This is a genomic window from Streptomyces sp. NPDC046197 (assembly GCF_040646295.1).
Lineage (GTDB): Bacteria > Actinomycetota > Actinomycetes > Streptomycetales > Streptomycetaceae > Streptomyces.
Genome location: NZ_JBEYZY010000005.1, coordinates 1 through 114,742 on the forward strand (window position 1 = coordinate 1; position 114,742 = coordinate 114,742).

General features: G+C 70.8%; 96 protein-coding genes and 3 pseudogenes (1 of these 99 cut by a window edge). 41 read left to right on the plus strand and 58 right to left on the minus strand.

The window, feature by feature from the left end:
• Positions 1-349: 349 nt before the first annotated feature.
• Complete coding sequence (locus tag AB0A61_RS08710; RefSeq protein WP_361288311.1) at positions 350-610, plus strand: hypothetical protein; 261 nt, start codon at positions 350-352, stop codon at positions 608-610.
• A gap of 115 nt (positions 611-725) precedes the next feature.
• Here AB0A61_RS08710 and AB0A61_RS08715 read toward each other — a convergent pair whose 3' ends face one another.
• From AB0A61_RS08715 to AB0A61_RS08730, 4 genes are all read right to left on the minus strand, one after another.
• Positions 726-851, minus strand: coding sequence for a hypothetical protein (locus AB0A61_RS08715; protein WP_361288313.1), 126 nt, complete (start codon positions 849-851; stop codon positions 726-728).
• Between the two features lie 25 nt (positions 852-876).
• The gene (locus tag AB0A61_RS08720) at positions 877-2,274 is read right to left on the minus strand and encodes a glycosyltransferase (RefSeq protein WP_361288316.1); all 1,398 of its coding nucleotides are present in this window, start codon (positions 2,272-2,274) and stop codon (positions 877-879) included.
• A gap of 65 nt (positions 2,275-2,339) precedes the next feature.
• Positions 2,340-2,555, minus strand: coding sequence for a hypothetical protein (locus AB0A61_RS08725; RefSeq protein ID WP_361288319.1), 216 nt, complete (start codon positions 2,553-2,555; stop codon positions 2,340-2,342).
• Positions 2,556-2,662: 107 nt separating this feature from the next.
• Positions 2,663-3,922 (minus strand): nucleotide sugar dehydrogenase, encoded by a 1,260-nt coding sequence (locus AB0A61_RS08730; RefSeq protein WP_361288322.1) that lies wholly within the window; start codon positions 3,920-3,922, stop codon positions 2,663-2,665.
• A gap of 497 nt (positions 3,923-4,419) precedes the next feature.
• On the opposite strand from AB0A61_RS08730, the pseudogene AB0A61_RS08735 reads away from it, so the two are divergent.
• Positions 4,420-4,910, plus strand: a pseudogene (locus AB0A61_RS08735) (transposase); the annotation flags it as partial.
• A gap of 40 nt (positions 4,911-4,950) precedes the next feature.
• Here the strand turns inward: AB0A61_RS08735 and AB0A61_RS08740 are convergent.
• The 6 genes from AB0A61_RS08740 to AB0A61_RS08765 are packed head-to-tail and all read right to left on the minus strand — an operon-like array spanning position 4,951 to position 8,176.
• Positions 4,951-5,379, minus strand: a complete 429-nt coding sequence (locus tag AB0A61_RS08740; RefSeq protein ID WP_361288325.1) for a hypothetical protein — start codon at positions 5,377-5,379, stop codon at positions 4,951-4,953.
• Positions 5,376-6,122: a class I SAM-dependent methyltransferase gene (locus AB0A61_RS08745; protein ID WP_361288327.1), complete on the minus strand. Its 747-nt coding sequence runs from the start codon at positions 6,120-6,122 to the stop codon at positions 5,376-5,378. Before AB0A61_RS08745 ends, AB0A61_RS08740 begins: the two co-directional genes overlap by 4 nt.
• On the minus strand, positions 6,119-6,883 hold the full coding sequence (locus tag AB0A61_RS08750) for a DUF2071 domain-containing protein (RefSeq protein WP_361288329.1): 765 nt from the start codon (positions 6,881-6,883) through the stop codon (positions 6,119-6,121). The genes AB0A61_RS08745 and AB0A61_RS08750 overlap by 4 nt, the downstream gene beginning before the upstream one ends.
• Complete coding sequence (locus AB0A61_RS08755; protein ID WP_361288331.1) at positions 6,880-7,107, minus strand: hypothetical protein; 228 nt, start codon at positions 7,105-7,107, stop codon at positions 6,880-6,882. Before AB0A61_RS08755 ends, AB0A61_RS08750 begins: the two co-directional genes overlap by 4 nt.
• On the minus strand, positions 7,104-7,802 hold the full coding sequence (locus tag AB0A61_RS08760) for a hypothetical protein (protein WP_361288333.1): 699 nt from the start codon (positions 7,800-7,802) through the stop codon (positions 7,104-7,106). Before AB0A61_RS08760 ends, AB0A61_RS08755 begins: the two co-directional genes overlap by 4 nt.
• The gene (locus tag AB0A61_RS08765) at positions 7,799-8,176 is read right to left on the minus strand and encodes a DoxX-like family protein (protein ID WP_361288336.1); all 378 of its coding nucleotides are present in this window, start codon (positions 8,174-8,176) and stop codon (positions 7,799-7,801) included. Before AB0A61_RS08765 ends, AB0A61_RS08760 begins: the two co-directional genes overlap by 4 nt.
• A 236-nt stretch (positions 8,177-8,412) precedes the next feature.
• On the opposite strand from AB0A61_RS08765, the gene AB0A61_RS08770 reads away from it, so the two are divergent.
• Positions 8,413-8,586, plus strand: coding sequence for a hypothetical protein (locus AB0A61_RS08770; RefSeq protein WP_361288338.1), 174 nt, complete (start codon positions 8,413-8,415; stop codon positions 8,584-8,586).
• Positions 8,587-9,404: 818 nt separating this feature from the next.
• A complete protein-coding gene (locus AB0A61_RS08775) occupies positions 9,405-10,550 on the plus strand; it encodes a hypothetical protein (RefSeq protein ID WP_361288341.1) in 1,146 nt (381 codons plus the stop codon).
• A gap of 437 nt (positions 10,551-10,987) precedes the next feature.
• Here the strand turns inward: AB0A61_RS08775 and AB0A61_RS08780 are convergent, their stop codons facing one another.
• The 3 genes from AB0A61_RS08780 to AB0A61_RS08790 form a co-directional block, all read right to left on the minus strand.
• Positions 10,988-11,374: a VOC family protein gene (locus AB0A61_RS08780; RefSeq protein WP_361288344.1), complete on the minus strand. Its 387-nt coding sequence runs from the start codon at positions 11,372-11,374 to the stop codon at positions 10,988-10,990.
• Between the two features lie 217 nt (positions 11,375-11,591).
• Positions 11,592-11,891: a hypothetical protein gene (locus tag AB0A61_RS08785; RefSeq protein WP_361288347.1), complete on the minus strand. Its 300-nt coding sequence runs from the start codon at positions 11,889-11,891 to the stop codon at positions 11,592-11,594.
• Between the two features lie 636 nt (positions 11,892-12,527).
• Positions 12,528-14,741, minus strand: coding sequence for an MMPL family transporter (locus AB0A61_RS08790; protein ID WP_361288350.1), 2,214 nt, complete (start codon positions 14,739-14,741; stop codon positions 12,528-12,530).
• A gap of 561 nt (positions 14,742-15,302) precedes the next feature.
• On the opposite strand from AB0A61_RS08790, the gene ccrA reads away from it, so the two are divergent.
• The 3 genes from ccrA to AB0A61_RS08805 all read left to right on the plus strand — a co-directional run bounded on the left by ccrA (position 15,303) and on the right by AB0A61_RS08805 (position 18,799).
• Positions 15,303-16,613, plus strand: a complete 1,311-nt coding sequence (gene ccrA / locus AB0A61_RS08795; protein WP_361288353.1) for a crotonyl-CoA carboxylase/reductase — start codon at positions 15,303-15,305, stop codon at positions 16,611-16,613.
• Between the two features lie 433 nt (positions 16,614-17,046).
• The gene (locus AB0A61_RS08800; protein WP_361288356.1) at positions 17,047-17,865 is read left to right on the plus strand and encodes an IPT/TIG domain-containing protein; all 819 of its coding nucleotides are present in this window, start codon (positions 17,047-17,049) and stop codon (positions 17,863-17,865) included.
• Between the two features lie 319 nt (positions 17,866-18,184).
• Complete coding sequence (locus AB0A61_RS08805) at positions 18,185-18,799, plus strand: ATP-binding protein (protein ID WP_361288359.1); 615 nt, start codon at positions 18,185-18,187, stop codon at positions 18,797-18,799.
• 355 nt (positions 18,800-19,154) lie between these two features.
• On the opposite strand, the gene AB0A61_RS08810 is transcribed toward AB0A61_RS08805, so the two are convergent.
• From AB0A61_RS08810 to AB0A61_RS08820, 3 genes are all read right to left on the minus strand, one after another.
• Entirely contained in the window at positions 19,155-20,228 is a 1,074-nt protein-coding gene (locus AB0A61_RS08810; protein ID WP_361288362.1) for an alpha/beta hydrolase family protein, read from the minus strand.
• A gap of 91 nt (positions 20,229-20,319) precedes the next feature.
• Positions 20,320-27,129 (minus strand): SDR family NAD(P)-dependent oxidoreductase, encoded by a 6,810-nt coding sequence (locus tag AB0A61_RS08815; protein WP_361288365.1) that lies wholly within the window; start codon positions 27,127-27,129, stop codon positions 20,320-20,322.
• Positions 27,130-27,264: 135 nt separating this feature from the next.
• Positions 27,265-28,992, minus strand: a complete 1,728-nt coding sequence (locus AB0A61_RS08820) for a fatty acyl-AMP ligase (RefSeq protein ID WP_361288368.1) — start codon at positions 28,990-28,992, stop codon at positions 27,265-27,267.
• Positions 28,993-29,166: 174 nt separating this feature from the next.
• On the opposite strand from AB0A61_RS08820, the gene AB0A61_RS08825 reads away from it, so the two are divergent.
• Positions 29,167-30,639, plus strand: a complete 1,473-nt coding sequence (locus AB0A61_RS08825; protein WP_361288371.1) for an MFS transporter — start codon at positions 29,167-29,169, stop codon at positions 30,637-30,639.
• A gap of 50 nt (positions 30,640-30,689) precedes the next feature.
• Here the strand turns inward: AB0A61_RS08825 and AB0A61_RS08830 are convergent, their stop codons facing one another.
• The 6 genes from AB0A61_RS08830 to AB0A61_RS08855 form a co-directional block, all read right to left on the minus strand.
• Complete coding sequence (locus AB0A61_RS08830; protein WP_361288374.1) at positions 30,690-31,436, minus strand: GAF domain-containing protein; 747 nt, start codon at positions 31,434-31,436, stop codon at positions 30,690-30,692.
• Positions 31,437-31,739: 303 nt separating this feature from the next.
• A complete protein-coding gene (locus AB0A61_RS08835; protein ID WP_361288377.1) occupies positions 31,740-32,012 on the minus strand; it encodes a hypothetical protein in 273 nt (90 codons plus the stop codon).
• Positions 32,013-32,091: 79 nt separating this feature from the next.
• Positions 32,092-32,364, minus strand: coding sequence for a hypothetical protein (locus AB0A61_RS08840; protein ID WP_361288380.1), 273 nt, complete (start codon positions 32,362-32,364; stop codon positions 32,092-32,094).
• A 227-nt stretch (positions 32,365-32,591) separates the two neighbouring features.
• On the minus strand, positions 32,592-32,861 hold the full coding sequence (locus AB0A61_RS08845; RefSeq protein ID WP_361288383.1) for a hypothetical protein: 270 nt from the start codon (positions 32,859-32,861) through the stop codon (positions 32,592-32,594).
• A gap of 227 nt (positions 32,862-33,088) precedes the next feature.
• On the minus strand, positions 33,089-33,361 hold the full coding sequence (locus AB0A61_RS08850) for a hypothetical protein (protein ID WP_361288386.1): 273 nt from the start codon (positions 33,359-33,361) through the stop codon (positions 33,089-33,091).
• A 58-nt stretch (positions 33,362-33,419) separates the two neighbouring features.
• On the minus strand, positions 33,420-33,692 hold the full coding sequence (locus AB0A61_RS08855; protein ID WP_361288389.1) for a hypothetical protein: 273 nt from the start codon (positions 33,690-33,692) through the stop codon (positions 33,420-33,422).
• A gap of 445 nt (positions 33,693-34,137) precedes the next feature.
• Here AB0A61_RS08855 and AB0A61_RS08860 point away from each other — a divergent pair, with 445 nt between their 5' ends.
• A complete protein-coding gene (locus tag AB0A61_RS08860) occupies positions 34,138-34,377 on the plus strand; it encodes a chaplin family protein (protein WP_361288392.1) in 240 nt (79 codons plus the stop codon).
• Between the two features lie 90 nt (positions 34,378-34,467).
• Here the strand turns inward: AB0A61_RS08860 and AB0A61_RS08865 are convergent, their stop codons facing one another.
• The 4 genes from AB0A61_RS08865 to AB0A61_RS08880 all read right to left on the minus strand — a co-directional run bounded on the left by AB0A61_RS08865 (position 34,468) and on the right by AB0A61_RS08880 (position 37,400).
• Positions 34,468-35,334, minus strand: coding sequence for a tyrosinase family protein (locus tag AB0A61_RS08865; RefSeq protein WP_361288395.1), 867 nt, complete (start codon positions 35,332-35,334; stop codon positions 34,468-34,470).
• Positions 35,318-35,821 carry a tyrosinase family oxidase copper chaperone gene (locus tag AB0A61_RS08870; protein ID WP_361288397.1) on the minus strand — a complete coding sequence of 168 codons (504 nt, stop codon included), beginning with the start codon at positions 35,819-35,821 and terminating at the stop codon, positions 35,318-35,320. Before AB0A61_RS08870 ends, AB0A61_RS08865 begins: the two co-directional genes overlap by 17 nt.
• 318 nt (positions 35,822-36,139) lie before the next feature.
• Complete coding sequence (locus tag AB0A61_RS08875; protein ID WP_361288400.1) at positions 36,140-36,436, minus strand: hypothetical protein; 297 nt, start codon at positions 36,434-36,436, stop codon at positions 36,140-36,142.
• Positions 36,437-36,728: 292 nt separating this feature from the next.
• Positions 36,729-37,400 carry a hypothetical protein gene (locus tag AB0A61_RS08880; RefSeq protein WP_361288403.1) on the minus strand — a complete coding sequence of 224 codons (672 nt, stop codon included), beginning with the start codon at positions 37,398-37,400 and terminating at the stop codon, positions 36,729-36,731.
• Positions 37,401-37,828: 428 nt separating this feature from the next.
• On the opposite strand from AB0A61_RS08880, the gene AB0A61_RS08885 reads away from it, so the two are divergent.
• The 8 genes from AB0A61_RS08885 to AB0A61_RS08920 are packed head-to-tail and all read left to right on the plus strand — an operon-like array spanning position 37,829 to position 47,260.
• On the plus strand, positions 37,829-38,914 hold the full coding sequence (locus tag AB0A61_RS08885; protein WP_361288406.1) for a DUF3344 domain-containing protein: 1,086 nt from the start codon (positions 37,829-37,831) through the stop codon (positions 38,912-38,914).
• Between the two features lie 50 nt (positions 38,915-38,964).
• The gene (locus tag AB0A61_RS08890; protein WP_361288409.1) at positions 38,965-40,254 is read left to right on the plus strand and encodes a glycosyltransferase; all 1,290 of its coding nucleotides are present in this window, start codon (positions 38,965-38,967) and stop codon (positions 40,252-40,254) included.
• Positions 40,251-41,678, plus strand: coding sequence for an exopolysaccharide biosynthesis polyprenyl glycosylphosphotransferase (locus tag AB0A61_RS08895; protein ID WP_361288412.1), 1,428 nt, complete (start codon positions 40,251-40,253; stop codon positions 41,676-41,678). Before AB0A61_RS08890 ends, AB0A61_RS08895 begins: the two co-directional genes overlap by 4 nt.
• A gap of 5 nt (positions 41,679-41,683) precedes the next feature.
• A complete protein-coding gene (locus AB0A61_RS08900; protein WP_361288415.1) occupies positions 41,684-43,021 on the plus strand; it encodes an O-antigen ligase family protein in 1,338 nt (445 codons plus the stop codon).
• Complete coding sequence (locus AB0A61_RS08905) at positions 43,018-44,703, plus strand: lipid II flippase MurJ (protein ID WP_361288418.1); 1,686 nt, start codon at positions 43,018-43,020, stop codon at positions 44,701-44,703. Before AB0A61_RS08900 ends, AB0A61_RS08905 begins: the two co-directional genes overlap by 4 nt.
• Positions 44,687-45,451: a polysaccharide deacetylase family protein gene (locus AB0A61_RS08910; protein ID WP_361288421.1), complete on the plus strand. Its 765-nt coding sequence runs from the start codon at positions 44,687-44,689 to the stop codon at positions 45,449-45,451. The genes AB0A61_RS08905 and AB0A61_RS08910 overlap by 17 nt, the downstream gene beginning before the upstream one ends.
• A 1-nt stretch (position 45,452) precedes the next feature.
• The gene (locus tag AB0A61_RS08915; protein WP_361288424.1) at positions 45,453-46,607 is read left to right on the plus strand and encodes a glycosyltransferase; all 1,155 of its coding nucleotides are present in this window, start codon (positions 45,453-45,455) and stop codon (positions 46,605-46,607) included.
• The gene (locus AB0A61_RS08920; protein ID WP_361288427.1) at positions 46,604-47,260 is read left to right on the plus strand and encodes a lipopolysaccharide biosynthesis protein; all 657 of its coding nucleotides are present in this window, start codon (positions 46,604-46,606) and stop codon (positions 47,258-47,260) included. Before AB0A61_RS08915 ends, AB0A61_RS08920 begins: the two co-directional genes overlap by 4 nt.
• A 53-nt stretch (positions 47,261-47,313) precedes the next feature.
• Here the strand turns inward: AB0A61_RS08920 and AB0A61_RS08925 are convergent, their stop codons facing one another.
• A complete protein-coding gene (locus AB0A61_RS08925; RefSeq protein WP_361288430.1) occupies positions 47,314-48,702 on the minus strand; it encodes a glycosyl hydrolase in 1,389 nt (462 codons plus the stop codon).
• Positions 48,703-48,869: 167 nt separating this feature from the next.
• Here AB0A61_RS08925 and AB0A61_RS08930 point away from each other — a divergent pair, with 167 nt between their 5' ends.
• Both AB0A61_RS08930 and AB0A61_RS08935 read left to right on the plus strand, forming a co-directional pair.
• Positions 48,870-50,123 carry an ATP-grasp domain-containing protein gene (locus AB0A61_RS08930; protein ID WP_361288433.1) on the plus strand — a complete coding sequence of 418 codons (1,254 nt, stop codon included), beginning with the start codon at positions 48,870-48,872 and terminating at the stop codon, positions 50,121-50,123.
• 2 nt (positions 50,124-50,125) lie between these two features.
• Entirely contained in the window at positions 50,126-51,391 is a 1,266-nt protein-coding gene (locus AB0A61_RS08935) for an NAD(P)-binding domain-containing protein (RefSeq protein WP_361289134.1), read from the plus strand.
• A 373-nt stretch (positions 51,392-51,764) separates the two neighbouring features.
• Here AB0A61_RS08935 and AB0A61_RS08940 read toward each other — a convergent pair whose 3' ends face one another.
• The 3 genes from AB0A61_RS08940 to AB0A61_RS08950 all read right to left on the minus strand — a co-directional run bounded on the left by AB0A61_RS08940 (position 51,765) and on the right by AB0A61_RS08950 (position 56,493).
• The gene (locus tag AB0A61_RS08940) at positions 51,765-52,376 is read right to left on the minus strand and encodes a chaplin family protein (RefSeq protein ID WP_361288436.1); all 612 of its coding nucleotides are present in this window, start codon (positions 52,374-52,376) and stop codon (positions 51,765-51,767) included.
• A gap of 599 nt (positions 52,377-52,975) precedes the next feature.
• A complete protein-coding gene (locus tag AB0A61_RS08945) occupies positions 52,976-53,836 on the minus strand; it encodes an ABC transporter permease (protein WP_361288438.1) in 861 nt (286 codons plus the stop codon).
• On the minus strand, positions 53,833-56,493 hold the full coding sequence (locus AB0A61_RS08950) for an alpha/beta fold hydrolase (RefSeq protein WP_361288440.1): 2,661 nt from the start codon (positions 56,491-56,493) through the stop codon (positions 53,833-53,835). Before AB0A61_RS08950 ends, AB0A61_RS08945 begins: the two co-directional genes overlap by 4 nt.
• Positions 56,494-56,608: 115 nt before the next feature.
• Here AB0A61_RS08950 and AB0A61_RS08955 point away from each other — a divergent pair, with 115 nt between their 5' ends.
• The gene (locus AB0A61_RS08955; RefSeq protein WP_361288443.1) at positions 56,609-57,034 is read left to right on the plus strand and encodes a GNAT family N-acetyltransferase; all 426 of its coding nucleotides are present in this window, start codon (positions 56,609-56,611) and stop codon (positions 57,032-57,034) included.
• Positions 57,035-57,043: 9 nt separating this feature from the next.
• Here AB0A61_RS08955 and AB0A61_RS08960 read toward each other — a convergent pair whose 3' ends face one another.
• The 6 genes and pseudogenes from AB0A61_RS08960 to iolC all read right to left on the minus strand — a co-directional run bounded on the left by AB0A61_RS08960 (position 57,044) and on the right by iolC (position 64,228).
• The gene (locus AB0A61_RS08960; RefSeq protein WP_361288446.1) at positions 57,044-58,441 is read right to left on the minus strand and encodes an APC family permease; all 1,398 of its coding nucleotides are present in this window, start codon (positions 58,439-58,441) and stop codon (positions 57,044-57,046) included.
• Positions 58,442-58,817: 376 nt separating this feature from the next.
• On the minus strand, positions 58,818-60,320 hold the full coding sequence (mmsA, locus tag AB0A61_RS08965) for a CoA-acylating methylmalonate-semialdehyde dehydrogenase (RefSeq protein WP_361288449.1): 1,503 nt from the start codon (positions 60,318-60,320) through the stop codon (positions 58,818-58,820).
• A gap of 14 nt (positions 60,321-60,334) precedes the next feature.
• On the minus strand, positions 60,335-62,236 hold the full coding sequence (gene iolD / locus AB0A61_RS08970) for a 3D-(3,5/4)-trihydroxycyclohexane-1,2-dione acylhydrolase (decyclizing) (RefSeq protein WP_361288452.1): 1,902 nt from the start codon (positions 62,234-62,236) through the stop codon (positions 60,335-60,337).
• Entirely contained in the window at positions 62,233-63,069 is an 837-nt protein-coding gene (gene iolB, locus AB0A61_RS08975) for a 5-deoxy-glucuronate isomerase (RefSeq protein ID WP_361288455.1), read from the minus strand. The genes iolD and iolB overlap by 4 nt, the downstream gene beginning before the upstream one ends.
• Before the next feature lie 7 nt (positions 63,070-63,076).
• Positions 63,077-63,220: pseudogene (locus AB0A61_RS08980) on the minus strand (deoxyribose-phosphate aldolase); the annotation flags it as partial.
• Positions 63,221-63,277: 57 nt separating this feature from the next.
• On the minus strand, positions 63,278-64,228 hold the full coding sequence (gene iolC, locus AB0A61_RS08985) for a 5-dehydro-2-deoxygluconokinase (protein WP_361288458.1): 951 nt from the start codon (positions 64,226-64,228) through the stop codon (positions 63,278-63,280).
• Positions 64,229-64,559: 331 nt separating this feature from the next.
• On the opposite strand from iolC, the gene AB0A61_RS08990 reads away from it, so the two are divergent.
• Positions 64,560-64,760, plus strand: a complete 201-nt coding sequence (locus tag AB0A61_RS08990) for a MerR family transcriptional regulator (protein WP_361288461.1) — start codon at positions 64,560-64,562, stop codon at positions 64,758-64,760.
• Between the two features lie 76 nt (positions 64,761-64,836).
• Here AB0A61_RS08990 and AB0A61_RS08995 read toward each other — a convergent pair whose 3' ends face one another.
• The 3 genes from AB0A61_RS08995 to AB0A61_RS09005 form a co-directional block, all read right to left on the minus strand.
• A complete protein-coding gene (locus AB0A61_RS08995) occupies positions 64,837-65,880 on the minus strand; it encodes a zinc-dependent alcohol dehydrogenase family protein (protein WP_361288464.1) in 1,044 nt (347 codons plus the stop codon).
• Positions 65,881-66,102: 222 nt separating this feature from the next.
• Positions 66,103-66,990 carry an MBL fold metallo-hydrolase gene (locus AB0A61_RS09000; RefSeq protein ID WP_361288467.1) on the minus strand — a complete coding sequence of 296 codons (888 nt, stop codon included), beginning with the start codon at positions 66,988-66,990 and terminating at the stop codon, positions 66,103-66,105.
• Positions 66,991-67,108: 118 nt separating this feature from the next.
• Positions 67,109-69,559, minus strand: a complete 2,451-nt coding sequence (locus tag AB0A61_RS09005) for an MMPL family transporter (protein WP_361288470.1) — start codon at positions 69,557-69,559, stop codon at positions 67,109-67,111.
• 180 nt (positions 69,560-69,739) lie between these two features.
• On the opposite strand from AB0A61_RS09005, the gene AB0A61_RS09010 reads away from it, so the two are divergent.
• The 3 genes from AB0A61_RS09010 to AB0A61_RS09020 all read left to right on the plus strand — a co-directional run bounded on the left by AB0A61_RS09010 (position 69,740) and on the right by AB0A61_RS09020 (position 73,074).
• Positions 69,740-70,429 (plus strand): TetR/AcrR family transcriptional regulator, encoded by a 690-nt coding sequence (locus tag AB0A61_RS09010; RefSeq protein ID WP_361288473.1) that lies wholly within the window; start codon positions 69,740-69,742, stop codon positions 70,427-70,429.
• Between the two features lie 72 nt (positions 70,430-70,501).
• Positions 70,502-70,741, plus strand: coding sequence for a heavy-metal-associated domain-containing protein (locus AB0A61_RS09015; RefSeq protein ID WP_361288476.1), 240 nt, complete (start codon positions 70,502-70,504; stop codon positions 70,739-70,741).
• A 32-nt stretch (positions 70,742-70,773) separates the two neighbouring features.
• Positions 70,774-73,074, plus strand: coding sequence for a heavy metal translocating P-type ATPase (locus tag AB0A61_RS09020; protein WP_361288479.1), 2,301 nt, complete (start codon positions 70,774-70,776; stop codon positions 73,072-73,074).
• A gap of 664 nt (positions 73,075-73,738) precedes the next feature.
• Here the strand turns inward: AB0A61_RS09020 and AB0A61_RS09025 are convergent.
• The 5 genes and pseudogenes from AB0A61_RS09025 to AB0A61_RS09045 form a co-directional block, all read right to left on the minus strand.
• Positions 73,739-75,028, minus strand: a complete 1,290-nt coding sequence (locus AB0A61_RS09025) for a citrate synthase (protein WP_361288482.1) — start codon at positions 75,026-75,028, stop codon at positions 73,739-73,741.
• Between the two features lie 230 nt (positions 75,029-75,258).
• Positions 75,259-77,523, minus strand: coding sequence for an ATP-dependent RecD-like DNA helicase (locus tag AB0A61_RS09030; RefSeq protein WP_361288485.1), 2,265 nt, complete (start codon positions 77,521-77,523; stop codon positions 75,259-75,261).
• Between the two features lie 68 nt (positions 77,524-77,591).
• A pseudogene (locus AB0A61_RS09035) lies at positions 77,592-78,391 on the minus strand (sugar phosphate isomerase/epimerase family protein).
• A 38-nt stretch (positions 78,392-78,429) separates the two neighbouring features.
• Positions 78,430-79,581: a dihydrodipicolinate synthase family protein gene (locus tag AB0A61_RS09040; RefSeq protein ID WP_361288488.1), complete on the minus strand. Its 1,152-nt coding sequence runs from the start codon at positions 79,579-79,581 to the stop codon at positions 78,430-78,432.
• Complete coding sequence (locus AB0A61_RS09045) at positions 79,578-80,729, minus strand: Gfo/Idh/MocA family oxidoreductase (RefSeq protein WP_361288491.1); 1,152 nt, start codon at positions 80,727-80,729, stop codon at positions 79,578-79,580. The genes AB0A61_RS09040 and AB0A61_RS09045 overlap by 4 nt, the downstream gene beginning before the upstream one ends.
• A 352-nt stretch (positions 80,730-81,081) precedes the next feature.
• On the opposite strand from AB0A61_RS09045, the gene AB0A61_RS09050 reads away from it, so the two are divergent.
• From AB0A61_RS09050 to AB0A61_RS09060, 3 genes are all read left to right on the plus strand, one after another.
• Complete coding sequence (locus AB0A61_RS09050; protein WP_361288493.1) at positions 81,082-82,128, plus strand: LacI family DNA-binding transcriptional regulator; 1,047 nt, start codon at positions 81,082-81,084, stop codon at positions 82,126-82,128.
• Between the two features lie 100 nt (positions 82,129-82,228).
• The gene (locus tag AB0A61_RS09055; RefSeq protein WP_361288496.1) at positions 82,229-83,161 is read left to right on the plus strand and encodes a helix-turn-helix domain-containing GNAT family N-acetyltransferase; all 933 of its coding nucleotides are present in this window, start codon (positions 82,229-82,231) and stop codon (positions 83,159-83,161) included.
• 45 nt (positions 83,162-83,206) lie between these two features.
• Positions 83,207-84,007: a sugar phosphate isomerase/epimerase family protein gene (locus AB0A61_RS09060; RefSeq protein WP_361288499.1), complete on the plus strand. Its 801-nt coding sequence runs from the start codon at positions 83,207-83,209 to the stop codon at positions 84,005-84,007.
• Between the two features lie 18 nt (positions 84,008-84,025).
• Here the strand turns inward: AB0A61_RS09060 and AB0A61_RS09065 are convergent, their stop codons facing one another.
• Entirely contained in the window at positions 84,026-84,442 is a 417-nt protein-coding gene (locus AB0A61_RS09065) for an ATP-binding protein (RefSeq protein ID WP_361288502.1), read from the minus strand.
• Positions 84,443-84,575: 133 nt separating this feature from the next.
• On the opposite strand from AB0A61_RS09065, the gene AB0A61_RS09070 reads away from it, so the two are divergent.
• The 7 genes from AB0A61_RS09070 to AB0A61_RS09100 all read left to right on the plus strand — a co-directional run bounded on the left by AB0A61_RS09070 (position 84,576) and on the right by AB0A61_RS09100 (position 88,984).
• Entirely contained in the window at positions 84,576-85,394 is an 819-nt protein-coding gene (locus AB0A61_RS09070) for a helix-turn-helix transcriptional regulator (RefSeq protein WP_361288505.1), read from the plus strand.
• Complete coding sequence (locus AB0A61_RS09075) at positions 85,391-85,636, plus strand: DUF397 domain-containing protein (protein WP_361288508.1); 246 nt, start codon at positions 85,391-85,393, stop codon at positions 85,634-85,636. The genes AB0A61_RS09070 and AB0A61_RS09075 overlap by 4 nt, the downstream gene beginning before the upstream one ends.
• 164 nt (positions 85,637-85,800) lie before the next feature.
• Positions 85,801-86,298, plus strand: a complete 498-nt coding sequence (locus AB0A61_RS09080) for an SAV_915 family protein (RefSeq protein WP_361288511.1) — start codon at positions 85,801-85,803, stop codon at positions 86,296-86,298.
• The gene (locus AB0A61_RS09085) at positions 86,298-86,603 is read left to right on the plus strand and encodes a DUF6317 family protein (protein ID WP_361288514.1); all 306 of its coding nucleotides are present in this window, start codon (positions 86,298-86,300) and stop codon (positions 86,601-86,603) included. Before AB0A61_RS09080 ends, AB0A61_RS09085 begins: the two co-directional genes overlap by 1 nt.
• Entirely contained in the window at positions 86,600-87,889 is a 1,290-nt protein-coding gene (locus tag AB0A61_RS09090) for a hypothetical protein (protein WP_361288517.1), read from the plus strand. The genes AB0A61_RS09085 and AB0A61_RS09090 overlap by 4 nt, the downstream gene beginning before the upstream one ends.
• Positions 87,867-88,394, plus strand: coding sequence for a hypothetical protein (locus AB0A61_RS09095; protein ID WP_361288520.1), 528 nt, complete (start codon positions 87,867-87,869; stop codon positions 88,392-88,394). The genes AB0A61_RS09090 and AB0A61_RS09095 overlap by 23 nt, the downstream gene beginning before the upstream one ends.
• Positions 88,395-88,489: 95 nt before the next feature.
• Positions 88,490-88,984, plus strand: a complete 495-nt coding sequence (locus tag AB0A61_RS09100) for a hypothetical protein (protein WP_361288523.1) — start codon at positions 88,490-88,492, stop codon at positions 88,982-88,984.
• Here the strand turns inward: AB0A61_RS09100 and AB0A61_RS09105 are convergent.
• Positions 88,941-89,861 carry an EamA family transporter gene (locus AB0A61_RS09105; RefSeq protein WP_361288526.1) on the minus strand — a complete coding sequence of 307 codons (921 nt, stop codon included), beginning with the start codon at positions 89,859-89,861 and terminating at the stop codon, positions 88,941-88,943. The two genes, AB0A61_RS09100 and AB0A61_RS09105, sit on opposite strands and share 44 nt — an antisense overlap.
• 97 nt (positions 89,862-89,958) lie before the next feature.
• Here AB0A61_RS09105 and AB0A61_RS09110 point away from each other — a divergent pair, with 97 nt between their 5' ends.
• The 3 genes from AB0A61_RS09110 (at position 89,959) to AB0A61_RS09120 (ending at position 93,813) form a co-directional block, all read left to right on the plus strand.
• Complete coding sequence (locus tag AB0A61_RS09110; protein WP_361288529.1) at positions 89,959-90,876, plus strand: LysR family transcriptional regulator; 918 nt, start codon at positions 89,959-89,961, stop codon at positions 90,874-90,876.
• A 334-nt stretch (positions 90,877-91,210) separates the two neighbouring features.
• Complete coding sequence (locus AB0A61_RS09115) at positions 91,211-93,043, plus strand: glycoside hydrolase family 3 N-terminal domain-containing protein (protein WP_361288531.1); 1,833 nt, start codon at positions 91,211-91,213, stop codon at positions 93,041-93,043.
• Between the two features lie 140 nt (positions 93,044-93,183).
• On the plus strand, positions 93,184-93,813 hold the full coding sequence (locus tag AB0A61_RS09120; RefSeq protein ID WP_361288534.1) for a hypothetical protein: 630 nt from the start codon (positions 93,184-93,186) through the stop codon (positions 93,811-93,813).
• Between the two features lie 24 nt (positions 93,814-93,837).
• On the opposite strand, the gene AB0A61_RS09125 is transcribed toward AB0A61_RS09120, so the two are convergent.
• The 8 genes from AB0A61_RS09125 to AB0A61_RS09160 all read right to left on the minus strand — a co-directional run bounded on the left by AB0A61_RS09125 (position 93,838) and on the right by AB0A61_RS09160 (position 106,160).
• Positions 93,838-95,298, minus strand: coding sequence for a S28 family serine protease (locus AB0A61_RS09125; protein ID WP_361288537.1), 1,461 nt, complete (start codon positions 95,296-95,298; stop codon positions 93,838-93,840).
• A gap of 98 nt (positions 95,299-95,396) precedes the next feature.
• Positions 95,397-95,786 (minus strand): hypothetical protein, encoded by a 390-nt coding sequence (locus AB0A61_RS09130; RefSeq protein ID WP_361288540.1) that lies wholly within the window; start codon positions 95,784-95,786, stop codon positions 95,397-95,399.
• Positions 95,787-95,867: 81 nt separating this feature from the next.
• Complete coding sequence (locus tag AB0A61_RS09135; RefSeq protein ID WP_361288543.1) at positions 95,868-99,617, minus strand: ABC transporter ATP-binding protein; 3,750 nt, start codon at positions 99,615-99,617, stop codon at positions 95,868-95,870.
• 151 nt (positions 99,618-99,768) lie between these two features.
• The gene (locus AB0A61_RS09140) at positions 99,769-100,833 is read right to left on the minus strand and encodes an esterase-like activity of phytase family protein (protein ID WP_361288546.1); all 1,065 of its coding nucleotides are present in this window, start codon (positions 100,831-100,833) and stop codon (positions 99,769-99,771) included.
• A gap of 53 nt (positions 100,834-100,886) precedes the next feature.
• The gene (locus tag AB0A61_RS09145; RefSeq protein WP_361288549.1) at positions 100,887-101,810 is read right to left on the minus strand and encodes a serine hydrolase; all 924 of its coding nucleotides are present in this window, start codon (positions 101,808-101,810) and stop codon (positions 100,887-100,889) included.
• 135 nt (positions 101,811-101,945) lie between these two features.
• Entirely contained in the window at positions 101,946-103,631 is a 1,686-nt protein-coding gene (locus AB0A61_RS09150; RefSeq protein ID WP_361288552.1) for a thiamine pyrophosphate-binding protein, read from the minus strand.
• Between the two features lie 36 nt (positions 103,632-103,667).
• A complete protein-coding gene (gene speB, locus AB0A61_RS09155) occupies positions 103,668-104,636 on the minus strand; it encodes an agmatinase (protein WP_361288555.1) in 969 nt (322 codons plus the stop codon).
• Positions 104,637-104,693: 57 nt separating this feature from the next.
• The gene (locus AB0A61_RS09160) at positions 104,694-106,160 is read right to left on the minus strand and encodes a sodium:solute symporter (protein WP_361288558.1); all 1,467 of its coding nucleotides are present in this window, start codon (positions 106,158-106,160) and stop codon (positions 104,694-104,696) included.
• A gap of 249 nt (positions 106,161-106,409) precedes the next feature.
• Here AB0A61_RS09160 and AB0A61_RS09165 point away from each other — a divergent pair, with 249 nt between their 5' ends.
• The 3 genes from AB0A61_RS09165 to AB0A61_RS09175 all read left to right on the plus strand — a co-directional run bounded on the left by AB0A61_RS09165 (position 106,410) and on the right by AB0A61_RS09175 (position 110,246).
• A complete protein-coding gene (locus AB0A61_RS09165) occupies positions 106,410-108,026 on the plus strand; it encodes a helix-turn-helix domain-containing protein (RefSeq protein ID WP_361288561.1) in 1,617 nt (538 codons plus the stop codon).
• A gap of 70 nt (positions 108,027-108,096) precedes the next feature.
• Positions 108,097-108,885, plus strand: coding sequence for a phosphatase (locus tag AB0A61_RS09170; RefSeq protein WP_361288564.1), 789 nt, complete (start codon positions 108,097-108,099; stop codon positions 108,883-108,885).
• Positions 108,886-109,157: 272 nt separating this feature from the next.
• Positions 109,158-110,246 carry a hypothetical protein gene (locus AB0A61_RS09175; protein ID WP_361288567.1) on the plus strand — a complete coding sequence of 363 codons (1,089 nt, stop codon included), beginning with the start codon at positions 109,158-109,160 and terminating at the stop codon, positions 110,244-110,246.
• 48 nt (positions 110,247-110,294) lie between these two features.
• Here the strand turns inward: AB0A61_RS09175 and AB0A61_RS09180 are convergent, their stop codons facing one another.
• The 4 genes from AB0A61_RS09180 to AB0A61_RS09195 form a co-directional block, all read right to left on the minus strand.
• Positions 110,295-111,176 carry an acyl-CoA thioesterase II gene (locus AB0A61_RS09180; protein ID WP_361288570.1) on the minus strand — a complete coding sequence of 294 codons (882 nt, stop codon included), beginning with the start codon at positions 111,174-111,176 and terminating at the stop codon, positions 110,295-110,297.
• 32 nt (positions 111,177-111,208) lie between these two features.
• On the minus strand, positions 111,209-112,366 hold the full coding sequence (locus AB0A61_RS09185) for an acyl-CoA dehydrogenase family protein (protein ID WP_361288573.1): 1,158 nt from the start codon (positions 112,364-112,366) through the stop codon (positions 111,209-111,211).
• 96 nt (positions 112,367-112,462) lie between these two features.
• Positions 112,463-112,825, minus strand: coding sequence for a YrdB family protein (locus AB0A61_RS09190; protein ID WP_361289137.1), 363 nt, complete (start codon positions 112,823-112,825; stop codon positions 112,463-112,465).
• 130 nt (positions 112,826-112,955) lie between these two features.
• A complete protein-coding gene (locus AB0A61_RS09195; protein WP_361288576.1) occupies positions 112,956-113,555 on the minus strand; it encodes a TetR/AcrR family transcriptional regulator in 600 nt (199 codons plus the stop codon).
• A gap of 95 nt (positions 113,556-113,650) precedes the next feature.
• Here AB0A61_RS09195 and AB0A61_RS09200 point away from each other — a divergent pair, with 95 nt between their 5' ends.
• Positions 113,651-114,742, plus strand: partial view of a carboxyl transferase domain-containing protein gene (locus AB0A61_RS09200; RefSeq protein ID WP_361288578.1) — the 5' portion only. 525 nt of this gene lie beyond the right edge of the window; only the first 1,092 of its 1,617 coding nucleotides appear in the window; the start codon lies at positions 113,651-113,653; its stop codon lies beyond the right edge, outside the window.

Below are 114,742 nucleotides of genomic sequence, written 5' to 3' on the forward strand. Positions count from 1 at the left end.
TCGGCGCAGTCGGGCTCACTCTTTGGTACTAACAGGAACTCATGGAGGCAGTGGTCCCCGCAAGCAAGATCACGATCTACGGCTGGAGTACTAGGCGTAGTTAGCATCAAGGGGGCGGGTGAGTGTCTGACTGCGTGACAACGCCGACGAACAGCTGCGGACAACCGCGGACGCCTGCGGACGGTCGCGGCAGGTGAGAGGCACATCGACCCGAGGTCAGGACCTCACCGCAGTTGCTTCGGGACGAAGAAGTCGTCACCCATGTCTCGCCGTACAGTTCCTCCGCCGCGGCCGGCCCGGAGTGCGCGATGCTTGGAGCATGGCCCCTGAACCCAGCGCTGCTCCGTCGATGACCACTCACGTGAGTACGGCGGCCGATGGAATCAACAGGGATTTCACGTGGGAGGAAGGCGCACGCATCGAGGTCCGCAACCTGGGCGGCGAAATCGTCATTGAGGCCAACGCTGCTGGGTTGAAAACCCTGGCCAGCCACCTCCTCACGCTCGCCCAGGACGGCACACCGGACGGTACTCATCTCCACCTGGAGGTGAACAACGGGCTCGGAGCAGGCTCCGTAGGCCTGGTCTTGGAGCGGTGCGACGACGAATGACTCGTGACAGACGCGTGCCAGATCGCGCGGGGAACCACGGGGAACAGCGGGGACCCAATCGACCGTCTACCGCGCGGCTGCGTCCCGTCGCCACAGGTCAGGCCTGGAGCAAACCCTAGAACGCCTTGAGCTTCCCAAGCTGAGCGCGCGCAGGTTGGAGCAGCAGCGTACTCTCGTTGACCCTCAACGCGCCCGGCACGGTGGCGAACAATTCGATGGAGACCAGCACCAGATCGAACAACGTTGGGCCGTGCCGGGGCGGAGGGTCAAGAGGTCGAGGACATCGACCGGTACTGTCTGATCTCCAGTGTGGAATCGTCGAGCGGTTCGTAGAGCTTTGGCGTTGTCGGTGTTGGTGTGGCGCTTGTTCCCAGGGAAACCTCAGCCCCGTTCTGTCGGGTGCCCCAGCCGGTTTTGAGGCACGTCAGAGCCCCGTACCAGCGATGCCAGCGCAGTACCGTCCACGCGATGGCAATGGCGACGGGCATCGCCAGCCAGGTGAGGACCCGCGAGCGAATCCGTTCGTCGGAGCGGATGACGCTCAGGTATCGCAACCCCTGCGCCCAGCCAATGAGGAAGGGGATGATGAGCATCGTGACGGGCGGCGGCTCGCGGTTGACGATCGGCTCCGCAATCAGCAGCCACGCCGTGATGGTCTGGGTGAGGATCATCTGCACCCAGCGCACGATGTGCAGCCAAAATGCGGGGCGCCGGGCCGACAGGTAGCGCATGCGCCAGATGGAGCGGATGGTTGAGCCCCGCATCCACCGCAGGTACATGCGGTTGAAGTGCGACCACTTCTCCGGCATAGCCGTGAAGCAGATCGCGCGAGGCTGCTGCACCGTCAGGCCACGTTCCTGCGCGAAAAGAGTGAGCATGGAGTCGTCAGAGAAGCCAACGCCGCGCCCCATGAACGTCTCGTTCAGGTAGCCGTCGAGGTTGTCCCGGATGACGTCCGCCCGGTAGGCCGCGATGGCACCGGAGTTGACCATGACGGCACCGACGGCCGACTGCCCCGAACGGTCGACGAGCTGGCAGACGGTGAACCACAGGTCCATGATCCGTACGAACCAGTTCGCCCGGTTGTTCGTGGCAACCACGACTCCAGCAACGGACTGCACCCGGGCCCGTGAGAACGGAGTGAGGAGGTTCTCAAGGGCGGTGGGCGCGAAGCAGCTGTCGGAGTCGCACGTGACGTAGATGTCCGCGTCGGGACTGACGCGAACCCCGTGGGCTTGGGCGCTGCGCTTGCCCCCGTTAGGGACGCGCTGCCAGGTGGTGGCCACACCCTTCTCCGCAGCAGCACGTTCCCACCAGGTCCGCACCTCGGCGTAGTCCGTGCTCGTGGACCCGTCATCGACGATGTGGACGGAGTCCGGAAGGCGGGTTTGAGCGAGGAAAGCCTGAAGGCCCAGTTTGAGATATCCGGGGTCCTCGTTGTAGGCGGGTACGAGGACTGCTGCATGCAGCCCCTTGAGGCGCCGGGCGATACGCGGCGTCATTCTCGGGGCGCGTTCCAGGTGATACAGCAGCGTCTGGATAACGAAGATCGCGAACAGGCCGGAGAATACGAAGGTGGCGCGACTCCGCGTCGCTGGGTCGGTGGCGAGAACCGCCATGGTGTGATGCGTGGCCCACCCGGCGAGCAGGAGAAGAACGATCATGCCCAACAGGACGGTTGCCGACCGGTGCTGATGGGCCGTCAGCACCGGCGGGCGACGTGTTCTGCTCACTTACCGTGCCGACGGCGCTCGGTGGTGGTGCCCTTCGCGGGAGCCAACTGGCCAGCCGTGAGATGGCGGCGCCAACCAAACTTCAGGAAGAGCATGAGGCCGAGAGCGGCGACGGCGACGGCGAGGGCCAGATACATACCGAACGGGATGGTGACGCCTCCGAGGACGAGCACGGGCAGACCGGTTTGCGCAAGCTGCGCGCGTCCAGACATACGAGAACCCCCAAGGAATGGTGATGGGTAAGTGGTGATTACGCGTTCATGATTTGACGGGCTTGGCCCCGGAAGGCGCTCCCGTCTCGTATCCCTGGCTGCTCCGTTTAGAGCAGCTCTACATTGCCGGCCACGCAACCGACGTTCCGTGTGTCCAAAACCAACTTTGAGTTCTGGACGACCTTCTCGTAGTCGACGTCGCTGTGATCGGTGACGATCACAGCGACGTCGTACTGCGAAATCTGATCGGGCCCGATAACGCCCTGAACGTCCTCGATTCCCTGACTCGCTACACAGGAGTCGACCACGTCAACCGTGGCACCGAGCGACCTGAGTAGCGCGCGGATCTCGATTGCCGGAGACTCGCGGTAGTCCGAGCTGTCCTTCTTGTACGCGTAGCCGTACATCAGGACCTTCGCGCCGTTCACCGACGTCCGCCGACTGTTCAGCAGCCGGGCCAGACGGTCCACCACGTACCGGGGCTGAGCCCGGTTGATCTCGTTCGCGGTCTCCACGAACCGGAAGGGCCGGCCGACCTGCTTCTTGACGTGCCATGCAAGGTAGGCGGGATCGATCGGCAGGCAGTGGCCGCCGACACCCGGTCCCGGCGTGAACTTCATGTAGCCGAACGGTTTGGTGGCGGCAAGGTCCAGCGTGTGCCATACGTCGATGTCGAGTTCGTCGGCGAAGGCCGCGAGCTCATTGACAAGTGCGATGTTGACGTGGCGGAAGGTGTTCTCCATGACCTTCGCCAGCTCAGCCTCTTCCAGCCCCTTGGCGGTTACGACGTTGTCGCACACCGAGCTGTAGAACTCACTGACCTTGCCCAGGCATTCGTCACCCAGTCCCGAGACGATCTTCGGAGTGTTGCGGAAAGCCCAGGTCTTGTTGCCCGGGTCGATCCGCTCGGGGCTGAAGCCGACGTGGAAGTCGACGCCGGCGGTGAGCTTCGAGACCCGCTCCAGGATCGGGATGAGCACGTCCCTGGTGGTACCGGGGTATGTGGTCGACTCCAAGACAACTGTCTGGCGCTGGCCCTTTTCGAGGAACCGGCCGACTGTTTCGGCAACGCTCTGTATGTAGGACAGGTCCGGGTCGCCGTCCCGGAGTGGAGTCGGAACTGTGATGATCGCGACGTGGAACCCTTTCATCTCCCGGTCCTGGGAGGAGGGGGTATAGCGATTCGTCCGGAGGATTTCCGAGATGGTTTCGGAGCTGATGTCCTCTATATATGAGTTTCCGCTTTGCAGACTGGCGATCTTCTGTTCGTCGACGTCGTAACCCACGACGCCGTACCCCGCCTTAACCGCTTCCACCGCAAGCGGAAGCCCGACGTAGCCTTGTCCGGCCACGACTATGTTCTTCATTGTCCTGATTCCCCTGAGCTTCCGGCCAGCTCCCCATTGGCTGGCGAGGCTTCCGGGCTGACTTCCCGGTTCCGGCGGTAGGAGGCCCCCCTCACCCGCCGGTCGCTCATGCCTTCTGCCAGACATGCGTGTACTAGTGGCGACTCGTAGAAAATTAAACCACGAGGTGGTTTCAACGTACACAGCTTCCACACACGCGTATCCGTGTCGTTATAGAAGTCATCTGGAGGTGAGCCCTTACGACACCGTCCGGCCAACTGGCATCCGTCAGGTCATCCGGTCCGGGGTGGGTGCCTGTGCTCCCTGAATCAGCCCCCACCAGGGCCGCATATGGGGCGGGCAGGCGACGGGGGACGCGCCTGCCTGCCTCGCCGCCCAGTACCTGTACCGCCAGGGACGCGACGCTCAGACCATCCCCTGCGCACAGCCGCCCTCGGCCAGTACGAGCAGGTCCTCGGCGACACCCCCCCCAGACCCTGACCAGCCGGAACACCTCGCTTGCCGAGTCCCTCGGCGTCACGCAGTTGCCGAAGTCCCAGGTGTCCGCGATGGCCAAGCACCTGGACGAGCAGGTCGCCGCCTTCCGCAACCGGCCACTGGAGGCCGGACCCTACTCATTCGTCTGGGTCGACGCGCTGACCCAGAAGGTCCGCGAGGGCGGCCGCATCATCAACGTCCACGCCCTGATCGCGGTCGGCGTCAACGCCGACGGCCACCGCGAGATCCTCGGCCTGGGCGTCGCCACCGCCGAGGACGGCGCCGGCTGGCCGGCATTCCTGCGCTCGCTGATCGCCCGCGGTCCGACCGGCGTCCAGCTCGTCATCTCCGACGCTCTCGCCGGCCTGGTGGACGCCATCGGCGCCGTGCTGCCCGGCGCCTCGTGGCAGGATGCCGCACCCATTACGCCCGCAACCTGCTCTGTCAGGTTCCCAAGTCCGCCCAGCCCTGGGTCGCCACGCTGCCGCGGACCGTCTTCGAACCACCCGACTGTCGGGGCGGCTGTCCACGGCCGGGCCGGTAACGAAGCACTACTGGCCTGCTGCGTGGACCGTCGCCACCACGAACACGGCGGTCACCCACGTCCACAGCATGGAGAGTGCGACGTGACCCGCCGTCCGCAGCCGATGACCCCGCCACAACCGCGGTGAGAAATAGGCGAATTCCATTACCCAGCGCAGGCCCCAGAACAGCGTCTGCCCGCAGAGCAGAACGGTCGGCAGGGGATCGCCGCTCAGGAGCTCCCGAGCGAACGCCAGCGGCAGTGCACCGAGCAGCACGCAGGTGAGGCCGATGAAGAACAGGTGCGCGTAGGAAACCTGCCGGGTCAGCAGGCTGGTGTTGCCGAGGTCGTCCGGCCAGCCCAGGATGCGCGGCAGCGCCACGTGCAGCAGCCCCATGCCGATGAGGGCCGCACCGACCAGGCGCAACTGCCAGATGAGAGCGAGGAGGTGGGTCATGCCGGTCCCCTGGTGAAGGCGAGCGCGGTGACCAGGCCGGCGATGCGATGCTCGGCCGCCGGACGCAGACCGGCCTGCGCGGCCAGCCGGAGCCACTCCGCGCGGGGGAGGAAATGCCAGGCACCCGGCCCGAAGACGGCCGTATTCGGGCTGTCCCTGAGGTGTTCCACCAGGACCAGGCGCCCGCCGGGGCGCAGCACCCGGGCGCATTCCCCGAACAGCCGCTCCCTGTCCTTCGCCTGCCGCAGTTCGTGGGCGGCGAAGATCAGGAATACGGCATCCACCCCGCTCCGGCGCACGGGAAGGACATCCGTACGGCCGGGCTGGGCGTGCGGTGGCGGGGGCACCCGGCGCCGGGCCCGACGCACCGAGCCCTCGGTCATCACGGCGGGGTCATAAAGGTCGACGGTGATCTGCCGGGAGGCCGGCCAGCGGGCGGCCAGCGGGGCGCTCGCCTCGTCCAGGCCGGTGCCCACCACCAAGTGCACGGACGGCGTCTGCGGCAGCAGCGCGTCCAACCAGTCGTAGGCGTACATTTCGGAGCGGTCGTAGACGAGCCAGCTCGCGACCGTGGCGGAAGTGAGCCAGCCGACAGCGGCTGCTGAGCCTGCGCGGGCCATGGTGCGCAGCGGGTACGGCAGACGGCCGGACAGGGCGGCGAAGACCGCCGCGGTGGCCAGGCCGGCGGCGTACTGCGGCCAGTTGTAGGCGATCACGTCCCGCACGCCCGACCGGCGGGTCACCGCTCACGCCCGCTCTCGGTCCGGCGCAGGCCGCGTTCCCAGCCGTACTCCACATCTGCGACATGGAAGGCGTTGGCGAGGAGCGGCCGCGTGCCGGCGAACGGGCCGTGGTCGAAAAAGGTCAGGCGGCGCACGTCGACCGAGACAGGCTGCGGGTCCCAGTGGGCACGGAACGCCTTGATCACGATCATCGAACGGGTCTGCGGCTCGTACTCGAAGGTGTAGGGGAGCGGGCCCGCGAAGCGCCGGGCGGCGCGCGCGTCCGCAAAAGGGCTGCCCGCGGGCAGCGGCGCCGGCGCGCTGCCGAGGTCCGCCCGCACGTGCAGATCCGCCCGGCCGTCGGCGCTGTCCACGCGGAACTCCAGCGACTCGCCCTCGGCCCGGGCCCTGATCCGGGCCAGGCGGTAGTTGTAGCGGGTGAGCAAGTTGCCGCCCAGCACCATCAGCCTGCGGTCGGTGTCGCTGCGCAGGATGCGCAGTCCGCGCATGACGCGCCCGCCCGGAGTGCGGAAGCGGGTGAGGACGCGGTAACCGGTGAGCAGGTAGTCCGCCCCGAAACGGGCGGGAAGGACCGCCGGTCGCAGGGCGCGGGTGTCCACCAGCGCGGCCGCCACGAACCCGTGCTCTCCGTATGTGTCCAGTTCCAGGCCCGGTGGGACCAGCGGGCGCAGCACCGCGGAAGGCAGCGCGTACGTCAGCACCAGCGAGTGAGCGAAGCGCGTGCGTATCGCAACGGGATGGCGCTGCAGCAGATGCCTCACGGCTCGATCCTCCGATCCGGGGCAGCGCCGCCGAGACGCACGGCCCGTACCACACCCCACAACGCCGAGCGGTCCTGTGCCGCCCAGCCCGGTCCGTCCGGACCCGGCTCCCGGGCACTGCGCAGCACCACCACCCCGCCGGGCCGCACCGCGTGCCGTACGGCCGCCCGCAGCCTGCGGGCGAAGTCGGGGTCCGGCCCGTCCAGCACGTTCGAGAGCGTCACCGCGTCATGGCCGCCGCGCGGCGCCTGCTCCAACGCGTGCGCCACGTCGTCGCACACCAGCCGGACGCCCGGTGCCCACAGCGCCGGGGTACCCGGCGGCTCCGCGCCCGCCAGCAGCCGCCACAGCCAGGGATTGCCGCATTGGGATGCCTGCCCACGGTCCGCTCCAGGCGCCGCCGCAGCACCTCGTCGAAACGCGTCGGTACGACACCGGCGAACGACGGGCGCAGCGCCACCGCCAGCGCTCCGCCTGGGCGCAGCGCAACCCGCATCAGCCGGCGCAGACCCGCGGTGTCCAACTCCTCCCGCCAGCGGTGTGCTTGCTCCACCGGATCGTCCAGCGTCAGAAAACGGTGCAGCTCTCTCTGCCGCCACGCGGGCAGCAGCCGCGCCGCGGCGGCCCGGCCCAGGCGCATGACCGCCTCCGCCGTGCCCTCCCGGGTTCCACAGCCGGCCAGCCGCTCCCGCGCGTATGTGAGCTGCACCGGATTGACATCGACGGCCGTCACCTCGTACCCCGCCGAATGCAGGGCTGCCGCTGTGTCCCCCGCCGAGGCGATGCACAGTACCCGCGCGCCCGGCGGCGGGAAGACCGCCAGCTCGACACCCCAGTCCTCGTACATCCGCCCGAAGAGCAGGCGTGGGCCGCCGAATCCGCCGAGCAGCCGACCGCGTGCCCACGGTGTCCCGCTCACTCGGCCGCCGTCCAGGTCACCATCCAGATCAGTGCCAGGAAGGCCAGGTCCTGCGTCACCAGCCGTCCCGGCTCGTCGATCCGGCCGGGGCTGAAGAGCAGACCGCCCAGGTTGAACGCCACCACCAGCACGGTCTGCACGAGCGCGGCCGACCGCGCCCGCCGACCGCTCAGCACCCATACGCCGATCGCGACCTCTGCCAGACCGATCCCGGCGAGCACTCCCGTCACCGCCCATCCCGGCAGGAACGGCACGTCACCCACGATCGCCCGCTGATCCGCCCGCCCCGGCCAGATCTTGCACCAGAACCCCTCGTAGAACCACACGAGGGCGATCGCCCACCGCGCCACCCGGACCCGCCACGTCTTCAGCACGGGATGATCATGTCTGCCGCGCCATCCAGTGGGAGTTCCGGGCCCCCGGTCCGGCCGCGCGGTGATCAGGTTGGCCGTCCTCACGCGGGTCGAGGTGGCTCGGCTTCCGCGCGGAGCCGTGATCGGCCCGGCCCGTTGCCACATCAGGCAGGCGCGGTGGAACAGTGGGACACCGCCTGCTCAGGGTTTTGCCCCTGCCTCGAGGGCACTCGGCCCGTGAGCTCGGAGGTACTGAGATGAGTGCCGGAGAGAAAGCCAAGGCAAAGGCCGAACAGGTTGTGGGAAAGACCGTGCGAAAGGCGGCCCACGCGGTGCACAAGGACAGCCTCGCAGCAAAGGGCGCCGCCCTCGAAGCCCGGGGCAAGACGCGGAGCGAGAAAGAGAGGACCAAGGACTCCTTCAAGCGCTGACAACGTCGTGACCGCCACCCTCTGAGTGACGGGTGCCCCGGCACGCCGCGGGTGTCGTCCGCGGCGCGTCCCTTCAGCCCGCGTGCCGCGCGGGTGTCGCCGATGGTGTGGTCCGAGACCGGCCCATCGAGCATCTGCCAGGTGCCGGAGCCGGCTTGGAACTTCGGGGCGTACTCGGCTTCGTCCACGTCGCGGCCGGTGGCGTGCAGCATGCCGTCCGCCTGCCCGCGGGCCCGCTTGAGCACGAGCGTGGCGTCCGAGGCTCCGGCGATGCCGTTGGTGCCGGACACCTCGTTCAGGAAGTCGTCTGAGCCCTGTTTGCGGACGTGGTGGACCAGGACCACGGCGATGCCGTAGTGGTCGGCGATCCGCTGACGCAGCCGACTGCGACGTAGTCGGCGTGCGCGGGGTGTCCTCCAGGGCGAGCAGATTGACGCCCTCGGCGAGGACGCAAGTCCGCAGGTCAGAGACCCAACCCTTCACTTCTTCGGCTACTGATCGCACTCGCGGCTCGCCTCGACTTGGCTCGCCGTTGTGACTCCGCAGCGCCCACGCGAGGCACGTACCCGCACCGCACCGCACTGCACCGCACCGCACCGCACCGCACCGCACCGATCAGACCTGTGGGCTGTGCAACGCGGAGCGCGGGATTCACCACGGCCGCATCGCCGGCCGGCCCATCTCTTCGGGGTATCGCTCCTAGACCGCTCCGGTCACTGATCACACCCGTCCGAGGGGTGCTGTAGCCCCCTCCGGTAAGCCTGCCGCTCCGCCGGGACACTCTCAGGCACCCTCCCCTGACAAAGGAGCTGTCCGCAATGACGCAGGAGGATGCGGTGTTTACGCGAACAACCAGGAGGGTGCGCCCTCGGTGGGGGACGGGCGCGGCAGCCGTGGTGACGGCGGGGGCGGTCTGCCTGGTCCAGGCAGGACCGGCCGCGGCCGCCCACGATCACACCGTCGTGAACTGCAACAACAACCCCAACGCCTTGCAGCCCGCGATCAACAACGCTCCCTCAGGAGCGACGCTGCAGGTGAAAGGCGTCTGCTTCGGCAACTTCACCATCAACAAGAACCTGACCTTGACCGGGCTCGAAGACGCCGTCCTCGACGGCCACGACACAGGCACCACCGTGACAATCACCGGGGCCTTCCGAGTCAGGCTCAACAACCTGACCATCACCCACGGCAGCACCCCCAACCGTGGCGGTGGCATCTTCAACAACGGCGGCACGGTGACACTGAGCGGCTCCACGGTGCGCAACAACACCGCCCCCGGAACTTTCGGCGGCGGGGGCGGCATCGCAAACAACCACGGCACCATGACGCTGAACGATTCGACGGTGCGCAACAACACCGCCCCCGGTACTTTCGGCTTCGGAGGCGGCTTCGACAACGAAAACAGCAGCACTGTGACGCTGAACCGCTCCACAGTGAGCAACAACAGCGGGACCGAAATCGGCGGCGGCTTCGAAAATGGCCCCCATACCACGCTGACACTGCACTATTCCAGGGTGAGCAACAACAGTTCTGGGGAAGTCGGCGGCATCGACACCTCTGTTCCCACCAGCTTGACGCTGGACCAGTCGACGGTAAGCAAGAACTTCTCAGGCACAGATTCCGGAGGCATCCTCATTACGCCCGGTACAACAGCCACGCTGTACCGCTCCGAAGTCGTCGACAACACCGCAGGGACCGATGGGGCCGGCATCTTCAACCGCGGCACGACCACGTTGACGGAGTCAACGGTGAGCAACAACATCGCAGGGCGCAACGGCGGAGGAATCTACAACGACAGCCCCGGAAAGCTGACATTGCGTCGATCCACGGTGGAACACAACACCGCCTTCAACGATGGAGGTGGTATCTACAATCTGGGCGCTGTGACACTGCCCGAATCCAAGGTTCGCGACAACCACCCGAACAACTGCGCCCCGACTCCGGTCCCCGGCTGCAAGGGCTAGTCATTTTCGACACCCGATCCTCCTGCGGCCCGCCTCGGGGGAGGCACCGCGCCCGGCCACACGCCGCTGGACGTCATCAACCTTTTCAACGAGCGCGCCAATCTCAAAGGGTCCAAATTTTAGGGAGGCGCCCCCCTTATTGTTGTTGGCTTGTCCAGACCTATGGCTAGAATGCTCGACCAGCCTGAGTGAGGCTAAGATAATCAGCATGTGAAGCAGGGCCATTCGTAGTCATTTTCCCGCCTTGCTGGGCTCGTCCAGGCATGCGGAGCGCAAGTGTCCGACTCTCCGGGTCCTGAGGCTGTAGCACCAGGGGGTACGGGCACGGCGAGATCGCGGGGCCGGGGCGAGAACTCGAGCCTGCGGCTTGCTTGTGCTCCGAGCGGTGCCCTGGTGTACACGGTCACCGAGGGCCTCTGGCCCGGGGCACCGGGACATCAGTCCTCGCCGCTGCCGTAGGGCCTGGTCAGAATCTCCAGGTTGTGCCCGTTCGGGTCGTCGAAGTACGCCCCGCGTCCGCCGTCGTTGTGGTTGATCTCGCCGGGGCGGTGGTGATACGGGTCCGCCCAGTAGGTCAGGCCTGCCTCGCGGACACGGGCGAAGATCGCGTCGAAGTCGTCCTCGGAGACGAGGAACGCGTAGTGCTGCGGGGTGATGGAATCGGCCGTTTCCATGTAGTCCAGCGTCACGCCGTTCGGTATCTGCACCGGGACGAACGGACCGTACTCCGGTGCCACCTCCAAATCCAGCAGATCCGCCAGGAACCGTGCGGACGCCGTCTTGTCGTGTGCGGCGACGATCGTGTGGTTGAGTTCGACGGCCATCGGTCGGCCTCCTTCCCCCTGCCCCTGGATACCGGAACCACTTTCCACGCTAGCAACCGCTCGGGTCGGCACCATCCGTCCCTGGCCCCGTCCGGCTCCGACCATTCCAGCAGGAACCCCCAGGTCATCGACCCGGGGGTTCCTTGTTGTCTGGACCAGTGGCCGGGGTCAGGGGCACAGGCCGGGCATTTGTTTCTGCAGAGTCAGAGACTTGTCCCTATGCGGCACCGCTGACGCCGGGGGCGATGAAGCGCCGGTGGAGCAGGCTGCAGCTGGTCTCGGGTGTACCGGTGATGCCGGCCTTCTGGATCGCGGGTGCGAGCCGTTCGGTGAGGAATGTCTCGAATGCCTGCTGGGATTCCCATACATCGGTCACGTGGAACCCCTGGGCATCGAACCAGGCCACGTGCACTTGACCGCCGGCCGCGGGGATCTCCTCCCAGTCGACCGCGTCTCGCACGGTGTCGTACTGCTCTGGCGTGACTCCTGACCACTGCATCGATATCACCACAGCCATGTCCAGCCCCCTCTTGCTCCTCGTCGTGGTGTACAGGTTCTCGGGCCAGCCGACATTCATTCACTGCCGCACACACACATGTCGGTCCTGGCATGGGAATCGTTCCAGCCCACGAGCGTTGCCGAACAGAGCGCGCGGATGCGTATCGGCACCTGCGGCAAGCCCCCGCACGCTCGTACGCAGTGCACCCCACCAGTGGGACACCGCCTGCTCAGGGTTTTGCCCCTGCCTCAAGGGCACTCGGCCCGTGAGCTCGGAGGTGCTGAGATGAGTGTCGGAGAGAAAGCCAAGGCAAAGACCGAACAGGTTGTTGCTTCGTGCGGTGGGTTCCGACACACCTCCGACACAGTCTGTGTCGCCGGCACCCTCTGACAAACTCCCCCGCAGGGTGAGAGCGCCGTGCGGCGTGATCGGCGCAATCGCTCGCAGCCGTGTGCGCGGGTTCGAATCCTGCCGGGGGCGCCCCTGGTCCGCCCTCCTTCAGGAGGGCGTTTTTGATGCTCAGCGCGAGTGCGGCCGCACACGGACGAGCGCCGGACCTCCCCCTGCTCGGTGCCAATCCGGATGCTCGCGGCCGTCGGCTCTCCCCGCCGCCCGCTCCCCCCGCCTCTCCCCCGCCGCCCGCCGACGTCGGCCTCACGGTGCGGCCGGTACGTCGGTCTGGTTCGCCGCCTGTTGTGCGGCGCGGTAGGACGGCAGGTCTGCGCCCTCGATGTCGACGTTGGGCAGTACGCGCTCCAGCCATCGGGGCAATCTCCAGGCGCGACGGCCCAGAAGGCACATCACGGCCGGGACCACGGTCAGGCGGATGACGAATGCGTCCACGAACACTCCGACAGCCAGCGCGAAACCGATGGACTTGATCACTGGATCACGGTTGAAGACGAAACTGCCGAACACGGCTGTCATGATCAGCGCGGCCGCGGCGATGACGCGCCCGCTGCGGGCAAGGCTCCGGACGACGGCGGTCTGAGCGTCCCCGGTGGCGAGGAAGTACTCCCGCATACGGCTGACCAGGAAGACCTCGTAGTCCATCGCGAGTCCGAAAAGCACGCTGATGAGCAGCACGGGCAGGAAGCTCACCACCGGGGCCGCCGCGGCAATCTGGAAGGCGTCGACGAGGTGCCCCTGCTGGAACACCCAGACCACGGTGCCGAGCGTGGCGGCGATGGACAGCAGGAAGCCCAGAACCGCTTTGAGCGGAACCAGCACGGAGCGGAAGGCGAGCGCCAGCAGGAGCACGGCCAGCGCGACGATGACGCTCAGGAACAGCGGCATGGCGGCGGACAGCTTCCCCGAGACGTCGATCGCCCCGGCCGTTGCGCCTGCAACGTAGGCGGTGCCGCCGGCCTTCTTGACCGCTGTGGTGGCGTGCTCCCGCAGCCGGTGCACCATGTCGATGGTGGCCGGGTCGTCCGGACCCGTCCTGGGTACCAGCCCGACGACCGCGACCGTGCCGTCCCGGTTGACCACCGGCCTGGTCACCGTCACCACATCGGGGTCCTTGGCCAGGGCGGCCGTCAGGTCGCGGATCGCCGTGGGCCGGTCCGAGGCCGCGAGGTGCGCGGTGTCGGCCACCACGACCAGCGAGGCGTTGAAGCCGGGGCCGAAGCCTTTGGCGAGGAGTTCGTAGCTCTTGTGCTGGGTACTGGTTTTCGGCTGTGTCTCATCGCTGGGCAGGCCGAGTCGCAGTTCACGGGCGGGCACCGCGAGCGTGAGGAGTGCCAGCACCGCGGTCAGGACGACGGCCCACGGAGCTCTGCTCACCGCTCGGCCCCAGGCGGAGCCCCATCTGCCCGGGGTCTTCGGCCGGTGTGCGGGGTCACTGTGCGTGCTCATCCCTCTGGGCCTCAGACGCTCCCCGGCCATGGAGAGCACGGCGGGCACCAGGGTGAGGGCGACCAGGATGGCCACCAGGACAGTGGCGGCGGCGGCCAGGCCCATGACCGTCAGGAAGGGAATGCCGGTGATCGCCAGTGCGGACAGAGCGACGATCACGGTCACCCCGGCGAAGAAGACCGCGCTGCCGGCCGTGGCGACGGCCCGGGCCACGCAGTCGCCGACATCGGAGCCCGGTCTGGACAGTTGCTCACGGTGCCGGGCGACGATGAACAGCGCGTAGTCGATGCCGACCGCGAGTCCCAGCATCAGGGCGAGCGCCGTGGCCGTGTTGGTCATCTGGACGTACCGGGAGACGAACTGGACGCCGAGGACGCCGATGCCCACCCCGACCAGCGCGGTGATCAGGGGAAGCCCGGCGGCCAGGAGCGACGTGAGGGTGACGGCGAGGACCGCATAGGCGAGGATCACGCCGAGGCCCTCGGCCGGACCTCCCAACTCGGCCGGTGCCGAGGAAGCAGACCCGGCGAACTCCACGCGCAGTCCGGCGGCCCGGGCGGGCTCCATGGCGTCGTGCAACCGGTCCTTGGCGGATTGCGGGATGTCGCCGGGCAATTGGCGAAATCGGACGTCGGCGTAGCCGATGGTCCGGTCCATCGCAAGGGTGCCGCCCTGGACGGGATCGGTCACCTGGAGGACACCGGGTACGCCGGCCGCGCGACGCAGCGAGGTGGCGATCGCCGTCTGCCACCTCTGTGCCGTGAGATCCGAGCCGGCCGGGGCCTGCAGCACCACGCGGGCGACGCCCCCGGCGCTCTCCGGGAACTTGCTGCCGAGGAGGTTCTGGGCCCGTTGCGACTCGACCGCGGGGACGGTGAACTCCGTGCTGATCCGGCCGCGCAAGGTCGTGCCCAGGCCCACGACGACCAGCAGAAGCAGCAACCAGGCGCCCAGCACTCGACGACGGTGGCGGGTCACCCATTGGGCCCACCTGTACAGGCGTACAGCCACGTGTGTTCTCCCTACTTCCGGTCGACGCCGCAGTGACACCTGGGGGGCGCACCGCGCAGGTCGTCCGCAACCACGGCAGCGACTGCCTGCGGATCCTCAACAGCACCAGGGCGTTCGGGCGGACGGGCACGCCGATCCGCCGGGTTCGGTGAACCCGTGACATACAGCACCACTATGGGACGGAACACGCCGGGCGGCCCGTGGGCTTAGGCCCTTCGATACCCGGACCGGGCACTCTTGCCCGTCGAGCGGAATCCGGTCTGCTTTGCAGTTGCATCATCCACGGGGCAGAGGCTTGCTAGTGCTGTGACCGGGAAGGTTTGCCGGGAAGCTCGCGGCGTCCGGTGCGGTGCATCGCAAGGCGGAGCATCACCCGCGTACTGGATGTACTCGGGTGATGCGACAACGCGGCGAGGTGCCGTGCCGGGCGTCGCGAGCCGGTGAACCTTCCCGGTCACAGCACTAGAGACCAGATCCGGGAGAAGTCCGGGAGAAAGCCGACCGGCGTCCGTCGAGTGCCCGCTGCAACGTCCGCCAGAGGGAGTCCTGATGCAGTCCCCCATGTCTGAAGCAGTCCTCGCAGATGCCGGCGGCGCGGAGCTGGAATCCCTCCCTGTGCCGGAGTACTTCCCCGCCGCCACCGTCCGGCTGGAGGACGTCGACTCCTTCCGGTGCATGGAGGACAAGGACGTCCGGAAGTCCCTCGCCGTCACCCGGGTGCCCATGCCGGAACTGGCTCCCGACGAGGCGCTCGTCGCCGTCATGGCGAGCTCCGTCAACTACAACACCGTGTGGACCGCCATGTTCGAGCCGGTCCCGACGTTCCAGTTCCTCGAGCAGATGGGCAGAGCGGGCGGCTGGGAGGCACGGCACGATCTTCCGTACCACATCGTGGGATCCGACGCGGCAGGCGTCATCGTCCGTACCGGGTCCTCGGTGCGCAAGTGGAAGGTGGGTGATCACGTGGTGATTTCGCCCGCCTACGTCGATGAGCAGGACCCTGACACGCATCGGGACGGGATGCTCGGCGAGGGGCAGAAGGCCTGGGGTTTCGAGACGAACTTCGGCGGCCTGGCGCACTACGCCGTCGTACGGGCCAGTCAGCTGATGCCGAAGCCCGCCGCCCTGAGCTGGGAGGAAGCGGCCGTCAGTCCGCTGTGCGCGAGCACCGCGTACCGCATGCTGGTCAGCGAGCGCGGAGCCCGGATGAAGCAGGGCGACGTCGTGCTCGTCTGGGGCGCCACCGGCGGCCTGGGCGCCTATGCCGTCCAACTCGTCCTCAACGGGGGCGGCATCCCCGTCGGTGTCGTCAATTCCGCGGAAAAGGCGGAGGTCCTCAGATCGCTCGGCTGCGAAGCCGTCATCAACCGTTCGAACATCGAGGATGGTGATCCCACCCTCCTGCAACGGCCCGACGGCTGGAAGAAGATGGGCAGGGCCATTCGTGAGCTCGTCGGGGAGGACCCGCACATCGTGTTCGAGCATGTCGGCAGGAAGACCTTCGCCGCATCGGTCTTCCTGGCCAGGCGCGGCGGCACCGTCATCACCTGCGGATCCAGCACGGGTTACGAACACCTCTACGACAACAGGTATCTGTGGATGCGCCTGAAGAAGATCATCGGAAGCCACGGCGCAAACCTTCACGAACAGTGGGAGGCCAACCGGCTCATCTCGCTGGGGCACCTGGTTCCCGCCCTGTCGGAGACCTACGCACTCGACGAGGTCGGTGAAGCGGCGCGTACCGTCCAGACCAACCAGCACATCGGCAAGGTCGGAGTTCTGTGTCTTGCCCCCCGGCCCGGTATGGGGATCACTGATCCAGAGGCCCGGTCACGCATCGGCGAGCAGCGTCTCAACGCGTTCCGCAGGTGACGGCCGTTTCCTGCCGCCGATGCGCCGCAAGGGACGGCGCCGACTACGGATTCCCTCCTTCGGGTGATGCTCCCCGGGGGCCCTTGTCCGCGCGCCCGTCTGCCAAGTATCACTGAAATACCGGTAGGCAGCCCATCCACGCCGGATGGCGCGACATTTCGCATGTCGGCCGGTCTGCCGAGTTGTCTCAGATCTCACGGCGTCGTGGTGCCCACATTGACGCGGCAAGCAGGCCACACCGTGGTCCGCGCTCAGGGCCACTCCCATTCAGTCAGCCGTTCCGATGCCTGCCGCAGTGAGCAGACCCGTCCGGGGTGACGACGTCACAGACCTCTCCATTCGCTCGCGTCCAGGAGTGAGGCGACCTGCCCCGTGTGCGTGCACCGGCGGCATCGAGCGGATCAAGCACCGACAACTCCGTCAGGAGACCTCCATGTCAGCGAATCTGCTCCCCGTCCTGCCTCCCGTCCTCGCACAGCCGACCCTGTTCGCCGCCGTGCCGGGTTTCGGGCCCACCACGGGCGGGAACACGGTGCTGCTCCTCGGCGCCAATCTCGCCGGAGCCACCTCTGTCACCTTCGGCGGTACGCCGGCCACCATCCTGTCCCAGGACCCGTTCGGCTTCCTGATCACCGTCACCGCCCCGCCGCACACCGCGGGCAACGTCCCGGTCGTCGTCACGACCCCGGCCGGGCCCAGCTCTGCGGCCAACTACACCTACGTCGCCCCGCCGGTACCGCCGCCGCCCACCGTCGTCGGCATCACGCCGCCGTCCGGGCCGACCAGCGGCGGTACGCCGTTCACCATCGTGGGCACCAACCTCACTGGGGCGTCGGTCACCTTCGGCGGAGTGCCGGCCACCAACGTCAACGTGACCGGCGGCGTGGTGCTGACCGGCCTGACTCCTCCCGGCGCCGCGGGCAGCGTCGCAGTTCAGGTGACCACCCCGGCGGGCAGCGTGACCGTCCCCGGAGGCTTCACCTACGTCGTCCCCGCACCGCCGACCGCGACGTCCATCGTCCCGGCGACCGGACCGGTCACCGGCGGTACGCCGTTCGTGATCACCGGGTCGAACCTGTCCGGTGCTCAGGTGACCATCGGCGGCGTGGCGGCGACCAACGTCGTCGTCGACCCCACCGGCACCTTCGTCGCCGGCCTGACGCCGCCCGGAGTGGCTGGTAACGCCGCGGTCGTCGTCACCACTCCCGCCGGCAGCGCAACCGTGACGGGCGGGTTCACGTACACCCCCTAGAAGTGGCTGCCTGCTCGGTTTCGCGGGCGCCCCCAGGTAGCACCAAGGTGGTCCGGTCAGCGGCCGGGCCACCGGCATGTGCGCAGCCGGGTCTCCCGAGGGCCGTGAACCCCCGAAACAAACCACCAGACCCGTCCCACCATGGAGCGCACAGGTGCATTCCGACGATCCGACTAACCACTCCGAGCCCCAGTGCCCCCAATCGCATCCCGAATTCCCCCCTCCTCCGCGTTCTCGCTGGGTACGGTCTAACTGCCCATCACCGATGGGCGACCCGCAAAACGACTAACGGGCCGGACTACTGCACCAGGGGCTGCACGTGCAAGAAGCCAATCAACCGACCTGTCATTCGTCCGACTCGGCATGCCGATACCTGAACTTCCTCCACCGCATTCCCGGAACGTGCGCGCACCTGAATACTTCATTAGTCGAAAAGAGCGCCGAAGCAATACTTCTCAGGCTGCCGTGCACGGCCAGGTCGGTTTCCATCACACGCCGACTGGTACACGAGGCCCTGGTGTCATGGCAGGTCAGCCCTTCGGTGGCGGAGAGAATGATCCTCGTGGTCTCCGAGTTGGTCACCAACGCCGTGCAGCATTCCACGCTGTCCGAACCAGCCCTCCTCAGCGACGTCCGGACCTACTTCGAACTGGCCGTCTTTTTACTCAGGGATCACATCCGGGTCGAAGTGCTCGACAGAAGCCAGCGTCTGCCGGTCCACCTCACCGCCCACGATTACGCCGAGACCGGACGGGGAATGGGCATCGTCCAGTACTGCACACGCAGATGGGGAGCGGACAGATTGTGCGCGGGCGGAAAGGTCGTCTGGTGCGACGTGGATATGGACGAACCCCCTTGCGCGCTGGACGAAGCGGTGGAGCGGCCGGAACATGGCCGGCCGGCAGCCGGGAGACCGGGCATCCCGTCACCGTGAGCGACCGGGAAGGCGATCGGTCGTCTCACAGTGCGCCCCGCAGTACGCCCCCTCCAAAAGGGTGATGATCCATCAGCTCCCTTGCGGCATATTCCAGATCCTGCGTCACTGGAAGTATCCAACCGGTGGGCAGCCCATCCCTCCGGGGAGCGCGACTGCGGTGTCGTCTTCGGCTGCCCCTACGGGAGTGCAGTCCTGACGCGCCAACGCCGCGATGGGCATCCCCGGAAGGGGTTGGATCGCCAGTCGGTGCCACGTACGTGGCACCGACTGGTCGCATACGTCCATGACACCGACTCGGGCGAGATCGGATGAGAACGTCGGCGAAGGGTGCCGCACGAGCCGGCCGACCGGGTCACCCCGTAGGTGTGCGGGCCCCGAGGGCGGAGAGCACCGAAGGCCACATGCGGTGCAACTCGCGCTGCCAGTAGGGCCAGGAATGGGTGCCGGGCCTGAACAGGTCCGTCGTCACCTTGACTTCGGCACGGCGCAGTTCCCGGGCGAACGCGTAGGTCGGGTTGCCCAGAGGCCGCTCCAGCAGGGAGGCGGCCGGGTTGAACCTCTCCTCCAGTCCGCCCGGTGCACCGGTGGCGGCATAGAGATAGACCCAGGTCTTCCCGAACCGGCTCACCATGCGCGAGGGGTTGTGGGCGTTCCAGATCGCCTTCTGTGCGTCCGGACGCCCCCACAGGCGCACCGGGTCGACGCCCTCACGCAGGCAGGTGACGCCGATCGCGAACTGCATCCCCGGGTCGGAGATGTCGACGATACCGCTGAGTGAGCCGGCGAACCGGTAGCTGCCCGGATGACGCGCGGCGTAGTTCAGCGCCCCCAGCCCGCCCTCGGACAGGCCGACGAGGGCCCGTCTGCCACTGGCCCGGAACGCACGTTCCATCAACTGCCGCAGTTCCACGGTGTGGAACGTCTCCCAGCGGGGGGCTGTGCGGCTGCCTCGGTCCCACCAGTCGGTGTAGAAACCGGCGCGGCCCCCCTCCGGCATGACCACGAGGACGTCCGCCGGGTCGGCGAGTTCTTCGACGTCGGTTTCACGGGTCCACGAGGTGTAGTTGTCGCCGGCGCCCTGGAGGAGATAGAGGACCGGGAAGGTCATCTGCGACGTCTGCCCCCAGTGCTTGGGGAGGATGACACGCACCGGCATGCCGCCTCTCATGGCCGGTGATTCGACCATGAGGTCCAGCATGCGCCTGCCGAGGGGCTCGACACGAGTGATGTAGGCGCCGTCGTCCGCGCGGGCCGCGGCCGCGCTGTGGACGGCCGCGCTGTGGACGGCCGCGCTGTGGGCCCCGGCCGCCGTGGCCTGCCCGGCCGCGCCCAGTGATGACATCAGCAGTACGCCGCTGAGCAGGTAGGTGTGGACGCGCCGTGGGAGCCGCGCGCGTCGGCTGACGAAGCCAAGACGTCTGGTCATGGGGGTGTGACTGCTCCACAGGTGGGGGGTTGGGTGGCAACGCGGACCCGGCGACGGGCGCGGGACGAGCTCTTCGGTCACCACCGGGAGCTCACCCGGAGGCCGCCAGGGACTGCGTGAGGTGCTGAGCGATCGCCGTCACGTGGGGCGGGTCGATCAGGGACAGGTGGTCGCCCTCCACGGGGACGACTTCGAGACAGGGGCACAGGGGCGCCCAGCCCAGGTCGGTCTCCGGCCTGAGGTAGCGCGGGTCCAGAGCCGTCGTCAGGCGCTGCGCCTGCTTCGCGCGGTAGAGCACCACAGGGCCGCGGTACGGGCGCGGTACGTATCGCTCGCCGACGCGGGCGTCGATGTAGGAGGTGCGTTGGTGTTCCATGATGCCCGGGCTCATGTCGAGCCCTGCCTCGGCCACCACGCGCATGACGACGTCGATCTGCTGGTCCTCGGGCGTGGCCGCGAGTTCGTCGTAGGGCAGGTTCAGGTGCTGTCCGTAGGTCTTCTCGACGTACGCGGCGAAGCGGCGGAAGCGTTCGAGCAGCAACTCCCGCGACTGCGCGTTCACGCCCGGCAGGGCGGCGGGCAGGATGGTGTCGATCAGTCCCAGGAAGGCGACGCTCTGGCCCGCCTCCGTCAGCTGCTGCGCCGTCTCGTAGGCGAGGCAGCCGCCGAAGGACCAGCCCAGGAGTCGGTAGGGGCCCTGCGGCTGGATCTTCCGGATGAAGGACAGATAGCGCGCGGCCTTCTCCTCCATCGTGTCCACGGTCTCCAGCCGTTCCAGCCCGTACACCGCCTGGTCGCGGGGCAGGAGCAGGGTCAGGGGCTGGTAGACGGACGTGGGGCCGCCGGCGGGGTGGAAGGTGAACAAGGGGGGTTTGGAGGAGCCCTGCCGCGACGGGCGGAGAGTGTTCACGACCCTGCCGCCGGTGGGGTTGACGGCCGGCCTGATGAGTTCTGCGATGGCGGCCACCGTCCCGTGCTTGAGCACGGCCTCGGCAGTCAGCGTGAGCTCGGCGTCCTCGCCCAGGCGGCGGCGGATCGCCTCGACCAGTCCTTCCGCGACGCGCAGGTCGGCGTCGGCCGCGAGGATGTGGCGGCGGACGTCCGCGGGGGGCTCCCGCAGGACTTCGGTCCAGGCACCGGCCACCAGACGCTCGGCGGCATCCCGTGGCTGGAGGGAGGACGGCAGCGCCGCTGCGGGAAGGTCTGCGGAGGCAGTGTTCGTACCGGTGTCCGAGGCAGTCGGCGATGCGGCCGTGCCCTGCTGCGGCGCATCGTCCGCCTCGCGTACGAGTCCGAGTTCCCCCAGGACGGTCTCGCCGATCTCACGCAAGGTCGCACCGCGCAGCATGAGGTCTGCGGGCAACTCGACCGCGAAGTCCTGCAGTACGGCGTTTCGGATACGCACGGCCACCAGGGAGTCCAGGCCGAGGGCGGGAAGCGGAACCGCGTCGTCGAGGTCCGGTACGTGGAAGCCCATGATCGCGGCGGTTCGTTTCACCAGCCGCTGGTAGACCTCGTCCGCGGCGTTCTCGCCGAGGGACTCGACGGCGCCGGGTCCGGGCCAGTCGTCCACAGAGGTGTCCTGGGCGCGGAGGCTGTCGGTGAAGAAGGGAATGTCGGACAGACCCGGGAACGCCTCCAGGACCCGTTGGCTGTCGAAGTGCACGACGCCCGTGTGCGTGTGGTTGTGGACGACGAGGGCCTGCAGGGCGTCCAGTCCTTCGGCCGCGGTGAGGGATTCCAGTACCAGGGCCGGATTGGCGGGAGCGGCGCCGATGTCCCGCCAGGGGCCCCAGGCGATGGACGTGGCGGGCTTGCCCTCCGCTCTGCGGCGTTGTGCGATCGCGTCCAGCCAGGCGTTGGCGGTCGCGTAGGCGCACTGACCGGGTGAGCCGAGCAGGGCGGCGGCGGAACTGTAGAAGACCCACCAGTCGAGGTCGTGGGAGTCGACGGCCGCCTCCAGGTGGAGCGCGCCGGTGACCTTGGGCCGCAGAACGGTGTGGACGTCGTCGGTGCCCAGATCCGTGATCATCCGGTCGTGCAGGACGCCGGCGCAGTGGGCGACCCCGCGCAGCGTGTGTCCCTCGTCGAGTGCGGCCTGCACCAGGCGCGGAGCCACGTCGGGCTCGGCGATGTCGCCCTGCACCACGGCGACGGACGTCCCGAGCTCGCGCAGCCCGGTGATGACCTCGTCCGCCTCCGGCGTGGCCGGCCGCCTTCCGTTGAGGACCAGCCGGCCGGCTCCCTGTTCGGCCAGGCGGCGTGCCGTTGCGAGGCCGAGGCCGGTGAGGCCGCCGGTGACGATGTAGGCGCCGTTGCGGTGCACGAACGGTGCTTCGTACTGCTGCTCCGCCAGGTCGGCGGGAGTGAGCCGGGCGACGCGGCGGGTGCCTGCTCTCCAGACGACTTCGTCCTCGGCACTGTTGCCGAGGAGTTCCTGAACGAGGTCCTCGACGTGGTCGAACTGGTCGTCGATGTCGACCAGGCACGCACGCAGGGCGGGTTCCTCGATGGCGAGCACGCGCACGAGACCACGCAGACAGGCCAACGACGGCTTGCCGCGTTCCCCCGGTACGGCGGCACGGGCTCGTACGGTGACCAGCCAGAGCCGGGGGTGGTGCTGCGCGTGCGGGCCGGCGGCGAGCTGGCGCGCGACCTGCGTGGCGCGGCACAAGGCGTCGGCCCGGGACTCGGCCGTCTCGCTCGTGCCGTTCGTGTCGCTCGAATCGCCGGTGTCGCTCGTGCCGTTCGTGTCGCTCGAATCGCCGGTGTCGCTCGTGCCGTTCGTGTCGTCGAGGAGCAGCACGACGGCGCGGGGAGCCGTCGGCCTGCTTCCCTGTGGCCAGTCGTCGAGCAACCGGTGCGGGGATGCGCTGAGCGGCCGGGTCGTCGTCCGGACGTTCCTCGACTCCAGAGCCTGGGCAAGTGCCGTGGCCAGGGCGCTGTTTCCGCCTGTCGCGGGTTCGTCGACGAGGAGCAGGGCGCTGTCGAGCGGGGCGGGGAGCGGGACGGGCGCCTTCTGCCACTGGATGTCGTAGGCGAGCGCCTCCAGGGGCCTGGGCACCTCACCGTGCTCGGCGGGACGCAGTTGCAGACCCTGGGCGGTGATGCGCGCGTCGGCTCCGGTCGCCACGACGTCCCAGCGCCCGTCGAGGTGACCGGGTGCAAGAGGTACGCCCGGTTCCGCGGCCGCCCCCGGCGACGGGAAGGCCCGGATGGTGTACGGCGTGCTCGGGGCGGTGAGGTGGTGAAGGTGCAGGCGCTGCAGGAACGCCGGGGTGACCTCCGCCCGGGCGGACCCGCCGTGGTGGACGATGCCGTCGTGCGGATCGGGTACGCCGGCCTGGGCCGGTGCGTACAGCATGGCGGCGAGGAGCTCTCCGTAGGACTGCCCGGGGCGTTCCTCATGGTCGGCCGGGCTCCACTGGCTGACGACGGCCGGTGGGGTGTCGGGGATGTCCGGGGCGGCGGCGGGGCGGGTGTGGACCCGCGCTGACGCGTGGCAGGTCCAGGTGCCGCTCGTGGTGCGGGCATGGACCGTGACGGTCGCGTGGGCGCCGCAGGGTTCCCAGACGACGGTCACCGGTGTTCTGCTGGCCAGGGGCAGCCATCGGTGGATGGCCAGGTCCTCCAGGCGCAGTTCGTCCAGTCCGTCCTGCTCGTGGATCTCCCGGGCCGCGGCGATCATGAGGGAGGCGGCCGCGGGCAGGGTGAGGACCGGACGGCCGTGGAGCAGGCGCACGGCGGCATGGGCTCCGTCCGTGCCCAGGTCGGTCTGCCACAGGACGGCACCGGTGCGCGGGTCGTCGGTTCGGCGGCCGAGCAGCGAGTGGCCCCTCCCCGGGTCACCGGTTGCGTGGCCGCGGCGGGCGAACCAGTAGCGTTCATGGCGCCAGGGCGGGCTGGGCAGCGGGATTCGTGTTCCCGCGGGCCAGAGCCGGTCCTCGTCGACCTGTGCTCCGGCGAAGTGCAGCCGGACGAGTGCGCCGCGCAGGTCGACCGCCTCGTCGCCCCCCTTGTACAGCGTGGGAACCACCACCGCTTCGGGGGCGTTGGCCGCCTGCAGGGTTTCCGTGAGGGGAATCAGGGCGATCGGGTGGGGTGAGACTTCCAGGAAGAGGTCGTTTCCGTCGGCCGCCGCGGCGGCGACCGCCTGCTGCAGCCGGACGGGGCGGCGAAGGTTGGCGCACCAATAGGCGGCGTCGGCCCGCACCGGGGCCCGCGGGTCCTCGAGGACGGTGCTGTACCAGGCGAGGTCCGCGGTGGAGGCCCGAAGCGTGCGCAGGGCCTCGTACAGTTCGGGGACGAGCGGCTCGACCGCCGCCGAATGCCCCGCTCCGCCGACGTCGAGAAGCCGTGCCGTACGGCCCTGCCCGGTCAGTTCGTCCACCAGGCGCCGGACGGCCTGTACCGGTCCGGCGACGGTGCATCTGCGCGGGGAGGAGTGCACGGCGATCTCTACGCCGGGGAAGCGCGGCAGAAGCTCGTCGCGTTCCTCGTCGGCCAGTTCGACCGCGGCCATGGCGCCCGTGCCTTCGTTGTCGATGCCTGCGAGCCGGACCGACCGCTCGAGGATGATGCGCAGACCGTCGGCCACGTCCAGGGCGCCGGCGATGACCGCGGCGCCGACCTCGCCCATCGAGTGGCCGATGACGGCAGCGGGCCGCACCCCGTGGGCGAGGAAGGTGCGCGCCAGGGCGATGTGCATCCCGAACAGCAGCGGATGGATGTGCTCGACGCCCTGGCCCGGCTCGGCCTGCCGGAGCATGTCGTGCAGGGACGCACCCGCCTGGGCGAGGAACACCGGGTCCAGCCCACGGACCTCCGCCTCGAATACGGGCTCGTTTCTCAGCAGGCCCAGTCCCATCCCCTGCCACTGGGAGCCGTGGCCGGAGAAGACCAGGACGGGACGGCGGGCGCCGGGCGAGCGCGCCACGAGGTTGTCGGGGCCGGCAGGTACACACCCCGGCCCCTCCTCCCGGCGTGCCAGGGCTCCGAGCCGTCCGGCCGCCTCCTCGTGGGTGCGTGCCGTGACGGCGGCACACACGGGCCCTCTTCGATGGCGGGCCAGGGTGTGGGCGGCATCCCTGAGCGCGGGTGCGTCGTCGGCCGACATCAGCCGGGCGAGCCCGGCCGCGACGTCGCCGATCCTGTCGCGGGACCGGGCTGAGACGACGAGTACATGCGCAGGCGTGGCGTGACTGTCCTGGCCCTCGTTCTGCGGCTCGACGGCCGGTGCCTGTTCCAGGACGACGTGTGCGTTGGTGCCTCCGAAGCCGAAGGCGGACACGCCGGCCCGGGCCGGGCGGGTGCCCCGGTCCGGCCAGGCGACGGGCTCGGTGACGACGCGCAGGCCGAGGGAGTCGAAGTCGATGTGCGGGTTGGGCCGGTGGAAGTGCAGGCTGCCCGGAATACGGTGGTGGTGGAGCGCCAGTACGGTCTTGACCAGGCCGACGATCCCCGCGGCACCTTCCAGATGGCCGATGTTGCCCTTCACGGAGCCGATGAGCAGGGGCTGGTGCGGCGGCCTGCCGCGACCGACCACGGCACCCAGTGAGCCGGCCTCGATGGGGTCGCCCAGCAGGGTTCCGGTGCCGTGTGCCTCGACGTAGTCGATGTCGGCGGCATCGACCCGGGCGTCGTCGAGCGCGCTGCGCAGCAGGCCTTCCTGGGCCGCGGGGTTGGGGGCCATCAGTCCCGCCGAGCGACCGTCGCTGTTGACTGCCGTTCCCCTGATGACGGCCAGGACCCTGTCGCCGTCGCGCAGGGCGTCGGTCAGCCGTTTGAGGACGACGACCCCGCAGCCCTCCCCCCGGGTGATGCCGTCGGCGGCGGCGTCGAACGGCTTGCACCGGCCGTCCGCCGCCAGTGCTCCGGCCTGCTGGAAGGAGGCGGTGACCGTGGGGGAGAGAAGGACGTTGACACCCGCAGCGAGCGCCGTGTCGCATTCACCGGCGCGCAGGCTGCGGCACGCCTGGTGCACTGCCACCAGGGACGAGGAACAGGCCGTGTCGACGGTCATGCTCGGGCCGTGCAGGTCGAACAGGTAGGACAGCCGGTTGGCGGCGATGCTCCCGGCGGCTCCCGTGCTGGTCCACGGGGTCAGCCGGGTGGGGTCCGACGTGGTCAGATGTCCGTACTCGAGGGCGCTGAGACCGACGAACACCCCCGTGTTGCTGCCCTGGAGGCTGTACGCGGGAACTCCGGCGTGGTCCAGGGCTTCGCAACCGACCTCCAGCAGCAGCCGCTGCTGCGGGTCCATCACCTCCGCCTCGCGCGGGGTGATGCCGAAGTGGTCGGCGTCGAAGGCCTCGATGTCGTCGAGGAAGGCGCCCTGGCGGGTGGTCCGTTCCATCAGCGCCGCGGCGCCGGGCCCGGTGGCGAAGTCGCGCCAGCGTCTGGCGGGGACGGTGCCGATGAGGTCGCTGCCCGCGATCAGGTGCTTCCAGAAGGCGTCGGGGCCGCTGACGTTGCCGGGCAGCCGGCAGCCGATGCCGATCACGGCGACGGGGCAGGGCGCCGAGGACGGTTCGGCGATGTCGCTCCCGGTGTCGTCGCCCTCGGTGGCCGGGGGCTGTGGCTGCGCCCGCGGCGCGTCCTGGTCCCGCCCGGCCACCGGCCCCTCGCTCCCGGCCAGACGCTCCACGAGCGATCCGACGGTCGGGTTCTCCCACAACAGCGTGGCCGGCAAAGGCCTGTTCAGGAATCGTTCCAGGCGACCGGCGACACCGACGGCGGCGCGGGACGTCAGGCCGTGGTCCACCAGCGGCCGGGTGTCGTCCAGATCCGCCTCGGCGATGCCGCAGGTTTCGGAGAGGAGTTGGCGCAGGAAGGTACGTAGCTCCGCCGCGGAGGCCGGTTTCGGCCCGGGCCGGTCGGCCGGCCGCTCTCCTGGTTGCATCTGTGCTCTCCCTGCGCCTTCACGTGCTGCCGGTCGTCGGTGCCAGGTCCTGCCGTCACCTGCCCGTCGTCGCCCGGAGGGCCGCCTCGCGGCGTCAGGTGCGGCGTGAGGCGGACGGGCATGTGACGACAGGGCCTATGGGGTGTCCGCAGACCATGCGCCCGCCAGGTACTGGTCGCGGCAGGCGCTGCGCGCGACCTTGCCGCTGGTGGTGCGGGGAACGCTGCCGGGTGGAGCCAGTACGAAGTCGTGGACGGCGATGCCGTGTCCGGCGGCGACCGCGGACCGCACCGCGCCGGTCACCTCCTGCGCCAGTACCTCGGTCCGGGTCGCCCCGCGGCGGTGCTCGGCGACGACGGCCAGTCGCTCGCCGTCGGTGGTGGACAGGGAGAACGCGGCGATGTGGTGCGGGCGGATCGCCGGATGAGCCGCCTGGACGGTCTCCTCGATGTCGTGCGGGTAGTGGTTGGTCCCGTCGATGATCACCAGGTCCTTCAGACGGCCGGTGACGTAGAGCTGTTTGTCGTGCCACACGCCCAGGTCGCCGGTGCGCAGCCAGGGTGCGGTCGGGTCGTCGCCGTCGAGCACCGCGTGGAAGGTGGTCTCGCTGCGCTCCTGCTGGTTCCAGTAGCCGCGTCCGACGTTGGGGCCGCGCAGCCAGATCTCACCGATGGTTCCGTCTTCCCGGCGTCGGCCCGTCGCGGGATCGACGACTGCGATCTCCTGGCCCGTCGGCCGGCCGCATCCGACGAGTTCGACCACCGCCCGGTCGTCGGAGCTCTCCAGCGTGCGTGCGGTCCCCTGTCCGACCGCCTGCCGGTCGAAGGAGGCGACGGTCGGCTCCTCTCCCGCCGGTGAGGTGCACACGAAGACGGTCGCCTCGGCCAATCCGTAGGAGGGGCGCATCGTCGTGCGCCTCATGCCGACCGGCGCGAAGGCCGTCTGGAAACGCTCGAGGGTACGAGGTCCGACGGGCTCGCTGCCGTTGATCAGGACCGCGACGGACCCCAGCCACAGTCCGGCACGTTCCTCGGCGTCCACCCGCCGGACGCAGTAGTCGTAGGCGAAGTTGGGCGCTGCGCTGAGAGCTCCGTCGTACCGCGTCAGCAGGCGCAGCCAACGCACCGGTTGCTGAATGAACGCCAGAGGGTCCATGAGAACGGACGGCAGATGCCCGATGACCGGCAGGACGACGGCCATTACCAGTCCCATGTCGTGGTACAGCGGCAGCCATCCCACGGCGCAGTTGCGGCCTCGCCGGATGTCGTAGGCCTCCAGGCCCTGCCGGGCGTTGTGGCACACATTGGCGTGGGTGATCGCCACCCCGGCGGGAAAGCGGGTGGAGCCCGAGGTGTATTGCAGATAAGCCACGTCATTCGGCAGCGGTTCGTCGAAGTCCTCGCGCGGCTCTACGGAGGTCTGCACCAGCTCCTGCTCGGTGACGACCCGGAATTTCCCGGACATGCCGTGTGCCGCACAGAAATCCGTCAGCGACGCGCGCTGTTCCTCGACGGTCAGCAAGAACTTGGGCGAGGCGTCCCGCAGCACCGCCGCGAGCTTCTCCTCGTGCCCGGGCAGGGAGGGCGGGAACAAGGGAACTGCAATAGCGCCGGCACAAGTGATGGCGAGGAATCCCACAACATACTCGAGGCTTTGCGGAGCGACGACCGCCACTCTTTCCCCGGCCACGTCGGCACAACGCAGGGCCCAGGCGGTCCGCCGTACCCTCTCGTCGAGTTCCTTCCAGGTGAGCGAGGAGGTCACGCCCTCGATGTCAGCGCTGTGGTCGACGAACGTGAAGGCGGTTTCGTCGGGGGTGAGAGCAGCGACCCGGGCGAGATGGTGGCTGATGGTATCCGTCACCGGGATTGTCACTGGCTCACCGAACCTTCACTTTGGCGCCCGCACCACTGCGGGTTTTGGACGCATGCAGCGGAACAACAGCGAAACACGGGGTTGTCCCCCTTCTCCAGTGACACGCCGGTACAAGCCGTCGGCCCGCTCACCTCGTGACTCGGCAGCGCCTATATTTCGCACGTGAGGGTAATCCGGGTACCGCACCTTCGGCTACGCACCCCGAGCGTCATTACGACGGTCATTCTCGCCACGTTCTTGACGGCTCTCGACAGCAGTGTGGTGAATGTCGCCCTGCCCCAGATGCGCAGGGAACTCGGTATGGGCGACACGGGCCTGAAGTGGGTGGCCACCGCATACCCGCTGTCGCTTGCGAGCTCTTTGCTGTTCGCCGGTCGGCTGACCGATGCCAGGGGACGCCGCTGGTCCCTGCTGACCGGGCTCGCCGTGTTCACCGCCTCCTCGGCGTGCTGCGCGCTGTCGGGCACGGAGGGGATGCTCGTCTGCTTCCGCGCCGTGCAGGGCGCCGGTGCGGCGTTCATCCTGCCCGCCTCGTTGGCGGTGATGTCCCACGACCTGCCGGGCAGTGTGCGTACGGCCGGATTCGGTGCGGCGACTGCGGCGGTGGCCTCTGCGCTGGCTTTCGGACCGGTCATCTCCGGTGTGGTGACGCAGCACTTGGGCTGGGAGTGGCTCTTCGTGCTGAACATTCCGCTGGGAATCGCCGGCTTCTTCGTCGGTGCCTTCGCCCTGTCCGGCGCCGCCCGCGAAACCCGCCCCTCGCCTTCCGACGTTACCGCGGTGTCCCAGCGGGTGGTCGCGCTGACGTGCCTTTCGCTGGCCGCCCTGGTCTACTGCCTGATCCAGGGACCCGCGTACGGGTTCGCGGAGCCGATGGTCATCGTCTCGGGTCTCACCGGCGTCGTCGGCGTGGTGGCACTGTGCTGCTGGCAAGAACCGCGCCGCAGCGCTGCGTTGGGCCAGCTGCTGTGCCGACGGCCCTTCATCGGCGGGCTGGTCGCCCAACTGCTGTGGGGGCTGGGCGTGACCGGCGTCTACTTCTACACGTCCCAGTTCCTGCAGAGCGGATTGCGGCTCAGTCCCACGCAGGCAGGGCTGACGTTCACGCCCGTGGTCTCGGCGCTGTGCGTGACCGCTCCGTTCGTGGCGGCCATGGCCAAACGGTGGGGAGACGGGCGGATCGCCGCATCGGGTCTGCTTCTGGTGTCCTGCGGCCTGCTCCTGGTCGCGTTGGGCAGTCGCTACGGCGAACTCGTCGACCTGCTGCCGGGGCTGACCACCGTGGGCGCGGGTTCGGCACTGGCGCTGCCCGTGACGACGCGGGCCCTGGAGTCCTCACCCGGCCATCTGTCCGGCTTCGCCGCGGGGTTGTTCAGCGCGACCCGCGAGCTCTCGGGTGTGTTCGGCATCGTGCTCGTGGGCGCCGTGGTGACTTTTGTGCAGCGCTCGGCGCAGTCCGGGGGTGCCGCACACCATGAGGCCTTGTGGACGGGGTACGCGGCCGGTCTGTGCATGGCGGCAGCACTGGTCGGGGCGGGCGCGCCGGTTGCCGTCTGGGCGCTGCGCCACCCACAGGGGCCTCAACGGGAAGACGGCTGCCGGGCCGTTGGGTCGTCGTCCGGGGACAAGCTCTAGTCAGTCCCCTTGTCGCCCTTCCGTCGCCCCTCTTCATCCCTCTTCGCCGGTCAGTCGGCAACCCGGTCGGACTCCAGCGGCCTTCGGGGCCGGCCCGTCACCGGCCGGTCCGCCGCCCCGCTGTCCATGATGTGCACGGCTCCCAGGAGCAGCGAGAACAGACGTACGAAGCGTTCGCCGGTGTCCCCGAAGGCATCGACGCGGGGCGATTCCAGGATGAGAACCCCGACGGGCCGGTCCCCCACGTACACGGGGGCGATGATGGACGACAGGTGGTCGTCTCCCAGGTTGACCATCGGATACCCGCTGGTCGAGTGCGTATCGTCGATCCTGACGGTGGCCTTGCGGCCAAGAGCCCACAGCAGGTCCCGGCCCTCCGCCTCATCGGCGGTGTACTCGTCGGGCGCCCGGCTCACATCGCCGTGCTGCCCTCGTCGTCTGAGGCGGCGGCCGTCCTCGTCGAGGGCGTAGTAGGCGCATCTGGTGCTGGGACCTGCCTTCGTGGCGAGCAGGGTGGTGATCCAGTCGACGGTCTGGACCTTGAGCTCGCCTGTGTCGCTCGCCTCGTGCGTGAGGCGCAGTATGTTCTCCACGATGGCGCAGAGATTGTCGCTGAACTCCGCGATCTCCGCGTCGGCGTTTGCCTTCGAGCGCAACGCGACATAGGAGGCGAGGCTGGAGCAGGCGGTTCCCGCGGCGATGAACGTGATCTGCACGACGCCGGCCACATAGTTGATGACGGAGCCCACGGCGAATGCGGCGCCGGGGAACAGAGCGGCCGCCGCGGTGATCAGCACCCGCCGGTTCTTCCTCGATCGTCCACCTCTGGACGCCTCTTGACCCAAAGCTTCCACCACTGCCGTGTTCCTTTTCGATGTCACCCTGTTCGCCGGCCATGAGATTTCGGTCGGCATGTCATCGCAGTGGATGGGCAGCACTGACGTCTACGTCCAGTGACCCGACCGTGGCGGCAACAGGCAACACGTGCGGACAACAATCATCCGAAAGAGCTAAGGGTTTCGCGTGGTGGAGCCGGATACGCAGAACGGCCGGGACCCGGTACGGGGTCCCGGCCGTTCTGCGGCGCGTGGGCGTCAGGCCTAGTAGCCAGGGAAGGTGACGCTGCTGACGCAGCTGATCGAACCGCGCGCGGCGGGGCAGTTCTGCGTCGAGTCGTTGATGACGGTGACGTTTCCGCTCTTGTCCCTGGTGATCTGGTACGAGGTCACCTGCACGCAGCGAACGTGGCCATAGCCGTCGTTCGTGCAATGGTCGGCGCCGTTACCGGCGAAGGACTGGGCGGCACCCGCACCGATCAGAGCAAAGCTCCCCAGGACGCCCACCGCCGCCGCGATCTTCTTCGAATTGAGCATCTGCCTTTTCCTTTACAGTCGGCCCCCGCTCGGACACCCGGTCGAACCCCGAGGGCTTCCTAGATCACCTGATGGGCGATCACTTGGTCGGCGAGAGAGCCTGGTTGCACTGCACCGACTTGTGCTTGCTCAGGTCGCTGGTCTGGAGGCCGAGGAGGTTGACCACGAGATTGACGTCGTGGATGTTGACCAGCCCTTGCCAAGCCGACTCGTTCGCCGAACACGTCTGGTTCTGCGTGGGGTCGGCCTTGGTCTGCGAGTCCCCGTCCGCGGCGTGGCCGACGCCGGCGCCCAGGAAGCTGACGCTGCCGAGCATGGCCACGGCGACTGCCGCCCTGTGGTACTTGCGCATTACTTCTCCGTTTCTCGGGTTGACACAGTTCGTGATGAACTGGTCACCGACAGTGGCTAACTCTAGGCGACGTTTGCGGCCTCTTTATGGGCGAAACGCGCAGACGTCTACGATTGTTAAAAATGGCACAATATGATGTGGATGGACCGGCGATATACAGCAGACAGGCCCCGAAACCCGGACACATGGCCGGGTTTCGGGACCTGTCTAAATCATCTGACCGGCAATCACTTACCGAGGCCGAGGAGCTGGTTGCAGCTCACCGACGTGTGCCTGCTGGCGTCGGTGGTGGTGATACCGGCGGCACCGATGTTGTTGATGATGTCGCTGGCCGCCTCGGTGCCGACGTAACGGCTCTCGTCCGCCGAGCACGCCTGGTTCTGCTTGTTGTCCAGCTTGAAGCCGTCATCGCTGTGAGCCTGGCTGACGCCCGCTCCAAGGAAGCCGACGCTACCGAGCATGGCCGCGACGACAGCGGCCCTCTGGCAATTGCGCATTACCTCTCCGTTTCTCGGGTCGACACGGTCCGTGATGAACCGGTCACCTACAGTGGCTGACTATAGACGACGCTTTCGGACCCTCTGCGGGTGAAACGCGCAAACGCCTACGATTATTAAAAATGGCACAATATGATGTGGATGGACCGGCAAGGAACAGCAGGCGGGTCCCGGAACTCGGACACCTGGCCGAGTTCCGGGACCCGCCTAAACGACCCGATCGGTAATCACTTACCGACGAGGAAGAGCTGGTTGCAGCTCACCGACGTGTGCTTGCTGACGTCGGTGGTGGTGATGCCGGCAGCACCGATGTTGTTGACGAGGTCGCTGCCCGTCTCGGAGCCGACGTAACGGCTCTCGTCCGCCTGGCACGCCTGGTTCTGCTTGTTCTCCAGCTTGAACGCTTCGTCATCGCCGTGAGCCTGGCTGACACCCGCGCCGAGGAAGCCGACGCTACCGAGCATGGCCGCAACGACGGCGGCCTTCTGGTACTTGCGCATTACCTCTCCGTTTCCTGCGTGGACTGAGAACAGACAGCCCGAATCACCTGATCGGCAGTCACTTACCGATGGTGAAGAGCTGGTTGCAGCTCACCGACGTGTGCTTGCTGGCGTCGGTGGTGGTGATGCCGGCGGCACCGATGTTGTTGATGATGTCGCTGGCCGCCTCAGTGCCTACGACACGGCTCTCGTCCGCCGAGCAAGCCTGGTTCTGCTTGTTCTCCAGCTTGAACGCTTCGTCATCGCCGTGAGCCTGGCTGACACCCGCGCCGAGGAAGCCGACGCTACCGAGCATGGCCACGACGACAGCGGCCTTCTGGTACTTGCGCATTACCTCTCCGTTTCCTGTGTCGACACAGTCCGTAGTGGACTGGTCACTGGCAGTCCTCAAGCTAGGCGATCTTTCAGACTTTTGCCATGAGAAACGCACAAACACGTACGTTTCCTGAAAAAATGCTGTCCTGACTTGCTGAGCCTGCCACCAGGTGGCCGCATCCGCGCAGCCACGCCCGGCCAACTGCCGTTCGGAAAGCCGCTGCTCACAGCGAGCGGGCACCTTCCCCGTCGAGACGGAGCCGCCCACGTCACTGGGTGGGGCAGAACATCACCCGTCTGCCGGGGCGCGGTCGGCGCGCGCCGCGAGCCGACCGGAACCGACCCTTACCAAAGGGTGATCTGGGGACAAACGCCGTAACTGCTCCCGGTTCGTCGCGTTGAGGGGGAAGTGCGGCCGCGCGTCATGCTGCCGCGCTTACCAAGTCAGTAAGGAGAACGTGATGTCTCTCATCGCGAAGGCGGGGGTCGTCGCACTCGGCACCGGTGCCGTGGCGCTCACCGCAGCCGGCCTCGCCACGGCGAATGCCGGCGCCGAGGCTTTGGCGACGGACTCGTCGGGTGTCGCGTCGGGCAATGTGGTCCAGGTCCCGGTTCACGTGCCGGTCAACGTGTGCCACAACACCCTCCACGTGTTCGGCGCTCTCAACCCGTCCCTCGGACACCTCTGCCGGGGCGAATGACGTCTGACGTCCCGACGCGAAAGCCCCGGCGCACTCCAGCGCCGGGGCTCTTTCGATGAAACGGGCGTCGGCACGCGTACCGGCGTCGGCTCACGCGTACCGGTAGATGCGGCCGACGTCCTCCAGCTCGTCCGGAGTCAGGTCCCACGGCGGCAGCTTCTGGTGCCGTGCCACGATCCGGCCGTGCTGCTCGTCGCGGGGGCCCGGCGGCTTCTCGGGCAGATAGCGGGCCCCGCGGTGCCGGCGCTGCCAGCGGTACCACTGCAGATCGACGAAGGCGTGGTGCAGCCAGAAGACGGGGTCGTTGACGGAGGCCCCGCCGAGCATCGCCCCGCCGACCCAGCGGTGCACCCGGTTGTGGTTGCGCAAGGACCCCTCGTCCCGGCCGGTGTCCCAACCCTCCAGCTTGTTGCGGAAACCCCGGGTGACCGTGGAGTCCCAGGGCGCGACGTCGTAGACCGGGTCGTCCAGCGCCCACTTGAGATCGTCACTCGTCGGCAGGTCGATCGGTTCGCGGGAGCGGCCGAGGTCCCGGGTGAGGAACGAGTCGTCGGTCACGTTCACCTTGATGGTCCAGTTGCCCTCCCGATGGGCGAACGGACCGGTCGTCACCTGGTGGTCGGAGCGGCGCCCGTCACCGCCGAGGAGGTCCTCCGTCCAGGGCACGGATGTGGTGGTGCGGTCGCGGGTCCAGTCCCAGTACGGAACGGTCACCGAGGAGTCCACCCGGCGCAGTGCGCGCTCCAGTTCGAGCAGGAGCTGCCGGTGCCAGGGCAGGAAGGAGGGCGCCATGTGCGCGGAGCGCAGTCCCTCCTCACCGTCGGAGGGGAAGTACTCGATGTGCATCCGCACGAACTCGTCGTACTCGCCACGCCGCTTGACCTCCAGCAGCGCCTTGACGAACCGGCGCTTCTCGGCCCCCGTGAGCGTGCCGGCGTCCTTACGCACGTACGCCATGCCGCTCCCCCGTGTGCGAGTGCCCCGTGCCCAGCGGTCCGGGAGCCAGGTCGCGCAGCCGCTGGCCCGGGCCGAGTTCGTCGACGGCGGCGCGGGCGGCGTCCAGCGGTGTCCGGTACGGCCGGTAGTGGTCGACCATGCTCAGCCAGGTGCCGTCGGCACGGCGCATCAGATGCAGCGGTCGGCCGTCCACGGTGACGTGCCACTGACCGTCCTCCGCCGCGTCCCCGGCGGGGATCCACTCACCTTTGATGCGGCGGCCGCGGTAGGTCTGCTCGAAGGCGGTGCCCTCCGGCGCCTGCCCGGCTGCGGAGTCCGGGCGCGGGAACCGGTGGGCGACGACCGCCGGGGTCATGAAGGCCGCGAGTGCGCAGGCGAGCAGCCTGTGAGCCGCGTCCCGTCGTGTTCTGCCCGCCGGTGCGGGCCCCGCCGTGCCCGGTGCCCCCTCCTCGGCGCCCGCCGGTACTGCCCCGGTGCTGACGACCATGGTTCACTCCTCGTCCGGTTCGGTTGTCCGTTGCGGTAACCGCCGAACGTCCCGCGCGGTCACCGCCGCGCGGCCAGGACGGTGATCACCGGTGGCCGTCCGGGTGATCACCGGCGTGCGCCGTCGGGCCGCCTCCGTCCGGAGGCGGCGCGTCGACCGAGCGCACGAAGAGGGTGCGGGTGCCGCCCGCGGATCCCTGCACCGGCCGCAGGGGAACGGGACGGCGCAACCGAGGACACGCGGTGACCGGGGACACACGGAGGGACGGCCCTCGAACCACACCGAGGGCCGTCCCTTCCGTAGCGCGTCGTCTCGGCCCTACAGCGACAGGCCGCCGTGCAGCGGCTTGACGTCCTGCACCGCGGTCGTGGCGTCCTTCGCCGTGTGGTGCAGCGGCCGGGAGTCGTTCAGTGCGTTCGCGGCGTCCTTCGCCGCGTGGAGCAGCGGCTCCTTCCCGGTGCCGAGCTCCGACCCGTGCAGCGGCACGTCCAGAGGAAGCTTGGTGTTCACGCTGCCGCTCAGGCCGGTGCTCGCGTCGGCGGCGAACGCAGGCCCGGCGACACCGGCAGCGATCAAGGACCCGGCAAGGACAGCGGCAGCCTTCAGGGACTTCATCGTGTTCCTTTCTTCGGCAACGCGGGTTGCCGGAGGGGACTCTGTCTCCGTGCCTAACGAGCTCTGACCGGAGCGGAAACCGGAGGCGCCGAAGATTGCAAGTCCTCATATGAGAACTCTGAGAGAGCGGGCCCCGCGACTGAGAACTCTGAGAGAGCGGGCCCCGCGACGCGATGGGACCGCCCGGCAACCGGAAGAAGGAGGGGGCGAACAACAGTCGTGGTGCCGCTCCCTCGGAGCGGCACCACGACTTCGGGGACGAGAGCCGTACGGTACGAGGCCCGTGCGGTGCTCACGAGGCCGGCGGCAGCACCGGCTCCGGCAGCGTGACGGCCGGTACCTCGGTCAGCGGCGTCGATGCGGACTCGTCCGGCGTCGGCAGCGGGTCGTCGATCGCGGCCGGCGTCGGCAGCGGGTCGTCGATCAGTGAGGCGGTGAGCAGGTTGATCGCGTCGGTCAGCAGGCCGGCGACCGAGGGAAGCACCTGGTCGACGTCACCGGAGGTGACCGACTGCACCAGGGTGTCGATGGCCTTCGCCAGGGCGTCCAGCGCGTCACTCGTGGGGTCGGCGGCGCGCCGCTCGGACGTCCCGGACTTGGCCGTGGCCGCCCTCGTCGTGGCCGGGGTCGCCGGAGTCCTGGCGGCCACCTTGAGCAGGGCGCGCTTCGCGGCGTCGCCCAGTTTCCTGGCCTTCGCGGCGGGCAGTTGGCCGTGGTCCGCCTCGAGCACGGCGTTCAGCAGGTCGGTGACCGGTTTGGCCTCGCTCCCGAAGGTGTTGAGTTTCCTGACCTGCACGACAAGCGCGTCCGCGCCGGGGAGCCGCTTGCCGGCCGACGTGACATGGCTGCGTCCGGGGCGTTCCGGGGCCGAGTCGGCCGCCAAGGCGACCGGTCCGGTGGTCCCGACCAGGAGGGCGGCGCCCAGTGCGCTGGAGGTGATACGCCGTACGGGCAGAGCACGCATGGGACATTCCTTTCGACGGGCGTCTGATCTTGAGCCCACCGTGAGAGCACCCATGACTGCCTGCAACCGATCATAGGCCTTTCACAATCCCCCGTTTCCCCCCGTCGCCGTGTCCTGCCTGATCAGACGGTACGTCAGGCCGACCGCGCAGCGGCCCCCGTTCGGGGGAGCCGCATCGGCCGGTCCGCAACGGAGGTCGGGCGGCCGTCGAAGGGACCGGTGTTGACGTCGGGGGCGCGGAGATGTGCGCCGATGGCGTGATTCCGTGAACCTGACTGGCTTCACGATTCCGACACACATGTCTTGTTTCACCATACTTGTCCGGTTAGCGGTTAGCGTGCGGACCTCCCGACGCACCCCTCCGGGCGGACACATCGCACTCTGCCGCTGCTGCCACCGCCACCTGTTCCGAAAGGGCAACGACGGCCATGCGCCATTCCTTGGGTCCGCTGCTCCGCCGTGCGACGGTGGGCGTCCTAGCCCTCGCCGCGATGTGGGCACCCGGCGGCTCCCCGGCCGCCGCGCCGGCCGCGGCGCCGGCGCCGGAGGCGAGCAGACTCGCGTTCACCGAGCGCTACCGCGCGCACCAGCACGGCGGCATCGTACGCGCGGCCAACGCCTCCATCAGCTGCCGCTCGGCGGAACCTTCGTGCCCCGACACCCGGGCGGGCGGGCGCGGTGCGAACGGCGACTTCGACATGACCTACACCGACGTCGACGACGACCCGAACACCTACAACTCCTCCCGCGCGGAGGTGCGCCTGCCCGCCGGCTCGCGCGTCACCTACGCGCGCCTGTACTGGGGCGGCAACCTGCGCGTGGGCGAACAGAAACCGCAGGAGGACAACGGGCGGGTGCTGATCGCCGAACCGGGCGGGGCGTACAAGCAGTTCGCCGCGGACACCGTCGTCGGACACCGGGTGGCGGACGGCGCGGACGCCTTCCAGGCCTCGGCGGACGTGACGCAACTGGTCCGGGACAGCGCGCCGGGGCTGTTCACCGTGGCGCAGGTCAACGTGGCGAGCGGCCGGTCGGAGGCCGGGGCCTGGGGCGGCTGGACGCTGGTGGTGGCGTACGAGAACCCGGCGGAGCCGCTGCGGGACATCGCGATCTGGGACGGCTTCGCACCGCTGAAGGGCGGGGGGCGTGAGATGCGGATGCGGGATCTGAGCCTTGGAGAAGGCTCGGGGGGCCGCGCGGGTCTGGTGGCGTACAACGGCGACCGCGGCACCAGAGGCGACTGGCTCACCCTGACGACCGACGGCTCCTCCGCCGACCTGAGCGACCCCGCCAATCCCCCGGACGACGTCCTGAACTCCACCATCAGTGACCCCGGGGACAACCCACCGGCGCGCGTGCCCGCGTACGCCAACACCCTCGGCTACGACTCCGACGTGTTCGACCTCGGAAGAGGCCTGCGGCACACCGGTGACGAGGCGACCCTGCGGCTCAGCTCCGATCGGGACGCCGCCTGGGCGGGTGTGCTGTTCGCCGCCTTCGACGCCCGGCAGTGAGTGAAGTGACCGCCGTCCCCAGCGCTTTCGTGAGCAAGGAAACCGCGCATATGCATGTGTCACACGCCGGCCCCCGGCCGCGGATCCTGCACCTCACCCAGCCGGTGGACGGCGGGGTGGCGCGGGTCGTGACGGACCTGGTCCGCGCACAGCTGGGGGACGGCCTGGAGGTCACCGTCGGCTGTCCCGACAGCGCCCTCACCGCGCAACTGGGGGCGCTCGGCGCGCACGTACGGCACTGGGCCGCGAGCCGGTCGCCGGGCCCCTCGCTCGTGGGGGAGGTACGGCGTCTCGCCCGGCTGATCGACGAGGTACGCCCCGATCTGGTGCACGCGCACAGCGCGAAGGCCGGGCTCGCCGGGCGGCTCGCGGTGCGCGGGCGGATTCCGACGGTCTTCCAGCCGCACGCCTGGTCGTTCGAGGCGGTCGGCGGGGTCACCGCGGGCCTCGCCCTCAAGTGGGAGCGATGGGGCGCGCGTTGGGCCGCGCGGGTGCTGTGTGTGAGCGAGGCGGAGCGCGCCACCGGCGTGCGCGCCGGCATCGCCGGCCGGTGGACCGTCGTCCCCAACGGCATCGATCCCGAGCACTTCCGCCCGGCCCCCGCCGACACCGTGCGGGCCGGGCTGGCACCGCTCGCCGGCATCCACCCGGCGGCGCCACTCGCCGTCTGCGTCGGACGGCTGTGCCGGCAGAAGGGGCAGGACGTCCTGCTGCGGGCGTGGGACACCGTCGCGCGCCGGCTGCCCGAAGCCCGTCTCGTACTGGTCGGCGACGGGCCGGACCGCGACCGGCTTCGCGAGAGCGCCCCCCGGTCGGTGCTGTTCGCGGGAGCCGTCGCCGACGCCTCCCCCTGGTACCAGGCCGCCGATCTCGTGGTCCTGCCGTCCCGCTGGGAGGGCATGGCGCTGGCCCCGCTGGAGGCGATGGGCTGCGGGCGGGCCGTGCTGGTCACGGACGTCGACGGCGCCCGCGAGAGCCTGCCGCCCTCCTTCGCGGCCCGCTGCCTGGTCCCCCCGGAGAACCCGACGGCGCTGGCCGGGGCCGTCACGGAACTGCTGCTCGACCCGCTGCTGCGCGAGTCGCTCGGCAACCAGGCCCGTCATCACGTGCTGTCCACCCATGACGTGCGGCACACCGCCGAGGCGGTCGCGGACGTCTACCGCGACCTGCTCGGCACATGGCCCACCACCGACAGGGCGGGCCTGTCCCGAGCGGTCGGGCCCGCCATGGCCCGCAGCGCTGAGCACGGTCGGCAGCTCGACACCGGCCGTGGCGCCGAGGCGAACCAGACGACACCGCGCGTCGAGCCCACCGAGCACAGGGAGTCGAACCACTCGTGACCGCCGAACGTACCGTCCCCTCACCCGGCGTACCGCCACGCAACCATCAGTCCTCACCGGTCTCGGTCATGCCGCAGCGTGGCAGCACCACCGGTTTCCGGGTCACCGCACCGCGGGCCCCGGCACGGCCGGCCTCACCGGTTCCGCTGCTCGTCGCGGACGGCGTCGCCGCGCTGCTGGGCGCCCTGACGCTCCCCGGGTCCCAGCGCCACCCGGTCTTCGTCGCCCTGCTGATCGCCGCATCGCTGCTGCTGCGCCAGCGCGACACCCGGCCGCCGGTGCCGGTGCTGCTGGAGGAGATGCCCTCCGTGCTGGGCCGCGTCGCGGTGGTCTGGCTGGCGCTCGCTGCGCTCGTGGCCGCGTACCGGCCGGAGCACACCCTGTCCGGCCGCGCCCTGCTGACGGGTCTCGTCGTGCAGGCGGCGGCGGCATGTGCGCTGCGCGGCGCCGTGCACGGGCGGCGGCGCGCCGCGCTGCTGCGCCACCCGCACACCGCGCTCCTGGTCGGCCCGGTGGCGACCGCGCAGCGCGTGGCCGCCGCCCTGCTGCGCCACCCGGGGTGCGGCGTGCGGCCGGTGGGGATCGTCGCCGAGCAGCCGGACGGCACCGACGGCCTGCCGGTACTGACCACCGGCGAGGAGGTCAAGCGTGCCGTCATCCAGAACGGGGTACAGGCGGTGCTGGCCGTCCACCCCTGCGTACGCAACGAACAGGGACCGCTGCTGCGGGCGCTGGCCGACTCCGGCTGTGAGGTGTGGGAGGTCGACGCCGACACCCCCTCGTACGCGGCGAAGGAGCGGCTGGCCGGCTTCTGCTGCCGGCGTCTGGACCTGTCCCCCGAACGCCGCGACAGCGTGGGCAAGCGAATGCTCGACATCCTCGTGTCAGGGACGCTGTTGCTGCTGGTCAGTCCGCTGCTGCTGGCGTGCGCCGTGACACTGCGGATCTGCGACGGACCGGGCGTGGTGTTCCGGCAGGAGCGCATCGGAAGGAACGACAAGCCGTTCACGCTGCTGAAGTTCCGCACCCACCGCCCGGTCGACGAGCACGAGTCGGCGACCCGGTGGAGCGTGGCCAACGAGCACCAGATGCGCTGGTTCTGCCGCATGTTGCGGCGCACCTCGCTGGACGAGCTGCTCCAGCTGTGGAACGTGCTCCGGGGCGACATGAGCCTGGTCGGCCCGCGGCCCGAACGCCCCTACTTCGTCGCCCAGTTCAGCCAGACCTACCCCGGCTACGCGGCCCGCCACCGGATGCGGACCGGCATCACCGGCCTCGCCCAGATCCACGGACTGCGCGGCGACACCTCGATCGAGGACCGCAGCCGGTTCGACAACGCCTACATCGACAACTGGTCGCTGTGGCAGGACGTCTGCATCCTGCTGCGCACCGCGGTCGCGCTGGTACGTCCGACGGGGAGCTGAGAGACGTGAGCCACGCCCTGACACCGCTCCAGAGCCGGGCCGTCGCGCTGGCGCCGGTCCTGCCCCTGGTGGCCGTGCTCGCGCTGCTGGCCCTGCCACTGGCGTCGCACGGCGCGGGGCCCGCCGACGTGGTCTCCGGGCTGATGGTGGTGTACTGCGTGATCCGTCTGCTGCGCGAACGGCGGCGCCCGCTGTCGACCACCGCGGCCGTGGTGCTGGGCCTGCCGGTCGTGGGGTTCGCGCTCGCCGCCATGGGGGCGTCCTCTCCCGAGACCGGTCTGAGCGGCCTCGGCCGCTATCTGCAGATCTTCGTGCTGGTCCCGGCGGCCGTGCTGCTGCTGATCCGCGACCGGGGCGACTTCCGGCTGCTGGCCTGGTCGTTCGTGGGGCTCGCGCTGTGGCAGGGGGCCATCGGCGTGCACCAGTACGTCACCCGGACCGGCGCCTCCTACCAGGGCGAGGACATCCGTGCGGTCGGCACCTTCGGCGCGCACGACGTGATGGGCATGGCGGCGGCGGTCTCCCTCGGCCTGGTGTGCGCGGTCGCGATCGCGCTGGGCCCGGCGCCCGTACGGCAGCGGGCGATCGCCGCCGGATGCGCTCTGGCACTGCTGCTGCCGCTCGCCCTCTCCTTCAGCCGGGGCGCCTGGATCGCGACCGCCCTGACGTGCACCGCGCAGCTGGTGCTGACCGGGCTGCGGCGCGCCCTGAAGGTGGCCGCGGCCGCGGCCGCCGCGGGCGTGATCCTGGTGGGCGGGTTCGGCGTCGGCACGGCCATGCTGCAGGAGCGGATCAACAGCATCGCGCAGGTCACCGACGCCCCCGACCAGTCCGTCGTCGACCGGTACACCCTGTGGGCGTCCGCCATCGGCATCTGGCGCCAGCACCCGCTGACCGGTGTCGGGGTGAAGGGCTTCCCCCAGTACCGGGACGGGCACGCCACGCTGGCACTGTCGTCGGGCGCCGAGATCGCGGGCGCGGGAGCGGCGTACCAGAAGCAGGCGCTGCTGTCGCCGCACAACATGTACCTGCTGGTGCTGAGCGAGCAGGGACTGATCGGGCTGCTCACGCTCGCCGGGAGCTGGCTGGCGCTGCTGGTGTGCGGGCTGCGGGGACTGCTGCGCGTGCGCGGACCCGGGCTCGACTGCGCACTCGTGGCCTGCGGGCTGCTGATCTGGTTCCTGACCGACTTCGTGTACGGGGACATCGGCGGCCCGTCGACCGTGCTGACCGCCATGGGCCTGGGGCTGGTGGCCTGGTGGGCGCTGGCCGGCGAGAAGCGGGTGGGCGTCGTGCCGCGGGACGGAGTGCGCGAGCGCGTCGAGGAGGCCGTGGCGCGATGACGGTGAGGCCTTCGCAGACCCCCGGCTCCGCGGCCGACGACGCGGCGACCGTACCCGCGGCACGCACCGCCGTCCCGGCCGGGAACGGCACCGACGCGCCCTCGTCCTCGCGGGGATTCCTCGCCAGGGCCGCGCTCGTCACGGCGTCGCTCTCCATGGCCGGCTCCCTGCTCGGCCTGGTGCGTGACCAGTCGCTGGCCCGGCTGTTCGGTGCCGGGAGCGAGACGGACGCCTTCCTGGTCGCCTGGACCGTGCCGGAGTTCGCCGCCACCCTGCTCATCGAGGACGGACTGGCGCTGGTGCTGATCCCGGCGTTCAGCATGGCGCTGGCCCGTCGCGCCCGCGGCGCCCCGGGCGACCCGGTCCGTGCCGTGCTCGCCTCCACCCTGCCCCGCCTGTGCTTCGCCCTGGCCGCGGTGGCCGCGCTGATCGCCGGCGCGGCCCCCTTCCTGGTCCGGGCCCTGGCGCCCGGTCTGCCCGACCCCCGGCTCGCCGCCGACTGCACCCGGCTCACGGCGACCTGCGTGCTGTCCTTCGGTCTCGCCGGGTACTGCAGCGCCGCCCTCCGGGCACACCGCCGCTTCCTCGCGCCCGCCGCGATCTACGTCGCCTACAACACCGGCATCATCGCCGCGATGTTCCTGCTCGGCGGGCACTGGGGCGTGCGCTCCGCGGCGGTCGGGGTGGCGGCGGGCGGCTGTCTGATGGTGGTGGCCCAGATCCCCTCGCTGTGGCGGCAACTGTCCTCGCGCGGGCCGGTCCTGCGCGAGGCCGGGGCCGTCGCCGAGGAACGGCCGATGCAACTCGCCCTGGTCGCCGCCGTCCTCCTCTTCGCCCTGTGCCGCCAGTCGCAGGTCCTGGTCGAGCGCTTCCTCGCCTCCACCCTGCCCGCCGGGGCCATCTCGCACCTGAACTACGCGCAGAAGGTCGCCCAGATCCCGATGACGCTGTCGCTGATGGTGTGCACCGTCACCTTCCCGGTGGTGGCACGGGCGCTCGCGGACGGCGACACCGAACGCGCCCGCAAGCGTGTGGAGCGGGATCTGGCGCTGGCCTCCGGCCTGGTGCTGCTGGGCATGTGCGTGGTGATCGCCTGCGCCCCGCAGATGATCGAACTGCTCTTCCAGCGGGGCGCGTTCACCGCCAGTGACACCGCGGCGACGGCGGACGTCATGCGGGTGTACTCCTTCGGCCTGCTGGGCCAGACCCTGGTGGGTGCCCTGGTCCGCTCGTACTTCTCGGCGGGCCGGCCCAGCTGGTATCCCGTCGGTGCGATGACCGCGGGCGTCGCGGTGACGTCCTGGGTCGGCGCCGCGACCGTGGGCACCTGGGGCGTGTCGGGGATCGCCGCCGCCAATGCCCTGGGCATCACCTTCACGGCCGCCCTGATGCTGGCCGGCCTGCGCGCGCCCCGAAACGGCCCGCACAGCGTCTCGATCCGCGTCCGGCAGGTACTGGCCGAGCTGAGCAGGCCGGTGCGCGCGGCGGTCGTCGCCACTGTCGCCGGGGCGTTCGTGGCGAGCCGGCCGCAGTCCCCGGTGGCGGGCCTCGTGGCCGGCTGCCTGACCGTGACCGCCGTCTTCGTCCCGCTCACCGGCGCCCTGGGCGCCCAGAGCTTCGCACCCGCACTGCGCTCCGTACGCACCGTCACACGAAGGCTGACACATGGCCGTTTCCGCTGAAACCTCCACCATCGGCAGACTGCCTGCCCCGCGCCCCGGTCCGGTCCCGTGGGTGGCGATGTACCACTCCGTGGGCGACTGCTCGGACGACCCGTACCGCATCACGGTCACCCCCGAGCGGCTCGACCGGCAGCTGGCGTGGCTGCACCGGCGGGGGCTGCGGGGCGTGTCCGTGGCCGCGCTGCTCGCCGCCCGCACCCGGAGCGAAAGGCGGGGCCTGGTCGGGCTCACCTTCGACGACGGGTACGCCGACTTCGTCACCGACGCCCTGCCGCTGCTGCGCCGTTGGAGCTGCGGCGCCACCCTCTTCGTACTGCCCGGACGCCTCGGCGGCGACAACGCCTGGGATCCGCTCGGCCCGCGCAAGCCGCTGCTGACCGCGGACGGGATCCGGCACGCGGCCGCCGAGGGCGTGGAGATCGGCTCGCACGGACTGACCCATGCCGACCTCGCCCGGGCGAACGACCTCACCCTCAAGGCCGAGGTCACCGAGAGCCGCGCCCTGCTCGAGGAGCTGACCGGCAGGCGGGTGGACGGCTTCTGCTATCCGTACGGCACGGTCGACGCCCGCGCCGTGCGGGCCGTACGGGAAGCGGGATACGCCTACGCCTGCGCCATCGACCCCGGCCCGCTGACCGGTCCGCACGCCCTGCCACGCGTGCACATCGGCCAGACGGACACGGCCTGGCGCCTGTACCTCAAGCACCGGCTGCACCGGCTGCGCCGGCGCCCCGTGGAGGGCTTGTGAGATGAAGGGTCTGCACATCATCACCGGTCTCGGTGTCGGCGGGGCCGAGCAGCAGCTGCGTCTGCTGCTGCGCCACCTGCCCGTCGACTGCGACGTGGTGACGCTCACCAACCCCGGTCCGGTCGCCGAGGGCCTGACCGCCGACGGTGTCCGCGTGGTCCATCTCGGCATGGGCGGCAACCGGGACCTGGCCGCGCTGCCGCGCCTGGTCCGGCTGATCCGCAAGGGCGGCTACGACCTGGTGCACACGCACCTGTACCGGGCCTGCGTCTACGGCCGGCTCGCCGCGCGCATCGCCGGGGTCCGTGCGGTCGTCGCCACCGAACACTCCCTGGGCGACTCGCAGATGGAGGGCCGCAGGCTGACGTCAGGGGTGCGCAGGCTGTATCTCGCCAGCGAGCGCCTCGGCTCGTCGACGGTCGCCGTGTCCCCGACGGTGGCCGACCGCCTCAAGCGCTGGGGCGTGCCCGCGCCCCGCATCGAGGTCGTCCCGAACGGCATCGACCTGGACCGCTTCCGCTTCGACCAGGAGCGGCGCGAGCGCACCCGCCGGCGCCTCGGCCTGCCGGAGGGCGCGTACGTCGTCGGCGGTGTCGGCCGGCTCGCCCGGGGCAAGCGGTTCGACGTCCTCGTCCACGCGCTCACCCGGCTCCCGGACGACCACTGGCTGCTGCTGGTGGGCAGCGGCCCCGAGGAGCACGTCCTGCGCCGGACGGCACACGAGGCCGGTGTGGCCGAGCGCGTCCTGTTCACCGGCGAACGTCCCTACGTCCCCGACGGCTCCCCCGGTCCCGACCTGCCCTCGCTCACCTCCGCGATGGACCTGCTCGCGTCCCCGTCCGCGGAGGAGGCCTTCGGACTCGCGGCCGTGGAGGCGCTGGCCTCCGGCCTGCCGGTGCTCTACGCCTCCTGCCCGGCGATCGAGGACCTGCCGCCCCCGGCCGCGGCCGGCGCGCGGCGCGTGCGCGGCGGCCCCGAGGCGTTCGCCCGCGCGATCGCCGAGGTCCGCGCGGCGGGGCCCCGGCCCCGCACGGCGCCGGAGGCCGCGCACCGCTACAGCATCACCCGCAGCGCGGCGCGGCTCATGAACGTGTACGCAGCAGCGATCTCCAGCTCGTCGTCGTCCCTCTCACCTCAGGGAGCAAGCCCCTCATGACCGACACCCCGACCCGTCAGCGCCGCCTGTCCCTGGACCGCGTCAGGGGGCTGCCGCCCTGGTCGCTGCTCGCGACCGGCACCCTCGTCGGCGGCCTGTTCGGCGGCGCGTACGGCGTGCTGACCCCTCCGACGTACACCGCCACCAGCTACGTCGTCGCCGTACCGACCGGGAAGACCGAGGTGAACTCCGCCCTCGGCTTCGCGCAGGCCTACGGTCGTGTCGCCACCCAGCTGTCGGTGCTGGCGGACGCGCAGGACCAGGTGGGCGTGCCGGTGCGCACCCTGCAGCGGAACGTGCAGGCGGCGACCTCGCCGGACGCTCCGATGGTCGCCGTGTCGGCCACCTCCCCGCGCCCGGGTCTCGCCACCGACATGGCCAACGCCGTCTCCCGAGCGCTGACCCGGCAGGCGAACGCCGCCAAGGAGACCACCCATGTCCAGCTCGTGCAGTTCTCGAAGGCGGTCCGGCCGACCGAGCCGACGTCCGCGTCGTCCCGGGTGACCGCACTGGTGGGCGCGAGCGCGGGCGGACTGCTGTCCGGACTGGTCCTGCTGGCGCGGCCGAGGCGGAGGGGGAAGGAAGACGACCCCCTCCCCGCCGCCTCGGTGCCCGGCCCGGCCCCCGCCGCCGATGTGCACGGTCAGCTGTGACCACGGTCCAGCCTGCCCAACTCGTCGTCGGCCGGGGCGCGTTCGTCGCCGCGCTAGTGCGACCACCAGTCGAGGCGGACGCAGAGCTTCCCGCCGAGCCAGTGCTCCACCCAGCTGCCCAGGTCCAGCGGCGAGCAGGCCGGCGGGGGCGGTGGTGCGGTGGGCACGGTGGGCGACGGCGTCGGTACGGGGGCCGGGGCCGTCTGGTCGGTACGGCCGAAGAGATGGGCCCGGTAGACCTCGGCCGACTTCGGGTTGGCCGCGCACTGCCACACACCGTGCGGACAGTAGTCGGTCAGCGTGTTGTAGAGCGGCTTGTGCTCGTCCATCCACGCGAGCATGCGCTGCATGTATTCGGCGTTGTCGCCGTTGCGGAAGAGCCCCCATTCGGGATAGGAGATGGGTTTGCCGTGGGCCTTCGCGAAATCCACATGCGCCTGAAGCCCGTAGGGCTCCCGCACCTGCTGGTCGAAGGAAATCCCGGCCGGCTGGTCGTAGGAGTCCATGCCGAGAATGTCGACCGTGGCGTCACCCGGATAACACTTCGTCCAGGCGACGGCGTCCAGACCGCGGCTCGGCGCGAAGTCGAACCGGAACCGCTGGCCGGGCACCGAACGCATGGTGGTGACGATCCGGTTCCAGTACTTCTTCCAGGACTCCGGGTCCGGCCCGCAGCGATGGGTGTACGTGCTGCCGTTCATCTCCCAGCCCAGCACGAGGACCGTGTCCGGCACCTTGAGCCGAACCAGCCGCTCGGCCAGGGCGCGGAAGTGGTGGTCGAACCTCCCTGCCGCGCCCTGCCGCAGCAGCTGCCTGACGTCGCCGTCGGAGACGTCGTCCTCGTTGCGCTCCTGCAGGGGGACGTTGAGGACGAACATCCGGTCGGTTCGCTCGTTGCGCCAGTGTGCCCACACGTCGAGGAAGCTGGGGGCACCCTCGATGTCGCGCCAGCTGTCGCCGGGCAGATAGGTGTGGCCGACGCGGAGTTCGGCACCGCCCAGCCAGTGACTGAGCAGCCCCATGCGGGCCACGCCGAGGGCGTCGGAGCTGAGGAAGGCACCGAAGGCCGAACCGTTGGCCAGCAGAGGGACCTGGATGTTCGGCGGCGTCGGCACCGGCAGTCCGGGGAGGGCCGGAGGTGTCAGCGACACCCCGGGATCAGCCGGAACCGTGGGAACCGTGGGCGTCGGGATCACGGGCGTGGGAATCGCGGGCGTCGGGATCGTGGGCGTCGCGATCGCAGGCAGGGCGACCGCGGGTGGACGGACGGACGGGACACTCGGCGCGGGCACCGCCGGGGGCGGCACCGGAGCGGAGGATCCGGCCGGCCTCATCACCTCCAGCCCCGACGCGGGACCGGTGGCCAGGGCGGCGGACGCCACGGCCGCCGCCGCGCCCACGGCCAGCCGGCGGACCCGGGCCCGCTTGTGCACTGGGGCCATGCCTGCTCCTTCATTCGCTCTCGTCCGACTTTCTCGCGCATTTCTCATTATTGACGCACAGTCATATGAAGTCAGGCACAGGAAAGCCAATGGCGCCACCGCCATTGCGGCTTTCGAGTACCGCGCTCGCCCGCACGGGTGAGCCGATCCGAAAGAAAAGAGAATTCGTGTCGTTGCTTGACACCCGAGTCCCCGCCGTACTGCTGCGGATCGACCGGAATCCCTTTCACCACGGAACGCTGGGGGCAGTGCGTTCGCTCGGCAGGGCAGGAGTGGAGGTGCATGTCGTCGCCGATTCCACGGGTAGTCCCGTTCAAAGGTCTCGTTACGTACGTCAGATGCATGCCCCGCCGCTTCCCGGAGCATCCCCGGACGACATCCGGGCCGTGCTGCGCCGCGTGGCCGACCGGATCGCGCGCCCTGCCGTCCTGGTCCCGATGGACGACGCGAGCGCGATCGCCGCGACAGGCATGCGGGACGATCTCACGCCCTCCTACCTGCTGCCCAGGATGCCGGGCCCGCTGGCCGAACGCGTCGCCGACAAGGCGGAACTGGCCACCGTGTGCGCGTCCGCGAGCGTCCCGCACCCGGTGACGCTGGTCCCGGACAACCCGGCCCGGGTCGCCGACGCCGCCCGCCGGCTCGGGCTGCCACTGGTGGCGAAGTGGAGCCGGCCCTGGCTACTGCCCACGGGCAACGGACTGCGCAGCACGGTGCTGGTACACACCGAGCAGCAGGCCCAGGAGCTGTACATGCGCACCCGGGAGGCGGGCAGCCGGCTGCTGCTGCAGGAGTACCTGGCACCGGGACCGAACCGGGACTGGTTCTTCCACGGCTACGCCGACCACTCGGGCGCCGTGCGCGCGGGCGGGCCGGGCCGCAAGCAGCTTGCCTGGCCGCGTGGCGCGGGGCTGACCGCGGTGGGCTGCTGGACGCCCAACCCGCAGATCCAGGCGCTGGCCGAGCGGCTCATCGGCGAGCTCGGCTACCGCGGCGTCTTCGACCTCGACTTCCGCCGCTGCGGCACGACGGGCCGCTACCACCTGCTGGACTTCAACCCGCGCCCCGGCGCCCAGTTCCGGCTCTTCGCGGACAGCACCGGGCTGGACGTCGTACGCGCCCTGCACCTGGACCTGACGGGCCGTGCGGTGCCGGAGGGCGTCCCGCTGGCCGGGCGGGCGTTCGTGGTGGAGAACTACGCGCCGCTCGCCGCGCTGCGCACGGCGCCGGGCGGGCGCGAACTGGCCTGGTACGCCCGGGACGACCGCGTTCCCGGGTGGGCGATGTGGGCCCTGTGGTGCCGCCATGTGTCCCGCCGGCTGCGGGAGCGGCTGAGCGCGGCCCCGGCGGCACCGGTGCCACTTGTGATCCCCAGGGCGGCCTCACCCGCCCTGACCGACGACGAGAAAGCGAGCAGTTGATGATGTACGACCTTCTGGTGGTGGGGGCGGGCCCGTACGGCCTGTCGATCGCCTCCCACGCCGCGGGCGCCGGGCTGAACATGCGTGTGTTCGGCAGACCCATGGCGTCCTGGCGGGACAACATGCCCCGGGGCATGTTCCTGAAGTCCGAGCCCTGGGCGTCCAACCTCTCCGACCCCGGCGGGCGTTATCGTCTCGACGTGTACTGCGCCGAGCGGGGCATGACGGCACGTCACGCGGAGCCGATCCCGGTCGAGGCGTTCGCCTCCTACGGCCTGTGGTTCGCGCGCCATGCCGTGCCGGAGGTGGACGAGCGCATGGTGACCCGGGTGGCGTACGGTCCCGGCGGCTTCACGGCGGTCATCGAGGACGGGGAAGTACTGCACGCGCGGGCGGTGGCGCTGGCGGTCGGTGTGATGCCGTTCGTCGAGGTGCCGGCGGCGCTGCGCGGACTGCACCCCGCGCTGGTGACGCACAGCAGCCACCACAGTGACCTCGACCGCTTCCGGGGCAAGGACGTCACGGTGATCGGCGGCGGCCAGGCGGCCCTGGAGACCGCGGCGCTGCTCGCCGAACAGGGCACCCGGGCACGGGTGCTGGCGCGGGCCGACCGGCTGCGGTGGAACGACATGCCGCCGCTGTGGGAGCGCCCCTGGTGGCAGAACGTCCGCTCCCCACACAGCGGCCTCGGCCCCGGCTGGCGGAACTGGTTCTACTCCGAGCGTCCCGGCCTCTACCGGCACCTGCCGCAGGCCACCCGGGCGCGCATCGCGACCACGGCGCTGGGGCCGGCGGGCGCGTGGTGGGTGCGGGACCGGGTGGAGGGCGCGGTGGAACTGCTGCCGAGCCACGAAGTCACCGCTGCCAGTGCGGTGCCCGGCGGGGTACGGCTGGACCTCGCGAGCCCCAAGGGAGGCCTGCGCGCCCTGGAGACCGAACACGTCATCGCGGCCACGGGATTCCGGGCGCGCTGCGACCGGCTGGGTGTGCTCTCCGACGAGCTCCGCGGGACGCTGGCGGCGCTGCCCGACGGCTCCCCGGCGGTCGGGCACGACTTCGAGTCCTCCCACCCCGGTCTGTTCCTCGCGGGCCTGCTGACCGCCTCCGGATTCGGGCCGGCCATGCGCTTCGTGCAGGGCGCGCCCTTCACGGCGGCCACCCTCGTCCGAGGGGTGCGCCGTCGACTGAAGAAGACCCCCATGGGCGGGAGGATTCCCGTACCGGGAGGCGGCAGCCGGGACTGGTCGCCGACGCCGGTGCGTCGCTGACGGGCGATCATACGCGGACGCTGCCGGTTCGCCGGGCGCGATCCGGCGTCAGCGGCCCGTCCGGGTGCCGCTGAGGGGGCAGGCGCCGACGGCCGGCCCCGGGCCCGCCGGGCCGAACGTGACAGCTGGGCCGACCCTGACTGACGGAACGGTCGCCGACCGGACGGTTGCTGCCGGGACGGTCGCCGACGGGACCGTCGCTGCCTGGACGGCCGCCGACGGCACCGTCTCTGCCGGCCCGGCCCGAGCGGCAGTGCGCCACCGGACCGGTTCGAGCCCCCTCGTGTGGTGGCTCGAACCGGTCCGGGTGATGCCTGCTCGTCAGCGGTGGCGTGCGGGTGCCGGGCGGATCGCGTCCGGCACCCGTAAGCCGCTACCGCTGGGAGGCGACTCGGCCGCGGCGGTACAGCATCATTCCGCCGGTGATCAGTGCCGCACTGGCGGCCGAGGTCGCCAGCATGGCCTTGTCCCCGGTCTGGGCCAGCTGGGGCGGCTCGTTGAGCTCCACGTGGCGGGCCGGAGGCGGCGTCTTACGGCTCCGCTTGGGCGGAGTCGTCTTGCGCGGCGGCTTGCTGACGCGCGTGGGGGGCGTCCTCGGGGTGGTGACGCTGGTGGCCGGAGGAGCCTGGCAGCCGGTGGCCTTGGTCCCGGCCGCCTGCGTCCCAAGCACGGTGTCACTCGTGCCGTAGCCCAGGTCGCTGGTCGAGGACTGGGACGTCTCGTCCGTCGCCGTGTCGCACGCGTCGCCGACGCAGGAGTTGCCGAACGCGTCGTTGAGCACCGCGCCCGCGGTGACGGTGTTGCCGCACAGGTTCGCCGGCACATCGGCCGGAGCCTGCACGGCGTTCCCGGCCAGCAGACCGTGGGAACCCGAGGTGCCTCCGGTCGCGTCCGTGTCAGCGATGGCCGAACTGCACGACAGGGACAGAATGCCCGTGGCGGCGGCGGCCGCAACGAACACTCCCCTGCTCAGGGTCTGTCGCAATGTGGTTATCTTCCTGCTTGAAGAATCGGGAAAGCCAGCCGTGGAACGCGGATCGCGGATCTACGTCCAAGGCCGGCCATGACACAGCCGGGAGGCCGGTACGTTGGGCGGTCATTCGTTCTTGTACTTGCTGCCATCGCCGGGTTCGGAGTGATAATTGGTCGACCGATCTGTCGTACACGCATTCCGGCTCAATGCTCCATGGACGGCCGGAGCCGGGTGGCACGACGTGAACGGTCACCGCACCGAACGAGGCATGGACGTGGGGGAAGCCGCGGAACGTGTGTCGCCCGTCTGCCTCGCGTCACCACGTGTTTGCCCCTCAGGCGGAAAAGCCTGCGCCGAAAGGCCGTGCTACCGCGGACCGGCGGCCGCCGCGGCGGCCATTGCCTTTTTGAGCACTGCATATTCCTTTCTCGTGGCGTCTCGTGGCGTCGCATGCCCTGCTGCATCATCAACCCGGCACCGGGGAATTGGTTTCGGGGATTCACCCGGTTGGCCCGCTCCGCATCCGGAAAGGGCGGGAAGTCACTGGTCGCCGGGGGGTGCACGAGCACTTTCCGTTTCGGCCGGCGGGGCGAACCCCGTCGGCCGGCCGGCTACGACACCACGTCCTTCCGGGCGAAACCACGAAAGGCCAGTGCGAACAGCACCAGTGCGTATGTAGTGGAAATCGCCGAGCCCTGAATCATCCCGGTCCACTCGGGGTGGGGCTGAACGGCGTCCGCCCAGGCGAACTGCCAGTGCGCGGGCAGGAAGTCGCGCCAGTGCCCGAGGGCGGTGACGGCGTCCAGGACGTTGCCCACGATGGTCAGGCCGACCGCGCCGCCGACCGCGCCCAGGGGTGCGTCCGTCCTGGTCGACAGCCAGAACGCCAGTCCCGCGGTGACCAGTTGGGACACGAAGACGTACGCCACGACGAGCACCAGCCGCTGGGTCGCGGTCCCCGTGTCCAGGGCGCCGCCGGTGGGGATCTGCAGCGGGCCCCAGCCGTAGGCGGCGGTGCCGACGGCGAGCGCCACCACCGGCAGCAGGACCATCGCCGCCAGACTCATCCCCAGCCCGACGACCAGCTTGGACCACAGCAGGCGGCCCCGGGGCACGGGCGCGGCGAGCAGATAGCGCAGCGAGGACCAGCTCGCCTCCGAGGCCACCGTGTCCCCGCAGAACAGTGCCACCGGGATCACCAGCAGGAAGCCCGCCGACACGAACAGGTTCACCGCGGCGAAGTTGGCGCCGGAGGCGGTGGCCGTGTCCATCAGCGTCACCCGGTCGTTGCGGCCCGCCGGGTCGCCTCCGACGGCGAAGGCGACGACCAGGACGAACGGCAGCGCGGTCAGGATCCCGCCCATGACCAGGGTGCGGCGCCGCTTCAACTGCCGCACCAGTTCCACCCGCAGGGGCAGCGTGCGGCCCGCCCGGTAGCCGGAGGCCACCTCGGTGACGGCGGGCGTGCTCATGCGGAACCTCCGATCAGGGTGAGGAAGGCGTCCTCCAGACGCCGGTGCGGGCCGACCGACGCGACGGGCACTTCCAGGCGCACCAGTTCGACGACCAGGCGCTGCGCCGTGCCGCCGGGTTCGAGCCGGACCAGAAGGCCGTCCTCGGTCCGCACCGCCGAGGCCACGCCCGGCAGGGTGGCCACCTTTTCGACGACGGGCTCCTGCACGGGTGTGGCGGTGCCGACGAGGAGGGTGTCGCCGGAACCGACGATCTCGGCGACCGGGCCGGCCTGGACCAGCCGGCCGCGGTCCATGACGACCAGATGGGTGCAGGACTGTTCGACCTCCGCCAGCAGATGGCTGGAGACGATGACGGTGCGGCCCGCTGCCGCGTACCGGATCACCACCTCGCGCATCTCGCGGATCTGGGGCGGGTCGAGTCCGTTGGTCGGTTCGTCGAGGATGAGCAGGTCCGGCAGACCGAGCATGGCCTGGGCGATGGCCAGGCGCTGACGCATGCCCTGGGAGTACGTGCGCACCGCCCGGGCCAGGGCGTCGCCGAGGCCGGCGATCTCCAGGGCCTCGTCCAGGTGCGCGTCCTCGGCCGGCCGGCCGGTGGCCCGCCAGTACAGCTCCAGGTTCTCCCGGCCGGACAGATGCGGCAGGAAGCCGGCGCCCTCGACGAAGGCGCCGACCCGGGAGAGCACCGGCGCACCCGGCCGGATCGTGTGACCGAAGACGCGGATCTCTCCGCCGTCCGGGCCGATCAGGCCCATCAGCATGCGCAGGGTCGTCGTCTTGCCCGCGCCGTTCGGGCCGAGCAGACCCACCACCTGCCCCTTCTCCACGCGGAAGGACAGGTCCCGTACCGCGTACCGGTCCGCCGACTTCGCGTACCGCTTGCTCAAGCCGGTTATCCGGAGGGGGACTTCGGCCAGCCGCGGATCGGGTGCGGGGGTCGCCGTACGGCGCCGCGCCGTCAGCAGCAGGGCGAGCGCGACCGCCGCGCCCACGAGCGGCAGCCACCACACCCACGTCGGAAGTGGCGCGGCCGCGGTGGTCACACCGGGCGCGGTCGGCACCCGCAGGTCGCCCTTCACCGAGACGGTGTAGGTCGCGGGCGCCGTCGGCGAGGCGTAGCCCAGGTCGGTGGAGGCGAGGACCAGGCGGAGCCGGTGGCCCTTCTGCACCTCGTGGTCGACGGCCGGGAGCGTGAGCGTGACGTCCCTGCCCGCCCGGGCGCCCTCGACGCGCACCGGGACGACCAGTTGGGAGGGGAGGACCGGCCGAGTGCCGCCCGGTCCCACGTCGTACACCTTCCCGAAGAGCACCGCGTCGTCGCTCGTGGACGTGACGTGGACGGTCACCGTCGGCGATCCGGTGATCCGCAGGTCGCCGGCGACCGGCGCGGAGTCGAACCGCGCGTACTGGCCGGGGAAGTCCAGCGACACCCCGATGCCCAGCGAGGAGAGTTGGCCGAGGCCGCCCGCGCCGCCGAGGCCGGGCAGGGACGAGACGGCGGGCGGGCTCGCTCCGGCCGGGTTCTCCAGGCGCTGCTCGCCTCCCTTGAGCGGGACCGGCCGCGGGGCGCTCTGCAGCCCCGGGTAGGCGGCTGCGCTCGCGCCCCGCAGCAGTGCCCGCCCGTCGGTGGAGTCGACGCCTCCGGTGCGGGTGACGCGGAAGGCAGGGCCTGTGTCGACGCCCTTGGTGCCCTTGAGGTACCGGTCGAACCAGGTCTTCACGCGTGTCTGGATCCGGCCGGTCTCCGGGTCGCCGCCGTCGTGGCCGCCCGGGATCCAGTCGACGTCGACCGGGGCTCCGTTGGCGCGGATCGCCTTCTGTGCCGCGTCGGCCTGGCCGAGCGGGAAGAGGGAGTCGGACTGGCCCTGCACCAGCAGCGCCGGCACCTTGATGCGGCCGGCGACCGCCGCCGGGGAGCGCTCCTCCAGCAGTTTGCGCGCCTCGGCGTCCGGCTTCCCGGACTCGGCGACCCGCTCGTACATCCGGCACAGTTCGGGCTCGAACCGTGCGCACCCGCCGCCGGAGTTGATGAAGACGCCCGCCCACAGTTTCTTGAAGACGCCGTTGGGGAACAGGGCGTCCGCGAGGTTCCAGTACGTGATCGCCGGGGCGATGGCGTCCACCCGCCGGTCGTACCCCGCGGCCAGCAGGGAGATCGCGCCGCCGTAGGAGGCGCCCGCCACGCCCACGCGCGGGTCGCCGGGCCGGTCGAGCTCGACCTCGGGGCGCCCGGCCAGCCAGTCGATGAGCCTGGAGACGTCGGCGACCTCGGCCCCGGGGTCGTTCAGGCCGATCTTTCCCGTGGACCTGCCGAAGCCGCGGGCCGACCACGTCAGCACCGCGTACCCGTCTCTGGCGAGGTCCTGTGCCTGCTGCCGCACGTCGTCCTTGCTGCCACCGAAGCCGTGCGCCAGCAGGACGGCCGGGCGGCGGCCGGGCACCGCGGAGGTGAAGTACGAGGTGTCGAGGCGCACTCCGTCGCCCATGTTCATGACCCGGTCGAAGCGGTGCACCGGGGCGGGGCCGCCAGAGGCGACCGCGGTCATGGCCGTCCAGGTACCCGCGCAGACGAGCACGACGACGACGGCCCCGGCGGCCAGCAGGCGCCGGGGCCCCCGAAGCAGCCCCCGGAGACGGAGCCGTCGAAGATCCATGCGTCCACGGTACGGGCCGCCACCGACAGCCGAAGCAGCCTTCGGACCGAACCTCCGCCCCTCCTCCGGGAGTACGGGCCTCACCCGGCATACCGCAGGCGTGGTACCAAGGCCCATGGAGATTCGCCGGGCCGCCACCGTCGCCGAAGTGGCCGCTGCCGAGTACCTGTTCGACAACCCGGTCCGCACCGCGTGGGCCGAGCGCTTCCTGACCGCCGCCGGGCATCACCTCCTGCTCGCCTACGAGGAGCACGCGGAGAACGCCGCCGCCCCGGTCGGCTTCGTCAGCGGGGTCGAGACCGTCCATCCCGACAAGGGCACCGAGATGTTCCTGTACGAGCTGGCGGTCGCCGAGCCGTACCGGCGCAGGGGGATCGGCCGGGAGCTGGTGCGGCGGCTGGCCGCCCTCGGCCGCGAGCTCGGCTGCTACGGCATGTGGGTCCTGGTGGACACCGGAAACGACGTCGCCCTTGCCGCCTACCGCAGCGCGGGGGGCAAGGACGACGGGACGTGCTCGGTGGTGACCTGGGACTTCACCTGACGGTGACGATCAGGCCCGCGCGTCCTCCGGGATCGACACCAGCCAGCGGGTGTCGCGGCGCGGACGGAGGTAGAAGGCCCAGTACAGGGTGGCGACCGCCGTGATGCCTCCGGTCCACAGCAGGTAGGTCATCTCCTGCTGGCTGAGGATGTACGCGAGCACCGCGATGAGCAGGAGGGGCATGGCGGGCCACAGCGGCATGCGCCAGGCGGGCGTGTGCTTGTGGCTGCCGCGGCGGGCGAGCAGGGCGGCGACCGCGACGAGCAGGTACATGCCGGTCACCGAGACGCCGGTGACGCCGTAGAGCGTGTCCAGGTTGACGAAGCACAGGACCGCACCGGGGATGCCCACCGCGAGGGTGGCGACCCACGGGGAGCCGAACCGGCCGAGCTTGGAGAAGACGTTGTTGACCGGCTCGGGCCAGGCCTTGTCGCGGGCGGAGGCGAACAGCACGCGGGAGTTCTGGATCACCATGACGATGCCGGCATTGATGATCGCCAGGGCCACGCAGAGGCTGACGAAGGTGCCGACCGCGGAGTTGGACCAGGCGGTGACCATGCTGCTGAGGTCGCCGCCGGTGAGCTCCTTGATGTCGGAGGCGCCCATGGTGATGGCCACGACCGGGACCAGGATGACCACGGTGGAGATGGCGAGGGTGGCCAGCACCGTGCGGGCGACGTTGCGGCGCGGGTGCTCCAGCTCCTCGGAGAGGTAGACGGCGGTCGAGAAGCCCTGGGTGACGAAGAGGGCGATGGCGAGTCCGGAGACGACCAGCATCGCGGTCACGGTGTCCGTGTGGCCGTCCGTACCGGCCACCTGCATGGAGACCAGGCTGCCCACCCCGCGGTGGCTGTGCGCGAAGCCCAGCAGGGCGACCACGCCCGCGGCGACGACCTCCAGGACCAGGAAGATGCCGGTGATCCAGGCGTTGGCACGCAGGTCCAGCAGACCGGCGAGGGTGGCGAGCAGCATGACGCCGGCACCGGTCATCGCGGGGTCGAGATGCACGATGGGCGCCAGGTAGTCCGCCGTGCCCATCGCGATCACCGGCGGGACGATCATGACCACCAGCAGTGACAGCACGAAGACCAGCCAGCCCGCGAGCCGCCCGGCCATCGTCGACACCATGGCGTACTCGCCGCCCGCGCTGGGGATGAGAGTGCCCAGCTCCGAGTAGCAGAACGCCACGGCGATACAGAGGAGGGAGCCGATGGCGATCGTCAGGGCGGTGGCGGTGCCGAGGGAGCCGAACAGGTCGGGCACGACCACGAACAGCGTGGAGGCGGGCGTCACGCACGAGAGCGTGAGAAGAGTGCCGCCGACCACCCCGATGGAGCGCTTGAGCTTCTGAGGGCTGTCGGACGCCTCTGGGGTGGCGTTGTCGACAGGGCGGAGCGTGTCGGTCATGCGGCGGTTCCGATCGACTCGTGCGACAGGTGAAGGGGTCGGGAGCGCTATCGCCTCCGGCGGCTTCGGTCGTACGTGCTCTCGTCCGCTCCCGGCGCTGATGGAACCCCGACGAAAACCGCTGCGTCAATGGCTGTTTACCTTCGAAATCCGCAGCGGGCAAGCGGCGTTCGCCACATCACTTTCCCAGGTGATCAACACCAAATTGCCCATTCCCAAAGCCCTTGAAGATTCTGACCTTGCTTTCCAAGAAAGATGGCGCGTGACGCCTACGTCTTCCGTTTCGTCCCCTCCGCACGGGAACCGCAGCTCGGGCGTCAAAAAAATGTCAGGCCGCCCGGTATTCGGACGGCCTGACGGGGAGCGGGGACCGCCCTCAGTGGTTGCGCGGGAACCCGAGGTCGACACCGGCCGGGGCCTCGGACGGGTCGGGCCAGCGGGTGGTGACCACCTTGCCGCGGGTGTAGAAGTGCGTGCCGTCGTTGCCGTAGATGTGGTGGTCGCCGAAGAGCGAGTCCTTCCAACCACCGAAGGAGTGGTAGCCCACCGGCACCGGGATCGGCACGTTCACGCCGACCATGCCGGCCTCGACCTCCAGCTGGAAGCGGCGGGCCGCGCCGCCGTCCCGGGTGAAGATCGCGGTGCCGTTGCCGAACGGCGAGTTGTTCATGAGGGCCACGCCCTCCTCGTAGGTGTCCACGCGCAGCACGCACAGCACCGGGCCGAAGATCTCGTCCTGGTAGGCCTTCGCGCCGGTCGGCACCTTGTCCAGCAGCGAGATGCCGATCCAGTGGCCGTCCTCGAAGCCCTCCACGGTGTAGCCGGTGCCGTCCAGGACGACCTCGGCGCCCTCGGCGGCCGCGTTCTCCACGTACGAGGCCACCTTGTCGCGGTGCGCCCTGGTGATCAGCGGGCCCATCTCGGAGGTGGGGTCGTTGCCCGGGCCGATCTTGATCTTCTCGGCGCGCTCGCGGATCTTCTCCACCAGCGTGTCGCCGATCGCACCGACGGCGACGACGGCGGAGATGGCCATGCAGCGCTCGCCGGCGGAGCCGTACGCGGCCGAGACGGCGGCGTCGGCGGCCGCGTCCAGGTCGGCGTCCGGCAGTACCAGCATGTGGTTCTTGGCGCCGCCCAGGGCCTGGACCCGCTTGCCGTTCGCGGAGGCGGTGGTGTGGATGTAACGGGCGATCGGCGTCGAGCCGACGAAGGAGACCGCCTTGACGTCCGGGTGCTCCAGGAGACGGTCCACGGCCACCTTGTCGCCGTGCACGACGTTGAACACGCCGTCGGGCAGCCCGGCCTCGGCCAGCAGCTCGGCGATCTTCAGGGAAGCCGACGGGTCCTTCTCGGACGGCTTCAGCACGAAGGTGTTGCCGCACGCGATGGCCATGGGGAACATCCACATCGGGACCATCGCCGGGAAGTTGAACGGCGTGATGCCCGCGACCACCCCGAGCGGCTGCCGGATCGAGGCCACATCCACCTGGGTGGCGACCTGCGTGGACAGCTCGCCCTTGAGCTGCACGTTGATACCGCACGCGAGGTCGACGATCTCCAGACCGCGCGCGACCTCACCGAGCGCGTCGGAGTGCACCTTGCCGTGCTCGGCGGTGATCAGCTCGGCGATCTCGTCGCGGTGCGTGTCGAGCAGCGCCCGGAACTTGAACAGGATCGAGGTGCGCTGGGCCAGCGAGGACTGGCCCCAGGTCGCGAAGGCGTCCTTGGCGGCGGCCACGGCCGCGTCCACCTCGTCGACCGTCGCGAAGGCGACCTTCGTGGTGACCGCGCCGGTCGCCGGGTCCGTGACCGGCCCGTACGTGCCCGAGGCGCCTTCGACGGTCTTCCCGCCGATCCAGTGGTTGACGATCTTCGTCATTCCCGGTTACTCCTTCACAGATGGCGGCGTCGGGTCGAGACATGCCGTTCGTACAGCTCACGTGCCTTGACCGCCGACGGTCGGGTCGCGGTCTCGGCCACAGGTACATCCCACCAGGCCTGCGCCTCGGGCGCGCCCGACACTGTGTCTGCGGTTTCGGTCTCCACGTAGACACATGTGGGAGTGTCCGCCGCCCGCGCCTCGGCGAGGGCCCCGCGCAGGTCGCGGACGGTCTTCGCGCGCAGCACCCGCATGCCGAGGCTGGCCGCGTTGGCGGCGAGGTCGACGGGCAGCGGGGCACCCGTGTGGGTGCCGTCGGCGGAGCGGAAGCGGTACGCGGTGCCGAACCGCTCGCCGCCCACCGACTCCGACAGTCCGCCGATCGAGGCGTAGCCGTGGTTCTGCAGGATCACGACCTTGATCGCGATCCCCTCCTGCACGGCGGTGACGATCTCCGTCGGCATCATCAGGTACGTCCCGTCCCCCACCAGCGCCCACACGGGCCGGTCGGGTGCGGCCAGCTTCACGCCGATCGCGGCCGGGATCTCGTAGCCCATGCACGAGTAGCCGTACTCCAGGTGGTACTGGTCGGGCGAGCGCGTACGCCACAGTTTGTGCAGGTCGCCGGGGAGGGAGCCGGCCGCGTTGATGACGATGTCCGTCTCGTCGACGATCGCGTCCAGTGCGCCGAGCACCTGCGGCTGAGTGGGCCGTACGTCCGGCTCGCCGGCCTCGTAGCAGGCGTCCACGCGCCGCTCCCAGCGCTCCTTGCCCTGCGTGTACTCGGCGAGGTACGCGTCGGGGACGCGGTGGTCGTGCAGCCGCAGTGCCTCGGTCAGCTCCTGCAGGCCGCTGCGGGCGTCCGCGATCAGCGGCAGTCCGGCGAGCTTGTGGCCGTCGAAGGGGGCGATGTTGAGGTTGATGAAGCGGACACCCCGGCCGGTGAAGAGGGTGCCGGAAGCCGTGGTGAAGTCGGTGTACCTCGTCCCCACCCCGATCACCAGGTCGGCGGCGCGGGCCAGTTCGTCGGCGGTCGCGGTGCCGGTGTGACCGATGCCGCCGACGTCCTGCGGGTGGTCGTAGCGCAGGGAGCCCTTGCCGGCCTGGGTGGAGGCGACCGGGATCCCGGTGGCCTCGGCGAACTCGGCGAGCGCCTCCTCGGCGCGGCTGTGGTGGACCCCGCCGCCCGCGATCAGCAGGGGGCGGCGGGCGGCGCGGACCGCCCGGACGGCGGTGGCGAGTTCGGCCGGGTCGGCACCCGGGCGCCGCACGGCCCAGGTCCGCTCGGCGAAGAACTCCTCCGGCCAGTCGTACGCCTCCGCCTGGACGTCCTGCGGAAGGGCGAGCGTGACCGCGCCCGTCTCCACCGGGTCGGTGAGTACGCGCATCGCCTGCAGGGCGGAGGGGATCAGGGCCTCGGGGCGGCCGATCCGGTCGAAGTACCGGGACACCGGCCGCAGGCAGTCGTTGACCGACACGTCGCCCGCGTACGGCACTTCGAGCTGCTGCAGGACCGGGTCGGCGGGGCGGGCGGCGAAGACGTCGCCGGGCAGCAGCAGGACCGGGAGGTGGTTGATGGTCGCGAGGGCGGCTCCGGTGACCAGGTTCGTGGCGCCCGGGCCGACGGAGGTGGTGACGGCGTGCGTGGTGAGGCGGTTGGACTGGCGGGCGTGGCCGACCGCGGCGTGCACCATGGCCTGCTCGTTGCGGCCCTGGTGATAGGGCATGACATCGGCGTACTCGACGAGGGCCTGGCCGATGCCGGCGACGTTGCCGTGCCCGAAGATGCCCCAGGTGGCGCCGATCAGCCGCTGCCGCACCCCGTCCCGCTGGGTGTACTGGGCGGACAGGAACCGCACCAGCGCCTGTGCGGCCGTCAGCCGCACCGTGGAGGACTTGGAGGATTCAGAGGTCATCGGTAACCCCCTGTGCTGTCCGCGTGATCCGGGTGGAAACAGATCCGCCACTCCCGCGTCTCCCCCGGACCGGCCATGACGTTCAGGTAGTACATGGCGTGGCCGGGCTGCGCCACGGACGGGCCGTGCCAGCCGTCGGGCACCAGGACGGCGTCGCCGGAGCGGACCTCCGCGAGAACGTCGGAGCCGCCCGCACGCGAGGGGAACACGCGCTGGTACCCGAAACCGTGCGGGCCCTCGATCTCGAAGTAGTAGATCTCCTCCAGCTGCGACTCCTCGCCCGGCCGGTACTCGTCGTGCTTGTGCGGCGGGTACGACGACCAGTGACCGCCGGGCGTGATCACCTCGACCGCGATCAGCCGGTCGCAGTCGAAGGCGTCCGCCGAGGCGAAGTTGCGCACCTGGCGCGCGCAGCCGCCGCTGCCGCGGTCCTCCACGGAAACCTCCGGCGCGGGGCCGTAGCGGGCGGGGAGTCGACGCTCGCACTTCGCTCCTGCCAGGGCGAAGCGGCCTCCCGCGCCGGAGGCGATCTGGACCCGGGCGTCACGCGGCGCGTAGACGAAGTCGGTGACTCCGCCGAACACGCCCTCACGGCCCCGGACTTGGAATTCCTCGTCCGCCATGTCGTCCTGTGCCCGCACGGTACATCCACCCTCGAGCGGAAGTACGATCCACTCGCTGTCGCCGGTGGTGAACGTGTGTGTGCCGGCCGGCCCGAGTTCCACCACCCGCAGGCTGCAGTGGGTCCAGCCGGCCCGCTTGGGGTCGATGTCGACGACGTACTGGGCGTTCGCGGTGGTGCCCCGGGGGACGTACAGCTCATTGCTGGTCATGCGGCCCTCACAGCAGTCCTACGGCGGTGTCCACGGCGGCGGCCACGTCGCCGTCCGCCGGGTACAGCAGGGAACGGCCCACCACCGGACACGCGCCCGGTGGGCAGGCGCAGGCGCCGCGCCACTTCTCGAACGCGGCGGCGCGGTCCTGGGTCCGGTGCGGCAGCGCCGTCCGACTCGTGCGCAGCCCCTCCGGCGCGGGCCGCCCTCACAGCACCGCTCCGGCGGCGAGGGCGGCGTCCACCTCGGCCGGGGTGGGCATCGCGGACGAGCACTCCAGGCGGGAGGCGACGATGGCACCGGCGGCGTTGGCGTGCCGCACGATGCGCTCCAGGTCCCAGCCGGCGAGCAGACCGTGGCACAGGGAACCGCCGAAGGCGTCACCGGCGCCCAGGCCGTTGAGGACCTTGACCGCAAGCGGCGGGACCTCGGCCGACTCGCCCTTGCTGCTGACCGCCAGGACGCCCTTCGGGCCCTGCTTGACGACGGCGAGTTCGACGCCCGCGTCCAGCAGCGCGCGGGCGGCGGCGTGCGGCTCGCGCACACCGGTGGCGACCTCCACCTCGTCGAGGTTGCCGACGGCGACGGTGGTGTGATGCAGGGCCTCGTCGTAGAAGGGGCGGGCGGCTTCCGGGGCGTGCCAGAACATGGGGCGCCAGTCGAGGTCCAAGACCGTACGGCCGGACTTGGCCCGGTCGGCGAGGGCCGCGAGGGTCGCCGTACGGCTGGGCTCCTCGCTGAGCCCGGTGCCGGTGACCCAGAAGAGGCGTGCGTCGCGGATGGCGTCGAGGTCGAGGTCACCGGCGTGGATCTCCAGGTCCGGGGCCTTGGGCTGCCGGTAGAAGTAGAGCGGGAAGTCGTCCGGAGGGAACACCTCGCAGAAGGTGACCGGGGTGGGCAGTCCGGGAACCGGTGCCACCCAGCGGTCGTCGACGCCGAAGCCGCGCAGCGCCTGGTGGAGGTAGGCGCCGAAGGGATCGTCGCCGGTGCGGGTGATCACCGCCGTACGGCGGCCGAGGCGGGCCGCGGCGACCGCGACGTTCGCCGCCGAGCCGCCCAGGAACTTCCCGAAGGCCGACACCTGGGCCAGCGGCACGCCCGTCTGCAGCGGATACAGGTCCACCCCGATCCGCCCCATGGTGATCACGTCGTACGCCATCGGCTTCCCTTCGCATCGGCTCCTCCCGGTTGTAGTGCGGGTGCGGAGCCCTGTCAATGTTTTGTCCGGACATTCTGACGAGACACCGCGCTTGGCGCATCACCTCTTCGGACCCGCTGGCGCCTTTGCCCCGGATCTGTCACAAACACCTCCGCCCTGTCACACATGTCGCACGTACGCGGACTCTGGGTCACATCCGGTCGACAGGCGCTTGCCGCTGCTCACTGAGCGTCGTTGGACGGACACAGGATTTGTGATCGCCAGCGCGGCACCCGGCTCCCCCGACGGCCTTCCCGGCCGCCGCCGTGGTGCGTGCAGGGAGGTGCACGTCATGACCGACCGAAGGCTCTGGTCGTACAAGGAGATCGCGGCGCACATCCGGGTGCAGCCGGACACCGTGCGGTCCTACCGCAAGCACGGTCTGCTGCCGCCGCCCGACCACGTGGAGAAGGGCAAGCCCTACTGGTACGCGGACACCGTCCGCGCATGGGTCGCCGCCAGGCCCGGCAACCGCAACCGCAGAGGCGACTGAGCCAATCGCACCCGTGTGCGCCGACGGCGTGCCCCACGTGCGCGGGGCACCGTCAGGCCGGCCCGTCCCGGTCGCGTCAGCTCCACGGCTCGATGACCGTGACCCCGGCCCCCGGTGCCGAGCCCATCGCCGCCAGCGCGTCCGGGGCCCCCGCCAGCGGGATGGTCGACGTCACCAGCAGATCGGGCCGCAGTACGCCTGCCGCCACCAGCGCCAGCATCTCCGGGTAGGTGTGCGCGGCCATGCCGTGGCTGCCGAGGAGTTCCAGCTCCAGGGCGATGGCGCGGGCCATGGGCACCGGAGCCGTGCCCGTCGGGGAGGGCAGCAGACCGACCTGGACGTGGCGGCCCCGGCGGCGCAGGCCGTTCACGGAGGCCGCGCAGGTGACGGGCGAACCGAGGGCGTCCAGGGAGAGATGGGCGCCGCCGCCGGTCAGCTCGCGGACCCGTTCGGCGGTGTCCGGCACGGCCGCCGCGTCCACGCACTGCGCGGCGCCGAACCTCCTGGCCAGGTCCAGGGCCTGCGGCGACACGTCCACCGCGACCACCCGCGCCCCCGCGGCCGCCGCGATCATCACCGCCGACAGGCCCACACCACCGCAGCCGTGCACGGCGACCCACTGGCCGGGCGCGACCCGGCCCTGCTGGACCACCGCCCGGAACGCCGTGGCGAACCGGCAGCCGAGTGAGGCCGCCGTCGCGAAGGAGAGACCCTCGGGTACGGCGACCAGGTTCACATCGGCGTGGTCCAGCGGCACGTACTGGGCGAAGGAGCCCCAGTGCGTGAAGCCGGGCTGGGTCTGCCGCTCGCACACCTGCTGGTCGCCCGCCGCACAGGACGGGCAGGTGCCGCAGGCGCAGACGAAGGGCACGGTCACACGGTCGCCGGGCCGCCAGCGGGTGACGCGGGGGCCGGCCTGCTCGACCACACCGGCGAGTTCGTGACCGGGCACGTGCGGCAGCGTGATGTCGGGGTCGTGGCCCTGCCAGCCGTGCCAGTCGCTGCGGCACAGGCCGGTCGCCTCGACCCGCACCACGACCCCGTGCGCCGCGGGCCGCGGGTCCGCCACGTCCCGCACCTCGGCCGGCTCTCCGTACCGCTCGAACACCACAGCCCGCATCCGCCGCCCTCGCCTTCCGTCCGGTCCGGGGACTCCTGGGGTGCCGGGGTTTCCCGGTTTCCCGGCCCGCGGAGATCACCGCTTCCGGCGGAACGCTAGCGCCTGCCACAGAATTCGGTGGGGTGCGTCCCGCCTGGCCGGGGCGGGCCCGGGCGATGGCGCGCCGTCGGCGTCCGGCCGGCTCCTGGAGCGGGAGCGTGCCTCCATGGCGCGGGCAGTGCGTCACCAGCGCATCGCGGTGAAGTCGACGGGGCGGGGCCGGAGTTCACGGGTGCGCGCCGTCAGGCGCCGCAGCCGCCGGGCCATGTCGTCGGCGGGAAGGCGTCGGCGGTCGCCGTGGCCCGGCAGCAGCCACTCGAAGCGCAGCCGGTCGGCGGTCCGCGCCAGGGAGGCGGCCAGCTCGCTGATGGAGTACCAGGTGACGCTGTCGGCCACCTCGATGTCGGCTGTCGTGCGCGACCAGTAGAAGCTGTCACCGCTGAAGCAGTACCGCTCGTCCGCGAGGTAGAGCACGCTGCCTCGGGTGTGGCCGGGAAGCGGGAAGGCGATCACGCCTTCGGCGATCTCCGCCGGGTCGGTGCCACGGAGCACACGGTCGGCGTCCGGGGCGGCATCCAGGTCACCCTCGTGGATCCACAGCCGGGCGCCGAAGCGGTCGGCGTAGCGGCGGCCGTGCGCCGCGTGGTCGCGGTGGGTGAGCAGGACGTCGGTGACGGGGCCCAGCGCCTCGTGGCGGGCGGCCAGCGAAGTGCTCCAGCGCGGTGTGTCCACCATCATCGCGGTGCCGTCGGGGCGGCGCAGGAGGTAGGAGTTGGCCCCTGCGGTGTGCGGGGAGTTGTGTCCGCACAGGTGCACGGTGTCGTCCAGGGCCATCGGGAAGGGGTCCAGTGCGGCATCCGGCCGTCCGTCCGGGGGACGGATCGACCGGGTGGGGCAGGCATGCGCGGCGGCATGGAGCTGCCGGACCTCGGTGTGGCTGCGCGGCTGGCGCAGGACGACCGAGCGGCCGCCGGCCTCACCGATCAGGCCGGGGGCAAGCTGCCGGGCGACGTCGCAGTTCATGCAGCGCCCGTCCACCTGCCATCCGGCCTCTGACCGTTCCTCACCCATGGCCCACTCCCTTCCGCACCGCATCCGCTGACCGACCGCTCACTCTCAGGGGTATCCCCTGCCGTGCGGCCAATGGAAGAGCCAAAGGAAGAGCCGGAGGAAGAGGAGGACCGGATGACTAGCCTCGTGTCCTCGCCTCGTCCCGCTCCCCCGTCCGCCCCGGCTGCCCCGGCTGCCCCGTCCGCTCCGGCTGCTCCGGCTCCCCGGCACTGCCGGACTCCTCGGGCTCCCCCGGCGCCTCGCCCGGCGTCTCCCGTCCTTGCCGTTCCCCGTCCTCGTGGCTCCCGCCGGCCGGCCGTGGCTCCCCTTCGCTCAGTCCGAACCGGGCGTGGAAGCGGCGCAACGGGGCCGGTGCCCACCAGGTGGCGTGTCCGGTCAGGCGCATGACCGCGGGAACCAGGAGGCTGCGGACGATCATCGCGTCCATCAGGACCGCCAGGGCGATGCCGAGACCGAGCATCTTGGTGTTGGTCACCCGCGATGTGCCGATCGCGACCATCACCACCGCGAGGATCACCGCGGCCGCGGTGATCAGGCCGCCGGTGCGCTGCAGTCCGTGACGGACCGCCTCGCGGTGGTCGCCGTGGTGGTCGTACTCCTCCTTGATGCGGGACAGCAGGAACACGCCGTAGTCCATGGAGAGGCCGAAGGCCACGCAGAACATCAGGACCGGCAGGGTCGTCTCGATGGAGCCGGGGCTGGTGAAGCCGAGCGGGCCGGAGAGGTGTCCGTCCTGGAACACCCACACCACCGCCCCGAACATGGCTGTCAGGCTGAGCGCGTTGAGCAGCACCGCCTGGATCGGTATCAGCACGCTGCCCGTCAGCAGGAAGACCAGCAGCAGCGTGACGACCGCGATGAACACCGCCGCCCAGGGCAGCTGCTCGGCGATCGCGTGCTTGGAATCGACCAGGACGGCCGCCGTGCCGGTCACCTTGGTGGTGAAGGGGACGTCCGTGGAGCGCAGTTCGCGCACCAGACCCTGGGCGGCGTCGCCCACGGCCTCTCCCCTGGGCAGGACCGTGAAGTACGCCGAGTCGCCCTTCACCAGGGGGCCGTCGACCCGCAGCACCTGGGGCAGCGCGGCGACACGCTCCTTGTACGCGGCGTACTGCTCCCGGGTGGCCCGGCCCTCGGCGAGCACCTCCAGGCCGCCGCCGGGGCTGCCCGGGAAGCCCTCGCGTATGTGCTGCTGCACCACGTGGGACTCGGCCGTGGACGGCAGCTGGCGGTCGTCCGCGGTGCCGAACTTCACACCCAGGAAGGGAAGCCCGAGCAGCACGAGGACGGCGGTGGTGGCCAGCGCGAAGATCGGGGCGCGGCGCATCACCAGCGTCGCCATGCGGGCCCAGGCCGTGCCCTGGTCGCGGGTGGCCCCCGGCTGCCGGCCGCGGCGGAACAGCCGGCGCAGGTCCAGGGAGTTCACCCGGTGGCCGAGCAGCATCAGGGCCGCCGGGAGCAGGACGAGGGCCGCGGCGGCCGCCAGCAGCACGACCGCCATGCCCGCGTAGGCGAAGGACCGCAGGAAGTACTGCGGGAAGAGGAGCATCGCCGCCAGCGACACGGCGACCGTGAGGGCGGAGAAGAGCACGGTGCGCCCGGCGGTGCGCAGGGTCGTACCGACGGCGGTCAACGGGTCGGCGACCGTGGACAGTTCCTCTCGGAAGCGGCGCACGATGAACAGGGCGTAGTCGATGGCGAGGCCGAGGCCGAGGGCCGTGGTGAGGTTCATCGCGAAGACGGAGACGTCGGTGAACTCCGTCAGGCCGCGCAGCACCGCGTTGGTGCCGAGGATCGCGACGATGCCGATGCCGAGCGGCAGCAGGGCGGCCACGGCACTGCCGAAGACCATGACCAGGAGGACGAGCGTCACCGGCAACGCGATCAGCTCGGCCCGAGTCAGGTCCTCGCGGATGATCGTCTGCATCTCGTGCCGCACGGCGACCGGGCCGCCGACCCTGACCCTCACGGGTCCGTGCGCGCCCCGGTAGGAAGGCGCTATGCGGTCCAGGGTCCGGCCCATCGCCGTCTCGTCGCCCGTGATGCGGGCGGCGATCAGTGCCTCGTGCCCGTCCCGGGCGCGCAGGGCCGGTGCGCCCGACTGCCAGTAGGAGCCGACTCCGGTGACGCCCTTCTCGGTGGCCAGGCGGGCGGCCAGCCGCTTGGCCTCGGCGGCCACCGCCGGGTCCGCCACCGAGGAGCGGCCCGCGTCGACCAGGAGCAGCAGGTTGGGCTGGGAGGCGGGGAACTCGCGCTCCAGGGCCTTCGTCGCGTACGTCGACTCGGCGGCCGGGTCCTCCCAGCCGCCGCTGCCCAGCCGGTCGGCGACACCGCTGCCCGCCAGCACGGCGAGCAGGGTCAGCACGAGGGCGGTCAGCAGCGAGAGGCGGGGCCGGGCGGTGACGAAGCGGGTCCAGCCGCCTGCGCGCACCGCAGCCCTCGTGCTGGGCGGTGCGCCCGCACCGGGCGGTGCGCCGCCGGAAGCCCGATCGCCCCCGGCCCGCGTCGGTCCGCCCTCCCCGCGCGGCGCCGCGCCCCCACGCTCCGGCGGCTCATTGACTCCGGTCATCCTGCGGTGTCCCCCTTCACCTCGACTTCACCTCGACCCGTGCCCTTGCGCTGACAGGCAGGCAGCATGGGTCTGCCATTGCCAAGTAAAGTGGCAAACACGAGAGATCGCTCGCGTTTCACAAGAATGCGAGCGACCGCTCGTGTTTGTCAATCGTGTGCGGAAAGCTGGGGATGACTCGTGCCCGACCAGACCGAGAAGCCCGGGAAGGACCCGGCGGGGGGCGAGCGGCTGCGCCGCAGGCAGGCCCGCGGCGAGCGGCGGATCGCCCAGCTGCTGGAGGCCGCCGCCTCCGTCTTCTGCGCCACCGGTTACACCGCCGCCAGCACGAACGCCATCGCCCGGGAGGCAGGCGTCTCACCGGGCACGCTGTACCAGTTCTTCCCCAACAAGGAGGCCATCGCGATCGAGCTGGGCGACCGGCTCGTGCACGAGATGCGCGAGACCTACGGGGAGGCACTCGCGCCCGTCGACCCCGCGACCCCGCTCGAGGAGGCCGTGGGCACCGCCGTGGACCGCTTCGTCGACTTCAGCCGCCGGCACCCGGTCTTCTTCACCCTGATGCACGGCCCCGACATCCCGGGGCGGATCGCCGAGGAGCACGACGCCCTGCACGCGACCCTGCTGTCCCGGGTCGAGTTCCTGCTCTCGTCGTTCATGCCGGACACCCCGGCGGCCGACATCACCCGCACGGCGCACGTGTGCCTGAGCGTGTACAAGGCCGGCCTGGAACTGGTCCTCGGCCACGAGGGCGCCGAGCGCGACGCATACGTCCAGGAGATCAAGGACGTCCTGGTCCGCTACCTGCAGCCACTGGTGGCCGACCGGGCCGCCACTCCGTCGGCCACCTCTTTGAGAAATACCCCCTAGGGGTATAGTGTCAATGGCGTGACCCCCTCCTGGGCCACGTCGACCCCACACGTCTCGACGAGGAGTTACGACATGACCGCTCAGACCGGTACCCCGCAGACCGTCACCACCTCCTACAAGGTGAGCGGGATGAGCTGCGGCCACTGCGAGGGTTCCGTCTCCGCCGAGCTCTCCGCGCTCCCCGGCGTCAGCTCCGTCAAGGCCGTCGCCTCGACCGGCGAGGTCACGGTCGTCTCCGCCGCCCCGCTCGACGAGGAGGCGGTCCGCGCCGCGGTGGACGAGGCCGGCTTCGAGCTCGTCGGCACGGTCTGAGAAATCCCCGGTCCGCCCTCTGGAGTCAGGACATGACCACCCGTACCATCACGGAACCCGTCATAACCTCTCCGTCGGACGTCTCCGAGGTCGAGCTGCTCATCGGCGGAATGACCTGCGCCTCCTGCGCGGCCCGCGTCGAGAAGAAGCTCAACCGCATGGACGGCGTCAGCGCCACGGTGAACCTCGCGACGGAGAAGGCGAAAGTCACCTACACCGCGGGGATCGCCGTCGCCGACCTGATCGCCACCGTGGAGCGGACGGGTTACACCGCCGAGGAACCCCCGGCGCCGCAGCCGCAACCCCAGGCGCCGGCCGAGGAGCAGGCGCCCGCCGATCCGGAGCTCGCGTCCCTCCGTCAGCGCCTGCTCGTCTGTGCGCTCCTCGCCGTCCCCGTCGCGCTGTTCGCCATGGTCCCGGCCCTGCAGTTCGACAACTGGCAGTGGCTCTCGCTCACCCTCGCGGCCCCCGTCGTCGTCTGGGGCGGCCTGCCCTTCCACCGGGCTGCCCTCACCAACGCCCGGCACGGTGCCGCCACCATGGACACCCTCGTCTCGGTCGGCACGCTGGCCGCGTTCGGCTGGTCGCTGTGGGCGCTGTTCCTCGGCGACGCGGGCATGCCCGGCATGCACGACGAGTTCCGCCTCACCGTCTCCCGTATGGACGGCGCGTCGACGATCTACCTGGAGGTGGCCGCCGGAGTCGTCGCCCTGATCCTGCTCGGCCGCTACCTGGAGGCCCGGTCCAAGCGCCGGGCGGGTGCCGCGCTGCGCGCGCTGCTGGAGCTGGGCGCGAAGGACGTCTCCGTGCTGCGGGAAGGGCGCGAGGTGCGCGTCCCGGTGGCCGCGCTGACCGTCGGCGACCGCTTCGTCGTACGCCCGGGCGAGAAGATCGCCACCGACGGCACGGTCGTCGAGGGCGGCTCGGCGGTCGACGCCTCGATGCTGACCGGCGAGTCGGTACCGGTCGACGTGGGCGTGGGCGACGCGGTCACCGGTGCCACCGTGAACGCCGGTGGCCGGCTCGTGGTGGAGGCCACCCGGGTCGGCGCGGACACGCAGCTCGCCCGGATGGCGAAACTGGTCGAGGACGCGCAGAACGGCAAGGCGCAGGTGCAGCGGCTGGCCGACCGGATCTCGGCGGTCTTCGTGCCGGTGGTCATCCTCATCGCACTCGGCACACTGCTGACCTGGCTGTCCGTCACCGGGGACGTGACCGCCGCGTTCACCGCCGCCGTCGCCGTGCTGATCATCGCCTGCCCGTGCGCGCTGGGTCTGGCCACACCGACCGCGCTGATGGTCGGCACCGGCAGGGGCGCCCAGCTCGGCATCCTCATCAAGGGCCCCGAGGTACTGGAGTCGACCCGCCGCGTCGACACCGTCGTCCTGGACAAGACGGGGACGGTCACCACCGGCCGGATGACCCTCCAGGAGGTGTACGCCACCGAGGGCACCGACGAGAAGCAGGTACTGCGGCTCGCGGGCGCCCTGGAACACGCCTCCGAGCACCCGGTCGCCCGGGCGATCGCCGCCGGCGCCGCGGAGCGGCTCGGCCCGCTGCCCGCGGTCGAGCACTTCGAGAACGTCCCCGGCCGGGGCGTACGCGGGCGTGTGGAGGGCCACGAGGTGTCCGTGGGTCGACTCCTGGATACCACCGCCGTCACCGCCGCCACCGCCGGCCCGGCCCCCGAGCTCCCGGCCGGGGTGTCCCTGGCCCGCCGGACGGCCGAGCAGAACGGTCACACGGCCGTCGTGGTCGCCTGGGACGGGGTGGCACGGGGTGTCATCGCCGTGGCGGACGCCGTGAAGGAGAGCAGCCCGGAGGCGGTACGGCAGCTGCGGGCCCTGGGTCTGCGTCCCGTGCTGCTGACCGGCGACAACCGGGCGGTCGCCGAGGCCGTCGCGCGGGCCGTCGGGATCGACCCCGGCGATGTGCTGGCCGAGGTGCTGCCGGAGCAGAAGGTCGACGCCGTCAGGCGGCTGCAGGCCGAGGGACGGACCGTGGCCATGGTCGGCGACGGGGTCAACGACGCGGCCGCGCTCGCCACCGCCGATCTGGGTCTGGCGATGGGGACCGGCACGGACGCCGCGATCGAGGCGGGCGACCTGACGCTGGTGCGCGGGGACCTGCGGGTGGCCGCCGACGCCATCCGGCTCTCCCGGCGGACCCTGGCCACGATCAAGGGCAACCTGGTGTGGGCCTTCGGTTACAACGTGGCCGCACTGCCGCTGGCCGCCGCCGGACTGCTGAACCCCATGATCGCGGGGGCGGCGATGGCGTTCTCCTCGGTGTTCGTGGTGACGAACAGCCTTCGGCTGCGGACTTTTCGCTGAACCAGGCGCCCCAGACCCCCTGGAGTCGGACGCCCACCTCACATAAGCTCTTCACAAGGCTCGCGCATCATCCTTACGCTTGGGTCCCGATCGCCATATCGGGGCTCTTGCGCATCTAACGGACATATGCAAGAGACGCAGATCACAGTGATGTGAACGTAACCATCGAAGGGGTTCGAAGGTCTAAGTTGGCGATGTCAGGACGGCGTCTTGGGGGGCGCCGACTGGCATCTGAGGATGTCTTGGGGGACTTCCTCAGATGGGGTACTCCCTGCTCGAACGGAGTTGAGAGCTTGGGGGAGCGTTGCCGGGACACGTACACCGGGAAGCTTTGAGCGGCCCTCCCGAGCGTGCGCTGTCCCGGCAGACCGCACAGCAGTAGAGGTGGGACGAGTTCTGCTCGTTCTGCTCACAGCGATTCAGGCGCTGGTCTCACAGACGCCCGGCCGGATCCCGTGGGGGGAATCCGCACCGGGACATGGGAAGGCGCCCTGGTCGCCGGCCCGTGGGGGGACCGGTGCATCAGGGCGCCTTCCGCTTTTCCGCATACGCACGTTTCCGCATACGGCGCACACGTTTCCGCATGCCGGCACACGTCAGTGATGCCGCCGTCTACGCGGCCCCGCACCGACCGCACAGGTACGGAGCCCGCGGACGCTACTGCTCAGCGCTCCTCGACGGGAACGAAGTCGCGCTCGACCACGCCCGTGTAGATCTGGCGCGGACGGCCGATACGGGAGCCCGGCTCCTTGATCATTTCCTGCCACTGGGCGATCCAGCCCGGCAGGCGGCCGAGGGCGAACAGGACCGTGAACATCTCGGTCGGGAAGCCCATGGCCCGGTAGATGAGGCCGGTGTAGAAGTCGACGTTCGGGTACAGCTTGCGCTCGACGAAGTAGCTGTCGGACAGCGCGTGCTCCTCCAGCTTCAGGGCGATGTCGAGGAGCTCGTCCTCCTTGCCCAGCGCCGAGAGCACGTCGTGCGCGGCTGCCTTGATGATCTTGGCACGCGGGTCGAAGTTCTTGTAGACCCGGTGGCCGAAGCCCATCAGACGGACGCCGTCCTCCTTGTTCTTCACCTTGCGGATGAAGGTGTCGACGTCGGATCCGGAGTCCCGGATGCCCTCCAGCATCTCCAGGACGGACTGGTTGGCGCCGCCGTGCAGCGGGCCCCACAGCGCGTTGATGCCGGCCGAGATGGAGGCGAACATGTTGGCCTGCGAGGAGCCCACCAGGCGGACCGTGGAGGTCGAGCAGTTCTGCTCGTGGTCGGCGTGCAGGATCAGCAGCTTGTCCAGCGCGGAGACGACGACCGGGTCCAGGTCGTACTCCTGGGCCGGGACCGAGAAGGTCATGCGCAGGAAGTTCTCGACGTAGGACAGGTCGTTGCGCGGGTAGACGAACGGGTGGCCGATCGACTTCTTGTACGCGTACGCCGCGATCGTCGGGAGCTTGGCGAGCAGGCGGATGGTGGAGAGGTTGCGCTGCTTGTCGTCGAACGGGTTGTGGCTGTCCTGGTAGAAGGTCGACAGCGCCGAGACGACGGACGAGAGCATCGCCATCGGGTGGGCGTCGCGCGGGAAGCCCTTGTAGAAGTTCTTGACGTCCTCGTGCAGGAGGGTGTGCTGAGTGATGTCGTTCTTGAAGGCGGTGAGCTCGTCGACGGTCGGCAGCTCACCGTTGATCAGCAGGTAGGCCACCTCCAGGAAGGTGGAGCGCTCGGCCAGCTGCTCGATGGGGTAGCCGCGGTACCGGAGAATGCCCTGCTCGCCGTCGAGGTAGGTGACGGCGGATTTGTAGGCGGCCGTGTTGCCGTAGCCGCTGTCCAAGGTCACGAGACCGGTCTGGGCGCGGAGCTTCCCGATGTCGAAGCCCTTGTCGCCGACGGTGCTGTCGATCACCGGGTAGGTGTACTCGCTGCCGTCGTACCGCAGTACTACAGAGTTGTCGCTCACGTCTTCCCTCACCGACGTAGTGCCTCATCTTCGAGGTGCCCTGACTGTCTCTACCATCCCCCATTTGGCTCAGGAGAGTGCACTCGGGGTCGACCATTGGGCCTATCGGCGGCACTCAGTGCCGTCAACCTGCTCATCCTGCCCCCTGGATCCGGCATCCGGAAGTGCCGTGTGACCTTTGTGACTCGTTTGATCGATCATTTTTCGTGATGGCGGACCGGCGGGCGAGGTCAGGGGGCCGCGAGGCGGAAATCGAGGGCCGTGCAGCGCCGTCCCGCCGACACCGTGCGCACCGCCTGACCGATCGCTTTGCGTGAACCGACGAGGACGACCAGTTTCCTGGCGCGGGTCACCGCCGTGTACAGCAGGTTCCGCTGAAGCATCATCCAGGCGCCGGTAGTGACCGGGATCACCACGGCCGGATACTCGCTGCCCTGGGAGCGGTGGATGGTCACCGCGTACGCGTGTGCCAGTTCGTCCAGTTCGTCGAATTCGTACGGAACCTCCTCGTCCTCGTCCGTCAGCACCGTCAGGCGCTGGTCGACCGGGTCCAGCGAGGTGACCACGCCCACGGTGCCGTTGAAGACACCGTTCTTCCCCTTCTCGTAATTGTTGCGAACCTGGGTGACCTTGTCGCCGACGCGGAAGACCCGGCCGCCGAACCGCTTCTCCGGCAGGTCGGGCCGTCCAGGGGTGATGGCCTGCTGGAGCAGGCCGTTGAGCGTGCCGGCGCCCGCCGGTCCGCGGTGCATCGGCGCGAGCACCTGGACGTCCCGGCGCGGGTCGAGCCCGAACCGGGCCGGGATCCGCCGGGCGGCCACGTCCACGGTGAGCCGGCCCGCCTCCTCCGTGTCGTCCTCGACGAAGACGAAGAAGTCCTTCATGCCGTCGGTGACCGGGTGCTGACCCGCGTTGATCCGGTGCGCGTTGGTCACCACGCCCGACTGCTGGGCCTGGCGGAACACGCGCGTCAGGCGCACGGCGGGGATCGGGCTGCCGGCGGCCAGCAGGTCCCGCAGGACCTCGCCGGCGCCGACGCTGGGCAGTTGGTCCACGTCGCCGACGAAGAGCAGGTGCGCACCCGGAGGTACGGCCTTGACCAGCTTGTTGGCGAGCAGCAGGTCCAGCATGGACGCCTCGTCCACGACCACCAGGTCGGCGTCCAGGGGGCGGTCCCGGTCGTACGCCGCGTCCCCGCCGGGCTTGAGCTCCAGCAGCCGGTGGACGGTGGAGGCCTCGGCGCCGGTCAGCTCGGCGAGCCGTTTGGCGGCGCGTCCGGTGGGCGCGGCGAGCACGACCTTCGCCTTCTTGGCGCGGGCCAGCTCCACGATCGACCGCACGGTGAAGGACTTGCCGCAGCCGGGACCGCCGGTCAGGACGGCCACCTTCTCGGTGAGCGCCAGCTTCACGGCCGCCTCCTGCTCGGGTGCGAGGCCGGCCCCCGTACCGCTCCTGAGCCAGCCCAGTGCCCTGTCCCAGGCCACCTGCCGGAAGGACGGCATGCGGTCGGCGTCCGTGCGCAGCAGGCGCATCAGCTGGGCGGCCAGGGAGAGTTCGGCGCGGTGGAAGGGGACCAGGTAGACGGCGGTGACCGGGTCCCCTCCGTCCGGGCCGGGCACCTTCTCCCGGACGACACCGGGCTCCTCGCCGTCCTCCCGGGGCTCGGCGAGTTCGCCGAGGCACTCGATGACGAGCCCGGTGTCGACCTGGAGGAGCTTGACGGCGTCCGCGATCAGCCGTTCCTCCGGCAGGAAGCAGTGACCCTGGTCGGTGGACTGCGACAGCGCGTACTGCAGGCCCGCCTTGACGCGCTCCGGGCTGTCGTGCGGGATGCCGACGGACTGGGCGATCTTGTCGGCGGTGAGGAAGCCGATGCCCCAGACGTCGGCGGCCAGCCGGTAGGGCTGGTTCTTCACCACCGAGATCGACGCGTCGCCGTACTTCTTGTAGATACGCACCGCGATCGACGTCGACACCTCGACGGTCTGGAGGAAGAGCATGACCTCCTTGATGGCCTTCTGCTCCTCCCAGGCGTCGGCGATCTTCCTGGTGCGCTTGGGGCCGAGGCCGGGTACCTCGATGAGCCGCTCGGGCTCCTCCTCGATGATCTTCAGGGTGTCCAGCCCGAAGTGCTGGGTGATGCGGTCGGCGAAGACCGGGCCGATGCCCTTGACCAGGCCGGAGCCGAGGTAGCGGCGGATGCCCTGGACGGTGGCCGGCAGGACGGTGGTGTAGTTCTCGACGGTGAACTGCTTGCCGTACTGCGGGTGCGAGCCCCATCGCCCCTCCATGCGGAGGGATTCGCCGACCTGGGCGCCGAGGAGCGCCCCGACGACCGTGAGGAGGTCGCCGCCGCCCCGGCCGGTGTCGACGCGGGCGACCGTGTACCCGTTCTCCTCGTTGGCGTACGTGATCCGCTCCAGCACGCCTTCGAGCACGGCCGGTCGCCGTTCGCCGTTCCCCGCCCCGGGGGAACTCCCCGCCTGATTGGACATGATCCGACGGTACCGGCGCGCACCGACAGTGGGGGGTGGCGACCGGCGCGAGGGACCCGCTCACGCACTCAGGGGACCACGTGTTCCACGAAGCGGGCCGTCGTCTCCGCCAGCACCTCCCGCCCGTCCCTGGCCCACAGCTCCTCGTTGAACAGCTCCACTTCGATCGGCCCGGTGTACCCGGCCGCCTCCACGTACCCCTTCCACTCCCGCATGTCGATCGCCCCGTCCCCGATCTGGCCCCGGCCGTTCAGGACGCCCTCGGGCAACGGAGTGGTCCAGTCGGCGAGCTGGAGGCGTGCAGGCGGCCCGAGGCACCCGCGCGGGCGATCTGCTCGGGGGCCGTGTCGTCCCACCAGACGTGGTACGTGTCCACCGCGACGCCGACCTGCCGGGCGGGGAAGCGTTCCGCGAGGTCCATGGCCTGGGCGAGGGTGGAGACCACGCAGCGGTCGGAGGCGTACATGGGGTGCAGGGGCTCGATGGCCAGGCGTACGCCGTGCGACTCGGCGTACGGGCCCAGCTCCGCCAGGGCGTCCGCGATGCGCTCACGGGCGCCGTGCAGGTCCTTGGAGCCGGCCGGGAGGCCGCCCGAGACCAGCACCAGGGTCTGCGTGCCGAGCGCGGCCGCCTCCTCGACGGCCCGGCGGTTGTCGGCCAGCGCGGCGGCTCGCGCCCCGGGGTCGGTCGCGGTGAGGAAGCCGCCCCGGCACAGTGTCGTCACGGCCAGGCCCGCGTCACGGACCAGCTCGGCCGTCGCCTCCGGACCGTACGCCCGCACGGGCTCCCGCCACAGGCCGACAAGGGCCACGCCCAGCTCGGCGCAGGCCTCGACCAGCTCGGGCAGGGACAGCTGCCTGACCGTCATCTGGTTGACGGAGAAGCGCGAGAGGTCTCCGGCCGAGCTCACTGGTCCACCCCGTACAGCGACAGCAGGTTCTTCATGCGTTCCTCCGCGAGCCTCGGGTCCGGGAACAGGCCCAGGCCGTCGGCGAGTTCGTAGGCGCGCGCGAGGTGTGGCAGCGAGCGGGCCGACTGGAGGCCGCCGACCATCGTGAAGTGCGCCTGGTGGCCCGCAAGCCAGGCCAGGAAGACCACACCCGTCTTGTAGTAACGGGTCGGGGCCTGAAAGAGGAGGCGTGACAACTCGACGGTCGGATCCAGGAGTTCGCCGAAGCGGGTCGGGTCGCCCGTGTCGAGGGCCCGGACCGCCTCCGCCGCCAGCGGGCCGAGCGGGTCGAAGACGCCGAGCAGCGCATGGCTGAAACCCTTCTCGTCCCCCGCGATCAGCTCGGGGTAGTGGAAGTCGTCGCCGGTGTAGCAGCGCACCCCCTGGGGGAGACGGCGACGGAGGTCGATCTCCCGCCGGGCGTCCAGGAGGGAGATCTTGACGCCGTCGACCTTGCCGGGGTGCGCGGCGACGACCTGCAGGAAGGTGCCGGTGGCCGCGTCGAGGTCGGTGGACCCCCAGTAGCCCTCCAGCGCCGGGTCGAACACCGGGCCGAGCCAGTGCAGGATCACCGGGGCGGACGCCTGGCGGAGCAGAGGGCCGTAGACCTCCAGGTAGTCCTCGGGGCCGCGGGCGGTGGCCGCCAGGGCGCGGGAGGCCATCAGGATCGCCTGGGCACCGGCCTCCTCCACCACGGCGAGCTGCTCCTCGTAGGCGGCGCGGATCCCGGCGAGGGACCCGGCGGTGATCTGGTCGGTGCCGACGCCGCAGGCGATACGGCCGCCGACCGCCTTCGCCTCGGCGGCACTGCGCCGGATCAGCTCGGCCGCGCCGGCCCAGTCCAGGCCCATGCCGCGCTGGGCGGTGTCCATGGCCTCGGCGACACCCAGCCCGTGCGACCACAGGTGGCGGCGGAAGGCGAGGGTGGCGTCCCAGTCCACGGCGGCGGGCGAGTCGGGGGACACGTCCGCGTACGGGTCTGCGACGACGTGGGCGGCCGCGAAGACCGTGCGGGAGGTGAAGGGGGTGCCCGGGGTGGGCGCGAGCGGCTCGGTGGTGGGCTCGTGGGCGCGCAACCGGCCGTGTTCGTCCGGCAGATGGAGGGTCACGGGGAGATCTCCGGTACGTCGATACGGCGGCCTTCCGCCGAGGACTTCAGGCCCAGCTCGGCGAGCTGGACGCCGCGGGCGCCGGCGAGCAGGTCCCAGTGGTAGGGGGCGTCGGCGTAGACGTGCTTGAGGAACATCTCCCACTGGGCCTTGAAGCCGTTGCCGAACCCACCGTTGTCCGGCACTTCCTGCCACTGGTCGCGGAAGGCCTGCGTGGCGGGGACATCGGGGTTCCACACCGGCCTGGGGGTGGCGGAGCGGTGCTGGACGCGGCACCCGCGCAGCCCCGCGACCGCCGACCCGTGTGTCCCGTCGACCTGGAACTCGACGAGTTCGTCCCGGTCGACCCTGACCGCCCAGGAGGAGTTGATCTGGGCGACGGCGCCGCCTTCGAGCTCGAAGATGCCGTAGGCGGCGTCGTCGGCGGTGGCGTCGTAGGGCTTTCCCCGCTCGTCCCAGCGCCGCGGGATGTGCGTGGTGGCCAGGGCCTGGACGGAGGTGACCCGGCCGAACAGTTCGTGGAGCACGTATTCCCAGTGCGGGAACATGTCGGCGACGATGCCGCCGCCGTCCTCGGCGCGGTAGTTCCAGGAGGGGCGCTGGGCGGCCTGCCAGTCGCCCTCGAAGACCCAGTAGCCGAACTCGCCCCGGACGGACAGGATCCGGCCGAAGAACCCACCGTCGACGAGCCGCTTCAGCTTGAGCAGACCCGGCAGGAAGATCTTGTCCTGGACCACTCCGTGCCTGATGCCGGCCTCGGTGGCCAGCCGGGCGAGGTCCAGTGCGCCGGCCAGCCCGGTCGCGGTGGGCTTCTCGGTGTAGACGTGCTTGCGCGCGGCGATCGCCTTCTTCAGCGCCTGCTCACGGGCGGAGGTGATCTGCGCGTCGAAGTAGACGGCGACGGCCGGGTCGGCGAGGACCTCGTCCAGGTCGGTCGAGAAGTGCTCCAGGCCGTGCCGTTCGGCAAGCGCCCTGAGCGCGTGCTCGCGGCGGCCGACCAGGACCGGTTCCGGCCACAGCACGGTGCCGTCGCCGAGGTCCAGTCCGCCCTGCTCGCGCAGGGCGAGGATCGACCGGACGAGGTGCTGGCGGTGGCCCATGCGTCCGGTCACGCCGTTCATGGCGATCCGTACCGTCCTGCGTGTCACGTCGGTCCCTCCGCCGGTCCCTTCGTCGGTACGCCGTCCGCGCGCCGCGAGCGCCTCGCCGTGACCCGGGTGTTCGCGTGGGATCCCTGGTCGCCGGGAGCGGGCCGGGTCATGCGTGCCCAGTGGAGCAAGCCGGGCAAGCGGAGCCAAGCGGGGCAAGCGCTTTCTCCCGGGAAAAACCTAACCTTCGGTCAGAGACGGGACAAGTCCGCGTCCGGGCCGTGTTGTTCGAGGAGGCGAACAACCGGGGCCGGGAGCCGTAAGGTCTGGCACGACACCGCGGCCGTGGACGGTGGCCGGGGAGCGGTGTTCGAGGGACGTACGACGAGATGCGCGACCGGAGGACGACGACATGACGGTGACCCTGGCGGACGTGGCGGCCCGCGCCCAGGTCTCGCCCGCGACGGTGTCGCGCGTACTGAACGGGAACTACCCCGTGGCCGCCGCCACCCGGGAGCGGGTGCTGAAGGCGGTCGACGAGCTGGACTACGTGCTCAACGGGCCCGCCAGCTCGCTCGCCGCCGCGACCTCCGACCTGGTCGGCATCCTGGTGAACGACATCGCCGACCCGTTCTTCGGGATCATGGCGAGCGCGATCCAGTCGGAGATCGGCGGCCCGGGAGGCCGGGCGGGCGGGGAACGGCTGGCCGTCGTCTGCAACACGGGCGGCTCGCCGGAGCGCGAACTGACGTACCTGACCCTGCTGCAGCGGCAGCGGGCGGCGGCGGTCGTGCTGACCGGCGGCGCCGTGGAGGACGCGCCGCACGCCGCGGCGGTCGGGGCCAAGCTGCGCAAGCTGACGGACGCCGGGACGCGCGTGGTGCTGTGCGGGCGGCCGCCGGCCCCGGACACCCGGGCGATCGCGCTCGCCTTCGACAACCGCGGCGGCGCACGCCAGCTGACGGAGCACCTGACCGGGCTGGGCCACCGGCGGCTCGGCTACATCGCCGGCCCGGAGGAGCGCACGACGACCCGCCACCGTCTGGAGGGACACCGCGCGGCACTGACGGCGGCGGGGATCGAGGACGATCCCGCCCGGACCGTGTATGGGCGGTACGACCGCAGGTCCGGCTACGAGGCCGCGCTGGAACTCCTGCGCCGGGACCCGTCCCTGACGGCGGTCGTCGCCGCGAACGACTCCGTCGCGCTGGGCGCGTGCGCCGCGCTGCGGGAGTCCGGGCGGCGGATCCCTCAGGACGTGTCGGTGGCGGGCTTCGACGACCTGCCCTTCAGCCTCGACGCGGTGCCCTCCCTGACGACGGTGCGACTGCCGCTGGCGGAGGCGGGGGCACGGGCCGGGCGGATCGCGATGGGCCGCGAGGAGCCGCCGCCCGGGGGGATGGCGACCGTGCGGGGCGAGCTGATGGTGCGGGGGTCCTCGGGGGTGCCCCGGGGGTAGACGGCCGGGCGTGGACGGGCGGCCCGCCCCGGTCTAGCCTCGGTCACGGGTACCTCTGACTGAGTCAACCATCGGACCATCGGACCACCGGGGCCGCACCATGACCGTCCAGGACATCCGCGCCTTCAACCGCTTCTACACCAACGTCATCGGCGCCCTCGACTACGGCCGCCACCTCTACGCGCCCTACACCCTCACCGAGTCCCGGGTGCTGTACGAACTCGCGCACTCCCCGCGGACGGACGCGGCCGACCTGCGCGCCGAACTCTCCCTGGACGCCGGGTACCTGAGCCGCATCCTCAACAAGTTCGAACGGGGCGGGCTGGTCGAGCGCAAGCCGTCCGACAGCGACCCGCGCCGCCGGCGCGTCACGCTCACCGCCCGCGGGCGGGACACCGCCGACCTGCTCGACGAGCGGGCGCGGGAGACCGTCGGTTCGCTGCTGGCCTCGGTGCCCGTGGCCGAGCGTCCTCGCCTGACGGAGGCGATGCGCACCGTGCGCGAGATCCTGTCGCAGGGGCGGGCGCCCCGGCGTGAGGACGTCACGCTGCGCGATCCGCGCCCCGGCGACCTCGGCTGGATCGTGCAGCGCAACGCCGCGGTGTACGCCGCCGAGTACGGCTGGAACGCCGACTACGAGGGGCTGGTCGCGAGGATCGTCGCCGACTTCGCCGAGGACCACGACCCGCACCTGGAGCGGGTGTGGATCGCCGAGTTCGCCGGGCGGCCGGTGGGATGCGTGATGTGCGTGCGGGACGAGGCGCCGGGCGCCGCACGGCTGCGGTTGCTGCTGGTCGAGCCGGAGGCGCGCGGCCTGGGCATCGGCGACCTGCTGGTGCGGGCCGTGATCGGCTTCGCCCGTGGTGTCGGGTACCGCGAGCTGGTGCTGTGGACCAATTCCGTGCTCGCCTCCGCCCGCCGCGTCTACCAGCGCCACGGCTTCGTCCTCGTCGCGGAGAAACCGCACCGCTCCTTCGGCCAGGACCTGGTCGGTCAGGACTGGCGGCTGGGCCTGCGCGCGGCGCCCGAGTGACCGCGAGGGGGCGGGACGGGCGTACGGCGAGTAGGGTCGCTGTGTATGAAGCTGGCCTTCTCCACCCTCGGTGTCCCCGGCCTGCCCGTACCGGACGTGGTCCGGCTCGCGGCGGCACACGGCTACCACGGTGTCGAACTGCGCGCGCACCCCGAGGAGCCGGTCCATCCCGGTCTCGGTCCCGGTCAACGGGACGAAGTGGCCGCGGAGTTCAAGGCGGCCGGTGTCGAAGTCCTGGGACTGGCCGGGTACGTGCGGGTCGCCGCACCGGGGGACGACGGCACCGTGGTCGCCGAGATCCACGAACTCCTCGAACTGGCCCGCGCCCTGGGCGCCCCCTACGTCCGCGTCTTCCCCGGCGGCGTACCGGAGCAGCCGCGCCAGGAGGCCGACGCCGTCGCCGCCCGGCGCCTGGGCACGGCCGCCGAGTACGCCGCCGACCTCGGCGTGCGCATCCTGCTGGAAACCCACGACTCGCACCGCACCGGCGCCGACGTCATGCGCGTCCTCGGCCTGGTCGGCCACCGCCAGGTCGGCGCCCTGTGGGACGTGATGCACACCTGGCTGGGCGGCGAACAGCCCTCGGACACCTACGCGGCACTCTCGCCGTACCTGGGGTACGTCCAGGTCAAGGACATCGCGTCGGCCGACGACCCGACCCCGCTGCCGCTCGGCTCCGGCGTGCTGCCCCTCGTCGAGTGCGTGGAGCTCCTCTCCCGTCACGGCTGGGACGGCTGGCTGTGCTGGGAGTACGAGAAGCGGTGGTACGAGGCGGCGCCCCCGTTTACGGACCTCCTCGGCGCCGGACGGGAGCACCTGAGCCGACTGCTGAACGAGTCGGCGTGAGCCCCGGGCCCGGGCCCTTCAGACCAGGACCCGGGCCCACACCGTCTTCCCGACGCCCCGGTCCCTGATCTCCCAGCTGTGCGCAAGCGCGGCGACGAGCAGAAGTCCGCGGCCGGAGGTCCCCTCGGGGTCCGGGTCCGCCGGGACCGGCCGTTGCGGGCAGGCGTCGGACACCTCGACCTCCACGGCCTTCTCGCCGTCGTACGTCATCGCGACCTCGAAGTGGCGGCCGGGTACGCGGCCGTGGCGTACGGCGTTCGTCGCGAGCTCCGAGAGGACGAGTTCGACGCTCTCGCGGGCGTCGGCGGGCACGGCCCAGGAGCGCAGCACGCAGCGGGCGCCGTGGCGGGCCTCGACGACGTTGCGCGGGGTGGGCGTGAAGCGCAACCGCCAGGTGCGGTGCCGGGCGTTCACCCCGTCACTTTCTGTGTTCATAGGGATACTGTCGGCCCTGGTCGCTACCGTGAACAGTGACCGAGCGTCGACGGCTGCGTACGGTGAGTGCGGCGGTGCGCGCGTTGATCGGCGTTGAGCCGTGTAGTTGAGCCGTGTAGAGGGGGTGGCTGCGATGGCGCAGCCCGGCAGGAACTCGTCGTCTCCCGCCGCGCAGTACTTCGCGGAGGTCCTGCGGACACTGCGGGTGAAAGCCGGGTTGTCGCAGAACGAGTTGGGCGAGCGGATGGCCTACTCGGGGGCGGCGGTGAGCGCGGTGGAGACGTGCGCGAAACCGGCGACGGACGAGTTCATCGAGGCGGCGGAGAGGGCGCTGGACGCCGGGGGGTTGATTTCGGCTGCCGCCAAGTATTTGCGGTTGGAGCGGTATCCGGCTCACTTTCAGGGGTTTGTGCAACTGGAGCAGGAGGCGTTGAGTGTCTCGTCGTACTGTGTGCAGCTGATCCACGGGCTGTTGCAGACCGAGGACTACGCCCGGGCGCTGTACGACCACGCGGTTCCACCGGTGGACCCCGAGGAGGCCGAGCAGCACGTCGCCATGCGCATGGAGCGCCGATCCCTGTTCGGTCGCAGGCCGGTGGCGATGATCAGCGTGGTACTCGAAGAAGCGGCTCTACGCCGACTGATCGGCGGGCCGGAGGTGATGCGCGTCCAGTACGAGCACCTCATCGAGCGCGCCGTGCGCCCCAATGTGGCACTCCAGGTGATGCCCATGAGCCGGGCCGGACACGCGGGCCTGGCAGGCCCCATGACGGTCATCGAGACACCGGAAGAAGTCACCTTGGCCTACCTGGAGGGCCAGGGCAACAGCCACCTCGTCTCCAAGCCGGACGAGGTAGGGGTACTGTCGCGCCGCTATGCGATGATCCGAACGCAGGCCCTCGATCCCGAGGAGTCCGTTCGTCTCATCGAGCAGTTGGCAGGTGAACTGTGAGCAACCTGACCTGGTTCAAGAGCAGTTACAGCGACAACACGGGCGGCGAATGCCTCGAAGCCGCCTTCACCTGGCTCAAGAGCAGCTACAGCGACTCCAGCGGCGGTGAATGCCTCGAAGTCGCCTCCACCACCCACATACACATCCGCGACTCCAAAACCCCGTACCACCCCCACCTCACCGTCTCCCCCGCCGCATGGGCCGACTTCCTCGCCCTCGCATCCGGAAACTCGCGTCACTGAGGGCCTTGCCCCACCGGAGGGTCAAAGGATGGCCAGACGTTGGCCAAACGGCCGTATGGGTTGCGCATGCAACCCCAAGTCCGGCCTGACATAGCCGGATTTGATCCCGCGGCCGCTCGCTACTGTGGCGACGCTCAATCGGTCGCAGCCGGGAGGAGAACGGGGTGGAGGCGCCGATACCGTCGCGCATCCTCGACTATGTCGAGCCGGAGCCGCAGACGGCTTCGTCCCAGGGGGCACAGTCCCCTCGTTCACGTCTTCTCGACTACGTCGCGGCGGCGCCGCCCGCAGAACCGGTCACGGACGGCAGACCGGGGCCCAAGCCCGGCGTTCCCCCGTACCACACACCCGTGTTCGTCCCGGCCCATCCCCGCTACGCCGACACCACGGACGCCGAGGGCCGCCCCGCCCGGGTGGCGTTCATCGCGTACGAGCTGTACGCCCATCCCTCGGGCGGCACCGTGGCCTTCGCCTTCACGGAGCTCGGCAGGCTGGTGGACGCGCTGGGTGACGCCCAGCCGTGGATCGCCGTGTCGATCGGCTCCCTGGCCCAGGGCATGCGCGAGCACGGCGCCACCGTCGTCCTCGATCCGCGACTCGCCCCGGGGCAGCACAACTGGCGGCCGGAGGATCTGGCTGCCTTCGCACGGGAGGTGCGCTGATGTCCGTCGACTTCAAGGCCGTCCTGGGCGACCTCACCTCGATGTCCAAGACCTTCCACGACCAGGCCCGCGCCTACCGGGAGCTGGAGCCCTTCGTCACCCCGGCCTTTGCCAGCGGTGGCGACGCCGGGCTGGACGCCGCCATCAGGGAGGTCGGCCACCTCATCGCGGCCCTGCACTGCGGTTTCGCCGACCGGCTGGACGACCACGGCGACCGGGTCGCGAAGGCCCGTGACTCCTTCCACCGGCACGACGTGGACGTGCACGGCCTGTTCGAGGACCTGAAGTTGGAGAAGGGCCAGTGAGCGACAGCTGGGTCGGCGGCGACATCGGCGGACTGCGCACGATGGCCGACGCCTACAAGAACGCGAAGCCGAAGCTCGAGGAGGCGGTCCATCCCGTCAGCACCGCCGTCGAGCAACTGGTGCAGGATACGCACTGGAAGGGTGACGCCGCAGACACCTTCCGCGCCCAGTGGAGCGAGGACGCGATGACGGCCGGCGCCTTCGCCAGCCTCGTACAGGAGGCGGGTAAGATCCTGGGCGACCTCGTCGACGCGCTCTCCGGCTGCGAGACAGCTCTGCAGAACGCCGAGCACATAGCCACGCGCAAGGGCGTCCCGATGGGCGACAAGGGCGTGCCGCTGCAGATGGTCACGGCGAACCCGCCCAGCGCGGACGACCAGAAGACGATCTCGGCGATGACCGAGTACACCAAGGTCCGCGACGAGATCCTGCACACCGCGCAGCACGCGCGGCTGTTGGCGGCGGACAAGTTGCGGGGGCTGTACGCCCAGGTCACCGATCCGGCGAGCCCCGGTGACAAGATCACGCTCGCCGACTATCTGCGCGGCCTGTACGCCTACGACGCCGAGGACGCCCGCGCGGGCGGCGCGAAGGCCCGCACGGAGATCGACTCCGCCAAGGCCGAGGAGCGGGCCGCCAAGAAGGAACTCAGGGCGGAGCGAAGGGCGTTCCAGAAGGCGGGTCAGGCACTGCCCAAGGACCTGCCCGCCAAGGGCGCCTATGCCGACGCGGTCGCCAAGGTCAAGTCGCTTGAGGACGACATCGCCCGCGCCGACCACGGCAGCACCAAGCTGCCGTACGACCGGGTCCTCAACGTCAAGCTGGCCGATGCCGCGGAAGCGCTGCGCGCGGGCGAGAGCCTGGACAAGGTCCCGGACTTCCTCAAGGAGATCCCGGTCCTGGATGTCGCTGCTGCTGGTGCCTGCGGGCTGCTGGAAGCGTCGGCCGACCATGACGAGGGCTGGTCCTGGCAGCATGCCGTGGCCGTCGACGGCGGCGCCAACCTCGCCGGTCTCGCCGCTGGAACGGGGATCACCGCTGTTGCGGTCGCCCTCGCGCCGTTCGACGTGCCCGCCCTGGTGGTGGCCGGAGTCGGCGGGGCCGTGGTGGTGGGTGCGACCGCCGTGATCGACCATGCCTTCCACGAGCACTGGAGCGAGGACATCCACGACCACGGCGTGGTCGGTGGTGTACTGCACGGCACCGGGCACGTTCTCTCCCAGACCGGCGACGACTTCGTACGACTGAAGGATGACGTCTGGCATGGCATCAAGAGCATCTTCTGACGTTCCGGTCTCCGGGTCCCCGGTCCAGATCCCGTCGCTGCCCGGACTGGGCACCACCTGGTACGAGCGTGGCGCGCGCTACTGGCTGCGTCGTGCTCTCGGCGCAGCCGTCTGGCTCATCGTGCTGGCGTTCGCCTGCTACATCGTGATCGACCTCTACCTCGGGGCACCCCGCAGCGACATGCCGCAGCCGCTGCGAACCGTCTGGGACTGGGCGCAGGTGGTCGCGTCCTGCGTGGCCGTGGTCTGGGGATGGGTGGTGCAGCGCCGGGGTCATCGCAAGAAGCTGCTGGACCCGCCCACTCCGGCCCAGGCCCGTGCGGGCAAGCGCGACCAGTCCCGCCGCACCCCGGGGCTGGTGGTCGCCGGCCGCTTTCTCGTACTGATCGCGGCCCCCGTTCTCCCGGCGTTCATGGCCTTCGCCGTCGGCTGGCTCGTCGCCGCCTTCACCGTCCGCGAGTACCCCAGCGAGGTCGGCGCCCGGCGCTGGCTGCAGCAACGATGACCTCCGCCAAGGCCTCGCGACCATCTCCCACGGGACAAACACTGCCGTCGGCGCGCACCACCGGCCGGCGGTCCGGGGCCCGCTTCGGTGGTGTGGTGTTCCTGATCGTCGGTCTGGTGTGCCTCGGCGTCGGAGGCCGCGACTTCGCCTATGCCGCCCGGCTGGCCGGGACTCCGGGCACGTTCAAGGTGGAGTTCGCCGACCGGGTCGCGGACAACGGCCGGGGCAGCAACAGCTTTCACACGGTCTGGCACGGCACCTTCCGGTCGGCCGACGGGAGAACGACGGACACCAGGGCCACGCTCGAGGACGAGGCCGACGGGCATGGCTTCGGTGTGTCGATACCGGTCACCCGGGCCGAGGCCGACACGTACTACACCGCGCGGCCCGACTACGCCCTCGGCTGGCTGTGTCTGTGCCTGGCCGGAGGGTGCCTCGTGGCGTGTGTCCTTCCCCCGGTCCGCTTCGGCCGGCCGTTTCGCCGCGCGGACCCCGGCAACCCGGCATGGGTCCGGGCGTCCCTGCTGACCGCCTGGGGGTGCCTGATCACGTCCGGGACAGCAGGTCTCGCCGCGCTCGTGGTGTCCTGACCCCCGGGCGGCTCGAACGCCCCGAGGACGGCGTCAGCGACGTCACCGCCACCCCGCCCACCAGCAAGGCCGCCGCGCACCACCGCAGCGCGGTCACCGACTCGCCCAGGAACAGGGCCGCCGACGACATCCCGAACACCGGGACCAGGAGCGAGAAGGGGGCGACCGTGGAGGCGGCGTGGCGGCGCAGGAGCCAGCCCCAGGCGCCGAAGCCGAACACCGTGGTGATCCAGGCGACGTACAGGACGGTGCCCGCGCCCTGCCAGTCCAGGGCGCGCAGCGCGGCCAGGTCGCGGGTGGGGCCCTCCGTCAGGAGGGACAGGGCGAGCAGCGGCAGGACCGGAACCGTGCTCACCCACACCATGAAGTTCAGCGCGTCCGGTGGTGCCGCCCTGCGGGTCAGCACGTTCGACGCACCCCAGCAGGCCGCCGCCGCGACGACGAGCGCGAAGGCGCCCAGCGGACCGGCCGACCCCTCGTCGACGGCCGCCACGCCGATCCCGGCGAGCGCGACGCCCATGCCCAGCAGCCGTACCCCGGACGGCCGTTCGCCGAGTACCAGGGCGGCGAAGAGGGTCGTGAACACCGCCTGGATCTGAAGCACCAGCGAGGACAGTCCGGCCGGCATGCCCGCGCCCATTCCCACGAACAGCAGGCCGAACTTGGCGACCCCGAGGACCAGGCCCACCGCCACGATCCACCTCCAGGCCACTTTGGGACGGCCCACGAGGAAGACGGCGGGCAGCGCGGCGGCCAGGAAGCGCAGGGCCGAGAACAGCAGCGGCGGGAAGTGGCCGAGGCCGACCTCGATGACGGTGAAGTTCACGCCCCAGACGGCGGCGACGAGGACGGCGAGACAGAGATGTGCGGGTCGCATGCGTAGAGGATCACTTCCCCGGACCGTGAAGCACCAGCGATGATTTGTGCACGGTTGGATGAAGCACCACTAACCAGTGATCACCTCGGGAGGACCAGTGCTCGATCTTCAGCGCCTGCGCGCCCTGCACGCCGTGTCGGTGCACGGCAGCGTCGGAGCGGCCGCCGCCGCGCTCGGGTACACCTCCTCGGCCGTGTCGCAGCAGATCGCCAAGCTGGAGCGGGAGACCAGGACCGTACTCCTGGAACGTGAGGGGCGAGGGGTGCGGCTCACCGACGAGGCGTGGCAACTGGCCGGCACGGCGCAGAAGTTGCTGGCGATCGTGGAACGCGCGGAAACCGAGCTGGAGGAGCGGCGCGGCCGCCCGGCCGGGCGGCTGACCGTGGCCGCGTTCCCGTCGGCGGCACGGGGGCTGCTGCCGCCCGTCCTCGCCGACCTGGCCCGGCGCCACCCCGGCCTCGACGCCCGGCTCAGCGAGGTGGACCCGCACCTGTCCGTCGATCTCGTCGCCAAGGGCGCCGTCGACCTCGCGGTGGCGCACGACTGGGACATCGCGCCGCTGCCCGCGCCCGAGGGAGTGGAGCAGGCGGTCATCGGGGAAGACCTGTGCGACCTGCTCGTGCCCGCGGGCCACCGGTTCGCGGGCCGGACGGCGGTGCGGCGGTCGGAGCTCGGCGGCGAGCGGTGGGTGTGCCAGCCGCCGGGGCGGGTCTGCCACGACTGGCTGCTGCGCACCCTGCGCGCCGCCGGCCACGAGCCGGACGTCGTCCACCAGGCCGAGGAGAACCCCACGCTCGTCGCCCTGGTCGCCGCGGGTCTCGGTGTCGCGCTGATCCCGCGCCTGGGCCGCGGCCCGCTCCCCGAGCAGGTCGCCGAGGTGCCGCTGGACCCCATGCCCGTACGGCGGCTCTACGCGCTGTGGCGTACCGGGGCCGCGCGCCGCCCGGCGATCGCGGAGACGGTGCGCACCCTGCAGGAGCACTGGCCGAGGGCATCGTCCCCCGGGCCTCGTTGAGCACAGGGGTGCCAACCCGCACCGGCTTCCGGCACATCCGCGCCGCGCGGGGAACCCCCGCCCCACCGCACGCGTCCAACGCGCAGGCTGCCGGATGAGTCTGCGCGGTGCGGTGTCGGCCCTCGCTGCTGGCTGCGATCGCTGACCACCCTCTCCGCCGTACCGCGGCCGGCAGCACGCCGCCATCGGCGCGCCCCCCTCCAACAGCGCCGGTGGCGGCCCCTGCCGCTGTACCGTGCGTTCCCTTGACTGGCAGAAACTTCCCGGATATTGGTGACTCCTCGGAAGTTTCCTTCAGTGACACTCCAGCGGATCCCCTCCGGAAGGAGCGCACGTGCACGACACCGGCACGGGAAGCACCGGAAACACCGCAGGCCCCTCCAGACGTACCGTCCTGACCGCGACCGCGGGCCTCACCACGGCCCTGACGATGGGCAGCACTGCCCACGCCGTCGCCCACGACGACAGCAGGCTCCGTGGCCTCATCTCCCGGATGGAGCTGGAGGAGAAGGTCGGCCAGCTGTTCGTGATGCGGGTCTACGGTCACTCCGCCACCGACCCCGACCAGGCCGACGTCGACGCCAACCTCAGGGAGATCGGCGTCCGCACGGCCGCCGAGCTGATCGCCAGGTACCGCGTCGGCGGCATCATCTACTTCACCTGGACCCACAACACCCGCGACCCGCACCAGATCGCCGACCTGTCCAACGGTATCCAGAAGGCGTCACTCGGCCGGCCCCGCGGCCTGCCGGTCCTCATCGCCACCGACCAGGAGCACGGGATCGTCTGCCGGGTCGGCAAACCGGCCACGCTCTTCCCCGGCGCGATGGCGATCGGCGCCGGCGGCTCCCGCGCCGACGCCCGCACCCTCGGCCGTATCTCGGGCGCCGAGCTGCGCGCGATCGGCATCAACCAGGACTACTCCCCCGACGCCGACGTGAACGTCAACCCCGCCAACCCGGTCATCGGCGTGCGCTCCTTCGGCGCCGACCCCGACGCGGTGGCGGAACTGGTCGACGCCGAGGTGAAGGGGTATCAGGCGGCCCGGGTGGCGGCGACCGCCAAGCACTTCCCCGGGCACGGGGACACCGCGGTCGACAGCCACTACGGCTTCCCGGTCATCACCCACAGCCGCGAGCTGTGGGAGAAGCTGGACGCCGTGCCGTTCCGGGCCGCGATCGGGGCCGGGATCGACTCGATCATGACCGCGCACATCCAGTTCCCGGCGCTCGACGGCTCCGGCGACCCGGCCACCCTCTCCCACCCGATCGTCACCGGCATCCTGCGCGGGGAGCTCGGTTACGACGGAGTGGTGATCACCGACTCCCTCGGCATGGCGGGGGTGCGCACCAAGTACGGCGACGACCGGGTGCCGGTGCTCGCCCTGAAGGCGGGCGTGGACCAGTTGCTCGACCCGCCCTCCCTGGAGATCGCCTGGAACGCGGTGCTGAAGGCCGTAGGGGACGGGGAGCTGACCGAGGCCCGGCTCGACGAATCGATCCTGCGCATCCTGCGCCTGAAGGCGCGGCTGGGACTGTTCGAGGAACCCTGTGTCAGCGGGGCCGGCGTGGACCGGACGGTCGGCACCCCGGAGCACCTGGCCGCGGCCGACCGCATCGCCGAGCGCACGACGACGCTGCTGGTCAACGAGGACCGTCTGCTTCCGCTGTCCCCCCGCACGCACACCAGGCTCCTCGTGGTCGGCGCCGATCCCGCCTCCCCGTCGGGGACCACGGGCCCGCCCACCGGCGTGCTCGCCGCCGCCCTGACCGAGCTGGGCTTCACGGCGACGGCCCTGTCCACGGGCACCACCCCGTCGGCGGCGGCCATCGCCAAGGCGGTGACGGCGGCCCAGGACGCCGACGCGGTGGTGGTCGGGACGTACAACGTCACGGCGGGCAGTTCCCAGACGACGCTGGTGGAACGCCTCCTGGCGACCGGCCGCCCGGTGGTGGCGGTCGCCGTCAGGAACCCGTACGACGTGGCACAACTGCCTCCGGTGCGCGCCTTCCTGGCGGCGTACTCATGGACCGACGTGGAGCTGCGCGCGGCGGCACGGGTGATCGCCGGCCGGGTGCGGCCGCGCGGGCACCTGCCGGTGCCGGTGCAGCGCGCGGACGATCCGGCGCAGGTGCTGTATCCCATCGGGTACGGCCTGTCCTACTAGCCGGGCTCTCGCATCGGGCGTACGCGACGTACGCCGCGCACCCGGCGCACTCCCCCGAAAGGGCCCGAAACACCCCGCACATCTGGCGTGGCCCCGCTGCGGCGGGCCACGCTGGGCGGGGGTGGACCGGGGGGATGGCAATGCGCAGGAGATGGTCCGTGGCGGTGGGGTTCGCCCTGCCGACGCTGCTCGGAGCCCTGTTGACGGGCTGCCAACAGGCGGCCGGCTCCGACCCGCAGGGCAGCCGGCCGAGCCGTACGTCGACGCCGATGCGGCCCTCCGGCTACGGCGCGGAGTTCCTCGCGGTGGACGAGTGCAGCTCCTTCGGCACGACCAGCTTCACCGAGGTGCCCTGCTCCGGCGAACGGGCCGCGGCACGCGTGATCGCCCGGTACGACGGCAAGATGAGCGACGGACCGCCGTGCCCGGCCACCACCGACTTCGTGCTCCACATCAGCGCCCAGCGGCCGTCCTCGGACGACAACGGCGACGGCGCGATCCCGCAGGGCTACGCCTGCATGCGCAACCTCGAACCGCCGCACCCCGGCGACCCGGGCGGCGGGGGCGGCCCCCGCACCATCGTCGGCGACTGCGTCTACGGCGCGGGCCGCGGCGAGGTGCGGGAGACGCGGTGCGACGGAACGGGGAAGCGGAAGCCGGAGTACAAGGTGACGAAGGCGGTGGACGCCCGCGCCCAGTGCCCGTCGTCCACGGCCCTGTACGTCCAGCTGGGCGGCAAGGACCCGGTGGGGTGCGCCCGGAAGCTGTGACCCGGGCACACCCCGCAGAGGGTGTCAGGGCCTGAGCGCGGGCTCACGCTCCACGTCGCGCCTGTCCAGCCGCGCGTCGTACCCTGCCAGCGGCCTGGCCGCCGACGGGTTGGCCTGCACCGCCGCGGAAGCGACACCGGCCCACTGCAGGATCCTCGCCGTGGCGAGCGCCTTCTCGTCCGGCACCAGACCGGCGACGTTCGCGCCGTGGTTCAGGCCGGGCGCCGTGAAGACGTAGGAGTCGCATGCCCCGTGACCGAGCCGGAACCGCTCCGAGCCCCACGGGTCGTTCTGCCCGTAGACGAAGAGCATGTGCTGCGCGTGGTGGCGTACCCAGCCGTCCACGTCCCGCATCGCCCACGGCTGGAACCGCATCGGGATCGACCGCGGCACGAAGTTGCGCGGCGGCTGGTAGCCGTAGCGGATCAGCTTCTTCTCGATGGACGGGAAGTGGATGGTCGGCGAGCCCAGCTGCGTGCCCGCCTGGTAGTAGTACGGCGTGAACTGCGCCAGGCCCTGGTCGGTGTACGCGGAGAACCCGGAGATGGTGTCGACGGAGTCCCAGATCTCCTGGTCGGTGGCGTTCTTGGCGTCCGCCGGGATCGTGTCGCAGTCCTTCAGCAGGCTGTACTGCCAAAAGCCCCAGACGTAGTCCAGGACGACGGCCTCGTAGGCCTTGTCCAGGCTGCCGACGGTGGTGAAGGTGTAGCCGTTGTCGGCGGCATACTGCGCGTACTTCCTCTCCAGCGGCTCCCGGCGCACCAGCGCCTCCCGCTGCACCGCGTTCAGCCGGTCCCGGCACTCCTTGGTGCCGACGGTGGCGAAGAAGCGGTCGTAGGCGGAGTCCTCGTCGTTGACGACGTCGTTGGGGGCGACGTAGGCGACGACTCCGTCCATGTCCCGGGGGAAGAAACGCTCGTAGTACGTCGCGGTCATCCCGCCCTTGGAACCGCCGGTGGCGAGCCACTTCTTCGGGTAGACCGGCCGCAGCGCCTCGAAGACGCGGTGCTGGTCGGCGGCCGCCTGCCAAATGTCGAGCTTCGACCAGTCGGCCGGGTCGGGCCGGGACGGGGTGAAGAAGCGGTACTCCAGGGAGACCTGGTTGCCGTCCACGATCTGGGTCGGCTCACGGCGGCTCGGGGTCGTGGAGACGTTGTAGCCGCTGGTGTAGAAGACCGTGGGGCGGTCGACTCCCTTGTGCAGCACGGTGATCCGCTGCTGGAACGTGCCCTTGGACGGGTGCCGGTGGTCGACCGGCTGGGTGTAGTTCAGGACGAAGTAGCGGTAGCCGGGATACGGCTTCTCCTCGATCAGGCTCATGCCCGGGATGGCCAGGAGCCGGTCCTTGATGTCGGTGTCGGCGGTGCTTGCGGTGCTTGCGGTGCCGTTGCCGGCCTCCGGCTGGGCGGCGGTGGCCGCCCCCGCCGTGCCCAGCGTGCCCATCAGCACCGTGAGCGTGAGCAGCCATCTGAGCGCCTTGCGCATGCACACTCCCCTGTGAGACAGATGTGCGCCGGAAGCTACCGGAGCAACTCACCGGGACACCAGGGGAGTTGGCGACAACGTTGGCAGAGGTCAGTGGTTCAGCACAGAATCCAGCCGCTGTTGACCGACTTGTTCCCGACCGAACCGCTCACCCGCACACACCGGTGGCCCGCGTGCACCGTCACCGGGCCCGCGTGCCAGGAGAAGCGCCCCTGGTCGGTGACCGGACGGCTGCCGCGCGCCTGCACGGTGACGGACATCGACTGCCGGGGGCCGGGGTTGTTGGGGTACGTGATGGCGCAGACGTAGCCGTCGTTCCGGTAGACGCTGACCGCACCGGCGGAGAACGAGAGGGTCTTCACCCTGCGGCCGGCACAGAAGTCGGATGCGGCCTGCGCGGTGCCGGGCGCGGCGAGCGCGAAGAGCCCGGACGCAATCAGTACGGTCGTGCCGAGCGCCACCCACCGACGTATCGCACCACTGTCCACAGTCGTCCTCCCCTGGCCGCAGCACATCAGCGTACTGGTGTACGGACGCAGGACGTACGTCGGATGGTTGCGTGACGCGCGTCAGCGGGACGCGCTGACCGGTTCCCCGGGCTCGGGCGCGCCCACGAAGGTCCGCCACAGCTGCGCGTACCGCCCGCCCAGGGCCAGCAGTTCCTCGTGCGTGCCGTCCTCGGCGACCCGGCCGTGGTCCATCACCACCACCCGGTCGGCTCGGGCGGCGGTGGTCAGGCGGTGGGCGACCACCAGGGTCGTACGGCGTCCGGCGAGACGGTCGGTGGCCTGGTTGACCTGGGCCTCGGTCGCCAGGTCGAGGGCGGCCGTCGCCTCGTCGAGGAGCAGGACGTCGGGGTCGACGAGTTCGGCGCGGGCCAGCGCGATGAGCTGGCGCTGACCGGCGGACAGGTTCCGGCCGCGCTCGGCGACCTCGTGCAGATAGCCGCCCTCCAGCGTGGCGATCATCTCGTGCGCGCCCACCGCCCGCGCCGCGGCCTCGACCTGGGCGTCGGTGGCGTCGGGGCGGCCGTAGGCGATGGCGTCGCGGACGGTGCCCTGGAAGAGGTACGCCTCCTGCGGTACGACACCCAGACGGTGGCGGTACGAGGTCAGGTCCAGCGCCCGCAGATCCGCGCCGTCGACGGTCACCCGCCCGGCGGTCGGGTCGTAGAAGCGGGCCACCAGCTTCACCAGGGTCGACTTGCCCGCGCCGGTCTCGCCGACGAAGGCGACCGTCTGGCCGGCGGGGATGCGCAGGTCGATCCCGGTCAGCGCCGCCTCGCCCGCCTTGTCGGCCCCATAGGCGAAGTGCACGTCCTCGAAGGCGATCTCGCCGCGCAGGGAGAGGACTTCGAGGGGCTCGTCGGCGGACCTGGTGGACGTCGGTTCCTGGAGCAGCTCCTGGATGCGGCCCAGGGAGACGGTCGCCTGCTGGTAGCCGTCGAAGACCTGGGAGAGCTGCTGGACCGGCGCGAAGAACAGGTCGATGTACAGCAGGTAGGCCACCAGGGCGCCCGTGGTGAGGGTCGCCGCCTCGACCCGGCCGGCGCCCGTCACCAGCACCGCGGCCACGGCGACCGAGGACAGGAACTGTACGAAGGGGAAGTAGACCGATATGAGCCACTGCCCGCGGATCCGGGCCTGGCGGTAGCTGTCGCTGCGCTCGGCGAAGCGCCGCCCGCCGTCCCGCTCGCGCCGGAAGGCCTGCACGATGCGCAGCCCCGAAACCGACTCCTGCAGATCGGCGTTGACCACCGACACCCGCTCGCGGGCGAGTTGGTAGGCCTTCACACTCGCCCGGCGGAAGAAGAAGGTGGCGACGAACAGCGGCGGCAGCGTCGCGAAGACGACCAGCGCCAGCTGGAGGTCGATGACCAGCAGGGCGGCCATGATGCCGAAGAAGGTGACCACCGACACGAACGCGGTGACCAGGCCCGTCTGCAGGAACGTCGACAGGGCGTCGACGTCGGTGGTCATCCTGGTCATGATCCGCCCGGTCAGCTCGCGCTCGTAGTAGTCGAGCCCGAGCCGCTGGAGCTGGGCGAAGATCTTCAGACGCAGGGAGTACAGGACGCGCTCACCGGTGCGTCCGGTCATCCGCATCTCGCCGATCTGCGCCGCCCACTGCAGCAGGACGGCGATCAGGGCGAGCAGCGAGGCCGACCAGACGGCGCCGACGGCGAGCCGGTTGACGCCCTGGTCGATGCCGTGCCGGATCATGATCGGCAGCAGCAGGCCCATGCCGGCGTCCACGGCGACCAGGAGCAGGCTGACCAGCAGCGGGAGCCCGAAGCCGTGCAGCAGCCGGCGCAGGCCGTAGGAGTGCTCGGGCCGGACCGCCCGTGCCTCGTCGATGTCCGGTGTGTCGGTCGCGGGCGGCAGCGCCTCGACCTGGGCGAGGAGCTGCGGGGTGGCGGGCATGCCGTCCATCGCCGCGTCCCTGGGCTCGCGCTCCCCCGCCCACAGCGTGGGCGTGATCCCGCGCTCGGCGTCGAACTCGGCGTCCAGTTCCTCCCGTACGGAGATGTCCTCCCGTGGCGCGGCGGGCTGGGCGTGGCCCGGGGAGACCCAGCCGAGCTCGTCGGGGTCGGTGAGCAGACGGCGGTAGAGGGCGCACCGCTCCTGGAGCTCTTCGTGGGTGCCGATGTCGGCGAGGCGGCCGCCGTCGAGGACGGCGATGCGGTCGGCGAGGTTCAGGGTGGACCGGCGGTGGGCGATGAGCAGGGTGGTCCGGCCCTGCATGACCTGCTTGAGCGCCTCGTGTATCTCGTGCTCGACCCGGGCGTCCACGGCGGAGGTGGCGTCGTCGAGGACGAGCAGGCGGGGGTCGGTGAGGATGGCGCGGGCGAGTGCGACGCGCTGGCGCTGGCCGCCGGAGAGGGTGAGACCCTGCTCGCCGACCTTGGTGTCGTAGCCGTCGGGCAGCTCGGCGACGAACCGGTCGGCCTGCGCGGCCCGGGCGGCCCGCTCGACCTCCTCCTGGGTGGCGTCGGGGCGGCCGTAGGCGATGTTGTTGCGGACGGTGTCGGAGAACAGGAAGGAGTCCTCCGGTACCAGGCCGATCGCGGCCCGGAGCGAGTCCAGGGTCAGCTCGCGCACGTCGTGGCCGCCGACGAGGACGGCGCCGTGGGTGACGTCGTAGAAGCGCGGCAGGAGCAGGGAGACGGTGGACTTGCCGGAGCCGGAGGAGCCGACCACGGCCAGGGTCTCGCCGGGGCGTATCTCGAAGGACAGGCCCTGCAGGACCGGGCCGGTTTTCGACGTTCCGGCGTAGCCGAAGGAGACGTCGTCGAACTCCACGGTCGCGGGCGCGTCGGGGGGGAGCTCCTTGGTGCCGCCGGTCAGCGTGGGCTCGGTGTCGATCAGCTCCAGGACGCGTTCGGTGCCCGCGCGGGCCTGCTGGCCGACGGTGAGCACCACGGCGAGCATGCGGACCGGTCCGACGAGTTGGGCGAGGTAGGTGGAGAAGGCGACGAAGGTGCCGAGGGTGATGTGGCCCTGGACGGCCAGCCAGCCGCCGACGGCCAGCATGGCCACCTGGCCGAGGGCGGGGACGGCCTGGAGGGCCGGGGTGAACCTGGCGTTCAGCCTTATGGTGCGCAGCCGCCCGGCGAACAGACGGCGGCCGACCTCCCGCAGCTTCCCGGTCTCCTGGTCCTCCTGCCCGAAGCCCTTGACCACGCGTACGCCGGTGACGGCGCCGTCGACCACACCCGCGACCGCCGCGGCCTGTGCCTGGGCGTACCAGGTGGCGGGATGCAGCCGGGAGCGGCTGCGCTTGGCTATCCAGCCGAGGGCGGGGGCGACGGCGAGGGCTACCAGGGTCAGCGGCAGCGACAGCCAGGCCATGATCACCAGGGAGATCAGGAAGAGCAGGACGTTGCCGATGGTCATCGGCAGCATGAAGAGCAGGCCCTGGATCAGCTGCAGGTCGCTGGTGGCGCGGCCGACCACCTGCCCGGTGGACAGCTCGTCCTGGCGGCGGCCGTCGAGGCGGGTGAGCGTCTCGTACATCTCCGTCCGCAGGTCGTGCTGGACGTCGAGGGCGAGGCGGCCGCCGTAGTAGCGGCGGATGAAGGTCAGGACGTAGACGAGGAGCGCGGCGCCGATCAGGGCGCCGGCCCAGGGGCCCATCGGACGGCTGTGCGCGCCGATCACGTCGTCGATGATCACCTTGGTGATCAGCGGGACCAGCGCCATGACGGCCATGCCGGCCAGGGAGGAGCCGAGGGCGAGGACGACGTCCTTCGGGTAGCGCCATGCGTACGAGACGAGCCTGTGTGCCCAGCCTCGTGCTTCCCCCGGATGCGCTGCCACGTCGGTGCCCTCCTGCAGACCTGATCTACCCGTAGGCACCAACGCCGGCAGCTGCGGATTTCATCCCCCCGTCACATTCGCGGACGGGTGGTGCGCGCCACTCGAGGACGGCTCGGGCGCGCACCCGCGCACCTGCTCGGGCACGTCGTGCTCAGGCGCGCACCCGCAGGAAGTAGAACCGTGTCGTCTGCGCCGCGTTCTGGTTGTCGTCGCTGACCAGGAGCACCTTCAGGCGGCCCCGCGGATCGCGGCCCGTGATCGTCATGCCCTCGATGTTGTCGAGGAGCGGGTTGGACTGGGGCTGCCTGGCGGTGGCGCCGAGGGACGGGCAGGAGGCGATGTCGGTCAGCAGTGTCTTCGTGACCGTCCGTACGCCGTCCTGGTGGCCGGTGAGGTTCGCGATGCCGCTCGTGTCGGTGGCGTGCCGGGGGTCGGCCAGATAGAGGCGGACCGTGTTGCCGACGCCGGGGGTGAAACCGCGCTCCAGGACGAGCAGACGGCCGTCGGGGGTCGCCCGGACCTCGGGTACGCCCAGACCGGGGTCGGTCCGGTAGGCGTACTGGGCGGCCAGCCGGAAGTGGTCGTCCTTCGACCGCCGCCAGGTCTGGAAGCGCACGATGCCCGTCGCGTCACCGGCGATCGCGTACTCCATCGACGCGAGCAGGACGTGGCCGCCGGGCAGCAGGGTCAGGCCCTCGAAGGTCTGGTTGGGGGTGGCGCGGCCGGCCGGGGCGACCCTCAGCGCGTCCGGCACGGGGAGGCGGTCGAGGATGCGGCCGTCGCCGGAGTAGCGCCGCACGGACGGCTCGGTCTCGGAGGTAACCAGCCGGGTGCCGATGGGGGTCCTCCCGCTCGGGCGGAGCCGGGAGTCGGGGAGGTCGACGGCCAGGCCCTCGGAGTCGAGCGCGGCCCCGCTTTCGTCGGCGAGCCGGACGACACCGGTCGGCTTCAGGGTGCGGCGGTCCAGTGTGAACAGCAACGAGCGGTCGGACAGCCCCTCGATGGAGCCGTCCCGGTCCACCGCGAGCGCGGAGAGGTTGCCGACGAAGGTCCCCCGGTACGTCGTCTTGTCCAGCGCGTCGGAGAAGCGGTCCAGGGACACGGACGGCGAACAGGCATGGGACCCGGGGGCGTTGGCGGCGGCCGGCCCGGCGGTGAGGCAGGTGGCCGCCGCCAGGCCGGCGGTGAGGGTCGCGAGTACGGTTCTCAGGCGCATGGGCGTCACCGTAGGGCGCGTGGGTGACCCCGGGGAGACCTCTCCGTGAAGCGTCAGCCGCTCGGCGGCACCGCCACGAACGCCTCCTGGGGTGCGCTGGTCGGCGTGTAGCGCACCGCGTTCGTCGCCGTGGGGACGAGGTCCTTGTGGATGACCCTCGCGATGTTCTGGATGGTGGTGACGCCGTAGTCCATGGTGCCGTTGTCCTGCGTCAGCACCGTGATCATGTAGTCGTGGCCCGCGCCGTCGAAGGTGCCGACGCTGTGCACCCGCCAGCCGTGCGTGGCGCGCTCCAGCCAGCCGTTCTTGACGTGCACGGCGACCGAGGACGGGGCCCCGGCGGGCGTGCCCCAGCGCTGCGCGGAGACGACCTGGCCCATCAGCTTGAGAATGTAGGCACGGGAGTTGTCGCTCAGCACCGCGTTCTTCGCCGTGATGAGACCGAGCAGCTTCTGCTCGTCGCGCACGGTGATCTGGGTCAGGCCCCAGTAGCCGTTCGCGCCCGGCTTGGTCTGGGTCATGCCGGCGGCGGTGAGGAAGCCCTGCACCTTCGTCACGCCCAGCTGCGTCCACAGACTGGTGGTCGCGTTGTTGTCGGACTGGGTGATCATGGCTTTGGCGAGCGTGGCCTCGCGGTCGGTGAGGTAGCGGTTGTGCTTCTTGGCGTCCCACAGCAGCGTGGCCAGGACGGTCACCTTGACCACGCTGGCGGAGTCGTAGGCGGTCGACTCGCCGAGCGTGCAGGTGGTGTTCGTGCTGCGGTCGCGCAGGCCGACGGCGATCGTGCCCTTGCGGGCCGCCACGGCCGCGGTGATGTCGTTCTGCAGCTTGGCGGCCAGACCCGCCTGGCCGGAGGTGCAGCTGACCGTCGGGGCGGTGGCCGCGGCGGGCGTGGCGGCGGCCGCACAGGGGACGAGCATCCCGGCACCGGCGGCCACCGCGAGCGCTCTGGCGCGTCGGGATATCCAGTGAGTCATGCCCGATTGACGCACGGGTTGCGGCGAATGGTTGTACGGGTGCCGCAGGGTTTGACGAGTCGTTATCCATGCCGTCGACGGCCCGCCGTGCCCGCCGGCGCATCCCCGGTCGAACGACCCGTGTCCGGCGTCCGCTCAGCTCAGATGCGTCGGTGCGAACATCCGCAGGACCGCCGGGAGGACGACCACCGACGGGCCCGGCTCCGCCAGGGCCTTCGCCAGGTCGGTGGCCAGGGTCCCGGGCGTCGTGCGGACGCCCGGGACGCCGAAGGACTCGGCCAGGGCCACGTAGTCCGGGCGGTTCAGCTCCGTCGCCGTGGGCTGTCCGAAGGTGTCGGTCATGTACTCGCGGAGGATGCCGTAGCCGCCGTCGTCGACGATCAGCCAGGTGACGTCGAGGTCGTACTGCCGGGCCGTCGCCAGCTCGGAGATGGAGTACAGGGCCCCTCCGTCGCCCGAGACCGCCAGCACCGGGCGCGTGGGGTCCGCGGCCGCCGCGCCCAGCGCCGCCGGGAAGCCGTAGCCGAGGCCGCCGGCGCCCTGGGCCGAGTGCATCGTGTTGGCGGCCTTCGGGTCGAAGGCCGACCAGGCCCAGTAGGCCAGGATCGTCATGTCCCAGAAGGACGGGGAGTCGGCGGGCAGGGCGCGGCGGACCGAGGCCAGCACGTCCTGCTCCAGGGTGAGTTCCTGGGCGGCGATCCGGTCGTGGACCTTGGCCAGCACCTCCCGTACCCGGTCCTCGGCGCCGCGGTCCGCGCGTTCCTCCGTCGTCTCCAGCAGCGCCTGCAGCGCCAGGCGGGCGTCCGCGTGGATGCCGAGCGCCGGGTGGTTGGACTCCAGCTTGCCGAGGTCGGCCTCGATCTGGATCACGCGGCCTCGCGGCTTGAACGTGTGGTAGTTCGACGACAGTTCACCCAGGCCCGAGCCGACCACCAGCAGGACGTCGGCGTCCTCCAGGAAGTCCGTGGTGTGCCGGTCCTCCAGCCAGGACTGGAGGGACAGCGGGTGCTCCCAGGGAAAGGCGCCCTTGCCGCCGAAGGTGGTGACCACGGGCGCGTTCAGGCGTTCCGCCAGCGCCCGCAGCTTTCCGGACGCGTCCGCCCGGATCACTCCCCCACCTGCGATGATCGCCGGGCGGGCGGCCTCCGACAGCAACGCGGCGGCCACGGCCGTGAGTTCGGGGCGCGGCGGCAGGTCCTCGGGGGTGGCTTCCATCGCCGTCACCACCGGCAGGTGCGTTTCGTCCAGCAGTACGTCCTGCGGGATCTCCACCCACACCGGTCCGTGCGGGGCGGTGAGCGCCGACTTCCAGGCCGCCGCGATGGCGGACGGGATCTGGGACTGCGTACGGACGGTGTGGACCGACTTGACCACGCCCCGGAACGAGGCCGCCTGGTCGGGCAGTTCGTGCAGGTAGCCGTGGCGGCCGCCACCGAGCCCCGCCGTCGGGATCTGGCTGCTGATCGCCAGGACGGGGGCCGAGGCCGCCGCCGCCTCCTGCAGCGCGGCCAGGGAGGTGAGGGCTCCCGGGCCCGTCGACAGCAGCAGGGGCGCGGCCTCGCCGGCGATCCGGCCGTAGGCGTCCGCCGCGAAGCCCGCGTTGTTCTCCACCCGCAGGCCCACGTAGCGCAGGTCCGAACGGCGCAGCGCGTCGAACATGCCGAGGGCGTGCTGACCGGGCAGGCCGAAGACGGTCGTCGCGCCCAGCCCGGTCAGGGTCTCCACGACCAGGTCTCCGCCGTTGCGGCCCGGGGGAGGATTCAGCGCGGCCGCCTGCTGCGCGGGCGTCGGGCGGAGTGCCAGGTCGTGGTCGTGGGTCACGGGGGTTCGGTCTCCTGAGGGAGTCGTGCGCGGGAGTTACGCGTTGCGGGCCGCCGCGATCTGGCGGCTCATGATGGTGGTCAGTTCGTACGCCGTGTGCGAGGCGGCCACCGACGTGATCTCCGCGTGGTCGTACGCGGGTGCCACCTCGACGACGTCCGCCGACACCAGGTTGCAGGACGCCAGGCCGCGCAGGATCTCCAGGAGTTCGCGGGAGGTCATGCCGCCCGCCTCCGGGGTGCCGGTGCCGGGGGCGTGGGCCGGGTCGAGGCAGTCGATGTCGATGGAGATGTACAGCGGGCGGTCGCCGATGCGCTGGCGCAGCTGGTCGGCGACCTCGTCGGCGCCGCGGCGGTAGACGTCGGCGGAGGTGACGATGCCGAAGCCCATCTTCTCGTCGTCGGTGAGGTCCTGCTTGCCGTACAGCGGACCGCGGGTGCCGACGTGGGAGAGCGCCTCGGTGTCGAGGATGCCCTCCTCGACCGCGCGGCGGAACGGGGTGCCGTGGGTGTACTCGGCGCCGAAGTAGGTGTCCCAGGTGTCGAGGTGGGCGTCGAAGTGGAGCAGGGCGACCGGGCCGTGCTTCTTGGCGACCGAGCGCAGCAGCGGCAGGGCGATCGTGTGGTCGCCGCCGAGGGTCATGAGGCGGGCGCCGGTGCCGAGCAGTTCGTCGGCGGCGGCCTCGATGGTCTCCACGGCCTCGTTGATGTTGAAGGGGTTCACCGCGATGTCGCCGCCGTCCGCGACCTGGGCGAGCGCGAAGGGGGAGGCGTCCTGCGCCGGGTTGTAGGGGCGCAGCAGCCGGGACGCCTCGCGGATGGCGTTGCCGCCGAAGCGGGCGCCCGGCCGGTACGAGACGCCGGAGTCGAACGGTACGCCCACGACGGCGACGTCGGTGGTGCCGACCTCGTCGAGGCGGGGCAGCCGGGCGAAGGTCGCGGGGCCGGCGTACCGCGGAATGCGGGAGGAGTCGACGGGGCCGCGGGGCGTCTCGTTGCTGCTCATGATGAATTGCCTTCTTTCTTACGCTTGCTCGCGCAATGTACTGCTTTTCATACGACTCTACTGGTGAGCCGGGACTGGTTCGGACACCAGTTCAGGGTTGCGCCCGGCGAGGCGCTCGCGCCAGGTCGCGAGGACGGCCTCGTCGGTCGGCTTCGTCGCCAGGGAGACGGCGACGTAGACGACGAGGGACGACAGCAGGCCGTAGTAGACGGGCTCGTTGGCGAGGATGCCGTAGGCCGCCATCAGGCCGATCACGGCGAGCCCGCCGACGATCACGGAGGCGAGGGCGCCCTGCACGGTGCCGCGCTTCCACAACAGGCCACCGAGGATCGGCACCAGCAGCCCGCCGACCAGCAGGTTGTACGCGACGGTCAGCGCCTCGACGACGTTGTTGAGCGCGATCGCGGTGCCGATCACGGCCAGACCCATGATCAGGATGAACAGGCGGTTGCCCCTGACCTCGTCGTGCTCACCGGGGTCCGGGGAGCGCCGGGCGAGGCCCCGCAGCCGCGACCAGATGTCGTTGTTGGCGACGGTCGCGCAGGCGATCAGCGCGCCGGAGGAGGTCGACATCACGGCGGCCAGGGCGGCGGCCAGCACCAGGCCCCGGACGCCGATGGGGAGTTCGTCCTTGACGATGGTCGCGAAGGCGTCGTCGGCGCTGCCCAGGTTCGGGTAGAGCACCTTGGCGGCCGTGCCGATCACCGCGCCGGCGAGGGCGTAGGCCAGACAGTAGGTTCCGGACACCGTGCCGCCCCACTTGGCGGTCCTGTCGCTGCGGGCGGTGAAGACGCGCTGCCAGATGTCCTGCCCGATGAGCATCCCGAAGGTGTAGATCAGGACATAGGTGAAGATCGTCTCGCCGCCGATGCCCAGTGGGTCGAAGTACGAGGTCGGCAGCTTGGCCTTCATCTCGCTGAAGCCGCCCGCCTTGACGACGGCGATGGGCAGGAGCAGGAGCAGCACACCGATCGTCTTGACCACGAACTGCACCATGTCGGTCAGCGTGATGGACCACATGCCGCCGAGGGTCGAGTAGGCGACGACGATGGAACCGCCCAGGATGATCGCGACGGTGCGGTTCAGGTCGAACAGCACGTCGAAGATCGTGGCGTAGGCGATGGTGGAGGTCACGGCGAGCATGAGGGTGTACGCCCACATGACGACGCCGGAGATGACGCCCGCCCGGCCGCCGTAGCGCAGGTCGAGCATCTCGGAGACGGTGTAGACCCTCAGGCGGGCGATGCGGGCCGAGAAGAACACCGACAGGGCCAGCAGGCCGAGGCCGATGGTGAACACCATCCAGGCGCCGGACAGGCCGTACTTGTAGCCGAGGCCGACGCCGCCAATGGTGGACGCGCCGCCGAGGACGATCGCCGCCATGGTGCCGGAGTACATCGCGGGCCCGAGGCGGCGTCCGGCCACCAGGAACTCACTCTTGGACCTGGCGCGGCGCATGCCCCACCAGCCCATGGCCAGCATGCCGGCCAGATAGACGACGATCACTGTGTAGTCGACGGCCATGTGGGGCCCTCCTTCGCGCACATCCCGGTGGCGTGTCGTGCAGGTGCGTGTGGGTTTCCTGGAAACCTGAAAACCCTGGAAACCCTGAAAACGGGGACATCGGCAGCGGCTCGCGGGGACATCCGCCCGTACCCGCGGCTGCCGGTCTGGACTTGACACTAGGTGGCCGGAAAGCGACTGCGAAGTGTACGTTTCATCCATTCGACCACCATGGGAGTGGAGGGAACGCACATCATGCCGGACGCACGGATGCCATCGGCACCAGCGGTCCCACCGACCCCACCGGTCCCGCTGTCGGCGCTGCTGGCGCGCGAGGACCTGGCCCTGCGCCAGATCGCGGGGCCCTCCGGCCCCGGCATCGTGATCCACTGGGCACACACCTCCGAAATGGCGGACCCGTATCCGTACCTGCTGGGCGGCGAACTGCTGCTGACGGCGGGGGTGCACGTTCCGCAGGCGGCGGGCTCGGCGGGAGGTCCCCCCGCGAGCGGGGTCGAGAGCCTGCGGGACTACTTCGACGACTACGTCTCCCGGATCGTGGCGGCGGGTGGCGCGGCCCTCGGCTTCGGGCTCGCGCCGGTCCACGACACGGTGCCGGGCGCGCTGGTATCGGCCTGCGACGCCTACGGCCTCCCTCTCCTTGAGGTCCCGCCGCAGACCACCTTCTCGGGCGTGGCCCGCGCGGTCTGGCAGCTGATGGCCCAGGCCCGCCTGGCCGAACTCCGCCGGGTCACGGAGGCCCAGCAGGGGCTGGCGGTGGCGGCCTCCCGCCCGGACCCGGTCCCCTCGGTGCTGCGTCAGCTGGCCCAGCGGGTGGCGGGCCGCGCGGTGCTCTACGGCCCGGACGGCACGGAGATCGCGTCGGCGGGACGGGAGCCGACGGCCGAGGTGGACGCGGCGCTGGCGGAACTGGCCGGGGTGGTCCGGCCGGCGATCCGGGCGACACCGGCCGCGGGCCGGGAGCAGGACGGGCCGACCGCGAGCACCGCCACCCGCGACACCGGCCCGCAACCCACCACCGCCCGCACACCCGCCCCCGCCGGTTCCCGTCCCGCCCCGTCCTCCGCCACCGACACCGTCTCCGGCGCCCATCTCGCCGCCTACGCCCTCGTCGGCACCGGTCAGAGGTTCGTCCTGGCGGTGGTGTCCCCGCAGCGCGAACCCGCGGACCACACCATCGCGTCCGTGGCCGCCGTGCTCCTCTCCCTCCTCACCGGCGAGCACCAGAGCGGCGCGGGCGCGGCCCGTTCGTCGGCCCTCGTACGGCTGCTGCTGGGCGCCCCGCCCGAGGACGTGGCTCCGCTGCTCGGCACCGGCCGGTGGGTCGTGGTACACGCGCGGCCGGACGCGCAGGCCCCCGACGCCGTGGCCGCCTCCGCGCTCGGCGCCGCCCTGGGCTCGGCACTGGTCGACCTGGCGGACGGCGTCGTACGGGTCCTCGTACCGGCCGAGCGCGAACCGTCCGCGCAGCCCGGCTGGACCCTCGGCGTCAGCGCCGCCGTCGCCCCGCGCGACTGGCCGGCCGCCGACACCCAGGCGGCCCGCGCCCTGGCCCGCGCCCGCGCCACCCGCACCACCCTGGTCCGCCACGGCGCCCGCCCCGGCCTGGCCGACCTGGTCCCGCACGACGAGGCCGACGCGCACGCCCGGGCGCTGCTCGCCCCGATCACCGCGGTCCCCGCGCTCACCGACACCCTGCGCACCTGGCTGTCGCTGCACGGGAGTTGGGACCGCACGGCGGTGGCCCTGTCGGTGCACCGCAACACCGTCCGCCAGCGCATCGCCCGTTGCGCGGCCCTCCTCGGCACCGACCTGGACGACCCGGACGTACGCATGGAACTGTGGTTCGCCCTGCGCCGGATCTGAGCGCGTGACCCGCGTCCCAGCGGACGGGACGCCGAGACCGCACACAGGCCGCTGCCCCACAATGGGACCCATGCCGATATCCGGGACACCCAGCCGCGCCGAGCTCGTCGACCACCTCGTCAGGACCCGTATCGCGGGGGACGTCGCCACACCCCGCGAGAACAACCTCTCCCACTACCGGAAGCTCGCGAACGGCGACCGAAACTACTGGCTCGGCCTGGAACTCGGCGACCGCTGGACCGACGAGCAGGACGTGCTCGCGGTGATGGCGGAACGGGTCGGCGTCAGCGACGACCCGGAGCACCGCCATGGCCAGGACACGATCGACCCCGAGCTGACCGTCGACGCCCTGGACCGCCTGGCGGGTCGGCTGCGCAAGGCGGCGGACGGGCAGCAGCGGGTGCTGTTCGCCACCGGCCACCCCGGCGGACTGCTGGACGTGCACCGCGCCACGGCCGCCGCGCTGCGCGCCGCCGGCTGCGAGATCGTCGTCATTCCGGACGGGCTGCAGACGGATGAGGGGTATGTGATGCAGTTCGCGGACGTGGCGGTCCTCGAGCACGGCGCCACGCTGTGGCACACGCACTCCGGCGAGCCGATGCGGGCCGTCCTGACCGGCCTGGCGCGCGCGGGCCGCCCGCTGCCCGACCTGGTCGTCGCCGACCACGGCTGGGCCGGGTACGCCGGGCAGCACGGCGTCGACTCCGTCGGCTACGCCGACTCCAACGACCCCGCCCTCTTCCTGGCCGAGGCCGAGGGCACGCTCCAGGTGACGGTCCCCCTCGACGACCACGTGGTCAGCCCGCGCTGCTACGACCCGATGACGGCGTATCTGCTGGAGCAGGCGGGGCTGGCGTAATCGCACCTCCGGGGCACCCCTACCAGGGGTGCTCGGAGAGGTTGGTGACGCGATGCCGCGTGCGGCGAACCGGGCGGTGGCCCTGAGGAAGACGGCGCAACCCGTTTTCACGACCAGGCGCCATGCGGGTGGAGTTTCGATGCCGGGCCGGTCCGGGGGCCGGTTGGGGGCATGCATGATCCCGCCATCGGGCCCAGGCAGATCCGGGGCTGCGCAAACGTAGGGGCTGACGGGTGGCCTGGGCCCCCGGAAGCACCGTCAAGGAGTCCTACGTGCACCATCCCCGTGTCACCTCCGCACGCTTCACCACCGGCATGGCCCGCGGCCTGTCCACCATCCCCCTCGTGGTCGGACTCGCCTCGGTCGCGAACCCGACCGCCGCCTACGCGGTCACGTCCGTGCAGTGCGACACAGGCGCCCTGAACACCGCCATCGCCCAGGCCAACGCCAACGGTCAGGGCACGATCCAACTCGCCCCGCGCTGCATCTACAGTTTCGCCACGGCCGTCAGCGGTCAGGACGCGACGCCGCCCATCACCGTCCCCATCACGTTCGTCGGCAACGGCGCCACCCTCCTGCGCGACACCACCGCCACCGGTCTCTTCCGCCTTCTCGACGTCGCGGTGGGCGGCACCGCCACGATCCGCGATCTGACGATCGAGAACGGCAACGTGACCGGGAACGGAGGAGGCGTCCTCGTCCAGACGGGCGGGACGCTCAACGCCAGGTCCCTCACCGTCAAGAAGAACCACGCCGGTGGCGACGGCGGAGGCATCGACGACCAGGGGACCCTGGGACTCACCGACTCCCGGGTCACCGACAACACCGTGGCGGGCTTCGGCGGGGGCATCGCCGTCCAGACCGGTGGCACCGCATCCGTCAACACCACCACCGTGAGCGGCAACACGGCCAACAGCTTCGCCGGCGGAGGGGTGGTGAACGACGGTTCGATCACCATCAGCAGCAGTTCCATCACCCGCAACCACGTCGCCACGGGCGACGGAGGCGGCCTGTGGAACGACGCGCAGATGACCGTCAACGACAGCACGATCGCCAACAACATCGCCCGCGACCACGGAGCGGGTGTCACGAACGCCGGTGGCGGAAGCGCCACCTTCAACAGGAGCACCATCGAGAAGAACAGCGCCGGTCTGCAGGCCGGCGGCATCTACAACGTCAATCCCGGCTCGACCCTCGTGCTCAACGTCAGCCACGTCACCAGGAACACCGCGGGCAGCCCTCCCGGCGGCGTGTTCAACGGCCCCGGAAGCGTGGTGGTGAACAAGCACTCCGTCATCCTGGCGAACACCCCGACCAACTGCACCGGCAGCCCGTCCCCGGTGGCCGGCTGCACCAACTGAGCGACGTGTCCCAGCCTTTGAGCCGGTGCGGAGCTTTCGCCGTGCCCTTCAGAGTTCCCGCGGAACCCGGACCACGCCCTCCTGGATGACCGATATCGCAAGGCGCCCGTCCTGCGTGTAGATGCGGGCCTGGCCGAGGCCGCGGCCGCCGTGGGCCGACGGGGACTCCTGGTCGTACAGCAGCCACTCGTCGGCCCGGAACGGCCGGTGGAACCACATGGCGTGGTCGAGCGAGGCCCCGACGACGTCGCCGACCGCCCAGCCGCCGCGGCCGTGCGCGAGCAGGACCGAGTCGAGGAGGGTCATGTCGGAGACGTAGGTGGCGAGGACGACGTGCAGCAGCGGCTCGTCGATGGCGCCTTCGAGCTTGCCGTTGGTGCGGAACCACACCTGCGAGTGCGGCTCGCGCGGCTCGCCGAACCTGCCGTACGGCGGCTCGTCGACGTAGCGCAGGTCGACGGCCTCGCGGGCCTCCAGGAACCGCTCCACCACCTCGGTGGGGAGATGGCGGTAGCCGCGCAGCCGCTCATGGGAGGTGGGCAGGGTCGCCGGGTCCGGCGCGGCCGGCATGGCGGCCTGGTGCTCGAGGCCCTCCTCGTACGTCTGGAAGGACGCCGAGAGGTGGAAGATCGGCTGGCCGTGCTGGACGGCGACCACCCGGCGCGTGGTGAAGGAGCGGCCGTCGCGGATACGGTCCACGGTGTAGACGATCGGCGCGCCGGGGTCGCCCGGGCGCAGGAAGTACGCGTGCAGCGAGTGCGCGAACCGGTCCTCGGGGACCGTGCGTCCGGCGGCGACCAGCGCCTGCGCGGCGACCTGCCCGCCGAAGACCCGGGGGACGACTGCGGAGCGGGACTGGCCGCGGAAGATGTCCCGCTCGATCCGCTCCAGGTCGAGCAGATCGAGCAGGGACTGAAGTGCCTGACTCATGTGTCAGTTGTTTCCTGCACTGATTTCGGGACCTACAGGCCCATGTCCTTGGCGATGATCGACTTCATGATCTCGCTGGTGCCGCCGTAGATGCGGTTGACGCGGTTGTCCGCGTACAGGCGGGCGATGGGGTACTCGTTCATGAAGCCGTAGCCGCCGTGCAGCTGGAGGCAGCGGTCGATCACCCGGTGGGCGACCTCGGTGCAGAAGAGCTTCGCGGAGGCGGCCTCGGCGGGGGTCAGCTCGCCCGCGTCGAGGGCCTCCGTCGCGCGGTCCGCGACGGCCTCGGCCGCGTCGACCTCGGCCTGGCAGGCGGCCAGCTCGAACTTGGTGTTCTGGAAGGCCGCGACGGGCTGACCGAAGACGGTGCGCTGCTGGACGTACTCCTTGGCGAACCGGACGGCGGCCTTGGCCTGCGCGTAGGCGCCGAAGGCGATGCCCCAGCGCTCGGAGGCCAGGTTGTGGCCGAGGTAGTAGAAGCCCTTGTTCTCCTCGCCGAGGAGGTCCTCGACGGGGACCTTGACGTCGACGAACGCCAGCTCGGCGGTGTCGGAGGTCTTCAGGCCGAGCTTGTCGAGCTTGCGGCCGACGGAGTAGCCCTCGGCCTTGGTGTCCACGACGAAGAGGGAGATGCCGTGGCGGCGGTCCTCAGCGGTGGGCGCGGCGGTGCGGGCGCAGACGATCATGCGGTCGGCGTGCACGCCGCCGGTGATGAAGGTCTTGGCGCCGTTGAGGACGTAGTGCGTGCCGTCCTCGGAGAGCTTGGCGGTGGTCTTCATGCCCGCGAGGTCGGAGCCGGTGCCCGGCTCGGTCATCGCGATGGCCCACATCTCCTCACCGGAGACGAACTTCGGCAGGTAGCGCTTCTTCTGCTCGTCGGTGGCGAGCAGCTTGATGTACGGCAGGCCGAGCAGCACGTGCACGCCGGAGCCGCCGAAGGAGACACCCGCGCGGGCGGTCTCCTCGTACAGGACGGCCTCGAACTTGTACGAGTCGATGCCGGCGCCGCCGTACTCCTCGTCGACACGGATGCCGAAGACGCCCAGCTCGGCGAGCTTGTAGTAGAAGTCGCGCGGCGCCTGGCCGGCCGCGAACCACTCGTCGTACACCGGTACGACCTCGGCCTCGATGAAGGCGCGGATGGTCTCCCGGAACGCCTCGTGATCCTCGTTGAAAACCGTACGGCGCACCCCGCACCTCCACGTACATCGACTGTCTAAGCGCTTGCTCAGATTAACGTACCGGCGAGTACGGTCGGGTGTCCAGAGGCCCCCTGGTAACGCTCGTCACGCTTTCCGGGCGGCCGGGGAGCGAAAGACTTCGGCGAGAGCCGTGTTGACGAACGTGACAGCGGCCAGGACACCGGCCGCGACGGGGTGCCCGACCGCGCCGAGGGCGGCGGCACCACCGCCGAGCACCACCGCCTTCACCAGGAGCACGAGCGGCAGCCGCGGCCGCAGCCGGGCCCGGGGCGCGGCGAACAGCCCCCACACCACGACGGCGAGCAACGGCGTCCCCGCACCGAGCAGGATCCGCACGGCGCCCTCATGGCCCGCACCGAATCCCCACCAGCCCAGGCACACCAGCGCGGTGAGCTCGATCAGGAACGCGAGGACCTCGTTCACGGCGTACCAGGGCGGCCCGCCGATCCCGGCCGCGCGGCCCGCTTCCCCGGCGGCACGACCGTCTTCCGCCGCTGCACCCTGCCCGGCCATCCGGCCCTCCCCCCGCTCGCCGCGCTCGGGCGCGCCCGGGATCCTTTCTACCGCCCCTGCACCGTCACTGTCCCCCCGCCGCCGCGAAGGCGCCCCGGGCCATCCGGTGCAGCAGCTCCGCCGTGGCGCCACGGCCCGGGAGTGAGCCGCGGCGGCCCAGGTGGGGGGTGGAGTTCAGCAGCCCGAAGACCGAGTGGACCGCCGAGCGGGCCGCGGGTTCGTCGAGCCCGCCGTAGACCTTGCGCAGCACTTCCACCCACAGCTCGACGTACTGCCGCTGGAGCTGCCGCACGAGCTTGCGGTCGCTGTCCCGGAGGCGGTCCAGCTCGCGATCGTGCAAGGTGATCAGGGGACGGTCGTCGAGCGCGAAGTCGATGTGCCCCTCGATGAGCGAGTCGAGGACCTCCTCGGGAGCGGCCACCCCGTCGGCCTCCGCCAGGCGCCGCTTGGCGCCGGTCAGCAGCTGACCGCTGATCCCGACCAGCAGCTCCGCGAGCATGGCGTCCTTGCCCGGGAAGTGCCGGTACAGACCTGGTCCACTGATGCCGACCGCGGCCCCTATCTCGTCGACCCCGACACCGTGGAAGCCGCGCTCGGCGAAGAGCCGGGCGGCTTCCTTGAGGATCTGTTCGCGGCGGGTGGGGGCGTCGGTTCGCGTGGCCATGAAAACAATTCTAGACAGGGAGGTTAGCGGTCGTTAACCTGTAGGAAATGGTTAACGCTCATTAACAGTCCACCACTGGGTGAGGGGACCGCACGATGCACGAGGCACCCGAGCTGACGAGCGCGGCCGATCCCGCGTCGGAGGCCTGGCGGGCCAACGAGGAGGCACACCGCGCACTCGTCGAGGAGCTGCGCGGCAAGCTCGCCGCGGCCCGGCTCGGCGGCGGGGAGAAGGCGCGCGCCCGCCACACCGCGCGCGGCAAGCTGCTTCCGCGCGACCGCGTGGACACACTGCTGGACCCCGGCTCGCCCTTCCTGGAGCTGGCGCCGCTGGCAGCCGACGGGATGTACGACGGGCAGGCCCCGGCCGCCGGCGTGATCGCCGGGATCGGCCGGGTCAGCGGACGCGAGTGCGTGGTCGTCGCCAACGACGCCACCGTCAAGGGCGGCACGTACTACCCGATGACGGTGAAGAAGCACCTCCGGGCGCAGGAGGTGGCCCTGGAGAACCGCCTCCCCTGCGTGTACCTCGTCGACTCCGGCGGGGCCTTCCTGCCGATGCAGGACGAAGTCTTCCCGGACCGCGAGCACTTCGGGCGGATCTTCTTCAACCAGGCCCGGATGTCCGGCGCCGGAATCCCCCAGATCGCCGCCGTGCTCGGGTCCTGCACCGCCGGTGGCGCCTACGTCCCGGCGATGAGCGACGAGGCAGTGATCGTCCGCAACCAGGGGACGATCTTCCTCGGCGGGCCGCCCCTGGTGAAGGCGGCCACGGGCGAGGTCGTCACCGCCGAGGAGCTCGGCGGCGGCGAGGTGCACTCCCGCGTCTCCGGGGTGACGGACCACCTCGCCGAGGACGACTCCCACGCCCTGCGCATCGTCCGGAACATCGTCGCCACGCTCCCCGCGCGCGGGCCCCTCCCCTGGGAGGTCCGGCCCGCCGCCGAACCCAAGGTCGACCCCTACGGGCTCTACGGCGCGGTGCCCGCCGACCCCCGCACCCCGTACGACGTCCGTGAGGTCATCGCGCGTGTCGTCGACGGCTCCCGCTTCGCCGAGTTCAAGGCCGAGTTCGGGCAGACCCTCGTCACCGGCTTCGCCCGCATTCACGGCCACCCGGTGGGGATCGTCGCCAACAACGGCATCCTGTTCTCCGAGTCGGCCCAGAAGGGCGCCCACTTCATCGAG

What these genes read in the sequence shown, in the direction of transcription:
- AB0A61_RS09020 (WP_361288479.1), top strand. Translation starts at nt 70,774, where the DNA reads ATGACCACCCGTACCATCACGGAACCCGTCATAACCTCTCCGTCGGAC.
- AB0A61_RS08945 (WP_361288438.1), bottom strand. Translation starts at nt 53,836, where the DNA reads ATGAGCACGCCCGCCGTCACCGAGGTGGCCTCCGGCTACCGGGCGGGC.
- AB0A61_RS09005 (WP_361288470.1), bottom strand. Translation starts at nt 69,559, where the DNA reads ATGACCGGAGTCAATGAGCCGCCGGAGCGTGGGGGCGCGGCGCCGCGC.
- AB0A61_RS09015 (WP_361288476.1), top strand. Translation starts at nt 70,502, where the DNA reads ATGACCGCTCAGACCGGTACCCCGCAGACCGTCACCACCTCCTACAAG.
- AB0A61_RS08990 (WP_361288461.1), top strand. Translation starts at nt 64,560, where the DNA reads ATGACCGACCGAAGGCTCTGGTCGTACAAGGAGATCGCGGCGCACATC.
- AB0A61_RS09055 (WP_361288496.1), top strand. Translation starts at nt 82,229, where the DNA reads ATGACCGTCCAGGACATCCGCGCCTTCAACCGCTTCTACACCAACGTC.
- AB0A61_RS09030 (WP_361288485.1), bottom strand. Translation starts at nt 77,523, where the DNA reads ATGTCCAATCAGGCGGGGAGTTCCCCCGGGGCGGGGAACGGCGAACGG.
- AB0A61_RS08835 (WP_361288377.1), bottom strand. Translation starts at nt 32,012, where the DNA reads ATGCTCAATTCGAAGAAGATCGCGGCGGCGGTGGGCGTCCTGGGGAGC.
- AB0A61_RS08875 (WP_361288400.1), bottom strand. Translation starts at nt 36,436, where the DNA reads ATGAAGTCCCTGAAGGCTGCCGCTGTCCTTGCCGGGTCCTTGATCGCT.
- AB0A61_RS09060 (WP_361288499.1), top strand. Translation starts at nt 83,207, where the DNA reads ATGAAGCTGGCCTTCTCCACCCTCGGTGTCCCCGGCCTGCCCGTACCG.
- AB0A61_RS09165 (WP_361288561.1), top strand. Translation starts at nt 106,410, where the DNA reads ATGCCATCGGCACCAGCGGTCCCACCGACCCCACCGGTCCCGCTGTCG.
- AB0A61_RS08775 (WP_361288341.1), top strand. Translation starts at nt 9,405, where the DNA reads ATGACGCAGGAGGATGCGGTGTTTACGCGAACAACCAGGAGGGTGCGC.
- iolC (WP_361288458.1), bottom strand. Translation starts at nt 64,228, where the DNA reads ATGGCGTACGACGTGATCACCATGGGGCGGATCGGGGTGGACCTGTAT.
- AB0A61_RS09085 (WP_361288514.1), top strand. Translation starts at nt 86,298, where the DNA reads ATGTCCGTCGACTTCAAGGCCGTCCTGGGCGACCTCACCTCGATGTCC.
- AB0A61_RS08870 (WP_361288397.1), bottom strand. Translation starts at nt 35,821, where the DNA reads ATGGTCGTCAGCACCGGGGCAGTACCGGCGGGCGCCGAGGAGGGGGCA.
- AB0A61_RS08730 (WP_361288322.1), bottom strand. Translation starts at nt 3,922, where the DNA reads ATGAAGAACATAGTCGTGGCCGGACAAGGCTACGTCGGGCTTCCGCTT.
- AB0A61_RS09065 (WP_361288502.1), bottom strand. Translation starts at nt 84,442, where the DNA reads ATGAACACAGAAAGTGACGGGGTGAACGCCCGGCACCGCACCTGGCGG.
- AB0A61_RS08780 (WP_361288344.1), bottom strand. Translation starts at nt 11,374, where the DNA reads ATGGCCGTCGAACTCAACCACACGATCGTCGCCGCACACGACAAGACG.
- AB0A61_RS08920 (WP_361288427.1), top strand. Translation starts at nt 46,604, where the DNA reads ATGACCGACACCCCGACCCGTCAGCGCCGCCTGTCCCTGGACCGCGTC.
- mmsA (WP_361288449.1), bottom strand. Translation starts at nt 60,320, where the DNA reads ATGACGAAGATCGTCAACCACTGGATCGGCGGGAAGACCGTCGAAGGC.
- speB (WP_361288555.1), bottom strand. Translation starts at nt 104,636, where the DNA reads ATGAGCAGCAACGAGACGCCCCGCGGCCCCGTCGACTCCTCCCGCATT.
- AB0A61_RS08890 (WP_361288409.1), top strand. Translation starts at nt 38,965, where the DNA reads ATGCATGTGTCACACGCCGGCCCCCGGCCGCGGATCCTGCACCTCACC.
- AB0A61_RS08850 (WP_361288386.1), bottom strand. Translation starts at nt 33,361, where the DNA reads ATGCGCAAGTACCAGAAGGCCGCCGTCGTTGCGGCCATGCTCGGTAGC.
- AB0A61_RS09125 (WP_361288537.1), bottom strand. Translation starts at nt 95,298, where the DNA reads ATGCGCAAGGCGCTCAGATGGCTGCTCACGCTCACGGTGCTGATGGGC.
- AB0A61_RS08960 (WP_361288446.1), bottom strand. Translation starts at nt 58,441, where the DNA reads ATGACCGACACGCTCCGCCCTGTCGACAACGCCACCCCAGAGGCGTCC.
- AB0A61_RS09000 (WP_361288467.1), bottom strand. Translation starts at nt 66,990, where the DNA reads ATGGGTGAGGAACGGTCAGAGGCCGGATGGCAGGTGGACGGGCGCTGC.
- AB0A61_RS09140 (WP_361288546.1), bottom strand. Translation starts at nt 100,833, where the DNA reads ATGCGCCTGAGAACCGTACTCGCGACCCTCACCGCCGGCCTGGCGGCG.
- AB0A61_RS08885 (WP_361288406.1), top strand. Translation starts at nt 37,829, where the DNA reads ATGCGCCATTCCTTGGGTCCGCTGCTCCGCCGTGCGACGGTGGGCGTC.
- AB0A61_RS08865 (WP_361288395.1), bottom strand. Translation starts at nt 35,334, where the DNA reads ATGGCGTACGTGCGTAAGGACGCCGGCACGCTCACGGGGGCCGAGAAG.
- AB0A61_RS08880 (WP_361288403.1), bottom strand. Translation starts at nt 37,400, where the DNA reads ATGCGTGCTCTGCCCGTACGGCGTATCACCTCCAGCGCACTGGGCGCC.
- AB0A61_RS08950 (WP_361288440.1), bottom strand. Translation starts at nt 56,493, where the DNA reads ATGGATCTTCGACGGCTCCGTCTCCGGGGGCTGCTTCGGGGGCCCCGG.
- AB0A61_RS09120 (WP_361288534.1), top strand. Translation starts at nt 93,184, where the DNA reads ATGCGCAGGAGATGGTCCGTGGCGGTGGGGTTCGCCCTGCCGACGCTG.
- AB0A61_RS08855 (WP_361288389.1), bottom strand. Translation starts at nt 33,692, where the DNA reads ATGCGCAAGTACCAGAAGGCCGCTGTCGTCGTGGCCATGCTCGGTAGC.
- iolB (WP_361288455.1), bottom strand. Translation starts at nt 63,069, where the DNA reads ATGACCAGCAATGAGCTGTACGTCCCCCGGGGCACCACCGCGAACGCC.
- ccrA (WP_361288353.1), top strand. Translation starts at nt 15,303, where the DNA reads ATGTCTGAAGCAGTCCTCGCAGATGCCGGCGGCGCGGAGCTGGAATCC.
- AB0A61_RS08815 (WP_361288365.1), bottom strand. Translation starts at nt 27,129, where the DNA reads ATGCAACCAGGAGAGCGGCCGGCCGACCGGCCCGGGCCGAAACCGGCC.
- iolD (WP_361288452.1), bottom strand. Translation starts at nt 62,236, where the DNA reads ATGACCTCTGAATCCTCCAAGTCCTCCACGGTGCGGCTGACGGCCGCA.
- AB0A61_RS09160 (WP_361288558.1), bottom strand. Translation starts at nt 106,160, where the DNA reads ATGGCCGTCGACTACACAGTGATCGTCGTCTATCTGGCCGGCATGCTG.
- AB0A61_RS09050 (WP_361288493.1), top strand. Translation starts at nt 81,082, where the DNA reads ATGACGGTGACCCTGGCGGACGTGGCGGCCCGCGCCCAGGTCTCGCCC.
- AB0A61_RS08910 (WP_361288421.1), top strand. Translation starts at nt 44,687, where the DNA reads ATGGCCGTTTCCGCTGAAACCTCCACCATCGGCAGACTGCCTGCCCCG.
- AB0A61_RS09145 (WP_361288549.1), bottom strand. Translation starts at nt 101,810, where the DNA reads ATGACTCACTGGATATCCCGACGCGCCAGAGCGCTCGCGGTGGCCGCC.
- AB0A61_RS08770 (WP_361288338.1), top strand. Translation starts at nt 8,413, where the DNA reads ATGAGTGCCGGAGAGAAAGCCAAGGCAAAGGCCGAACAGGTTGTGGGA.
- AB0A61_RS09095 (WP_361288520.1), top strand. Translation starts at nt 87,867, where the DNA reads ATGGCATCAAGAGCATCTTCTGACGTTCCGGTCTCCGGGTCCCCGGTC.
- AB0A61_RS08800 (WP_361288356.1), top strand. Translation starts at nt 17,047, where the DNA reads ATGTCAGCGAATCTGCTCCCCGTCCTGCCTCCCGTCCTCGCACAGCCG.
- AB0A61_RS08810 (WP_361288362.1), bottom strand. Translation starts at nt 20,228, where the DNA reads ATGACCAGACGTCTTGGCTTCGTCAGCCGACGCGCGCGGCTCCCACGG.
- AB0A61_RS08955 (WP_361288443.1), top strand. Translation starts at nt 56,609, where the DNA reads ATGGAGATTCGCCGGGCCGCCACCGTCGCCGAAGTGGCCGCTGCCGAG.
- AB0A61_RS08720 (WP_361288316.1), bottom strand. Translation starts at nt 2,274, where the DNA reads ATGATCGTTCTTCTCCTGCTCGCCGGGTGGGCCACGCATCACACCATG.
- AB0A61_RS09170 (WP_361288564.1), top strand. Translation starts at nt 108,097, where the DNA reads ATGCCGATATCCGGGACACCCAGCCGCGCCGAGCTCGTCGACCACCTC.
- AB0A61_RS08840 (WP_361288380.1), bottom strand. Translation starts at nt 32,364, where the DNA reads ATGCGCAAGTACCACAGGGCGGCAGTCGCCGTGGCCATGCTCGGCAGC.
- AB0A61_RS09195 (WP_361288576.1), bottom strand. Translation starts at nt 113,555, where the DNA reads ATGGCCACGCGAACCGACGCCCCCACCCGCCGCGAACAGATCCTCAAG.
- AB0A61_RS08845 (WP_361288383.1), bottom strand. Translation starts at nt 32,861, where the DNA reads ATGCGCAATTGCCAGAGGGCCGCTGTCGTCGCGGCCATGCTCGGTAGC.
- AB0A61_RS08995 (WP_361288464.1), bottom strand. Translation starts at nt 65,880, where the DNA reads ATGCGGGCTGTGGTGTTCGAGCGGTACGGAGAGCCGGCCGAGGTGCGG.
- AB0A61_RS08935 (WP_361289134.1), top strand. Translation starts at nt 50,126, where the DNA reads ATGTACGACCTTCTGGTGGTGGGGGCGGGCCCGTACGGCCTGTCGATC.
- AB0A61_RS08905 (WP_361288418.1), top strand. Translation starts at nt 43,018, where the DNA reads ATGACGGTGAGGCCTTCGCAGACCCCCGGCTCCGCGGCCGACGACGCG.
- AB0A61_RS08860 (WP_361288392.1), top strand. Translation starts at nt 34,138, where the DNA reads ATGTCTCTCATCGCGAAGGCGGGGGTCGTCGCACTCGGCACCGGTGCC.
- AB0A61_RS08710 (WP_361288311.1), top strand. Translation starts at nt 350, where the DNA reads ATGACCACTCACGTGAGTACGGCGGCCGATGGAATCAACAGGGATTTC.
- AB0A61_RS08925 (WP_361288430.1), bottom strand. Translation starts at nt 48,702, where the DNA reads ATGGCCCCAGTGCACAAGCGGGCCCGGGTCCGCCGGCTGGCCGTGGGC.
- AB0A61_RS09070 (WP_361288505.1), top strand. Translation starts at nt 84,576, where the DNA reads ATGGCGCAGCCCGGCAGGAACTCGTCGTCTCCCGCCGCGCAGTACTTC.
- AB0A61_RS08725 (WP_361288319.1), bottom strand. Translation starts at nt 2,555, where the DNA reads ATGTCTGGACGCGCGCAGCTTGCGCAAACCGGTCTGCCCGTGCTCGTC.
- AB0A61_RS08915 (WP_361288424.1), top strand. Translation starts at nt 45,453, where the DNA reads ATGAAGGGTCTGCACATCATCACCGGTCTCGGTGTCGGCGGGGCCGAG.
- AB0A61_RS09105 (WP_361288526.1), bottom strand. Translation starts at nt 89,861, where the DNA reads ATGCGACCCGCACATCTCTGTCTCGCCGTCCTCGTCGCCGCCGTCTGG.
- AB0A61_RS08785 (WP_361288347.1), bottom strand. Translation starts at nt 11,891, where the DNA reads ATGGCTGTGGTGATATCGATGCAGTGGTCAGGAGTCACGCCAGAGCAG.
- AB0A61_RS08740 (WP_361288325.1), bottom strand. Translation starts at nt 5,379, where the DNA reads ATGACCCACCTCCTCGCTCTCATCTGGCAGTTGCGCCTGGTCGGTGCG.
- AB0A61_RS09180 (WP_361288570.1), bottom strand. Translation starts at nt 111,176, where the DNA reads ATGAGTCAGGCACTTCAGTCCCTGCTCGATCTGCTCGACCTGGAGCGG.